A 98,802-nucleotide genomic window follows, 5' to 3' on the forward strand; every position below is an offset into this window, starting at 1 on the left:
CGGCTCGGCGGCGCCGGGGGCCGCATCGGCGTCGACATGGGGGACTCCCTCGGCACGCCCTCCACGATCACAGCCACCGCGACCACCGTCGGCGGCGCCGCGGCCCTCGGGCGGCGCGTCCGCCTCTGACGCGCCCGGCCGCCATCCGACCGGCGGTGCCTACCTGCCCGCCGCCGAGACCGCGACGAGCCCGATCAGCGGCACGATCAGGCAGACCAGGTGGGTGATCACCGAGCGGGTCATCCGGAACACGCCGAAGAGCAGCAGCCCCACCAGCAGCCAGCCGAAGAACACCTCCTGGGCGAGCCGGCTGGTGTCGTGCATTTGGGCCGTGTCGCCCGGGGTGGGCGCGCCGAAGGTGATCGACGACCCGAGGCACATCATGAACAGCATCCCGCCCAGCAACAGGTTGCCGACGCCGACCAGGGTCGCCACCACGAAGTCGCAGTCGCGGATCCGCTGGTACCACCCGACGCCGGCCGCGGCCGTGTTGATCTCGCTCATGACAGCCAGCGTGCCCGGTCGGTGGGGCGCCGGGCATGAGTACGGGTACTCAACCTGCGCAGGAAGTCGGCCGGTCCGACTTCCTGCGCAGTGGACCGCTTCGCTCGCCGCGCCCTACGCCGGCTTCGAGGCGCGGAGCGAGTACACCTTCGGGACGCCCCCGCCGTCGGGGAGCCGGAAGTGGGCGTGGTCGTGCTCGTGCAGGAACTCCAGGCGCAGGCCCGCCGCGACGAGCGCGCTGACCACGTCGCCCAGGCCGTGCCGCCACTCGACCGTCACCGTGGCCGTCGTGACCGCGTCCGGGTCGGCGTAGGTGCCGGGTTCGTCCCAGACGGTCGGCTCGCGCCGGAAATAGTCCTCCTCGATCGTGCGGCCGTCCTCGCCGAGGACGTCGGTGATCGGGTGGTACTCGGCCAGGTAGAGGAACCCGCCCGGGGCGACCAGGGCGGCGGCCGTCCGCGCCCAGCGGTCGATGTCCGGGAGCCAGCACAGGGCGCCGAAGCCGGTGTAGACGACGTCGAAGGTCCGCCCGCCGACGGCCTCGACGGCGTCGTACACGTCCGAGACGACGAACCGGGCGCCGTCGGCGCCGATCTTCGCGGCGAGGTCGCGGGCCGTCTCCACGGCGGGCTGGGAGAAGTCGAGGCCGGTGACGGCGGCCCCGCGCCGGGCCCAGGAGAGCGTGTCCAGCCCGATGTGGCACTGGAGGTGGAGCAGCGTCTTCCCGCCGACGTCGCCGACCTCGGCGAGTTCGAAGCCGCGGAGCGAGTCGTCGCCCGCGACGAAGCCGGGCACGTCGTAGAAGTCGCCGGCCACGTGGATCGGGACGCGCTCGTCCCAGTTCGCGCGGTTGGCCGCGCGCCAGTCGGCCGGGTCGGAAGTCGTCGCCATGCTCGGCAACCTAGCCAGCGAGCCCGGCACCGTCCACCGATTTGCGCCCCGCACCGGCAGCCACCCCGAGCAACGTACGCGCGACGTCTTCCAGTGATCCGAGCAGTGGGTTGGGGTCGCCGGCGCGCGTGACGAGCACGACCTCGCAGGGATCGGTGTCGACGAGGGGCACCAGGGCGATGTCCTCGCGCACAGCGGCGCGTCGATCGCTCGCAGGGAAGATCGCGACACAGTGGCCGGTGGCGACGAGTTCCAGCTTGTCCTCGAAGCCGTCGTCGATTCCGGGCGGGGGTGGCGCCGGGCGGTCGCCGACCGCCTTGGGCGTGCTCCAGACAACCGGAGTGCTGACGCAGGCCACCAGTTCCTCGTCCGACAGAGCTCGCAGGCTGACGGATTCCTCGTTCGCCAGACGATGCCTTGCCGACATGACGAGTACCCGTGACTCCTCATGGAGCCTGGTCACCCGGAAGCCGTCCGTGGGCAAGGGCAGGGGTCCGTATGCGACGAGGGCGTCGACGCGCCCCTCGGCGAGGGCGTGCCTGTCCCGCCAGTCGAGGCGCCGGGTTCGGACCTCGCCGTCGGGGTGCCGGCGGCGCAGTTCCTGCACGCAGGCGGTGATGACCAGTCCTTCGGCGTAGCCGACGGTGATGGTACGGGGCCGGACGGCGGCTCTGGCCGTGCGAGCGGCTTGCTCGGCCTCTTGGAGCAGCGTCCGGGCCCCGGGAAGGAAGGCCCGGCCGGCGTCGGTGAGGCTGCTGCCCTGCGGCGAGCGGTCGAAGAGCCGGACACCGAGCTGAGCTTCCAGACGCTGGATCTGGCGGCTCAGCGACGGCTGCGCCAGGTGCAGCCTGGCGGCGGCCCGGCCGAAGTTGCCGTACTCCGCCACGACCGTGAAATAGCGCACGAGCCGCAGATCGACGTCCATTCGCCCAGGGTACGTCGCGCGCCGTCATGCGCCCGGGACATGACGGCATACGGAACAGGTCTTGGACGGGGTGTGCGGGCGGACATTTGACTGGTGGTCATGACCACCTATGACGGCAAGAAGATCGTGATCACGGGCGGAAGCAGCGGTATCGGCCTGGCTGCGGCCCGGTTGTTCGCGGACCGTGGGGCGCACGTACTGATCACCGGCCGCACCGGACCCGCGCTGGACGCCGCGGTGGGGCAGTTGGGGAGGAGGGCGATCGCCGTCCGTAGCGACGCCGCGTCCCTGAAGGACATCGAGGCGCTGGCCGGCACGGTCCAGGAGCGGTTCGGAGAGGTGGACGCGCTGTTCGTCAACGCCGGCGTCACTGCATCCGCGCCGTTCGGCTCGACAACGGAGGAGATGTACGACGAGCTGTTCGGCATCAACGCCAAAGGCCCGTACTTCACCGTGCAGGCGCTGGCGCCGCTGCTGCGCGAGGGGAGCGGCGTGGTCCTCACCACGTCGGTGGTGAACGTCCTGGGCCTCGACGCGCTCAGTGTCTACTCGGCGAGCAAGGCAGCCCTGCGGTCGATGACGCGCACCCTGGCCCGTGAGCTGCTTCCTCGCAAGGTGCGGGTCAATGCCGTGAGCCCCGGCCCGATCGACTCGGGCGTCCTGGACCGCTCCTTGCTGCCCGCCGACGTCGTCGAGGCGACGAAGGACACCTACCGGAATGCCAACCCGATGCAGCGGCTCGGGAGGTCCGAGGAAGTGGCCGCCGCGGTGGCGTACTTGGCGTTCGATGCGACCTTCTCGACGGGAGCGGAGCTGCCTGTCGACGGAGGGGCTTCGCAGCTCTAGGTGCTCTGACCGCAGAGGTTCGCCGGGCCGGCGCTGGTGGCGCCCTCGGCCGGGGGCGACGGCAGAGCCGACCCGGCGAACCACATCGGTCGGAGCGCTTGCTAGATGCCGAAGGCCGTGGCCCAGCGGACCAGGCCGGAGGGGAGCGGGTGGCGGTCGTCCAGGGCGAGGGCCATCCAGGCCTCGTCGGGCTCGTCGATGCTCAGGCGGATGCCGTGGGCGGAGGCCCGGACGAAGCCGAACCGCGGATAGTACGTCGGGTGCCCGAGCAGGACGACGAACCGCTCGCCCATGCTCCGGGCGGCGTCGAGTCCGGCCCGCACGGCGGCGGATCCGGCGCCCGACAGCTGGTGGTCCGGGTGCACCGACACCGGTCCCATCGCCAGCGAGGGGACGTCCCCGATGAAGGCCCGCGTCAGGACGACGTGCCCGACGGGGGTGTCGGCGGGGTCAGCCGGGTCGGTGGCCACGACGGAGAGGCCGTCGATCCAGGCCTCGTCCCGGCGCAGGCCGTCGAGGAGGTCGGCTTCGTGGAGCCGCCCGAACGCCGCGAGCGTCAGCGCCCGGACGGTCGGAACGTCCGCGGCGGTCTCGGCGCGGGTGAGCCAGGAACGGGCGTGGGCGGAGGAAGTGGAACGCATGGTGAAACCCTTCGAGGAAGGGCCCCGGCGCACCGCGGGCACGACGAGCGCGCTGCGGGTGCGGAAAGGTCAGACCAGGGCCCGGGAACGGAGAACAGCCGTCCGGTCGCCGCGCGGCATCGCCGGCGCAGCGGATCTCACCGCGGCCACAATCTCACCTTCCCCGTCTCTCTCGGATTCCGGTCGTACAAGGGCGGCCCGACCGTAACACGGCCGCGGAGCCGGGCGCGCGAGGTTTTCCGGATCGGCGAAGCGGCCGGGCCGCCGGTGCTGCGCCGGGCGCCGTGGGCCGCGAGCCGGAGCATCAGCGGAACCGTTCGACGAACCGGCGCTGCCAGGGCGTCTCGACGGCGTGCGGGTGGTAGTGCTCCCGGACGTACGCCACCGCCTCGCCGGCCGGCACGCCGTCCAGAACGGCCAGGCAGGCGAGCGCCGTTCCGGTCCGGCCGCGGCCGCCGGCGCAGCCGACCTCCACCCGCTGACGCTCTGACCGCTCCCAGGCGTCGCGCAGGGACTCGGCGGCCTCGACCCGGTCGGCGGGCAGCCGGAAGTCCGGCCAGCGCAGCCAGCGGGTCTCCCACGGCGGGCTCGTGGGCCGGCGGCCCAACAGGTAGAGCCCGAAGTCGGGTTGCTGTTCCGCGGGGCCGGCAGGATCCGGCAGCAGCATCCGGCGTACGGCCCGCCCGCGTACCAGTCGGCCGGAGGGCAGCCGCATCACCCCGGGCGCTGCCGGCTCCCAGGTGGTGCCGGGGGCGCTCATGCGGTGGATTCGCCGTCGGCGGCGATGGCGACCGACGAGGCGAACCACTCCGCGCAGGCGGTCAGCCGCGCCGCCACCTCCGCGGAGTCGGCGCCGGTCACCACGACGTCCCCGGCGCGGTCGAAGGACTTCACGGCGGGCTTGGAGAGCTCGCCGGGGGCGAGCTTCACGGTGGCGTCGACGACGCCGGGCCGGGTGCGGAGCTCGTCCGGAGAAGGGACCGAGCGCACGAGCCCGGCCGGGGCGGTGAGGAAGGCCCAGCCGAACGACCCGCCGGTGGTCTCCGCCGTCCCGGGCGCCGGTGCGCCCAGCGTGGCGGCGGCCCAGTGCCGGTGCAGGTCGCCGCCGAACGCCCGGCGGGTGACCTCGTCGATCCGTCCGCCGCCGACCCGCCCGCCGCACTCGCCGAAGACCAGCGAACCGTCGGGCTGCTCGAACACCTCGATGTGGAAAACGCCGTCGGCATGGCCCAGGGCGGCGAGCACCCGCTCGACCAGGGCGTGTGCCCGCGCGTACAGCTCCGGCTGTTCCGCGGCGCCGACGGAGACCGAGCCCACCAGCGCCCCGCTGTGCACGTCGATCACGTTGCGGAGGTAGCGGGAGGCGCCCAGCAGGCGTATCCGCCCGTCGCGCACGACGCCGTCCAGGTGCAGTTCGGCTCCGGGGACGAACTCCTCGACCAGCCAAGGGCCGACGGCGGCGGAGGCGGCCCAGGCCCGGGCCGCCCCGGGCGAGGAGAGCCGGGCGGTGTTCCGCGCCCCGGCGCCGGCCAGCGGCTTGACCACGACGGGGAACCCGCCGACCTGCAAAGCCGCCTGCTCGACGCCGGCCGGGTCGTCGAAGGCCTCGCACCGGGCGGTGGCGACGCCGGCCGCGCGGACGCGCTCCTTCTGCACGAACTTGTCCCGGAGCGCGATCGCGACCTCGACCGGGAGGGCCCGCGCGCCACCGATCGCGCCGATGGCGGCGGCGGCCACGAGCGAGTACTCCTGGCCGCTGGTGACGAGGTCGAAGCCGTTCGGGGAGAGCCCGGCACGCCCCAGCGCGAAGAGCACCGACTCGACGTCACCGGCCTGGTCGGTCACCACGATGTCGGCGTCCGTGCCGCTGCGGGCCCGGTCCGCGTCGGTCGCGCTGACCGCGCAGGTGACCGAGCAGCCCTCCGCCCGGAGGGCTTCGATCGCCACCGGCTTCCATCCGACCAGGAGGGCGCGGGGCGGTGGTGTGGTGCTGGGCAACGGACTCTCCGGAACATCGGGATCGGTTTTCGAAGAGTCTGCACAACGGAGTTGGCAGCGGTCAACGGCGGAATCGACGGGAACCGCGCGGATCCGATGGAGCGTCAACTCCATTCCGAATTCAGTGAAATCGGCGGCCTTCCGCTCACTTGCCGCTCGGTGGACGGTCCACTAGGGTTGGCCGCGGTCACGGGGGTGTGCGGCGACGGGGGTTCGGGCCGGTGGGAATTGTCGCTCGTATCGCGGTGGAGGTCGTCCCCGCAAAGCGCGGAAGCCGCATGCTGGTTGCCGGGGCGCTGGTCGACTCGTTCGGCAACGGGCTTTTCCTGGGCGCCTCCACACTTTACTTCGTGGGCGTGCTGCGATTTCCCGCGGCCCAGGTGGCGACGACGCTTTCGGTCGCCGCGATTTTCGGTCTGCTCAGTCCGTTGCCCCTGGGGCACGTCGCCGACCGGTGGGGCGTCGTCCGCACCTACGTCGCACTGATGTGTCTGCGCGGAGCGGGATTCGCCGCCTACGCGCTGATCCACGGCTTCGCCGGGTACGCCGTTCTCACCTGTGCACTCCTCGCGGCCGAGCGTGCCTGTTCGCCCCTGCTCCAGGTGATCGTCTCCGGCGTGGCCGGGCAGGAGGAGCGGACCCGCACCCTGGCCTCGATCCGGGCGGTGCGCAACGCCGGCCTCACCGGCGGGCTGCTGGTGGCCGGGCTCGTGCTCGGCCTGCACGTGACGGCCGCGTTCCAGACCGTGTTCCTGGCGGACGCGGTGTCCTTCCTGGTGATCGCCTGGATGGTCCTGTGGGCGGTCCGGGCCTCGGACGGGATCCCGACGGCGCCCGCCGCGGACGTGCGCTCCGGCGCCGCGCCGTACCGCGACCTGCGGTTCATGGTGTTCACCGTCGCCAACGGCGTGCTCTCGCTCTTCGACTCGCTGATCGTCGTCCTGCTGCCGATCTGGGTGGTGCAGCGCACCGAACTGCCCCATGCCTGGCTCTCCGTCCTGCTCGCCGTCAACACCGTCCTCACGGTCCTGCTGCAGGCGTGGGTGCACCGCTTCGCGACCGGCGTCGACGGCTCCGTGCGGCTGCTGAGGGCCACGGCGCTGTCGCTGGTGATCGGCTGCGGGCTGTTCGCCGTCGCCGAGCGGGTGCCGGTCTGGGTCTGCCTGGTGTGCACGATCGGCGCGGTGGTGGCGGTCACGGTCGGCGAGAACCTGCAGTCGGTGGCGGGCTGGGAGCTCTCGTACGTGCTCTCCCCGGCCGCGGCCAGGGCGCGCTACCTCGCCACGTTCAGCATGGGGATGACGGCCCAGCGGATCGTCGGGCCGACCCTTCTGGTGTCGGCCCTGCTGCCGCTGGGGTTCTGGGCCTGGGTGGTCCTCGCGGTGCTGTTCGCGGCGGCGGCGGCCGGCGCGGTGTGGTCCGGGCGGCCGGTGGCCGGGCCGGGCGCGGAGGGGGCGCCCGCAGGCGGGCCGGCCGCCCAGGGGCCGGCCGCCGAGGCGGCACCTGCCGGCCGCCAGGCCGCCGACGCAGCGCCCGCCGACGGGGCGGCTCCGGCGGGCGGGGAACGGGCGGCGGCCGAGCAGGCCGCTTCGCACTCGAAGTAGTCCCGGAAGTGCCGCCCCGGCCCCTCGGAATTGGCTGTGACGCACTCCACAATTGACACCGATCGGGTCCGGCCGGTACGCGCCGGCCGCTGTCTGGCGGATCGTCAATTCGCGCTTGTGGAACCGTTGACACGCCAGTTCAGGGGCCGTTAGCGTGGCGCCGCGTTACCGAGTGCAGCCGGGGGGTTCGTGTGATGACGCTTGATGGGGTCGACGCCGAATCGGCGCCGCTTCTCGCGTGATTGAGGCCGGTGCCGAATCATCGGGCACCGGACCGGGTGGCGTCCCGTGGGGGCGGGCGACACCGCCAGTCTTTCTCTGTGTACTGCTTGCTGATTGTTCGTCAGAAGCCGGACTCCGGCGGCCGGGTGTGCATTCACGCGGTCCGGCCGCGCCCGGCCGCAAGTCCTTTCGCCGGTGCCCCGTCGTGGGTACTCCCGGCATCCTCCGCATGCCGGGGGAAAGCTAATTGACGCTTCGTCACACCGAGAGTGAATTGCCGGCATCATGGCCAAGATCACCTATGTTGAACCCGACGGATCCCGATCCGTGCTGGACGTGCCGGTCGGCGTGACCGTCATGGACGCCGCGGTCGAGGAGGGAATCGACGGCATCGTCGGCCAGTGCGGCGGACGCATGGTCTGCGCGACCTGCCACGTGTTCGTCGAGGAGGTCGAGGGGGAGTCGCCGCCCGAGCCCGACGACGACGAGGACGAGATGCTCGACTACACCGCCGTGGAGCGCCGCCCGGAGAGCCGTCTGAGCTGCCAGCTGACCGTCGGCGACGGGCTCGGCGCCCTGGTCGTCCGACTGCCGGAAAGCCAGACCTGAGGCAGCACGACAAGCGAGGAACCATGCCCACCACACCCATGACCACACCGGACTCGGCGGTCGCGCCCGACCTGCCGGCGGACGCCGGGAGGCCGGTACCCGCCGGGGCACCGGAGACCGCCCCGTTCACCCACTTCCCCTCCGACGTCCTGCGGGAAGCCCTCGACGGCGTTCCGCCGCAGGCCCTGGAGTCCTTCCTGGACTCCTGGAGCGACCTCCCGGCCGACGAGTACCTCGGGACCGAGCGGCCCTACCGCTTCCGCCGGTACGGCAGGTTCCGGCTGCTGGACGACGGCCTGGAGCCGCTGCCGCACGGCACGTTCCTCCAGGACCGGGCGGTGAACGGCTTCGTCGGCGGAGTGCCCCGGCTGTTCGCGCCGCTGCACGACGCCGTCGCCGCCGGCCCGGCGCTGCGCGCCGTCGTCCGGGCTTTCCGGGACCGCCTGCCCGGCCCCCGGCACACCGTCGACACCTGCGGCATCCACCAGATCCGGGTGGTCGCCCTGCCCGACGCCGAGGGCGACCCGGCGCCGGAGGGGATCCACCAGGACGGCCACAGCTACGTGGCCCAGGTGCTCATCCGCCGCGACGGGGTGGAGGGCGCGCAGTCGCGCCTGTACGACCTCGACCGGCGCGAGATCCACCGGGCGCTGCTCACCGACCCGCTGGAGTCGATCGTCCTCGACGACCGCCGGGTCCTGCACGACGTCTCGCCGATCACCTCCGCTCCCGGTGCCGCCATCGGCGTCCGGGACATGCTGCTCGTCGACTTCTTCGCCAGCTTCGACTCCACGAAAGAGGTAGCCCTGTGACCGACATCCTCGACAGCAAGGCGCTGGTCCGCCCGCGCATCGGGTTCTCCACCAACATCTGGGACAACCCCGCCGAGATCGTTGAGCACATGGAGTTCCTGGCCGGGCACTTCACCGACATCGAGTTCGAGATCGCCGAGGAGGCGCAGGAGGTCCTCTTCGGGGCGACCGCGCCCGAGTACGAGAAGATCGTCGACGGCATGCGCTCCGTCATCGCGACCCACGGCCTGGACGTGTCGGTGCACGCGGCCTGGTACGGGCCGCACACCGACCTGGTCTCGCCGGACGAGGACGAGCGCGCGGAGTCGGTCAACTACCTGCGCCGCGCCGTGCACTTCGCCGCCGATCTCGGCGTGGAGCGGGTCACCTACCACCCGGGCTACATGTCCCGCCGCAGCAACGACGTGCTGCTCGACGTGCTGCGCTCCTCGCTGGACAAGGTGCAGCCGCTGATCTCCAGCACCGGCATCCAGCTCTGCATCGAGAACATGGGCGCCAACCGCCCGCGCTACGTGGTCTTCACCCCCGAGGAGCACGTCGAGCTGTGCCGCAGCACCGGCACCTGGCTGACCCTGGACGTGCCGCACCTGGCCACCGTGCACCTGCCGCGCGGCGACTACGACGAGGCGCTGGCCACCGTCGCGCCGTACGTCCAGACGGCCCACATCGCCGACATCAAGGGCGCCGACCACACCCACATCCCGATCGGCGAGGGCGACTTCGACCTCTGGGGATCGCTGGAGAAGCTGGGCGAGTACGGCTTCGGCGGCGCCGCGATCGTCGAGGAGTTCGCCAAGGGCTACAAGCCGGAGGACTACCTGGAGAAGGCCCTGGAGTTCCGCAGCCGCTGGGACGCCGAGGGCGCCCGGCTGCGAGGCGAGGGATGACGGCCTCCCTGGCCGTCGCCGGACCGGCGCCCCACGCGCGCCGGTCCGGCGCCCCCGCCGCCCCGGCGGCCGGCCTGCTCGCCGCCGTACGCGCCGACGCCGACCGGATCTCCTCCACCGTCAACCTCGCCGCGTTCGAGAACGTGCTCTCCCGCACCGCCGAGCGGATGCTGCACAGCCCGCTGGCGAACCGCTACCTGATCGGCCACGAGCGGGAGCGCCGGGGCATGGACCCGCTGCTCCGCTCCGGCCTGCTGTCGGCCGCCTACCCCGGCGTCGACCGGCTGGAGCGGGCCGCCGCCGAGACGGCCCGGCGGCTGCTCGGCGCCGCCTGGGTGGACTTCCGGCCGCTGTCGGGGCTGCACGCCACGATGTCGGTGTTCGCGCTGCTCACCGAGCCGGGCGGGACGGTCTGGTCCATCGCCCCGGAGAACGGCGGCCACTTCGCGACCGGACCGCTGCTGGAGTCGATGGGCCGGCGCAGCGCCTGCCTCCCGTGGTCCCGCGAGAACGGCACGGTCGACCTCGCGGCCTTCGCGGCGCTGTGGCGGCGGAACCCGGGCGCCATGGTCTTCCTCGACCACGGCGTGCCGCTGGCGCCGCTGCCGCTGCGCGAACTGCGGGCGGTCGTCGGCCCCGGGGCCCTGCTGGTGTACGACGCCTCGCACACCCTGGGCCTGGTGGCGGGCGGCGAGTTCCAGGACCCGATCGGCGAGGGCTGCGACATCGTCCAGGGCAACACCCACAAGAGCTTCCCCGGCGCACACAAGGGCCTGGTCGCCTTCGCCGACGCAGCCGCCGGGCAGGACTTCTCCGACCGTCTCGGGATGTCCCTGATCTCCTCCCAGCAGACCGGGCCGACCCTCGCCAACTACGTGACCACGCTGGAGATGGGCGTGCACGCCGCCGGGTACGCGCGGGACATGCTGGCGAACCGGGCCGCGCTGGCCCACGCGCTGGGCGAATCGGGCTTCACCGTGTACCGCCCGCCGGGGCGGGAGCAGGAGAGCGCGAGCCACGTCCTCCTGGTCGAGGCGCCGGAGCGCCCGGGGCGGGCGGGCGGCTACGAGCTCGCCGGCGCGCTGATGCGGGCCGGGCTGATGCTCAACGCCCGGCCCGTGGAGGGGCGGGTCGTGCTGCGGCTCGGGGTCCAGGAAGTGACCCGCCGGGGCATGGGGCCCGCCGAGATGTGGCGACTGGCGGACCTCATGGCGCGCGCCTCGGCCGGGGGCGCGGCCCGCGAGACGGCCGACGAGGTGGCCGTCCTGGCCGGCTCGTTCGCCTCGGTGGCCTACGGATTCGACGACGCGGACGCGATGGAGGTCGCCCGATGACCGCACAGGGCCTGGTGCTCTTCCTCGGCAACGCCCGGTACGGCGAGTTCGAGCCGCTCCGGGACGCCGGCCACCGGGTCGGTCTGATCCGCGACGTGCGCTCGCACGGCTGGTGCGCCGACGACGAGGCCTTCGACGTCGTCGTCCCGTGGGATCCCGCCGAGGGCGTCGAGCCGCTCGCCGCCCGGCTCGGCGAGGAGCCGGGGGTCTGCGTGCTCAACCTGCGCGAGGCGTACGTCGAGCCCTACGCGCGGCTGCTGACGGCGCTCGGGCTGCCCGCGCTGCCGGAGGAGGAGGCCGCGGCCCTGCGCTCGAAGGAGCTGATGCGCCGGCTCTTCACCGAGGGGATCGGCGCGGACAGCACCGGCCGGTTCGGCCCGGCCGGCTCGGTGCAGGACGTCCTGGACTTCGGCGAGGCGCACGGGTGGCCGGTCGTGGTCAAGCCCGCGGCGCTCTACTCCAGCCTGTTCGTGCTCACCGTGCCTGGCCCGGAGGCCGCCGCCGAGACCTTCGAGCACGTCCGCAGGGGCGTGGCCGACCACGTCCGGGGCAAGGGGCTGCCCGAGCGCTTCACGGCGCTGCAGGTCGAGGAGTTCCTGGCCGGCAGCAACCACTCGGTCGACCTCGTGGTCGACCGCGAGGGCACGCCGTGGCCGAGCCCGGTCGTCGACGTCCTCACCGGGGCGGACCTCGGCGGCGACGACTTCCACCACTTCGCCCGCTTCGCCCCCAGCCTGGCGGCCGAGGAGCACCGGCGGACGATGGCCGACCTCGCGGTGGCCGCCGTGCGGGCCATGGGCCTGCGGCTGTGCGCCGCGCACGTCGAGTTCATCCTCACCGCGAAGGGGCCCCGGCTCCTGGAGGTCGGCGTCCGGCCCGGCGGCCACCGGGCCCGGGTGCTCCACCAGGCGCACGGGATCTCCTTCATGGCCGCCTACGCGGCGGTGCTGCGCGGTGAGCGGCCGGACCTGGAGGCCCGCTTCGACCGGCCGTTCGGCATCGTCACCCCGTTCCCGCGCGCCACCGGCGTCTTCACCGGGCTGAACGGGTTCGACCGGGTCACCGCCCTGCCGACGTACGCCCGGCACAGCCTCTACCACGCCCCCGGCGTGATCGCCGGAACGGCGGCGGAGGGCCACTGGCAGGTGCTCTCCGCCGAGCTGACCGCCGAGACGGCGGCCGCCGTCGCCGGCTCCGGCGAGCCGACCGCCGACGGCTCCGGGGCGGTGCAGCGGGACATCAGGTCGGTCTGGGAGATGGCCGACCTCGTCCTGACCCGCCCGCAGGGGGGAGCCGCCGAGCAGCGGCGCGACCGGCCGCACCTCCTGGTCGTCGGCGGCAAGGACTCCGGCTTCCGCTCGATGGCCGAGCTCGACGCGCGGATCACACTCCTCCAGCAGCGCGCCAACCTGAGCGACCTCCAACGGGAGCGTGCGGACGGGCTGTTCGTCCAGGAGGAGCTGGACGGCGCCTGGGCCCGCTCCCTGGCCGAGATCCTGCACGGGGCCGGCGCCCCCTTCGACGCCGTGGTCTCCTTCGCCGAGCCGCACCTGCTCACCGCCGCACTGATCGGGGAGAGCCTGGGCATCGCGCACAACCCGGTGCCGGCCGTCGAGCGCAGCCGGGACAAGACCCGGATGCGCGCGCTGCTCGCCGAGCACGGCCTGCCGTCCGTGCGCTACCGGGCCTGCGGCGCAGCCGAGGAGGCGGCCGCCTTCCAGCGGGAGCTCGACGCCCCCGTCATCGTCAAGCCCGCGGACGGCTCCGGCAGCCGCGGCGTGACGCTGGCCCACGGCCCCGAGGAGGCCGCCGAGGCGTGGCGGCGGGCCGCGGCGGGCGGCGGCACGGTGATCGCCGAGGAGTTCGCCACCGGACGGGAGCTGAGCGTCGAGACGCTCACCCTGGACGGCAAGCACGAGCTGGTGGCGGTCACCGAGAAGCTCACCTCGGGCGCGCCCTCCTTCGTCGAGACCGGCCACCAGCTCCCGGCCGCCCTCGACACCGGCGCGGCCCAGGCCGTCGAGGCGACGGTCGTCGCGCTGCTCGACGCGCTGGGCCACCGCTGGGGGCCCGCCCACACCGAGGTGATGGTGCGGGCGGACGGCTCGCCGGTCGTGATCGAGACCCAGACCCGCTTCGGCGGGGACCAGATCTGGGAGATGGTGGAGCTGGTCACCGGCGTGCCACTGGCCGCCGCCACGGCCGCCGGGCTGCTCGGTCTCGACGGCCACGCCCGCCGCACGCCGGTCGGGGGCGCCGCCGCCATCCGGTTCTTCGCCCACGAGAACGTCGAGGTCCTGGCCGTCGACGGGATCGACGCCGCCAGGGCGCTCCCGGGCGTCGTCACCGTGAAGGCCGCGGCGGAGCCGGGCCGCCGGCTCGGCCCGCTGACCGGATCCGGCAGCCGCCAGGGCTACGTCCTGGCGGTGGGCGCCGACCGCGAGGAAGCCGTCACCCGGGCGGAGACGGCCTGGCAGACCGTCGACTTCCGGCTCTCCCCGCCGACCGGAGGCTGAGACACGCCCGGTCGGGTCCGGCCCCGGAGACGCACCGGCGACTCGGACCCGCGGCCGGGCCGCGGGTCCTCCCCGGCCCGTGCGGGGCGATCCGCCGATCGCCCCGCACGGGCCGGGTGCGTGGGGGCCGCGGAACCCCGCGGTGCGGACCGGCGCCGGGCCCCTCGCGGGTGCGGGCCCGGTGCCGGAACGGCCTCGTGGACGCGCTGCTCACCGGTGGTGCGGCCGGGTCGCAGCGCGTCCTCGGACAGCTTCGCCGATGCCGGAACCGATCACCCGGGCCAATTGCGGCGGAATTGGCGTGGGATTCGAGGGCCCGGCGGAGTCGGACTTCTCCGGCGCGGCCAAGGACTCCAGCTGCGTCAGGACGCCGCGTGGAGGGTCGGCGAGGACGGCATGCCGGCGTGGTGGGCCAGGGCGGCCGCCTCGCCGCGTGAAGTGACCTCCAGCTTGGCCAGGATGTTGGCGACGTGGAACTTCACCGTGGACTCGCTGATGTGCAGCGCACCGGCGATCTCGCGGTTGCGGCGGCCCCGGGCGAGCTGGTCGAGGACCTCCAACTCCCGTGGCTGCAGGGCCGCGAGCGGGTCGACGGCGACGGGCGCGGTCGGCAGGTGCAGCGGCAGGTCGACGGTGACCGTGGTGCCCCAGCCGGGGACGGCGTCCACGGTCAGCCGGCCGGCCAGGGCGGCGACCCGGTCTGTGGTCCGGTGCACGGCGAGGGCGTCCGGGGCGAGCAGGCCCGGGCCGTCGTCGCGGACCACGGCGCGCACGGAGTCCGCGGTGCACTGCCAGCTCACGTGCAGACGGGTCAGGGCGTCCTGCTCCAGCATGACGAGCACCGCGGAGCGGACCGCCGCCCGGGCGGTGTGCGCGGTGTCGGCCGGCACGGAGCGCTCCCCGGCGGCCGGGGGCAGCAGATCGAGCCGGACGGCGCTGTGCCGCAGCAGCGGGCGCAGCTCGTCGGCGAGCCGGGCGAACGCGGTGGCGGCGGGCTGCTCGCTCAGCTCGCGGTCGAGCTCGGCGCCGGCGCGGAGGTCGAGCAGGGCGTCGACGGCGAGTTCGGTGGCGCTGCGGCGGGCGGTCGCGTCGTCCAGGGCGGCGGAGCGCAGTGGCGCGAGGATCGCGGTGAGGGCGGACGCGTGCGCGCCGCTGAGCTCGGCGATCGCACGGGCGCGGGCGCCGGCCGAGGCGCGCGAGGCGGCGGCGTGCACCGGGGCGGCGTCGGTCGCGCGGTGGTGCGAGTGGGTGGTGACCAGCTCCCAGAACTGCTGCAGCACAGCGAGCGTGCGGTCGGGGAGGGGCGCGGACACGGACACGGACACGGACGCGGGCAGCGGTGCGGGCCGGGCGTCCCGGCCCGGCCGGCGCCGGGGACCGGGCGCGGCACCCGGCGGCTCGGCGGCCTCCCGGACCAGGACCAGCAGCGCGCCGCTCGTGCCGGCCGGAGCCGCGGCGACCGCCACGGCGGGCCGGGGCCGCCCCGCCAGCACCGCCTCGCCCTGCCAGGGGCGGCCGGGCTCGACGCTCTCCGCCAGGTGGGCCAGCTCCAGCGCGGTGATCCGGCCGGCCAGGTCGGCAGGCCCGGAGGCGTTGGTGGGGGAGTGCGTGCAGACGCCGCTGAGCTGGGCGGCCGCGGTGTGCGGGACGAGGTCCGCGAGTACCTCGGACAGCCGGGGCAGCATGGCCGGCCGAGGCGTCCGCAGCACCTCCACGGCGCGCGCCAGGGCGCCCTCGGGCCGCTCCCAGGACGGCCGCTGTCGACCGGAGTCCGCCCTGTCCGTCGTGCCTGTGGTGCCCGCGCTGTCCGCGCTGCCCGTGCTGTCCGTGGTGCCCGCCATGGCGTCCAGCGTAGTGGTGTCGTCACCGCGCCGGCCCGGCCGTTCGGACAGGTGGAACCGGCCGAACGGCGGGCCGGTCCCCGTCCGCCGCCACCACAGGATGGATCCCGTCGCCACGGCGAACTCCCCGACACACGAAGGACGGTGGGATCCTCATGACCACGAACGCAAGCACCGCCGGCAGCACCGGCGCCGGCTCCGGCACCCGCACGACCAGGGCCATCGGCTTCTCCGAGTACGGCGGCGCCGAGGTGCTGCGCCCGATCGACGTCGAGCTGCCCGCCCCCGGCCCCGGCCAGGTCCGGATCGCCGTCCGCACCGCGGGCGTCAATCCGGTGGACCACAAGCTGCGCGCCGGTGCGATGACCGCACTGTTCCCGGTCACCTTCCCGGCCGTCACCGGCTACGAGGCGGCCGGTGTGGTGGAGGCGGTCGGCGAGGGCGTCACCGCCTGGCGGGTCGGTGACGAGGTGTTCGGCCTGACCTGGGGCGGCGCGCACGCGGAGCACGTACTGGCGGCGGCGGACAAGCTGGCCCGTAAGCCGGCCGGGCTGGGCTGGGCGGAGGCCGCGGCGATCCCGCTGGCGGCGGAGACGTCCTGGCGCGCGCTCGCGCTGCTCGGCGTCGAGAGCGGGCAGACGCTGCTGGTGCACGGCGCAGCGGGCGGGGTCGGCACGGTGCTGCTGCAGTTCGCCCGTTCGCGCGGGATCCGGGTGGTCGGCACCGCGAGCGAGGCCAACCACGAGCACCTGCGGGCGCTGGGCGCGGTCCCCGTCGCCTACGGCGAGGGTCTGGCCGAGCGGGTGCGGGCCGCCGCGCCGGAGGGGGTGGACCGGGTGCTGGACGGCGCCGGCCGGGGGGACGTCCTGCCCCTCTCGATCGAGCTGGCCGGCGGGGCGGAGAACGTGCTCACCATCGCCGACTTCGAGGGCGCGGCCCGGTACGGGGTGCGGTTCAGCGGGGGCACGGAACCCGAGGAGTACCACCGGGAAGCCCTGGCGGGCGCGCTCGCCCTGCACGAGGCGGGGGAGCTGCGGCTGCCGCTGCACCGGGTGTTCCCGCTGGCCGAGACGGCCGAGGCGCACCGGGTGAGCGAGCACGGGCACCTGCGGGGCAAGATCGTCCTCGCGGTCGGCTGAACGGGTCGCCGGCCGGCCGGATCGGCGCGGGTGCGTCAACTGTGACGCCTATGAGTCTTTCTGACGCCCGGTCGGTAGTGTCCGGTGCCATGACTGAGCTGAGCGGACTCTCGCAGGGCGGTGTGCCGGCCGCCGGACGGCTGGCCGGCAAGGTGTGCGTGGTGACGGGCGCGGCGAGCGGCATCGGGCGGGCGGTGGCCGAGCGCTTCGCCGCCGAGGGGGCGGCGGTGGTGGCGACCGACATCGACCGGGACGGCCTGGGGCGGCTGGCGGGCGCGCTGCCGCAGGCCGTCACCACGGTGGTCGGCGACGTCTCGCGGGACGACGACGCCCGCCGCATGATCGGGGCCGCCGTCGAGCGGCACGGCCGGCTCGACGTCCTGGTGGCGAACGCGGGCGTGATCCCGCTGATGGAGATCACCGAGGCGGGCGCCGAGGACTGGGACCGGGTGATGGCCGTGGACGGCCGCGGGATGTTCCTGACCTGCAAGTACGCCGTGGAGGCGATGGCAGGGGCGGACGGATCGGGGGCCGCCGGGCACGGGGGTGTCGGCGGCGCGATCGTCTGCGTCTCCTCGATCTCCGGTGAGGCGGGTCAGCGCGGCCAGGCGGTCTACGGACCGGCCAAGTTCGTGGCGTCGGGGCTGACCAAGCACCTCGCCGTGGAGTGGGCCTCCCGCGGCATCCGGGTCAACGCCGTGGCCCCCGGGACCATCACCACCGAGCGGGTCCGCCGGCTGCAGGACGAGCCGGGCGGCCCCGAGTACCTGGCGGCGATCGAGAAGCTGCACCCCATGGGGCGGTTGGGCGACCCCGCCGAGGTGGCCGCCGCAGTGCTCTTCCTGGCCTCCGACGACGCCTCGTTCATCACCGGCGCCGTCCTGCCGGTGGACGGCGGCTACCTGGCCCAGTAGCGGCGCCCCGGGCGCCCGGGGCCGTGCGCGCCCGCGGCCCCGGGCGCCCGGGGCCCCGGGCGGGCTCAACCAGGCCCCCGGCCGGTCGATCGCCGCCCGGTGGCCGGCGGCGTGCCCAGCTCGGCGGGCTCGCCGGAGAAGCCGACCTCACCGCGGTGGAGCACGTGGACGACGCCCGCTCCGGCCAGGCCGGGCGGCAGCGACTGCGTGGCGAGGACGACCGTCCGGCCCTCGGCCGAGGCCAGCGCGAGCAGGTGTGCATGCAGCCGCTCGGTGACGCCCGGGGCCAGCCCGCGGTCCGGTTCGTCGAGCAGCAGGAGCCGTGGGCCAGTACTCAACGCCCGTGCCACTGCGACGAGTTGCTGCTGCCCGCCGGAGAGCGTACCGGCCCGGCGGGGGAGCAGCGCGGTCAGCTCCGGAAAGAGCTCCAGCGCCTCGTCGGTGGCGGCGGGCGCAGGGGCCGGTCCGGTGCCGCTCCGGGCCAGGCCGAGGTGTTCGGCCACCGTGAGCGAGGCGAACACGGCCCGCTCCGCCGGCACCAGCGCCAGACCCAGCCGCACGCGCCGGTGGACGGAGAGCGTGGTGACGTCCCGTCCCCGCCACTCCACCCACCCGGCGGCCAGGCGCACCACCCCGGCCAGCGCGTGCAGCGCGCTGGTCCGGCCGGCGCCGTTGCGGCCGAGCAGGACCGTCACCGCGCCGGCGGGGAAGGCGAGGTCCACGCCGTGCAGCGCTTCGAGCGGGCCGTAGCGGACCCGGGCGGCGTGCAGGGCGGCTTCGACGGTCACGGGTGCGGGTCGCCTCCTCGCCGGTCCGGACCCTGCCGGTCCGGACCCTGCCGGTCCGGTCCGCGCCGGTCCGGCCCCCAGGCCCGGGCCACCCGGGCGTCGGCGAGCACGGCGCCGGCCGGGCCGTGGGCCACCACCCGGCCGTCGGCCATCGCGTAGACGGTGTCGGCGAGTTCGGCCACCAGGTCGGGATCGTGCTCGACCAGCAGCAGCGCCATGCCCCGGTCGGCCAGCCCGCGCAGGACGGCGACCAACCGGGCGGTCTGCGCCGTGTCCAGGCCGGCCGCGGGCTCGTCCAGCAGCAGGACGCGCGGGTCGCCGGCCAGGGCGCGGGCGAGCTCGACCAGGCGCAGCACCCCGGTCGGCTGCTCGCCGGCCGGCTGTGCGGCGAGCTCCTGGACGCCGACCAGGGCCAGCGCGCGTCCGGTCGCGGCGTCCACCGCGCGAGCGTCCCGCCGGGCGCCGGGCCGCTGTTCGGCGCCGACCCGGACGTTGTCCGCGACCGAGAGCGTCGGGAAGACGGCGATCTGCTGGAACGTCCGGGCCAGGCCGATCCGCACCCGGGCGTGGGCCGGCAGCCGGGTCACCTCCCGCCCGCCCAGCAGCACCCGGCCGGCGTCCGGGCGGACCGTTCCGGCCAGGCAGTCGAACAGGGTGCTCTTCCCGGCGCCGTTCGGCCCGATCAGGGCGGTGATCCGCCCCGGCGGCGCGGTCAGGTCGACGCCGGCCACGGCCTCGATCCCGCCGTAGCGGCGGACCAGTCCGCGTGCCGTCAGGCGGGCGGCGGCGCCGGGCCGGGAGCCGGTGGCCGGACGGGCGAGGCCCCGGCTCACGGGTCGGCCCCCGCCGCGGGGCCGTCCGCCCGCCGCGCCGCGATCAGCGCGCGGACCCGCCGCCCCGCCGGGGTGAGCCGCCCGGGCGCGAGCGAGGCCGCCGGCCCCGCCACGACGGCTGCCGCCCCGTCGGCCCCCGGCACCGCGGCGGCGCCCGCCCGGCGCTGCGGCCGGCGGGCCGCCAGCCGCTCCGCCAGGCCCGCGAGGCCGCCGGGAAGCCGGCCGATCGCCGCCGCGAGGAGCCCCACCGCGACCGCCGACACCCCGGCCGTCGTGCCCGCGTCCAGCCCGATCAGCAGCGCGGCGGCCAGCACCGCCCCGAGTGCGCTGTCCGCACCGGCCACCACCACCGCCGCGAACCAGAGCAGCCCGCGCACCGGGTCGAACGAGGCGGCGTCGAAGGCCCGCCCGGCCAGGCCCATCAGGCCGCCGCCGAGCGCCGCCAGCGCCGCCCCCGCCACGAAGGCGAACAGCTTGAGCCCGGGGACGTTCACCCCCGCCGCGACCGCGCCCGGCTCGTGGTCGCGCATCGCCGTCAGCGCCCGGCCCGGCCGCCCCCGGTGCAGCCCGTGCACCACCGCCAGGCCCAGCCCCAGCAGCAGCAGTTCGGCGAGGTAGAAGGCCCGGTCGCCGGCCAGGAAGCCGGGCCGGTCCAGGGTGAGCCCGGTGGTCGCGTACGGCTGCTGGAAGACGAACCGGCTCATCGCCGTCCCCACGGCGAAGGTGACCAGCGCCAGGGCGAGCCCCCGGCGCCGGATCGCCGGCCAGCCGGTCAGCAGCCCGAGCGGCGCCGTGGCCAGGACGGCGAACAGCAGCGCGGGCGCGGCCGGCAGTGGCGGCACGCCGGGGATCCGCCCCGACATCAGCAGGGCCGTCCCGAGCGAGCCCAGCCCCGCGTACCCGGCCTGGCCGAGCGAGATCTGCCCGCCGTAGCCGGTCACCACCACGACGGAGAGCAGGACGAGGGCCAGCGCCGGCACCAGCAGCGCGCTGCGCAGGTCGTTGCCGCGGAAGCCCAGCGGCAGCAGGAGCAGCACCAGGCAGACCGCCCCGGCCGCGCGCCCCCCGGCGGCCGCGCCGTCGCGCCCGGCGCGGCGGGCGGGCAGCGGGGCGCGGTCGCCGTACTCGCCCGCGATCCCGGGCCCGGCCAGCAGGGCGGTGGCCAGCAGCGCCACCACGAAGAGGTTGGCCTGCAGGGCCTGGACCAGCGGCAGCAGCTGCCCGGTCGGGCGCACCCTGGTCAGCTCGGCCTGCGCGATCCCGAGGGCGAGACCGGTGGCCACCGCGACCGGGATGCTGCGCAGCCGTGCCGCCACCGCGACGGCGATGGTCTCCATCACCAGCAGCGGCAGCCCGTACGGGTCGAGCAGCAGGTAGGGGGCGAGGGCGATGCCGACCAGTCCCGCCGTGAGCGAGCCGAACGCCCAGCCGGCCGCGGACACCCGGTCGGCGTCCACCCCGGCGAGTCCGGCCAGCCGGCGGTCGTCCACCACGGCGCGCAGCCAGAGGCCGAACCGGGTGAACCGGGTGATCGCGGCCACCGTGATCCAGAGGACGGCGATCGCGGCGAGCTGCGCCACGGTGTCCGGGCGCAGGCTGTGGCTGCCGGGGAGCGGGATCGGCGTGCCGCCGAAGGGCGAGGGCGCGCCGCCCAGCGGGGAACTGCCCCAGACCAGCACCACCAGGCCGATGAGCAGCACGAACACCCCGATCCCGGCCACCGTCGTCTCGGCCACCCCCGCCCCGCGCCGCTGCAGCGGACGGTAGACCAGGACGTCCAGCAGCACCCCGAGCGCGGGTGCGACCAGCAGCAGGCAGCACGCGACGGCCGGCCAGACCGGCCACTGCCGCACCACGACGAGGTCGCGCAGCAGGTAGGCGACGAGCATGGCCTGGGCGCCCTGGGCGATGTTGAGCACGCCGGTGGCGCGGTGGCAGACCACCAGGCCGATGCCGCTCAGCGCGGCCGCGCTGCCGACGGTGAGCCCGGCGAGGGCGAGGTCGACGGTGAGGCCGAGGGAGTCGAGGGCGGGGACGTCCGGCACGGGGACCGCCGCTTCAGCCGGCCGGCGGGGCGGACTCGCCCGGACGGGTGGGGCGGGGGTGCTCGGCGGGGTCCTGGGCGGGGTCGGGGCGCGGGCCGGGGGCGGCGGGCCCGTCCGGGCCGTGGGGGGCGACGGGGGCGACGGGGTCGCCGGGCTCGCAGATCCGGCAGGGCGTGAGCCGGCGCACCCGCACGGTGGCCGCGTCGACCGGTTCGGCCCGCGACTTGCCGGCCACCAGTGGGCAGTCCGGGCGGTGGTAGAGGGTTCCCTCGGGCACGGCCAGCAGGACGGCGCCGCCCGGTGCGGCAGCGCCGGCCGGACGCGGGGCCGCCGGGTCGGCCGCGGTCGGCCCGGCGGCCGTCCGGTCGGCGGGCTCGACCAGCAGGGCGTACAACTGTTCCACCCGCAGGTCGGTCAGGTCGGGGCGGCCGGTTCCCTGCCGTTCCGGCGGTTCCTGCGCGGGGCCGCCGGACGGGCGCAGGGCGAGCAGGACGGCGCCCGCCACGATCAGGGCGGCGCCCGGGATCGTCGACGACGCCAGGTAGGGGATCTGCTGCTCGGCGAAGCTCTCGCCCGACACCCCGTACCAGCCCAGGACGCAGAGCGCGGCACCGGCGGCCGCGACGATCCAGCCGAACCACTCGCGCGCGTCCCGGACCATCCGCCCCGCGCGCACGGCGGGTCGCCGCGGCCCGGTGCCGCGTCCGCCGGGCTCCCCCGGTGCGGCGCGGTGGGCGATTTCCCGCTCGGATTGCGATTCGTCCATGGATCCGCCTTGATGGTGTCACTTGCGACATTTCCAGCATCGACCTGGAACAGCATCCGGACATCGGCAGAGCGGGCCGCGCGGACTCCACCCGCCGCCGTCGAGAGGAACACCATGCACGTGAGGAAGAGCGACCCCCACGAGACTCACGACCCCCACGACACCCACGGCGCCCCGGTCCGGCACGGCGCCCCGGTCCGGCGCTGGGTGGGCGTCCTGCTGGCCCTGCTGCTGGTGGGCACGGTGGCCGCGTGCAGCAGCAGTGAGTCCAGCTCCTCGGCGTCCCCCTCGCCGACCCTCCCCACGGCCGCCACCGGCTCGCCGACCGCGGGCGGGACCGCCAGTCCGACCGCCGGGGCCACCGCGCCCGCCGACGTGGCGGCCGCCAAGAGCCAGGTCACCGCCAACTGGGAGAAGTTCTTCGACCCCAACACCTCGATCCCCGACAAGGCCGCACTGCTCCAGAACGGTGACCAGCTGCTGCCGGTCCTTGAGGGCTTCTCCCAGGACCCGCGGGTCGGCCAGGTGAAGGCCAGGGTCACGGACGTCTCGTTCAACTCGGCGACCGAGGCGACCGTCACCTACGAGCTCTCCCTCCAGGGCAACGTGGTCGAGCCCAGCGCCACCGGCCAGGCCGTGCTGGAGAACGGCACCTGGAAGGTGTCCCGCGCCAGCCTCTGCGGCCTGCTCACCCAGGCCGGCGGCGCGAGCGGCACCCCGATCCCCGGATGCAGCTGACGGCGGGCGCGTTCCCCCGGGCCGCCGACGTGTCCGGTCGTCGGCGGCCCGGTGCCGCGCGGTTCGGCGCCGGGCTGTTGGCGGCCGTCCTGCTGCTCGCGACCGGCTGCGGCACCCGGCTGCCGGACAGCGCGTTCACCTCCCGCCCCGCCTCCGGCCCCGGCACCTCCGCGGGCGGCAACCCGGCCTCCGACACCGGGGTCACCGCCTCCGAGATCCGGATCGGCATCGTCACCTCGCTGACCAGCCCGGTCGGCAGCGAGGTGTTCAGCGGCCCGCGCTACGGCGCGCTGGCCTTCGTCCAGGCCCTCAACGACCGCGGCGGCCTGCACGGGCGCACGGTCAAGGTGGTCACCTGCGACGACGGCGGCAGCGGCATCGGCAACCAGGACTGCGTCCACCGCCTGATCGACCAGTCGCACGTCTTCGCCTTCGTCTCCGGCAGCGTGCTCGACTACGCGGGCGCGCCGTACGTCAGCGAGAAGGGCGTGCCGGACGTCGGCGGCCAGCCGATCGGCACCGCGTACGACCGCTGGCCGCACCTCTACGAGATCTACGGCAACAGCGCGCCGCGGGACGGGAACGCCGTCGGCTGGAACGGCACGCTCTACCAGACCACCGAGGTGTACCGCTTCTTCAAGGAGCGGCTCGGCGCGCGCAGCGCCGCCGTGGTCGCCTACAACCAGGCCGACTCGGCCCGCTACGCCGCGCAGCTGCGGGACGGCCTGGAGGCGGAGGGCTACCGGGTGCTGACCCAGACGGTCGACTTCGCGCTGCCGAACTTCCAGGCGGTGGCCGCGGCCGTCCGCGCCGACGGCTCGCAGCTGCTCTTCGACGCGATGGACACCCGCGGCAACGCGGCGCTCTGCCGGGCGCTGGACGACGCGGGCGTGCGGGTCGAGGCGAAGGTGACCAACGTGCAGAACTGGTCCGAGACCGTCCGGCGGGACTACCAGGCCTCGCCCACCTGCCGGAACGTGCTCTGGGCCACCTCGTCCAGCCTCAACTACGAGGACGTCGACCACCCGCCGGTGGCGCAGTTCCGCGCCGCGATGGCCAAGTACTACCCCGACCGCGAGCCGCTGCTCTCGGCCTGGGAGCTGGAGGGCTGGGCGGGCGCGCAGTGGCTGACCGATGCGATGGACTCCTGCGGGGCGGACCTCACCCGGGCCTGCGTGGAGCGGTTCATGAACCGCCCGGAGCCCTACGACGCGCACGGGCTGATCCTGCCCGCCGACTTCGTCCCGCAGCCCCCGCCGAGCGGGCCGACCCGGGCCTGCCTGAACGCGGCCCGCTGGCAGGACTCCGCCCAGGGTGGCAAGGGCGGCTGGGTCACCCAGGTGGCGTCGATGACCTCCACCTGCTTCGAGGTGCCGCAGCTGCCGTACCGGCCGTGACGCGGGCAGAGCCCGGCCGGCCGTGGCCCCGGCCGGCCGGGAGGCCTCAGCCGCGGCGGGGGAGCCGCTCCACCATGACCATCGCCGCGTCGTCGTCCATCCGGCCGCCGACATGGGCCAGCAGGTCGCGGCGGAGGCGGTTCAGCAGGACCTCCGGGCGCTCGGAGCGCCAGGCGTCGACGCGCTCGGTCAGCGGGTAGAAGCGCCGCTCCGGGTCGCGGGCCTCGATCACACCGTCGGTGTAGATCAGCAGCCGGTCGCCGGGCAGGAACGGGAAGACCTCCACCTCGTACTTGGTGGGGGCGAGCTCGCCGAGCCCGAGCGGTGGCGCCGGGTGGCGTGCGTTCAGGACGGTGATGCCGTCGGCGTTCAGGAGCAGTGGGGGCGGGTGGCCGCAGTCGATGAGGCGGAGCACCGAGTCGTCGTCCGGGATGTCCAGGATGACGGCGGTGATGAAGGACTCGCCGCGGTCGTCCGCGGCCGCGCCGCCGCCGTCGCCGTCCGAGCCGGACCCGTCCCCCCGGCCGAGGCCTGCGGCGGTCTCCGCGCTGCGCTCCAGCCCCCGGCCCAGCTTCTCCAGGCTCAGGTCCAGCCCGCGGTCCAGGCTCCGCTGCAGCCCGTGCCCCCGCTCCCGGCCGTGGGCCGGTGCGCCGTCCCGTCCGGCGTCCGGGTAACGGTCCTGGTCGCCGAGCTGGGCGAGGTCCCAGCAGACGCTGCCGTCCAGGTAGCCGGCGAGCTCGGGGAGGTCGGCGTGGAGGTGGGCGGCGGCCCGGAAGGCGCCCAGCAGCAGGGCCGCGTCGCCCAGCGAGGAGAGGCCCTTGCCGCGGACGTCGCCGACCAGCAGCCGGGTGCCGCCGGCCGTGCGGGCCGCCGCGTAGAGGTCGCCGCCGACCTGCGCCTCGGCCTCGGCGGCCAGGTAGACGGAGGCGAGGTGGAGCGGCCCGATCCGCTCCGGCAGCGGGCGCAGCAGGACGCGCTGGGCCGCCTCGGAGACCGTCCGGACCTGGGCCAGCTCGCGTTCGTGCTGGTCGCGCAGCACGCGCAGGCCGACGATCAGCGCCGAGACGGCGATCAGGGCGCCCAGCTGGGTCTCGTGGTTGGCGGTGGTGATGCCGTCGCGCAGGAACCCTATGACGGTCAGCGCGGCCAGTGAGAGCAGGGCGACGACGGTGGTGGCGCGGGCGCCGGCGAAGGAGGCGGTGATGGCGGGGGCGACGATCAGCAGCGGGCCCAGGTGGATCTGCGAGGGCGCGAGGACGTCGACGATCGAGATCACCGCGATGAGCGCGAGCGGCAGCACCGTCAGCGCGCGGCGGCCGGGCCGCCACGACGGGCGGCGGTCGTGGGGACGCTGCCGAAGTGGCACCTCTCCTCTGTACACCGTCCGGGCGGTGGGGCGCACTTCGGCGGCCCCGGGCGGGTCCCGGCCGGCCCGGGGAGTCCGCCGGACGCCCCGGGGCGCGGCGGTGGTCAGCCCTCGGCGCCGTAGCGGGCGAGGTAGTCGGCGAACCGGGCCACGTCCTCGTCCGACCAGTCGGTGAAGCGGGCGGTGAAGGCCGCCCGGCGCTGCTCGTTGGCGTCGCGGAGCAGGGCGAGGCCCGCCTCGGTGGTGCCGAGGATCTGGCCGCGCTGGTCGTCCGGGTCGGTCTCGCGGCGCAGCAGGCCGAGCTTCTCCAGCGCGGTGACCTGGCGGCTCACGGTGGACTTGTCCAGCATGAAGTGGGAGGCCACGTCGGCGGCCCGGCAGCCGCCGCGCTCGTTGATCAGGTCGAGGATGCTGTAGGTGACCAGGGAGAGGTCCGGGTGCAGCTGGCTCGCCTTGTGGCGGGCCCGCCGGGCGAAGGCGGTCAGCTCGCGCTGGATGGTGTCGATCGACGTCTCGCGGCCGGGCACGGCTTCCTACCTCCTCGGAAATTTGTTGCACTATACAACGGATTTGCCGGGGTCGGCGGCCGGTCCGGGCGCCGACGCCTGCCAGGCGCGGGCGGCCGCTGTCCGGCGGGTCGCGCTCGGGTGAGTGGCGAACAGTAGCTCAAGCACCCGGGGCGGGTCGACGTCCGAGACGTTGGTCACTGCCAGTCTGCGCTGCATCGCGATGAACTGCTCCGCGTCCGAGGTGAGTTCGAGGGCGTGCCGGTCGGCCCGGACCTCGACCCGGCGGCTCACCGCGCACTGGACCGGGCCCGACAGTGCGCCCAGCAGGGCCGCGCAGGCGGCCAGCAGCGGCAGCGCGCGCGGATCGGCCGCGTCCGTCGCCCCGGCGGCCGAGAGCAGCGGCCCCCAGTCGGCCAGCAGCCCGAGCACGACCACCACGAAGGCCGCCCCCACCGCGCCGAGCACTGTGCCGGTCAGCACGTCCCGGTGCTTCACGTGCCCCAGCTCGTGAGCCACCACCAGCTCCACCTCGCGCGGCTCGGCGGTGGCCAGCAGCGTGTCGTACACGACGATGCGGCGGGTCGCGCCCAGGCCGGACACGTACGCGTTGAGCGCCGTCGTCCGCCGCGACGCGTCCGCCACCAGGACGTCCCGCACCCGGACGCCGTCCTGCTCGGCGAGCCCGAGCAGGGCGTCGCGCAGCGGGCCGGGCGGCATCGGGGTGAACCGGTTGAACACCGGCTCGACCAGCAGCGGGTAGAGGAAGGAGAGCACCGCGGTGAGCAGCGCCGCCGCGCCCGCGGCCGGGATCCACCAGTACCGGGGCGACCGGGCGGTCAGGGCGAACAGGCCGAGCGCCACCGGCAGAGCAAGGACGAGGCCGAGCGCCAGGCCGCGCAGCGCGTCCACGGCCCAGCCTCCCCAGCCCTGGGTCACCAGGCCGAACCGGGCCCGGACGGTGCGGACGCCGGCGCCGAACGGCAGCTGCACCGCCTGGCCGAGGACCACCAGTGCGGCCGCCCCGGCCAGCACCTCCGCGGTGCGGGAGCCGCCGAACCAGCCGCCGACCGTGGTCACCAGTGCGGCGCCGGCCGGGGTCAGCCCGAGCAGCAGGGCGAGCGCCAGCCCGGCCAGCCGCCCGCCCAGCGCCCAGGGCAGCTGGGCGCGGCGCAGCGCCCGGCCGCGGGCGCGCTCGGCGGGGGTGAAGTCGCCGGCGGCGGTCGCGGGGGTGGGAGGGGGAGCGGCGCCCGGAGCCGGGCCGGCCGAGTCTGTCATCTGCTGTCCGTCACCCGTCATCTGCTCGTTGTCGGTTGCCGGCGGGCCGGGGCCGGGGCCAGGGGCCGGGAGCCCGGCGGGGGCCGTTGCCGGTGGGCCGGTCGGTCGCGGCCGGTCGGTCCGGGACCAGCATGTCACTGCTCGGCCGGGCCGGGGAGGCGGTGCGTCCGCGCGGACGCACCGCCTCCCCGGCCCGGGCGGTCCCGGCCGGCGGTCGAACGCGGTGTGGACGCGGGGCGAAGGAGCCGCGGGGGAGTGACGTAGGCTGACCGCTCTTGGACCGACCTCGGGGGGATCACTCATGCGCCGTGCCGCGGCCGCCGTCGCACTGCTGCTCGGGCTGGTCCCGCTCGCCGCCTGCGGCCCCGACGACCCCGACCCGGCCCCCGCCAGGGCGGCCGACGCCGCCCCGCCCCCCACCGCCGCGGCCACCGGCGGCGCCGCCCCCACCGGAGCCGCCGCGCCGAGCGGCGCCGCGGCCGCGCCCCGGCCGGACGGCAGCATCACCGTGGCCTTCGCGGGCGACGTCCACTTCGAGGGCCGGACGGAGTCCCGGCTCGCCGTGAAGGCCCCCGAGCAGGCGCTCGGCCCGATCGCGCAGACGCTGGCCGACGCCGACCTCTCGGTCCTCAACCTGGAGACCGCGATCACCGACCGCGGCGCCCCGGAGCAGAAGACCTACACCTTCCGCACCTCCCCCAAGGCGCTCGGCGTCCTCAAGGACTCCGGCGTCGACGTCGTCTCGATGGCCAACAACCACGCGGTGGACTTCGGCGCCGACGGCCTCGCCGACACCCTCGCCGCCAAGGAGTCCTCGCCCATCCCGGTCGTCGGCTTCGGCCGCAACGCCAAGGAGGCGTACGCGCCGTACGTCAGCACGGTGCGCGGGGTGAAGGTCGCGGTGGTCGCGGCCAGCCAGGTCGAGGACCTCACCAACCAGAAGTGGCGCGCCGGCGCCAACAAGCCGGGCATCGCCTCGGCCCTGGACGTTCCTGCGCTGGTCAAGGCGGTGGAAGCGGCCAAGAAGCAGGCCCCCGTGGTGCTCGTCTACCTGCACTGGGGCGAGGAGGGAAAGGCCTGCCCGACCGGCGCCCAGACCGCGATCGCGAAGAAGCTCGCGGCGGCCGGCGCCACCGCCGTGGTCGGTACGCACGCGCACACCATGCTCGGCTCGGGCATGCTCGGGAACACCTACGTCGGCTACGGCTTCGGGAACTTCCTCTGGTACGGGACGTCCAACTACGCCTTCTCCAACGAGACCGGCGTCACCACGCTCACCGTCTCCAAGGAGGGGAAGGTCACCGGCGAGAGCTTCGCCCCGGCGACCGTCGACGACCGGGGCGTGCCCGTCCCGCAGAGCGGCGCCGCCGCCGAGGCCGCGCTCAAGCGCCGCGACGGCCTGCGCGGCTGTACCGGCCTGGCCCCGGCGCCCGCCGCGCACTGACCGGTGTCGTCGAGCGCCGATCCGGGGTCGGGCGCAGCTAAAGTGGCGTCATGCCGGGCAGCGCGGCCTCCGGGACGGCCCGGACGGGCCGGCGGGCAGGTCCCGGGAGCACCGCCGAGGAGGCCGTGAGGTGATCGAGGCCGAGCTGAAGGCCGTGGTGCGGGAGCCGCGCGCGGTGCTGCGCCGGTTGGAGGCGGCACACGGGCCGGGGCGCTCCGAGGTGTACCGGGACACCTACTACGACGCGCCGGACGGCGGACTGATGGGCGCCGACCATGAGTTGCGGATTCGGGTGGTGGAGGGTGCGGACGGCGGGAGTCGCGCGCTGCTCACGTACAAGGGCGCCCGGGTGGATGCCGCCTCCGGGTCCAAGCCGGAGCACGAGACCGAGGTGGCGGACGTCGAGGCCGCGCACGGGATCGTGCGCGGCCTCGGGTTCGTCCGGCGCCTCGCGTTCGAGAAGCGCTGTCGCAGCTACGCCTTCGGGTACGAGGGCCGGCCGATGCTGGCGACCCTCGTCCGGGTGGCGCGGTTGGACGGGGTCTTCCTGGAGGTGGAGACCGCCGTCGAGGCGGCGGAGGGGCTGCCGGCCGCGCTCGCCGACGTCCGCCGGGTGATGGCCGAACTCGGCCTGGGGGATGGGGACTTCACCACCGAGCTGTACACCGATGCGGTGGCCCGGCAGGAGGGCCGGCCGGACCGCTGAGGCGCGGGCCGCGGCGGCCCGTCCGCCGGAGGCCGGCCGGCCCGAACTCCCGCCTCAGCCCTTGTGGTCGGCCTCGCCGTGCTTCCAGTAGCCCTTCGCCTGCACGTGCTCGCGGGGGAGGGCCCAGTCGGTGAGGAGGTGGCGGCGGACGGCGGCGACGGCGCCCGCCTCGCCGGCCAGCCAGGCGTGGGTCCCGCCGGGGATGTCCACGGCGCGGACGGCGTCGGCGAGCAGCCCGCCCTTGGGGTGGGCGGTGCCCGCCCGGGGCAGCCAGGTGGTGGTGAGCTCGGCGGCGGTGTCGACGGGCAGGGTATCGGCCGGTTCGGCCACCTCGAAGTAGGCGGACACCCGGACGCCGGGCGGGAGTTGCTCCAGGATGGTGAAGGCGGCGGGCAGCGCGCTCTCGTCGGCGGCGAGGAGGATGTGCGTGGCGCCGTCGAAGGCGGGCCGCCGGCCGCGCGGTCCGGCCAGCCGGATCGGCTCGCCGGGACGGGCCCGCGCGGCCCAGCGGGCGGCGGGGCCGTTGCCGTGCAGGACGAAGTCGATGTCCACCTCGCCCTCGGCCGGCCGGTGCCGGCGGATGGTGTAGGCCCGGGACGCGCCGTCCGGGGTCGCCAACTTGACCCACTGGGTGGGGTGTTCGATCGCGAGGTCGGCCAGCTTGGGGCCGGCCAGGGTGAGCCGGAGGAGGGTGGAGGTCAGCGGGGAAACCGCGGTGACCTCGACGTCGAAGGTCGGACGGGGACGCTTGAACATGGTCGCTCCAGAGCCGGCCCGGGCGTGACACGGGCCGGAGGTGGGAGGGGAAGGGGTCAGCGCGCGGGCTGCCGGCCGAGCTGCTGGTCGAGCAGCGCGTCGACGAACGCGGCGTCGAGCGGGCGGCGCAGCACCAGGGCGCGGTGGTAGAGCGGGGCGAGGACGGCGTCGAGGACGGCGGCGGCCCGGTCGTCGTCGGCGAGGCCCAGGCAGGTGCGGACGTTTGCGACGTCCCGGGCGCGGAGCTCGTCGAGGAATCCGCTGTGCAGCAACTCTGCCGTGCGCGGGTCGAGTTGTGCGTGGCCGAGGAGGGCCTGGAGGACCCGGCCGGCCGGCTCCTCGCCGAGGAAGGCCGCGAAGCGGTGGACGTACGCGCGTACGTCGGCGGGGCCGGACGGGTGTTCGGGCCAGCCGAGGGCGCTTCCGCCGTCCAGGACGAGGTTGTCGAAGAGGATGTCGACCTTGGACTTCCACCAGCGGTAGATCGTCTGCTTGGCGACCCCGGCCGCGGCGGCGATGCCCTCGATGGTGAGGCCCTCGAAGCCGTACTCGACCAGGAGGTCGTCCGCGGCGTTCAGCACGGCCAGGCGCGCGGCCTCGCTCCGGCGGCTGCCGGCGCTGCGGCTGCCGGTGCCTCCGGTGGCGGCGCTGCCGGCGGTCCGGGCGTTCCCGGTGCTTCCGGTGGCGGGGCTGGGCTGGGCGGCGATGGTCCTGGCGTCCTTGTGGGCGAGCCGTGCGGGGCGTACGGGGTTCGCGCGGCGGTCGGGCGGGTCGGTCGGGGCCATCCTCTCACGCCCCACTCACGACGCCTCGGGGGCACCGGCCGCCGGCCGCACCCGGTTTCGGAGCAGGCCGGCCGCGACCACGAGGGCGAGCGCGGCGACCAGCGCGCTGAACGTGACACCGGCCGTGCGCAGGTCGGTGACCTGGATCAGGACGCCGACGCCGACCACCGGCACCGACAGCATCGTGTAGAGGACGGCGAAGAAGGTGGAGATCGCCTCGCCGCGCCGCTGCGGTGCGACGCCGTTGTTCACCGTGCCGAGCCCGGTGCCGACGGCGGTGCCGGTGGCGAGGCCGTTGACGCAGGCGCCGATCAGCAGTGGCGCGAGCGTCGAGGTGAGCAGCGCGGTGGCGATCAGTGCGGACGCCAGGACCAGTCCGGCGCAGGCCGTCGGCAGCGCGCGGGGCGCGGGCAGCACCCGGGCCAGCAGCTGGCCCACGGCGGTGCTGGCGAACGCCAGGCAGACGACCAGGCCGGTGAGCGCGGGGCTGTGCACGTCCAGGACGGTGGCCAGGAAGAGGCCGCTGACCGAGGTCAGCACGCCGAGCACGGCGAAGCCCGAACCGCCGGTCAGCGCGGCGCGCAGGAAGGCGGGCCGGACGTCGGCCGGGACGCGCAGCCGCTGGAAGCGCAGGCGGAAGCCCGCCGGGGAGCTCACGGTCTCGGGCACGGCCGGCAGCGCGATCAGGGCGACCGCGGTCAGGGCGAGCGTCACCGTCCACGGCAGCTGCAGCGGTGCGTCGGTGTCGACCCAGGTGGTCAGCAGGCCGGAGAGCAGGGTGCCGCCGGCGAGGCCGCCCATGTTGGCGGCGAGCGCCACGGTCTGGGCGCGCAGGCGGCGCTCGGGCGGGGCGAGGTCGAGCAGTGCGGCGGTCGCGGCGCCGGTGACCAGGGCGGCGGCGAGGCCGGAGAGGACGCGGGCGGCGAGCAGCCAGGGCAGCGAGTCGGCGGCCTCGAAGAGTCCGGCGGCGCCGGCGGCGAGCAGCAGGGCGCCGGCCAGGACGGGGCGGCGGCCGATCTCGTCGGAGAGCCGGCCGAGGGTGAGCAGTCCGGCGACGACGCCGAGGGCGTACACGGCGAAGATCACCGTGACGGTGAACGGCGAGAAGCCGAAGGCGTGTTGGTAGAGCGGGTAGAGCGGGGTCGGGACGGTGGTGCCGGCCATCGTCACCCAGAAGGCGAGGGCGATGGCGGCCCGGGCCAACGGGTCGGTGCGGGGCGAGAGGGCGGCCGGGGCGGGCGCGCCGGAGGGGGCCGGCGACTTGGCCGGCGTCGGCCCGGCGGCCTCGGGCGCCGGGCCGGTGCGGGGCGGTGGGGTGGTGGTCACGGGGCTCCTCGGGAGTGGGGCGGCGAAAGTGGACGCAACGTTGCGTCTACGTACCTCGATCGGGACGCTAGCACTGGACGCAACGTTGCGTCTACTTTCATGGGCGTCCATCGCGCCGGGCCGGGGTCGGCCCCGCTTTCGCCAGTTGACGACCCCGCAGGAACTGCACGACCTCTCGGCGCACCCGAACAACTGTGTTAGGTTAGGCTTGCCTAACGTTGCTGGTCGGAGGGGATTTCCTGTGCTGCAGTCGGAATTGGTCGGCACCACTGCCGTGGTGACGGGCGCCGGGCAGGGCATCGGTGCCGCCGTGGTGCGGGCGCTCTCCGTCGCGGGGGCCGCCGTCGCGGCGGTCGACCGAAACCCGGGCCCGCTCGCCGCGCTGGCGGAGGGGCTCGGCGGTTCCGTCCGCCGGTACGTGCTGGACGTCACCGACGCGGCGGCCGTCGAGTCCACCGTGGAGCTGATCGAACGCCAACTCGGGCCGGTCGGCGTCCTGGTGAACGTCGCCGGGATCCTGCGGACCTCGCCCGCCGTCGAACTCTCCGACCAGGACTGGGCGGACACCTTCGCCGTCAACAGCACCGGGGTGTTCCACACCTGCCGGGCGGTCGGCGGCCGGATGGCGGCGCGCGGCTCGGGGTCGATCGTCACCGTCGGGTCCAACGCCGCCGGGGTGCCGCGCGCCGGCATGGCCGCCTACGCGGCCTCCAAGGCGGCGGCCACCATGTTCACCCGCTGTCTGGGTCTGGAGCTGGCCCGCTCCGGCGTGCGCTGCAACATCGTCTCGCCCGGTTCCACCGACACCGAGATGCAGCGCGCGCTCTGGGGCGACGACGCCGAGGCGGCCGAACGGCGGGTCGTCGACGGCGATCCGGCCGGCTGGCGGGTGGGCATCCCGCTCGGCCGGATCGCCCAACCCGCCGACATCGCCGAGGCGGTGGCCTTCCTGGTCTCCGACCGGGCGCGGCACATCACCATGCACGACCTGTACGTGGACGGCGGTGCCACCCTGCGGGCCTGACCCGCACGGCCTTCGTGGAGCCGCCCCTCCGGAGGCCAGCCCGGCCGCTCGGTCCGGGCCCGCCCCGGGGCCGATCCCGCCCGGGCCCGCACCCCGGGTCCGGGCTCCGAGCCGGTCCCCCCCCACCACCCCACCACCCGCCGGCCGGCGCCACGCGCAGCGCCCGGCGACCACTCGCAGACTGGAGAATCCAGGTGACCACGGTGCACCACGCCCCCGCCGGGACGGATCCCACCGTCATCGGCGCGGCCAGCGGGCTGCTGGGCCAGTACCGGGCCGCGCCCGACGAGGCGTTCTTCGCCTCCCCGACCCGCACGCTGCTCACCGACGGCGTGCACGTCCGGGTGCCGCAGGACGGGCGCCCGCTGCCCGTCCGGGTCGCCGACACGCTCGCCCGCGCCCGCCGGGACGGCGTCGAACACCCGCTGGTGGTGGGCGCGGTGGCGTTCGACCACGACAGCCGCGCCGAACTGGCCGTGCCCGCCCGGGTCCGCCACTGCGGCGCGCTGCGCGACGATCCGCTGATCGCGCTGCCCGCCCCGGCCGCCGACCGGGTCGAGTGGAACGTCCGCCCCGTCCCCGCCCCGGAGGCCTACGGCGCCGGCGTCGCGGAGGCCGTCCGGCGCCTGCGGGCCGGTGAGCTGGACAAGGTGGTGCTCGCCCGCACGCTGGAACTGACCGCCGGCCGCCCGCTCGACCTGCCCGCGATCCTCCAGAGACTGGCCCGCCGCGACCCTGGCGGCTACAGCTTCGCCGTCCCGGCCGGCTCCGGCCGGACGCTGATCGGCGCCAGCCCCGAACTGCTGCTCTCCCGCCGCGGCACGGCCGTCCTGGCCAACCCGCTGGCCGGGTCGGTGCCGCGCAGCGCCGACCTCGGCGAGGACGTGCGCCGCGCCGCCGCGCTGCTGGAGTCGCCCAAGGACCTGCACGAGCACGCCGTCGTGGTCGACGCGATCCGTGCCGCGCTGGCCCCGTACTGCCGGACGCTGGACGTGCCGGAGCGGCCGACCCTGGTCCGCACCGCCGCCATGTGGCACCTCGCCACCACCATCACCGCCGAGCTGGCCGACCCGGCCGTCTCCGCGCTGGAGCTGGCCACCGCCCTGCACCCGACCCCGGCCGTCTGCGGCACGCCGACGCCGCTGGCGCGCCGCGCGATCGGCGAGATCGAGCCCTTCGACCGCGGCCTGTACGCCGGCATGGTCGGCTGGGGCGACGCGGACGGCGACGGCGAGTGGGTGGTCACCCTGCGCTGCGCCGAGGCGGACGAGCGGACCCTGCGGGTCTACGCGGGGGCGGGGGTCGTCGCCGAGTCCCGTCCCGAGGCCGAACTCGCCGAGACCAGCGCCAAGTTCCGGACCTTCCTGGACGCCGCGGGGGTGCCGCGATGAGCGCCGGGAGCAAGGACGTGACGGGCGCCGTGGCGTTCGAAGGTTGGTCCGGCGAGCTGTCCGGGGGCGCGTCCGCGGCGGCTGCCGACGGCGCCGCCGGGCCGGCCGCCGACCCGATGGCCGAGGTGCTGGCCGGCTTCACCCCCTACCCGGCGGAGTTCGCCGAGCGCTACCGGGCCGCCGGCCACTGGCGCGGCGAGACCTTCGGCCGGATGCTGCGCGAGCGCGCCGCCGCCCACGGCGAGCGCATCGCGATCACCGACCCCGTCGACCCCGCCGGGCCGGGCAGCCCCGACGGGGCCGGCGGTCCGCGCCACTGGAGCTACGCCGAACTCGACCGCCGCGCCGACCGGATGGCCGCCGGCCTGCTCGCCCGCGGCATCGGCCGCGGCGACCGGGTGGTGGTCCAGCTCCCCAATGTGGCCGAGTTCTTCGAGGTGGTCTTCGCGCTCTTCCGGATCGGCGCCCTGCCGGTCTTCGCGCTGCCCGCCCACCGCTACACCGAGATCTCCTACTTCTGCTCCTTCACCGGCGCGGCCGGCTACGTGGTCCCGGCCGTCGAGGGCGGCTTCGACTACCGCGAACTGGCCGGCCGGGTGAAGGCGGAGACGCCGTCCCTGCGGCTGGTGCTGGTGGCCGGCGAGGACGCGGGGGAGCACGTCCGGCTGGCCGACGTGCCGGTCGACGGCCCGGGCCCGGTCGTCGAACCGCAGCCGGAGGACGTCGCCTTCCTGCAGCTGTCCGGCGGCAGCACCGGCGTGCCCAAGCTGATCCCGCGCACCCACGACGACTACATCCACTCGCTGCGCGGCTCGGTGGAGATCTGTGGCCAGGACGAGCGGAGCGTCTACCTCTGCGCGCTGCCGGCCGCGCACAACTTCCCGCTCAGCTCGCCGGGTTCGCTCGGCACGCTGTACGCGGGCGGCCGGGTGGTGCTCTGCCCGCAGCCCGGCCCGGAGGCGGCGTTCCCGCTGATCGAGCGCGAGGGCGTGACCATCACGGGCCTCGTGCCGCCGCTGGCGCTGCTCTGGCTGGACGCCGCCGAGCGGCGGGCCGCGGCGGGGGAGCCGACCGGGCTGGCAAGCCTGGAGGTGCTGCTGGTCGGCGGCGCCAAGTTCAGCGAGGAGGCGGCCCGCCGGGTCCGCCCGGTGCTGGGCTGCACGCTCCAGCAGGTGTTCGGCATGGCCGAGGGGCTGGTCAACTACACCCGGCTGGACGACCCGGAGGAGGTGATCGTCACCACCCAGGGGCGGCCGATCTCCCCCGACGACGAGGTCCGGGTGGTCGACGACGAGGACCACGACCTGCCCGACGGCACCACCGGCCACCTGCTCACCCGCGGCCCGTACACCATCCGCGGCTACTGGAACGCGCCCGAGCACAACCGCAACTCCTTCACCGCGGACGGCTTCTACCGCACCGGCGACCTCGTCCGGCGCACCGCCACCGGACACCTGGTGGTCGAGGGGCGGGCGAAGGACCAGATCAACCGCGGCGGCGAGAAGGTCGCCGCGGAGGAGATCGAGAACCACCTGCTGGCCCACCCGGCCGTGCACGACGCGGCCGTGGTCTCGATGCCCGACCCCTACCTCGGCGAGCGCACCTGCGCGTACGTGGTGCTGCACGAGAGCGAACGCGAACGGCCGCCGAAGCCGGTCGAGTTGAAGCGGTTCGTGCGTTCGCGCGGACTCGCCGACTACAAGGTGCCGGACCGGGTGGAGTTCGTCGACGCGTTCCCCGCCACCGGGATCGGCAAGGTCAGCAAGAAGGACCTGCGGGCTGCCGTCGCGGCCGCCCTCACCACCCCCTGAGAGTCCCCACCCCCTGAGACCGAAGGAAGCACCGCCGTGGGCCTGCCCCGCATCCCCTCCTATCCCATGCCCGCCGCCGACGAGCTGCCCGCGAACCGGGTCGCCTGGACGGTCGAACCGTCGCGCGCCGTGCTGCTGGTGCACGACCTGCAGAACCACTTCCTGGACGCCTTCGACACCGGCGCGGCGCCGGTCACCGAGCTGTTCGCCAACGTCAACCGGCTGCGCAAGGAGGCCGAGCGCCTCGGTGTCCCGGTCGTCTACTCGGCGCAGCCCGGCGGCCAGAGCCCGGAACAGCGCGGCCTCCAGCAGGACTTCTGGGGCCCCGGCATCCCGGACGACCCGCGCGCGGCGGCCGTCGCCGACGCCGTCGCCCCGGGCGGGCGGGACATCCTGCTGACCAAGTGGAAGTACAGCGCCTTCGCCCGCACCGAGCTGGCCGAACTGCTGCGCGCCCAGGGCCGCGACCAGCTGGTGATCACCGGCGTCTACGCGCACATCGGGGTGCAGGCCACCGCCTGCGACGCCTGGATGCGCGACATCGAGGCCTTCGTGGTGGCCGACGCGGTCGCCGACTTCGGCGCGGACGAGCACCGCGCCGCGCTCGCCTGGGTGGCCGGCCGCTGCGGCGTGGTCACCACCGCGGACGCCGTCCTCGGCGCCGCCTGAACCGGCGACGACGCCGAACTCGACGCATTTCGAAGGGAAGTGGGGAAGTGACGGGCATGGCCTTCACCGTGGAGCGGATCCGGGCCGAGGTGGCCGAGCTGCTGGGCGAGGACCCGGCGGACATCCCGCTGGACGAGAACCTGGTCGACTGGGGCCTGGACTCGGTCCGGCTGATGGCCCTGGCCGAGCGGTGGCGGGCGGACGGCGCCGAGGTGTCGTTTCCGCAGCTGGCCGAGCGGCCGGCCGTGGAGGCCTGGGCCGAGCTGCTGGGCGCGTCCTGATGGACCGGGCCGACGTGCTGACGCCGGGCACCGCGCCGGTGAAGCGGCCGCCCACCACCGTGGTCGGCCCGGTCGAGGCGCAGGCCGCCCGGACGCCCGGAGCGCCCGCGCTGCTGTTCGCGGACGGCACGCAGGTGTCGTACGGCGAGCTGAACGCGGGCGCCAACCGGTTGGCGCGGCACCTGGCGGGCCTCGGCGCCCGCCCCGGCACGGTCGTCGGCCTGGCGCTCGCCCGCCCGGCCGACGTGCTGCCGGCGCTGCTGGCGATCGCCAAGTCCGGTGCGGCGTACCTGCCGTTGGACCCGGCTGACGCCCCCGGCCGGCTGGCCTGGCTGCGCTCCGACGCCGAGCCGGTCGCGGTCCTGGGGGAGGGTGTGCCGGGCGCGGTCCGGCCCGGACCGGCCGAGTTTGCGGCGGAGTTGGCCACCGACCCGCCGCGCGCGCTGACGCCGCAGCACCCGCTCTGCCTGGGCTACGGCCCCGGCGGGCGGCCGGCGGGCGTCGCGCTGACGCACGGCGAGGCGGACCGGCGGGTGCGCGAGCTGCAGGCCGCCTACCGGCTCGGGCCGGGTGACCGGGTGCTGCAACTTGGGCTGCCACTCTGGGAGTTCTTCTGGCCGTTGCGGACCGGTGCGGCGCTGGTGCTGGCCGGTCCGGAACGGCCCGCCGACGTGGGCGGGCTGGTCCGGGAGCTGGGCGTCACCGCGCTGCGGGCGGCCCCGGCCGTCCTCGGCGGCCTGCTCCCGGAGCCCGGCCCGGCGCCGGTGCACGTCCTGCTCGGACGCGACTGACCCGGCGCCGGTTGCCTGCCGCGTTCGGGGGAGAGCGGCCCGGCGCCGGGGCGGGTCGGTCAGCGGCCGGCCGCGCCCCCGTGCACGGCTGCGCCCGGGTGGCCGGCTGCGAAGTCGGCCGCCGTCCACGCCATCCCGATCGCGCCGTCCAGCACGGCGCGGTCGGCCTCGGGGGAGACGGCGGCCTCGGCGAAGGCCGGTTCGTGCGGGGCGCAGGCGCCGCCGGTGATGTCCAGCACCGGGTGGATCGCGGGGAGCAGGTGCGAGACGTTGCCCATGTCGGTGCAGGCGAACGGCCCGCTCTCGACCGGCTCCGGCCGGCCCAGCGCGCGGGCGTTGGCGCGCCAGAGCGCGAGCAGGCCGGCGTCGCTGCGGAAGTCCAGGTAGTCCGGCTCCGGCCGGGTCAGCTCGACCTCGCAGCCGGTGGCCAGGGCGCCGGCGCGGAAGCAGTCCTCCACCCGGGTGCGCAGCTCCGCCAGGTCCTCGGCGGCCGAGGCGCGGATCTCGTACTCGGCGGTGGCGGTGTCCGGGATCAGGTTGGGGGCCGTCCCGGCGGCGGTGGTGATGCCGTGCACCCGCCAGTGCGGCGGCAACTGCTGGCGCAGCAGGCCGAGCGCGACCTGGGCGACGGTGAGGGCGTCGGCGGCGTTGCGGCCCTCGTGCGGGTTGAGGCTGGGGTGGGCCGCCCGTCCGGTGTAGCGGACGGCGAGGGTGCCGAGCGCGAAGGAGCGGAAGTCGGCGACCTCGACCGGGCAGGGGTGGACCATCATCGCGGCGTCCACGCCGGCGAAGGCCCCGGCGTCCAGCAGCAGCGCCTTCCCGGCGCCGCGCTCCTCGGCCGGGGCGCCGATCACCCGGACGGTCAGCCCGAGCCGGTCCGCGTGCGGTGCGAGGCCGAGGGCGGCGCCCAGGCCGGCGGCGGCGATCAGGTTGTGGCCGCAGGCGTGGCCGAGCCCGGGCAGCGCGTCGTACTCGCAGACCAGGGCGACGGTGACCGGGCCGGAGCCGATCGTGGCGGTGAACGCGGTCGGCAGACCGTGCGCGGGGGCGGTGACCGCGTAGCCGTGGTCGCGCAGCAGCCCGGCGCACCAGGCGGCGGCGCGGTGCTCCTCGAACGCGGTCTCGGGGTGGGCGTGGAGGCGGCGGCTGAGTGCGAGCAGTTCGTCGCGGTGCGCGTGGACGCGCTCGCGCACGGCGGCCTTGAGGCCGGCCCGTTCGAGCGCGGCCACGCCCGCAGGGGCCGCACCCGATGCGGCCACGCCCGCAGCGGCTGCACCTGCTGGGCCTCCTGGGCCGGCCGTACCGCCCCGGCGCCCGCCCGCGGCCGTGTCCCCGCGCGCCTCCGCGGCGGTCTCGGGCGCGGTCCCGGGGCCGGGCGGGTTCGCGTTCAGGGGGGACATCGGCGCCTCCGGAGGCGTCAGGGCCCGTGCCATGACGGGCGGTTGACCAGACAATATGAAGATAGCTTAGGCTAACCTAAGTAGGCGTTCCGTTCGCCGGACCCGAGGAGCTCTCAGAACCATGCGTCCCCACCAGGCCGCGTCCGACCCCGTCGCCGATCCCGCCGACGTACCGCTGCTCGCCACCCAGGCGGCGATCTGGTACGCCCAGGCGCTCGACCCCGGCAGCCCGGTCTACAACACCGGCGACGCCGTCGAGATCGCCGGCCCGCTCGACGCCGACCTCTTCGAGGGTGCCCTGCGGCAGGCCGTCGGCGAGGCGGACGCGCTCGGCGCGGTGGTCGTCGCCGCCGAGGACGGCGCCCCGCGCCAGCGGCTGCGGCCCGGCCGCCCCTGGCCGCTGCACCGGCTCGACCTGCGCGCCGCCGTCGACCCGGACGCCGAGGCCGAGGCCTGGATGCGGGCCGACCTGGCCGGGCCCGCCGACCTCGCCGAGGGCCCGCTCTTCACCCAGGCCCTGATCCGGCTCGGCGAGGACCGCCACTGGTGGTACCGGCGCGTCCACCACCTCGCCGTGGACGCCTATGCGCTCACCCTGATCGGCGACCGGGTCGCCGAGGTGTACACCGCGTACGTCGCGGGGGAGCAGCCCGGCGCGCGCACGTTCGCCACCCCGGCCGAGGCCGCCGCCGAGGAGGCCGCCTACCGCGACAGCGCCGACTACGCCGCGGACCAGGCGTTCTGGCGCGACCGGCTGGCCGGCGCCGGGGGCCCGGCCACGCTCCCCGCGATGCCCGCCGCGATGCCCACCGCCGCGGCCGGTGCCCCGGCCGCCGAGGCCTCCGCCGCGGAGGCCCCCGCCGCCGGCCGACTCCCGCGCCTGGCCGCCGAGTTGCCCGCCGGCACGCTCGCCCGTCTGGAACGCGCCGCCGGCGCCGTCCGCGCCACCTGGGCCGAGCTGGTCATCGCCGCCACCGCCGGCTACCTGCACCGCCTGGCCGGCACCGAGGACGTCGTGCTCGGCCTGCCGCTGGCCAACCGCCGAGGCCCGGCCGCCCTGCGCACCCCGATCGCCACCGCCAACGTGCTGCCGCTGCGCCTCGCCGTGCACCCCGGGGACGCCGCCGCCGACCTGCTGCGCCGCGTCGTCCTGGAGCTCCGCGCCGTCCGCCGCCACCAGCGCTACCCGCTGGAGGACCTGCGCCGCGACCTCGCCCTCACCGGCGAGCGGCGCGCCCTGTTCGGCCCGATGGTCAACATCAAGGCGTTCGAGCGCGACCTCGACCTGGCCGGCCTGCCCGGCACCGTCCGCAACCTCGCCGCCGGCCCGGTCGACGACCTGGCCCTCGCGGTCTCGCCCGGGCCCGACGGCGCCCTGCGCCTCCTCCTGGAGGCCGACCCGGCGCGCTACGCCGCCGACGCGCTCGCCGCCCACCGGGACGGCCTGCTCCGCTACCTCGACGGGCTCGCGGAGCTGCTGCTGACCGACCCGCAGACGCCGATCGCCCGCATCGACCTGCTGGACGCCGAGGCGCTGCGCCGTGCCACGGCCGGCCGTGCCGAGCCCGCCGTCACCCGGACCGTGCCGGTGCTCTTCGCCGAGCAGGCCGCCCGCACCCCCGACGCCGTCGCCCTGCGGAGCGGTGAATCCGTGCTCACCTTCGCCGAGTTGGACGCCGCCGCCGACCGCCTCGCCCACCGCCTGGCCGCCCTCGGGGTGCGCGCCGGGAGGCCCGTCGCGCTCGCCCTGCCGCGCAGCGCCGACACCCTCGTCGCCATGCTCGCGGTGCTCAAGGCCGGCGGCGCCTGCCTCTCGCTCGACCTCGCCCACCCGCGCCGGCGGATCGCGGACATCCTGGCCGACGCCCGCCCGGTCTGCGCCGTCGGCGCCGCCGCCGCCCTCGCGGCGCTCCCGGGCGGCGCGGACGGCCCCGACGGCCCGGGCAGGCCCGCCGTCGTCCTCGACGACCCGGCCGTCCGGACCGCACTCGGGCTGCTGCCCGGCGCGTCGCTGCCCGCCTCCTCGCCGGCCACCGCGCAGCCGCTCCCCGGGCCGGCCCTCGAACAGACCGCCTACCTGCTGCACACCTCCGGCTCCACCGGCCGCCCCAAGGGCGTCGTGGTCACCCACGCCTCGCTCGCCAACCTGCACGCCGCTCACGGCGAGGACCACATCGCCCCCGCCCTCGCCCGCACCGGCCGCACCCGGCTGCGCGTCGCCCACAGCGCCTCGTTCGCCTTCGACGCCTCCTGGGACCCGGTGCTGTGGATGGTCCACGGCCACGAACTGCACCTGCTGGACGACGACACCTACCGCGACCCGGCCGCCCTGGCCCGCTACGTCGACCGGGAGCGGATCGACTACCTCGACGTCACCCCCTCCTACCTCGAAGTCCTCCTCGCCGAAGGCCTGCTGGACGAGGGGCGGCACCGCCCGGCGGTGCTGGTGGTCGGCGGCGAGGCCACCCCCGACGCCCTCTGGCGGCGGCTGACCGCCGTCGACGGCCTCGCCCCGCTCAACCTCTACGGGCCCACCGAGACCACCGTCGACGCCTACTCCTGGACCCCCGGCCCGGACGGCACCCCCGTCGGCCGGGTGGTCCGCGGCTCCCGCGCCTACGTCCTCGACGCCTCGCTGCGCCCCGCCCCCGACGGCGTCCCCGGCGAGCTCTACGTGGCCGGCGCCTGCCTGGCCCGCGGCTACCTCGGCCGCCCCGACCTCACCGCCGAGCGATTCTCCGCCGACCCGTTCGGCCCGCCCGGCAGCCGGATGTACCGCACCGGCGACCTCGCCCGCCGCCGCGCCGACGGCACCCTGGAGTTCCTCGGCCGCGCCGACGACCAGGTGAAGATCCGCGGCTTCCGGATCGAGCCCGGCGAGATCGCCGCCGTCCTCGGCGGGCTCCCGGACGTGGCGCAGGCCGTGGTGATCGCCCGGCCCGGCCCGCAGGGCAAGCGGCTGCTCGGCTACGCCGTCCCCGCGCCCGGTACCGCGCCCGACCCGGACGCGCTGCGCGCCGCCCTCGCCGAACGGCTGCCCGAGCACATGGTGCCCGCCGCCGTGCTCGTCCTGGACGCGCTGCCGCGCACCGGCAACGACAAGCTCGACCAGCGCGCCCTGCCCGAGCCGCCCGCCGACGCGCCGGCGGGCGGCGACGCGCCGGCCACTCCGCAGGAGGAGGTGGTCTGCGGCCTGTTCGCCGCCGTCCTCGGCCTGCCCGAGGCCCCCGGCCGGTCCGCCTCCTTCTTCGAGCTCGGCGGCCACTCGCTGCTGGCCGGCCGGCTGGCCGCCCGGCTGCGCGAGACCCTCGGCGCGGCCGTCGGCTTCGCCGACGTCTTCCGCCACCCCACCCCGGCCGCCCTCGCCGCCCTGCTGCGCGAGCGGTCGGCACCCGAACCGCGCCCGGCGCTGGTGCCGGCGCCGCGCGCCGAGCGGCTCCCGCTCTCGCCGGCCCAGCGCGGCCTCTGGTTCCTGCACCGGCTCGAAGGCCCCAGCCCCACCTACAACATCCCGCTGGTCCTCACCCTGACCGGCCCGCTCGACCGCGCCGCCCTGGCCCGCGCCGTCACCGACCTCGCGGCCCGGCACGAGACCCTGCGCACCGTCTGCGTCGAGCCCGCCGACGGCGAGCCGTACCAGCGCGTCCTGCCGGCCGCCGACGTCCCGCTGCACGACGGCGGCTCGCTCGCCGAGGCCGTCCGGTACGCCTTCGACCTCGCCGCCGAACGGCCGCTGCGGGCTACCCTGTTCGCCGAACCGGACGGCCGCCACACCCTGCTCCTGCTGCTCCACCACATCGCCGGCGACGGCGCCTCCACCACCCCGCTGGCCCGCGACCTGGCCGCCGCCTACGCCGCCCGGAGCGCCGGTCGTGAGCCAGAACTGCCGGAGCTCACCGTGCAGTTCGCCGACCACGTGGCCTGGCAGCGGCAGCTGCTCGGCACCGCCGAAGCGCCCAGCCCGCTCGCCGTCCGCCGGCTCGACCACTGGCGCAAGGCCCTCGCCGGCCTGCCCGACCAGCTCGACCTGCCCACCGACCGGCCGCGCCCGGCGGTCGCCGGACACCACGGCGCCACCGTGCCGTTCACCCTGGAGCCGGCCGCCCACGCGGCCCTGGCGGCGCTCGCCCGCACCACCGGCACCACCGTCTTCATGGCCGTCCAGGCCGGTCTCGCCGCGCTGCTCACCCGGCACGGCTGCGGTACCGACATCCCGGTCGGCACGCCCGTCGCCGGCCGTGACGGCGACGAGGCCGCCGCCCTGGTGGGCTACTTCGTCAACTCCGTGGTGCTGCGCACCGACACCTCGGGCGACCCGACCTTCCGCGCGCTGCTGGACCGGGTCCGGTCCACCGTACTGGCCGCCCACGACCACGCCGACCTGCCGTTCGACCGGCTGGTCGAGGAGCTCAACCCGCCCCGCTCACTCGCCCGGCACCCGCTGTTCCAGGTCATGCTGGCCTGGCAGAGCGTCCCCGACGCGGGGTTCGCGATGGGCGGCGGGCTCACCGCCCAGATCGCCGCCGTGCCCTCCGGCACCGCCAAGTTCGACCTCACCCTCAACGCGGGCGAGCGGCCCGGCGGCGGCATCGCCGGCTTCCTGGAGTACCGCACCGACCTGTTCGACCGGGCCACCGCACAGGCGCTCGCCGACCGGCTCGCCCGGCTGCTGACCGCCGCCGCCACCGCGCCCGACACCGCGATCGGCCTGCTCCCGCTGATCAGTGCGGAGGAGCGGCACCGGGCCCTGGTCGAGTGGAACGGCACCCCGGTCGCCACCGCCCCCGGCGCCACCCTGCCCGAACTGTTCGAGGCCGCCGCCCGCGCCAACCCGGCCGCGACCGCCGTCAGCCACCGGGGCGACAGCCTCGACTACGCCGAACTCTCCGCCCGCGCCGACCGGTTGGCCCGCCTGCTGGCCGCCCGCGGCATCGGCCCCGGCACCATCGTCGCGCTCGCCCTGCCGCGCTCGCTCGAACTCGTCACCGCCCTGCTCGCGGTGGCCAAGTCCGGCGCGGCCTACCTGCCGCTCGACCCGGACTACCCGGCCGACCGGCTCGCCTACATGCTGGCCGACGCCGCGCCCGCCGCGCTGCTCACCGACTCCGCCACCGCCGACCGCCTCCCCGCCCACCGGGTGCCGCAGATCCTGGTCGACGGCGGCGAGCCGGACGCCCACCCGGCCACCCCGCTGGCCCAGCACGAGCGCACCCGGCCGCTCACCGCGGACGACGTCGCCTACGTCATCTACACCTCGGGCTCCACCGGCCGGCCCAAGGGCGTCCCGGTCACCCACCACAACGTGGTCCGGCTGTTCACGGCCACCGACCACTGGTTCGGCTTCGGCGCCGAGGACGTCTGGACGCTCTTCCACTCCTACGCCTTCGACTTCTCGGTCTGGGAGCTCTGGGGCGCCCTGCTGCACGGCGGCCGTCTGGTCGTCGTCCCGCACCTGGTCAGCCGGGACCCGGCGGCCTTCCTCGACCTGCTCGCCCGCGAACGGGTCACCGTGCTCAACCAGACCCCGTCCGCCTTCTACCAGCTCAGCGCCGCCGACCGGGAACAGCCCGGCCGCCGACTCGCCCTGCGCTACGTGGTGTTCGGCGGCGAGGCGCTCGAACTCGGCCGCCTGGACGACTGGTACGAGCGGCACGCCGACGACGCGCCCGTGCTGGTCAACATGTACGGCATCACCGAGACCACCGTGCACGTCTCCCACATCGCCCTCGACCGGGCGAGCGCCGCCGCCGGCACCAGCAGCACCATCGGCGTCAACATCCCCGACCTGCGCGTCTACGTGCTCGACCCGCACCTGCAGCCCGTCCCGCCCGGCGTCACCGGCGAGATGTACGTGGCCGGCGCCGGCCTGGCCCGCGGCTACCTCGGCCGCCCGGCACTCAGCGCCGAACGCTTCGTCGCCGACCCGCACGCCGGGCTGTTCGGCGAACGCGGCACCCGGATGTACCGCTCCGGCGACCTCGCCCGCCGCCGCGCCGACGGCGTCCTGGAGTACTTCGGCCGCGCCGACCAGCAGGTCAAGATCCGCGGCTTCCGGATCGAACTCGGCGAGATCGAGGCCGTGCTGGCGGCCCACCCGGGCGTCGCCGACGCCGCCGTGATCGTCCGCGAGGACGTGCCCGGCGACAAGCGCCTGGTGGGCTACGCCGTACCGGCGCCGGCCGCCGGCGGCGCGCAGCCCACCGCCGACGAGCTGCGCGCCCACACCGCCGCCGACCTGCCGGTCCACATGGTCCCCTCCGCGGTCGTGCTGCTGGAGCAGCTGCCGCTGACCGCCAACGGCAAGCTCGACCGCCGGGCCCTGCCCGCCCCCGAGGCCCCCGCGGGCGGCGGCGGCCGGCCCCCGCGCAACCCGCGCGAACAGCAGCTCTGCGAGCTCTTCGCCGAGGTGCTGGGCCGGCCGGCGGTCGGCCCCGAGGACGACTTCTTCGCCCTCGGCGGCCACTCCCTGCTGGTCGTCCGCCTGGCCGGCCGGATCCGCGCCGTCCTCGGCCTGGAGGTCGGCATCGGCACCCTCTTCCAGGCCCCGACGCCGGCCGCCCTCGACACCGCCCTCGCCGCGGACGTGCGCGGCGCCGACGCCCTGGACGTCCTGCTCCCGCTGCGGCCCGCCGCCCCCGGCAGGCAGGCCCCGCTGTTCGCCGTCCACCCGGCCGGCGGCCTCAGCTGGTGCTACACCGGCCTGATCCGCCACCTGCCCGCCGACGTGCCGATCTACGGCCTCCAGGCCCAGGGCGTCGGCGCCGCCACCGCCGGCCGGCCGCTGCCGCGCACCCTGGAGGAGCTGGCCGCCCACTACGTCGACCGGCTCCGCGAGGTCCGGCCCGACGGCCCCTACCGGCTGCTCGGCTGGTCCACCGGCGGCATCATCGCCCACGCCATGGCCGTCCGGCTGCAGGAACTCGGCTGCACCGTCGAGCTGCTGGCCGTCCTCGACGCCTACCCGGCCGAGGGCTTCCGGGAGCTGCCGGTGCCCGACCAGGCCGAAGCCCTGGAGGCGCTGCTCACCATGGGCGGCTACGGCCCCGCGGACCTCGACGGCCGCCCGCTCGAACTCGCCCACGTCACCGAGCTGCTGCGCCGCGAGGGCAGCCCGCTGGCCGGCCTGGACGACGCCACGGTCGAGGCGCTCAACCGGATCTACCTCAACACCAACCACCTGGTCCGCGGCTACGACCACCGCCGCTTCGAGGGCGACGTGCTGTTCTTCCGCGCCACCGTCGACACCATCGACGAGACCCTGGTGCCCGAACTCTGGGCCCCCTACACGGCCGGCCGGATCCACAACACCGACGTCGCCTGCTCGCACAAGGACATGACGCTGCCCGAGCCGATCGCGCACATCGCGCGCGTGGTCGCCGAACACCTCGCAACCCTGGAGAACGCCACCCATGAGTGACGCCCCCGCCAACCCCTTCGACGGCGACGGCGACTTTCTCGCCCTCGTGAACGACCAGGGCCAGCACTCGCTCTGGCCGGCCTTCGCCGCCGTCCCGGCCGGCTGGACCGCCGCCCACGGGCCCTGCCCGCGCGCCGAGGCGCTGGACTGGATCACCACCCACTGGACCGACCTGTGCCCGGTACGGTGACCGGCGCCGCAGCCCCGGCCCCCGCGGCGCGCCCCCGGTTCGCCGGGCGCGTCGCGGTGGTCGTCGTCTACACGGCCGCGATGTGCATGAACGGCCTGGACTCGACGATCGTCAACCCCGCGCTGTTCACCATCGCCGAGGACTTCGGCCGACCGGTCTCCGCCGCCAACGCGGTGGAGACCGCCTTCCTGGTCGGCCTCGCCCTCGGCCTGCCGGTGGCCGGCTGGCTCGGCGACCGGTACGGCGTCAAGCGGGTCTTCCTCACCGCGCTGGCCGGCTTCACGCTCGCCTCCGCGCTCTGCGCCGCCGCGTCCGGCCTCGGTACGCTCTCCGCCGCCCGGGCCGTCCAGGGCGTCGCCGGCGGGCTGCTCACCCCGGTCGGGATGACGCTGCTCTTCCGCGCCTTCGCACCGCACGAGCGCGCCGGGCTGGGCAAGGTGCTGATCGTGCCGACCGCGCTGATGCCCGCCCTCGGCCCGCCGCTCGGCGGCTTCCTCACCGAACACCTCTCCTGGCACTGGCTCTTCCTGGTGAACGTGCCGATCGGCGCGGCCGCCGTCCTCACCGGTCTGCTCGGCCTGCCCGCGGGTGAGGAGGAGCGGGCCGGCCGCTTCGACACCGCCGGCTTCCTGCTCGCCACCCCGGGCCTCGCCCTGCTCACCTACGCGCTCGGCTTCGGCCCGGCGCACGGCTGGTCCTCCCCGGGCGTCGCGACCGCCGGGGTGCTCGGCCTCCTGCTGCTCTGCGCCGCCGTCCGGCACCAGCTGCGCACCGACGACCCGCTGGTGGACCTCAGACTGCTCGCCGACCGGGTCTTCGGCGCGGCCACCTGGCTGGCCCTGCTGACCTCCGCCGCACTGATGGGCGCGCTGTTCGTCTTCCCGCTGCTCCACCAGGCGGCCCTCGGCGGCTCCGCCCTGGACGCCGGGCTGAGCGTCTTCCCGGAGGCGATCGGCCTGATGGCCGCCTCGCAGGTGGTGGACCGCCTGCTGCCCCGGATCGGCCCGCGCCGGCTCGCGGTGCCGGCGCTGCTCCTCGCCGCCCTCGTGCTGGCCGCGCTCGCCGCCCCCGGCGTCGGCGGGAACGCCTGGGCGGTCCGGGCGCTGATGTTCGGCATCGGGCTGATCCTCGGCACCGCGGTGCTCACCCTGCAGATCGCCGGCTTCGCCGACGTGCCGCCGCCCGCGATGGGACGGGCGATGGGCCTCTTCACCATCGTCCGCACCCTGGGCGGGGCCCTCGGCATCGCCGCCACGGCCGCCCTGGTCGGCGTTCTCGCCGAGGACGGCACCCACGCGGCCGAGCCCGGCCCCTACCGGGCGGCGCTGCTCCTGACGGCGGTGCTGGTCGCCGCCGGCACGCTGGTCGCGGCCCGCCTCCCCCGCGAGGCCCCGGGGCCGCCGCCGGATTAGCACGGCAGGACCCGCGCGAGCCCGCCCCCGGCCTTTCGGGGGCGGGCTCGCCGCGGTTTCGCCCGGCGGTTCCCGGGGTCGGCCGTATTTCCGGGTGCCCTCCGCGGGTGCTTTCGGGTGCCGTCGGGCGTTTCCGGGCCCTCGGGGCGCCGAGCGGAAAGGAATAATCCGCGTCCGTGGATAAATTCCTTAATAGAACAGAGATGCGGCAGATGATATTACGTTCGCCAATTCTGGAGGATTCCCGGTGTCCGGGCAGGTGAACGCCGAGAGGCGGAATCCCGCCCTCCGCCGGGCGTGCGCCGGAGCCCGCCACGGGGGCGCCGGTCCGGCCGCCGCCGCCCGGGCTGGGGCGGAGCAACGGCATCGTCGCAGGTGAGGTGGGTGGCTCCCGGCCGGTCGGCCGCGCCGGGGTGATCGCCCCGGGCGGCGCGCACGCACTGTCCCGGCCTGTCCGCGCCATGCGGTGGCGCACCGTCCCGCGCCCGGCTCGCAGGCCGGATCGGGGCGCGATCCGGTGCGCAGAATCGTTCCGTCGTATGGAAAGTGCGCCGTTGCAGATGGATCCTCTGTGGCTCCACTATTCTGATGGTCGCATCGCCATACGGCACTTCCACACCGTGGCTTCCGGCCGGCACTTCCGCGACGCCGGGCGCGACAGACACCGGCTCTCCACCATCACCAGCATTCTCCGTCGTCCCGCCTGCGCAGATCCCTGCACCGAGGAGGGTTCCGTTGGACAACCGGTACGAGGCCTACGCCTACGCCGACCCGCTCTTCTACGACTCGCCCCGGCGCTGGGGAGCGCACGAGGAGTTCGCCGCCGTCACCCGGCCGTTGCCCGAGGGCTGGGAGCGCAGCGAGCTGGAGATGTGGTCCGTCGTGCGTCCCACCGGCGTCCGGATCCCCGACCAGGGCTGGAAGATCCACGTCTCCTCGTGCACCGAGACCGCGGAGGAGGTTCTGGAGACCGTTCACTCCTACTGCCTGAGCGAGCGCATCACCTTCAAGTTCCTGCGCGGGCTGCCGATCCTCCAGGTGCAGAACTCCAAGTACGCGCCACGCGGCTCCAGCGGGAAGTTCTGCACGCTGTACCCGGTGGACGACGCGGAGCTGGAGCGATGTCTCCACGGGCTCGGCCGGCTGCTGGCCGGCCGCAAGGGCCCCTACATCCTCAGCGACCTGCGCTGGGCCGACGGGCCGCTCTACCTCCGGTACGGCGGCTTCGCCGAGCGCTACTGCCGCAACGAGCAGGGGGAGCGGGTGCTCGCCCTCACCGGGCCGGACGGACGGCTCGTCCCGGACGTCCGGGGTGCCGGCTTCGCCGTCCCGCCCTGGGCGCCCGTCCCGGACTGCATCGCCGCGGCCGTGGCCGAGCGCGCGGCCCAGCAGGACACCGGGCTGCCGTACACGGTGGAGCGCGTCCTGCACTTCTCCAACGCCGGCGGCGTCTACCTGGCCCGCGGCGGCGCGGACCGGCCGCCGGTGGTGCTGAAGGAGGCCCGTCCGTTCGCCGGCCTGGACCAGCGCGGCGTCGACGCGGTGACCCGGCTCCGCAACGAGCACGGCATCCTCGCCCGCCTCGCCGGCGCACCCGGCGTGCCCGCCGAACACGGACTGCTGACCGCCTGGGAGCACGAGTTCCTGGTCCAGGAGTACGTCGAGGGGCAGTCCCTCAGCGAGTGGCTGACGGCCCGCTACCCGTTGATCCACCCCGGCACCGACGAGGAGGCCGTCGCCGAGTACACCCGCGACGCCCTCGCGATCGTCGAGCAGGTGGAGCGGGCCCTGGCGGGGATCCACGCCCGTGGCGTGGTCTTCGGCGACCTCCACCCGCGCAACCTGATCATCAGACCGGACGGCGAGCTCAGCTTCATCGACTTCGAACTCGCCAGCACCCTCGACGACTTCCTCCGGCCCGCGCTGGGAGCCGCGGGATTCACCGCACCGCTCGGCTACACCGGGGCGGACATCGACCGGTACGGGCTGGCGGCGCTCCGCCTCTGGCTCTTCTTCCCGCTGGTCCAGCTCACCGCCCTCGACCCGGGCAAGGCCGGGCAGCTGGCGGACGCCGTCGAACGCCGCTTCCCGGTGCCGGCCGGCTACACCGACGACATCCGCCGCTACCTCGGCTCCGCCCCCGCCGACGGCCGGACGCCCCGCCCCGAACTCGACCTCGGCCGCGCCGAGACCAGGGCGCTGCTGGAGGCGCCGGTCGCCGACTGGCCGGCGATCCGGGACTCGCTCGCCGCCGGCATCGCCGCGGCGGCCACCCCCGACCGCGCCGACCGGCTCTTCCCGGGCGACGTCGCCCAGTTCACCCAGGGCGGGCTCGGCCTGGCCCACGGCGCGGCCGGCGTGCTCTACGCCCTGCACGCCACCGGTGTCGCCGTCGACCCCGGCCACGTCCGCTGGCTGGCCGCCGCCGCCCGCGGCCGCACCCTCCCGGCCGGCCTCTACCAGGGCGGCCACGGCGTGGCCTACGTCCTGGACCTGCTGGGCGAGCACGAGCAGGCGGTGGAGCTCCTGCACCGGCTCACCGAGGCCGCGGCCGCAGGGGCCGAACCGGGATCGGGCCTGGCCGCCGGCGGCCCCGGCATCGCCCTCACACTGCTCCACTTCGCCCTCGCCACCCGCGACGACCGGCTGCTGGAGGAGGCGCTCACCCAGGCCAGGTCCGCCGCCGGGGCGTGGGAGAAGGCGGGGAACAGCGACCCCCGGCGCCGCGCCGGACTGCTGGCCGGTGCCTCGGGTGCCGCGCTCGCCCTGGTCCGGCTGCACGAGCACACCGGCGACCACGCCCTGCTCGACCAGGCCGAGACCCTGCTGGAGCTGGACCTCGAACGGTGCGTCAGGGTCGGCGACGGGACGCTCCAGGTGGTCGACGGCCGCCGGGTCCTGCCCTACATCGAGACCGGCAGTGCGGGCATCGGGCTGGCGCTGGACGCGCTGCTCGCCCACCGGCCGGACTCCGCCCTGGCGGACCGGGAGGCGCCGATCCGGCGCGCCGGCGAGCCCGAGTTCGTCATCCAGCCCGGTCTGTTCAACGGGCGGGCCGGACTGCTCGGCTACCTCGCGCTCACCCAGAGGCGCGCCGCGGGCGTCGCCCCGCCCGGCACCGTCGGTCCGGTCGAGGGCCCCGGCGTGGGGGAGGCGGGCGGTGCGACGCTGCTGGACCGGCAGCGCGCCCTGCTGGCCCTGCACCAGATCCCCTACCGGGGGTGGCTCGCCTTCCCCGGCGACCAGCTGCTCCGGCTCTCGACCGACCTCGCCACCGGCTCCGCCGGAGTGCTGCTGGCGCTGGGCACGGCCCTCGCCGGCACCCCCTTCCTCCCGTTCACCGGGGCGCCCGGCACCGCACCGCCGCGCTCGCGCCCCACCCCCCGCTGACGGGCCGCCCGGCCCGTCCGCCCCGGGCGCGACTGCCGCGCCCCCAAGGCTCCCGGCCGCCCGGCCGGGTGATTCACCGCACAGTGAAGGAGAACGTCATGGCGATCCTCGACCTCCAGACCATGGAGCTGCCCGAGACCGAGGCGGCCCCGATCGACGACACCCTCGCGAGCACCAGCTCGCTGAGCGTGCTCAACTGCGGCACCAGCACGGTCAGCACGCTCCTCTGCCTCTGAGCCGTACCCCCGCCCGTAGGGCGGGGTAGTACGGCGAGGCCGGCCCGGTGATCTCCGGGCACCTGGCCGGTCACCGGGCCGCAGCGGTCTCCGCTGCGGCCCGGTCCAATGGTCGGCCCGGTAAGTGGTCGGCGGGGTTCCGGGGCGGGCCCGTCGGGGGTCCCGCGAGTCCTCCGCCGCGCCGCCGGTCCGTGCCCGCCCGTCCGTGTCCGCCCGTGTCCGCCCGTCCTCGCCGGTCCGTCTGCCCCGATCGGCCGCCCGCGCGGCCCGGCCGGCCGCGGCGGCACACCGGCCCCAGCAGAGAGGCAACCCGTGGCCGACCAGCCCCCCAACGCCGAGACCCCCGTGCCGTCGCCGGTCCGGCTGCGCCGTGAACTCGCCGCCCAGCCCGTCCGGCTCGTCGTGGCCCTGCTGCTCGCCGTGGCCGCCACCGCCGCCGCGCTCGCGCTCCCGCTGCTGGTGCAGAAGATCGTCGGCGACTTCTCCGCCCACCGCTCGCTCGCCCCCGGCCTGCTGATGATGGCCGGTGCCGCCGTCGGCGGGGCACTGGCCCAGGCCCTCTCGGGCTTCCAACTCGCCCGGATCGGCGAGCGGATGACCTACCGCCTGCGGGTCGGCATCATGGCGCACGCGCTGCGGCTGCCGCTGCCCGTGGTGCGCGCCCGCGGCACCGGCGACCTCGCCGCCCGGGTCACCTCCGACGCGCAGCTGCTGCGCCAGGTGGTCGAGGTGGCGACCCAGCTGCCGCTCGCCGCGCTCAGCGTCCTCGCGACCCTCGGCGTGATGCTGTGGATCGACTGGGTGCTCACCGCCGTCACCGTGGCCGCGCTCGCCGTGCTGACCGTCCTGGTGCTGCTGATCATGCGCCGGATGAGGTCCAACGTGAGCGGACAGCAGGACGCGGTCGGGCGGATCGCCCAGCGCTTCACGGCCAACCTCGAAGCGCTCACCACGATCAAGGCGTACCGGGCCGAACCGGTGGCCGACCGGGCCCTGGCCGAGGACGCCGAGGAGCTGCGGGCGGTCTCCCTGACCGGGGCCCGCCTCGGCGCGCTGGTGCCCGCGGTACTGACGCTCGGCAACCAGTTCGCGATGATCGCGGTGATCCTCACCGGCGGGGCCCGGATGGCGGCCGGCGACCTGGAGGTGGCGGCCTTCGCCGCGTTCCTGCTCTACCTGCTCCAGACCGTCCCGTCCGTGAACACCCTGGCCACCGGCTTCGGACGGCTCCAGGCGGGGCTGGCGGCCCGGGACCGCTGCAACGACCTGCTCGCCCTGCCGCTGGAGGCCGACCCGGACGACGCCGACCGGACCGCCCCGGCACCGGCACCGGACGCCCCGGCCGTGGTCTTCCGCTCCGTCACCTACACCCACGGCGGGTCGGAGGACGCCGCCCTGCGCGCCGTCTCCTTCAGCGTGCCGCGCACCGGACTGACGGCGGTGGTCGGGCCGTCCGGCGCCGGGAAGACCACCGCGCTCTCGCTCATCGGCCGGTTCGTCCGGCCCTCCGCCGGGGCGATCAGCGTCCTCGGCCACGACACCGGGAGCTGGCCGCTGGGCGCGCTGCGCGCCCGGATGGCCTACGTGGACCAGGCGTTCACCCTGCTGGAAGCCACCGCCCGGGAGAATCTGCAGCTCGGCCGGGCCGGCGCGGCCGCCGACGGCGAGCTGGCCGAGGCGCTGGCCGCCGTCGGCCTGACCGAGGACGTCGCCCGCCTCCCGCGGGGCCTGGACACCGTCCTGGGCCGCGAGTCGGACCTCTCCGGTGGCCAGCGGCAGCGGATGGCGCTGGCCCGGGCGCTGCTCGCCGACGCCGACATCGTCCTGCTGGACGAGCCCACCAGCCAGCTGGACGGCCTCAACGAACTGCGGTTCCGCGAGATCGTGGAGCGCCTGGCCCGCCACCGGGCCGTGGTCGTGGTCGCCCACCGGCTCTCCACGGTCCAGCGGGCCGACCACGTGATCATGATGAACCGCGGCACCGTCGTCGACGCCGCCGACCACCCGACCCTGCTGACCCGCTGCCTCCCGTACCGGGAACTGGTGGCCAGCCAGGCCGGGCCGTCACTGCTCGGCGGTCGGTAGCGCGGGCGGTCGGTGGCGCGGGTGGCCGGTGCCGGTGCCGGGGAGGGGTCAGAGCTGCTTCACCAGCCGGTGGTGTCCCGGCCCCCAGCGGTACCCGAGGGCCGAATTGACCGCGACCATCGGCGCGTTGCCGGCCTCGACCTCGGTGCGGGCGGTCCGCACGCCGTGGCCGGCGAGGCGTCGGGCCGCGTGCAGCTTGAGGCTCCGGGCGAGGCCGCGCCCCCGCCAGGGGCGCAGCACGCCGGTGTAGTCGATGTGGCAGGTGCGCGGGTCGCCGGTGGCGCGGGCGGCGGTGACGCCGACGATCCGGCCCGCGCACTCCGCGGTGAACATCCAGTCCGGGCGGCACCCTTCGCCGGCCACCGCCTCCGCGTACCAGTGGTCGAAGTCGGGCAGCGCGTCGACGAAGCCGGGGTTGTCGCGCAGGGTCTCGCGGTAGAGCCGGTAGAGCTGGAGGGCCGGCTGCGGGGCGGAGGTGGTCGCGAGGGTGCTCAGGCGGATGCCGGGCGGGGGCACGGCCGGCGGGAGGGTGTCCAGCCGGGCCGTGGCCGTTCGGATGTGTGCGTCGATCCGGTGGCCACGCTGGATCGCGAGGCGGAGCAGTTCCGGGTGGCCCTGGGCCAGTTCGCCGAGGATCCGCCGGGCGCCCGCGCCGCGGGCCCAGCGTTCCAGGGCGTCCATCAGGGGGAGCAGGCGCTCGGGTGCCAGGCCCCTCGTGCCGACGACGAGCGAGGCGATGTCGCCGGGCGGCGTCCACGGCGCCCGCCAGGCGGTGGCGAAGGCGGCGAGCTCGCCGTCCGGGCCGGGCTCCACGAGGCGGATCCGTCCGAAACCGGTGAGCATTCCGTCCGGTCCGGCGAAGAGGCTTCCGGTGGGCGGCAGTTGGGCGTCCTGGGCGCGCAGCTCCGCCGGCGTGACGGGCCTCGGCCCGGCGGCGGAGAGCAGCCTGGCCAGCGGCGGGTAGTCGACGGAGGGCTGGAACGGACGAGGAGTCACAATGTGACATTGTATAGAATCCGGTTCGTGGCCCGCACGGGAACGGCCCCTCCGGCCGCCCCGGAGGCCCGGCCCTCTCCAGGATCTGCGGACCCGGACGGTTCGACCGGGTCCGCAGACCCCGGGGGTGCTGCGCCGGGTGCGGCTACGGCACGGAGATCTGCTGGGACCGGTACGCCCCGATCACCTCGATCCCCCTGATCCCGAGGATGCCGTCCAGCGGCAGGGACACGGTGTACGGGGCGGTCGCGGGGAGTCCGATGCCGGGCAGCGTGCCGACGACCTCGATGCCCCAGTACTCCGGCCGCTCGATGTAGACCCGCGGCGACAGGCGGACCGTCATGTTCTGGTAGGGCATGACCCCGCTGACGACGAGGATGAACGTGCCCGGCACGATCCCCGGGACGGCCTGCGCCTCGTCGAAGTCGATGACGCGCACGGACTCCGGCGCCGGCAGATCCGTGTAGTTCTCGACCATGATCAGCCCTTTCGTCGATGTGACGTCACCTGTCACCTTGTCGACGCACACTAGTTGACGATCGCCTACGAACCATGGGTCAACACGCCCGCGCGGCGGGTACCGGCCCGCCGGCGCGCGGCGTCCGGACCCGCCGTCGTCGCGGCAGACCTCAGCCCTTGCGTGCGGGCGAGCCCAGCAGGTGGACCAGGCCGTCGGCCAGGCCGCCGCGCCAACAGGCGTAGTCGTGGCCGCCGTTGAACTCGCGATACGCGACGTCGTAGCCGCGGGCCACCAGGACGTCCCGCAGGTGGCGGTTCTGCGTCAGCAGCATCCACTCCTGCAGGCCGACCTCGACCCAGAACCGCGCCTCCCGGCGCTGCTCCGCCGCGAACTGCCTGGTCAGCCACTCGCTGCCGGCGTCGAAATCCGTCCCGTCCGGCCACCAGAACGAGCCGGACTGGCAGAGCGCGTTGCCGAACCGGTCAGGCCTGCGGAAGGCGGCGAACGCGGCGGTCAGGCCGCCCGCGCTCTGGCCGGCGATCACCGTGCGGTCCGGCGCGAGCGCCGTGCCGTGCTCGGCGGCGGCCCACGGCAGCAGCCGGTCGGCCAGGAGGTCGACGAAGCCGGGGTTGCAGCTCAGGTCCTCGGGGCGGCCCGGGCCCATGGTGTGGACGAGCAGGGCGGCGGTCGGCGGGATCACGCCGTCGGCGGCGAGGTTGTCGAGGGTGTCGCCGACGGCCAGCACCTCGCCCCACATCTCGCCGTCCAGCAGCACCAGGACCGGCAGCGGCCCGCCGTCGGCCCCGGCCGCGGCGCCGGCTCCGGCGGGGAGGCGGACGTCCACCCGGCGCCCCGCCACCTCGGCGGCCACCGTCCGCCCGCGCGGCACGTCCGCGCGCCGCTGCGCGTACGGCTGGGCGGGGGCGTCCGGCAGGCTGAGCACCGAGGACGGCCGGCGGCCGTCGCGCGCGGGCAGCTGCGGGCCGGGGGCGAGCGGGTCGGGGCGGGCGCCGTCCAGGACGCGGAGCCAGTCGGCGCGCGCCGTGCCCGGCACGGCACCCCGCACCGGGTACAGCTGGTACGAGGCCCGGTGGTCGGCGCGCAGCCGGTAGGTGTGGGACCAGCCGCCCGGCCGGCGCCGCATCAGGTGCGGGGCGAGGTCGCCGGCGTGCCGGTCCTTGTCGGTGACGGTGTGGACGAGGGCGAGCACGGCGTCGGCGGGATCGTCGGCCGGCTCGTCGCGGTGGACGAAGGTGACCAGCCGGTAGGCCGGGTCGTCCGGGTCCGGGTCCACCAGCGGTGCGCCCTCGGCGGCGACGCGGGCCCAGAACTCCTCGTCGGAGGGCGGGAAGTGGCTCTGCACGGTGGTGACTCCTCGGGGATCAGGCGGGGTTGCTCTTGCGGCCGAGCAACACCCAGAGCAGGAAGGGGCCGCCGAGCACGGTGGTGACGATGCCGACCGGGATCTCGACACCGCCGATCAGCACCCGGCCGAGGGTGTCGGCGAGCACGATCAGCACCGCGCCGACCAGCGCGGAGCCCAGCACCGGGACGCGGGCGGGCCCGGCGAGCCGCCCGGCGATCACCGGGGCGGCCAGCGCGACGAAGCCGACCGGGCCGCAGACGCCGACGGCGAGGCCGGCCAGGGCGACGGCCAGCAGCATGCAGGCGAGCCGCACCCGGCTCGGGTCGACGCCGAGCGAGGACGCCACGTTGTCGTCGAAGCGCAGCACCGCCAGGCGGCGGGCGGCGACCAGCGCGAGCGGGACGAGGACGGCCAGCCCGACCAGGACCGGCGTGGCCACCTCGTAGTCGCGGCCGTTGAGGCTGCCGGAGGTCCAGACGTACAGCGAACCGGCCGAGTTGAGCGAGCGGCGGGCCATCGCCACCTGGATGACGGCCGAGGCGAGGGCCGACATCGCGAGGCCGACGACCAGCACCCGGTAGCCGCGCGCGCCCAGCCCGCCGGAGACCGCGGTGACCACGGCGACGGCGGCGAGCGCACCGAGCGGTCCGGCCCACCAGGCGCCGAACGCGCCCGAAGCGGTGACCGAGATCAGCACGGCGGCCGTCGCGCCGTCGTTGACGCCGAGCAGTTCGGGGGTGGCGAGCCGGTTGCGGGCGAGCGTCTGGGTGAGGCACCCGGCCAGGCCGAGCGCGGCGCCGGCGGCGATGCCCGCGACGATCCGGCCGAGCCGGAACTTCTGCACCAGCAGGACGTCGAGGCGGTCGCCGTGGCCGAAGACCGCCCGGAAGGTGCGGCCGAGGTCGAGATCGCTCTGGCCGGCGTGCGCGGAGACCACCACGGCGACGAGCAGCGCGCCCGCCAGGCCGAGCGCGGCCAGCGCGGAGCGGGGGGGGAGCAGGACGGAGAGTGCGCCGCGCCGCAGCACCACGTCCGGCCGGGGCGGCCGGGCGGCCTCCTCCGGCCGTCCGGGGGCGGACCCGGCCGGCGCGGTGTCGGTCATCCCGAGCGCGGCCATCCGCCGGGAGCGGACGATGGCGATCAGGGTGGGCGCGCCGATCAGTGCGACGATCACGGAGACCGGTGCCTCGAACGGGCGGGCCACCACCCGGGCCAGCACGTCGGCCCCGGTCAGCACGGAGGCGCCGACCAGGCCGGCGAGCAGGGTGAGCCGCCCGACCCGCGGTCCGGCGGCGGCGCGGGCGAGGAAGCCGGCCAGCAGGCCAAGGAAGGAGATCGGGCCGGCCAGGGCGACCGCCGACGCGGTGAGCAGGGTGACGGCGGTGGCGACCGCCGCCCGGGTGGCGCCGGGCCGGTGGCCCAGGCCGCGGGCGAGGTCGTCGCCGAGGGCGAGTGCGGCGAGCGGCCGGGTGGTCGCCGCGGCCACCAGGAAGCCGGCGCCGAGCACCGGGGCGAGCTGGCGCAGTGTCGTCCAGCCCTCCACACCGGCCAGCGAGCCGAGTACCCAGACCCGGTACCGGTCGTACGCCTCGGGGGAGTTGACGATCAGAACGCCGGTCAGGCCGCCGAAGGTCGCGCCGACGGCGGAGCCGCCGAGCACCAGGCGCATCGGCGAGCCGCCGCCCCGGCCGCCGGCGAAGGCCAGCACGATCCCGCTGGCGAGCACGGCCCCGCCGAAGGCGAAGGCGAGGTAGCCGTAGCTGCTCTGCACGCCGAGGACGGCGATGCCGAGGACGACGCCGAGCGAGGCGCCCGCGTTGACGCCGAGCAGTCCGGTCTCGGCGAGCGGATTGCGGGTGACGGACTGGAGTTGGGCGCCGGCCACCCCGAGCGCACCGCCGACCAGCAGGGCGGTGAGGGTGCGCGGCAGTCGCAGGTCGCCCACGACCAGGGCGAGCCGGCTGTCGGCGCGGGCGCCGCCGCGGTCGAGCAGGTAGTCGAGCACGCGGGCGGGGCCGATTTCGCCGGCGCCCACGCAGAGCGAGAGCGCGGTCAGCGCGAGCAGGGCGGCGAGGATGCCGCCGACGGTGAGCCAGGCGGTGCGGGGGCCGGTCCGTGGCGCGTCCGGCGGCGCTTCGAGCTGTGCGGACGGCGGAACGGACGGGCCGGTGTCCGGGGCGGACGGGCCGGTGCTCGGCGATTCGGGTGGGGAACTCGGTGTTCCGGGGGCGGCGTTCCGGGCGTCGGAGTTCCTGGCGTCGGAGGCGGGGCCGGGGACGGCGTCCGGGCCGGTTCGGGGCGGTTCGGCGGCACCCACTTGCGACAATGTCATAAGGTAAGGCTAACCTAATGGTCATCGCGTTCCGATGGTCGCCCGGCCCTGCACCGAATGTGCCGCGGCCCGGCCCGACTCCCCTGCAACACCCTTGCCCGGAGGCACTCATGTCGACCGCCCAGAGCCCGCTCCACCTCGTCCGCCGCCGGGCGGTCCAGGCGCTGGCCGCCACCGGGGCGGCCGCGCTCCTGCTCACCGGCTGCGGCTCGTCCGGCTCCTCCGACAAGGGCTCCGCCGAGGCGGCGTCCTCCGGCAAGGCCGCCGCGTCCGGCAGCCCGGCCGCGGACGCCGGCGGCAGGCGGACCGTCAAGGACGCCACCGGCAAGGCCGTCGAGATCCCCGCCGAGCCCAAGCGCATCGTCACCCTCACCCAGGAGGACCTGGACGCGGTGCTCGCCCTCGGGCTCAAGCCGGTCGGCATCACCAACGGCCAGGGCCTGGCTGAGCCGCCCGCCTACCTGAAGGACAAGGTGCAGGGCGTCCCGGTGGTCGGCAACCTGCTGCAGCCCGTGATGGACAAGGTGATCGCCGCCAAGCCGGACCTCATCCTGGCCGGCGACATGCAGGACGAGCAGGTGCTCAAGCAGCTGCGCGAGATCACCCCGGCCACGCTGGTCACGATGGCGCCGACCGACGACTGGAAGCTCTCCTTCCGTGGCATCGGAAACGCCGTCAACAAGCTGGACCAGGCGAACAAGGTCATCGCCGACTACGACGCCAAGGCGGCCAAGGCCGGCGGCGAGCTCGGCGCCAACAAGGGCGCCGCGGTCTCCATCGTCCGCTGGAACCCGACCGGGCCGAGCTGGATGGAGAAGAAGCAGTTCGCCAGTGGCGTCGCCCTGGACATGGGCCTGACCCGTCCGAAGGCGCAGGACAAGGACGGCAACGCGCACACCCCGGCGCTCAGCCTGGAGAAGATCAACGAGATCGACGGCGACTGGCTGTTCCTCTCCACCCTCACCGACGACGGCAAGGCCGCGCTGAAGGACGTCCAGTCCAAGCCCGCCTACCAGGAGCTGGGCGCGGTGAAGAACAACCGCACCGTCACCGTGGACGGCTCGGTCTGGTCCACCCGCGGCGGCCCGCTCGCCGCGGACGTGGTCATCGGCGACATCGGCAAGGCGCTCGGCGCCAAGTCCTGACCCGCGGCCGCCCGGCATCCGCTCCAACCGAAGGAGGACGCCATGGAGTTGACGGTCGAAGGGCTCACGGCGGGCTACGGTCCGGGACGCCCGGTGCTGAACGGGATCGACCTCGTCCTGCCCGCCGGGCGGGTGGTGGCGATCGTCGGCCCGAACGGCTGCGGCAAGTCCACCCTGCTGCGCTCGATCGCCCGGCTCCACCGGCCCGACGCCGGGCGGGTGCTGGTCGGCGGCGAGGACATCTGGCGGCTGCGTCCGCGCCGGGCCGCGCACCGGGTCGCCCTGCTCCCGCAGAGCCCGCAGGCGCCCGAGGCGGTCACCGTGGCCGGGCTGGTCCGCTACGGCCGCCACCCGCACCAGGGCCTCTTCCGCCAGTGGTCGGCGGAGGACGAGCGGCTCACCGCCGGGGCGCTGCGCGCCACCGGTGTCGACGCCTTCGCCGACCGCCGCCTGGACCGGCTCTCGGGCGGCCAGCGGCAGCGCTGCTGGCTGGCCATGGTGCTGGCGCAGGACGCGCCGGTGGTCCTGCTCGACGAGCCCACCAGTGCTCTCGACCTCGGCCACGCGGTCGAGGTGCTGGAGCTGGTGCGCGAGGTCGCGGCGGGCGGGCGCACCGTCGTCATGGTGCTGCACGACCTCGCGGCGGCCGCCCGGTACGCGGACCTGGTGGTGGCGATGCGGGGCGGCGAGGTCGTCGCGTGCGGCGGGCCGCGCGAGGTGGTGGACGCGCCGCTGGTCCGGGCCCTCTACGACATCGACAGCGACGTGCTGGCGGCCCCCGGCGACGGCGCGCCGGTGATCGTGCCGCGGGCGGGCACCCGGGTGGCCGCGGGCTGAGGGCGCCCGGAGGGGCGGCGGCCGAGATCGTCCGGCCGGCCCTGCGCGGGCACCCGGCGGCGGGTTGCCCGCCCGGTGGCGGGCGGATGTGGTGTCCTGGGTGGCGCCGCATCCGAACCCGCCCCGCTCCGGGAGGCCCACCGGTGCTCCGCCGAACCGCCGTCGTGCTGCTCGCCCTCCTGCTCGGGCCGGTCGCGGCCGCGGGCTGCTCCTCCGCCGCACCCTCGCCCGGTACGACCTCGCCCCCGGCCTCCGCCCCCGCTCCCGCCTCGCCCGCCTCGCCCGCCGCGACGCCGTCGGTGGCGGTCCAGGGCACCGTCACCGACGGCCTCCGGTCCCCCTGGGGCCTGGCGGTGCTGCCCGGTGGGGACCTGCTGGTCTCCGAGCGGGACGACGGGCGGATCCTCCGGGTCGCGGCCGAGGGCGGCGCCAAGACCGAGGTCGGCACCGTCCCCGGCGTGCTCTCCGGCGGTGAGGGCGGGCTGCTGGGCCTGGCGCTGTCACCCGGCTACGCGACCGACCACCTGGTCTACGCCTACTTCAGCACCGCGAACGACAACCGCATCGTCCGCTTCCCCTACGACCCGTCGCGGCCGGCCGGGCAGCAACTCGGCGAACCCACCACCGTGCTGACGGGCATTCCGCACGGTCCCCGGCACAACGGCGGCCGGATCGCCTTCGGTCCGGACGGCATGCTCTACGCGAGCACCGGCGACAGCAGCAACCGCGCCCTCGCGCAGGACCTGAACTCGCTCGGCGGCAAGATCCTCCGGGTCACCCCCGACGGTGCCCCCGCCCCCGGCAACCCGTTCCCGGGATCGCCCGTCTTCTCCTATGGCCACCGCAACGTCCAGGGGATCGCCTTCGACCCCCAAGGCAGGCTCTGGGCCTCGGAGTTCGGCGAGGACAACTGGGACGAGCTGAACCTCGTCCGGGCCGGCGGCAACTACGGCTGGCCGGAGGTGGAGGGGATCGGGGACCGCCCCGGGTTCATCGACCCGGTGGTGCGGTGGCGCACCTCCGAGGCGTCCCCGAGCGGCATCGCGTACGCCGACGGCGCCGTCTGGGTCGCCGCGCTGCGCGGTACCAGCCTGTGGCGCGTGCCGATCGACGGCGACCGACTCGCCGCCGCACCGCAAGAGTTCTTCGACGGCGCCTACGGCCGCCTGCGCACCGTCGCCGCAGCCCCGGAGGGCACGCTGCTGCTGATGACGAACAACACCGACGGCCGCGGCGACCCGCGCCCCGGCGACGACCGCATCCTCCGCCTGACGGTCGGGTAGCGCCGGCCGCTCGCCGGCCGGCCGCCTGCCGCTCCCTGGTGATCGTTCACCCGTTCGATTGGTTTGATTTCCGCCGCCCAGCAGGGGCGAGCCCCGGCGTCCGCGTTGTCAGTGTGTCCCGTTACGTTCCTCCCATCGCAGACCAGCTGGGAGGAGAGCGGCCGTGGCGTGGGTGGAAGCGGGAACGGGCGGCTATCAAGTCGCGCTCGACGAGGAGGGCAGGGTGGTGTGCCGCAACGCGGCGGGCCGCCCGTTGAAGTCGCTCCCGTCGAAGCTGAACGACGATCCGGTGGTCACCGGTCTCAAGCAGCTCACCGAGTGGCTGGCCGCGCACCGGCGGCGCTGCCTGGAGGACGTCGAGCGGTGGATGGTCCGCTCGTTGCCGGTCCCGGCCGCCGTGATCACCGCCGTCTGGGCCGACGAGGCCTGGCAGGAGGTCCTGCGCGACCTCGTGGTCACCGGAGCCGACGGCTCGGTCACCGGGTTCCTGCGCGGCGCCGACGCCGAGCGCGGGCTCGGCCTGGTCGACCTCGACGGGGACACCGTCCGCCTCACCGACGGCGAGATCCGGATACCCCACCCCGTCCTCCTGGGCGACCTCGACGAACTGCGCGAGTTCGCCGTCGAGCTGGGCGTCACCCAGCAGGTCCAGCAGCTGTACCGGGAGGTCTGGCACCGCCCGGACGGCGCCGACGCACCGACCGGCACCCAGGTCACCACCTACGCCGGCGGCCGCTACAACGCGCTGCGCGACCTGCTCGGCCGGTGCGCCCGGCTCGGCTACCGGGTACGCGGCGGCCACGCCGTCCTGCCGGTCGTCGAGGGCGGCGTCCCGCTGGAGGCCCGGGTCTGGGTCGGCGACTACTACGAGTACGACGAGTGCGAGACCGGGGCACTCAGCTGGACCGGCCCGGACGGGAAGGTCCTGCCGCCGGCCCAGGTCGGGCCGGTCGCCTGGTCCGAGGGGATGCGGATGGCCGCCGCGCTGTACGCCGGCCGCACCGTCGAAGGGGAGGAAGCCGCATGAGCACCACCGAACTGAGGGAGCCGCAGGCCGGGCGCCCGGCCGCCGGGCCGACGGCCGAGCGGGCGCAGCGCGCGCACGAGCGCCTGCTGGACGCCGGAGCGGTGCTCCCGGCCGGCACCCTGCCGGGCGCAGGGAAGCCCGACAGCCCGGCCGACGTGCTCACCGCCCGGACGTACGCCCACCCGGTGCTCGGCGAGCGCCGCGTGGTGCGGCTGGTGCCCGGTGCGCTCGGCCCCGCCGAGGACCTCGCCGTCGACTTCCTCGGCCTGAAGCCCGCCGAGGAGCCGGCCGAGGTCGGCCAGGTGCGGCAGGAGGCGCTCGGCTTCCCCGCCTGGGCGCTGGTCCACGACCCGGCCAACGGGCACCACGCGCTCGCCCTTGTCAAGGAGATGGAGCGGCTCGCCCGACAGGCGAAGTCCAAGCCCGGGCACGCCAAGGACGGCTTCGAGGCGCTCGCCGTGCGCCTGGGCCGCGCCGTGCCGCACTTCCTGCCCACCTTCTGCGAGGAGGTCGGCCGGATCTTCCTCGAACAGGGCAACCAGACCTACGCCGGGACGTTCTTCGGCAAGGCCCGCGAGGCCGAGCGCGCCCACGGCCTCACCGTGGACGAGGAGCGGCTGCGCGCCGTCTTCCTGGAGTTCGCGCTGGCCGGCGCCCTCACCGTGAAGGCCCTGCGCCAGTACGTCAAGGAGCTGGGCGGCCGGCTCGACCCGCTGACGGCCTGGCAGCGGTTCCGCCAGCTCTGCACCGAGCGCTCGGCGGCCGGCATGGCCCCGTACGCCGGGGTCGCCGAGGACGCGCGCGCCCTGATCAGGGCGGCCGGGCTGGACCGCACGGAGCACGAGCGGGCGCTGCTCGCCGAACTGCTCGCCTCACCCGCCGTGGACCGGGCGCCCGGTGCGTTCTGGAAGTCCTGGCACGGCGCCGTCGTCGAGCTGGGCCGCAGCGACGAGGCGGTCCGCGTCCGGCTGCTGGAGATCATGCCCGACCCGGCCGGAGCCACCGACCGGACGGCCCAGGACGCCTCCTGGCTGGCCGTCCTCGCCGAGTCCGGCGCCGAGCAGCTGCTCACCGGCCCGTCGGCCGTCGGCACCGCGGCCGCCGACGCCCCGGGCGTTGACGCCTCGACCCCCGACGCCCCGGCCGCCGGCACCGCGGGCGGCACGGCGCCGGCGGTCTGGCTGCAGCGCTGGACGGCCCACATCGGCCGCGGCTGGCGCACCAGCGGCTTCAGCGGCGAGACCGTCGCCCTCGCCGGCCGGATGACCGCGCGACTGCGGTCCGACGGCGTCCCGGTCGACCTCTTCCAGGGCCGCCGGGCCGGCACCACCCGGATCGAGCTGCTCGACCTGCTGCTCGCCGAGGGCGTCCCGGTCGCCGACCCGGGCACCGACCTCTCGCTCGACCTGCGCGACTGGGTCGGCGAGGCGCGGCCCGACGGCCGCACCCTGGCCGCGATCGCCGCCGACCCCCGGTTCCGCCCCGCGCTGCGCGCCGCCGTCCCGGGCGTCTGGGATGCCGCCGTGCAGAAGGGGCTGCCCGCCCTGCCGGTGCTGCGCGAGCTGTTCGTCGAGTGGTCCGACGCCCGCGCCGACGAACTGGTCGCCGCCCGCGGCCTGACGAGCGCCGCCGACCTGCTCCGCGAACTGCGGCTGAGCCGTGTCGCCATCTGCGCCGAGAACCCGGCCGCCGCCGAGCGGATCGCCGGCATCGACGTGGCCGGGCTGCTCGCCCGCACCCTGAACGCCGGCATCTTCGACGAACTCGGCTGGCCCGCCCTGGAGGAGGCGCTCGACCGGTTCGGCGCCGAGCCCAAGAACGCCCCCGGCCGCCCGGCCGGCAACACCCTCCCCGAGGACGTCCTCCTCGAAGAGGCGTGGCCGTACCTGATCGTGGCCCGCAAGGGCCAGGTGCTCGTGGTCGGCCCGGAGGGCATCGTGCTGGAGCACACCCTGCGCATCCCCGACAAGCTGGAGCGCTGGCAGCGGCCGCGGATCCGCTACGTGGACGGCGAACTGCTGGTCGCCTGGTACCTGGAGGGCAAGCAGCGCGCCTACTGGTCCGGCCGCCCGGCCGAGGTCTTCGACCTCGGCGGCGAGACCATCGTCAGCTACTACGGCGGCCGTGACGAGCCCGGCGCCACGTCCCTCGCGCTGCCCGGCGGCGGTCGCTCCACCGGTGAGCGCCCGCTGCACGCCGGCGACACCCGGGCGCCCGCCGAGCACCCGGTGATCGGCGACGGCACCGGCCACTGGACGGTCCGGTACGACCGCAACGGCGGTCACCTCGTCGAGCTGGACCCGGCCACCGGCAGCGTCGGTCGCGCGTCCGAGCCGCCCCGGATCGCGGCCGGCGCCGCCGCCGGCCGGCTCGACCTGGACCGCACCCGGCTGTTCCCGATGCAGCCCGGCCTGGAGGCCACCCCGCTCGGCACCGACGGCACCGTCCTCGGCAGCTGGGCCCGGGTCGACGGCGCCCGGGTCACCACCGGGACCGCCGACGGGACCACGCTCGTCCTGGCGGGCACCGGCACGCACGCCCAGCGCTACCCGGTCGGCCGGCTCGGGCTGCCCGGCGGCGCCCACCCGCTGGTCGTCGAGCAGGGCAGCGGCCTCGCCCTCGTCCTGACCCCCGACGCCGCGGCCAGCGGGGCCGTGCCCGCCGGGGCCGGGCCCGCCGACACCATCGGCGACCTGCGCGCCTGCCGCCCCGGCGGGCCCGGCGCGGCCGGCACCGCGCTCGTCCCGCCGCTGACCCACTGGCACGCCCTGCGGCCGCGCGACGAGGAGGGCTCGCACGCCCTGCGCGCCGTCACCGCCGAACAGGCCGCCCGCCTGATCGACGCCGCCTGGCCCGTCGACACCGAGCCCGTGCCCGCGGACGAGCAGCGCTGGCTCACCGTCCAGGGCGTTCGCCGCCTGCTCGCCAACGGCAAGAAGAGCCGCGCGAAGCTGCCCGTCGAGGCCGTCGGCGCGTTGCTCCCCGCCGTCGGGCACCCGCTGCTGCGCGCCGGCGTGGCCGGCTTCGCCCGGGCCGCCGCCGACCTGCTGGACCGGGTCGCCCGGTTCGCCCCGCAACCCGAGGCCGAGCGCCGTGCCAAGCGGGGCACCGCCGGCACGGCCGAGTACCGGCCCGAGCACGGCCGCGACCAGGAGCTGCGCGAGGCCGTCGCGATCCTGCTGCCCGGCCTCGGCGGCTTCGGCCGCTCCTGGGGCAACCACGCCCCGTGGCAGGTCGTCAACAACCTGCGCACCGTGACCGCCGTCCTCGCCGAGCCCCCCGCCGTGCCCGGGGGCACCGACGGCTGGGCCGTGCCGCTCCGGCTCGACCTCCAGGGCGACGAGGACCACCACGGCTGGCTCCACCTGCTCGGCCGGCTCGGCACCGTGGCCTACGCGGCCGCCGCCCCGCTCACCGACAGCGCCCGGCGGGCCTCCCTCGCCCTGCTGCTCGACGAGCTGACCACGGGGGTGCTCGCCGACCGCGGTGCCACCCTGCGCGAGCTCAGCCTCGCCGAACCGCTCGCCGGCTCGACCGGCTACCACCAGCACGAGAAGCGGGCCGGCCAGGTGTTCCGCCTCGGGGACCGCACCGTCGTGATCCTCGGCTGCCGCCACCACCAGGACGACCAGGTGCACTGGCTCGCCGTCGACCACGACCCGAGCGGCGTGTTCGGCCCGGTCGCGCACTTCACCACCACCGCGGAGCGCACCACCGAGGAGCAGATCGACGCCGCGTGGGTGGCCGGGTTCCGGGAGGCCCTCGCCCTGCACGGCGCCACCACCCGGGACGCGGCGCACGCCGCCGACTTCGCCGGGCGCACCGGCATCGGCACCGCCCGCGCCGGTCTGCTGATCAGCCCGCCCGGCACCCTCTTCGACTGGTACGGCAGCGTGCTCCCCGCCGACCGGCTCAAGGAGTACGGCCTCAAGGCCGGCGAGGCCAAGGCCGCCCGCGACTGGCTGCGCGACCGGGACCGGGACGGCGGCCTCGCCGGCGTCTGGACGGCCCTGCTGCCCGCCGACCCGAAGGCCCTGTGGACCGACGGCCCCGACACCGCCGCCGGCGCCGCCTGGTGGACGGAGCGGTTCGGGCGGCTCGTCACCCTGCCCGAGGAGTCCCAGGCCGCCGTCAGCGGCGCCGACATCGGCCACATCGAGGCCGTGCTCAACCCCGCCCGGGACACCTGGCTCACCCGCACCACCGGCTACCGGCTGCGCGCCGGCGAGGACGGCGGCGAGGCCAGCCTGGTCGCCGACGACCCGGCCGCCCTTCCCGGCAACAACACGCTGCGCGGCTCGGTCGACGCCCTCCGCTGGCTCGCCTACCACCTGCCCGCCGACAGCCCGCTGCGCCCGGTGCTGCCGCAGACCGCCGCCGCGCTGCGCGCCCGCCTCGCCGACCCCGGTCTGCTGCTGGACTACGGCCTCTACAGCACCGTCAAGGACGGGAAGCTGGCGCCCGTGCTGCGCAGCCACTTCGGGCAGCCGGAGGAGGGCGGCGCCGACGCCGACGGCCTGGTCCGCTGCGGCGAGGCACTGGTCCTCGCCCCCGGCCACGGCGGCACCGAGCACGCCTGGCTGCGCCCGGCCGGGCTCACCGGCGGCGACGACCCGCTGCTGGAGCTGCTCGGCGGACTCGCCCAGAGCTACTGGTTCGACAGCCAGCTCCCCGCCCTGCGGGCCGTCCTCGACGGCGAGCCGGAGCGCCTGGTCGCCCTGCCGGCCGTGCCGCCCGCGGCGGGATCGCCGGAGACCGCCGGCGAGGCCGCCACGCCGGGCAGCTGGCTGCAGAACCCGCTGCTCAGCGTCCCCGGCCTGGTCGCCGAAGTGGCCAGGACACACGCCCTCGGCGAGGACGCGGCCGTGCTCTACCTCCAGCTGCTCGCGCTGCCCGACCCGACCGACCGCAACGTCGCCCGCTGGACGGGCTGGAAGCCCGCCCGGCTGAAGAAGGCCCGGGCCGAACTCGCCGCCGCCGAGGGCCTGGTGCTGGAGGCCAAGCGGGCCCGGGCCGGCCGCAGCCTCTTCCTGCCCGGCGGCTGGCAGGAGGCCAAGGCCCCCGGCCTGCCCGCCGAGACCTGGAAGGCCGGGCTGTACGACCTGCCCACCCACCGCGTCGCCCTGCCGCACCTGCCGGTCCCCGAGCTGTTCACGCGGGCCTGGCAGCGGATCGGCGACGGCGACACTCCCGGATACGAAGAGCTCCAGACCAGCAAGCGCAGGAAGGCCCGCCGATGAGCACCACCACCGAGACCGCGGCCGCGTCCGCCGGCACCGCGTCCGCCGCCACAGCGGCCGGCACCCCGGCCGGGGCGGCGACCCGTCAGATCGTCCCGCCGGAGGAGAAGTACGCCGCCGAGCTGGAGTTCCTCGCCGCGCACGACTCCGGCCCCCGCCCGCCGGGCTGGCGGCTCACCCCGCGCGCCGTGGTCACCTTCGTCATGGGCAGCGGCGGCGAGAAGCTCAAGGCGGGGCGGAAGAGCCTGGTAGTGGAGCAGAAGTTCGTCGGCGAGCGGGCGCTGGTGGAGCGCTGTGTCGTCACCCTCGCCGGTGAGCGCGGACTGCTGCTCGTCGGCGAGCCCGGCACCGCCAAGTCGATGCTCTCCGAACTGCTCGCCGCCGCGGTCTGCGGCACCAGCGCACTCACCGTCCAGGGCACCGCCGGGACCACCGAGGACCAGCTGAAGTACGGGTGGAACTACGCCCTGCTGCTGGCCAAGGGCCCGAGCCGGGAGGCCCTGGTGCCCTCCCCGGTGCTCACCGCGATGACCACCGGGGCGGTCGCCCGGGTCGAGGAGGTCACCCGCTGCCTGCCCGAGGTGCAGGACGCCCTGGTCTCACTGCTCTCCGAACGGCGCATCGCCGTCCCGGAGCTGGCCGGCACCCCGGACGGCCAGCTGCACGCCGCGGCCGGCTTCACCCTGATCGCCACGGCCAACCTGCGGGACAAGGGCGTCAGCGAGATGTCCGCCGCGCTCAAGCGCCGGTTCAACTTCGAGACGGTCGGCCCGATCGGCAGCCTCGCGGCCGAGGTCGAGCTGGTCCGCCGCCAGTCCACCGCGGCCGTCGCCCGGGCCGGGGCCCCGTTCGCGGTGGACGACGCCGTGCTGGAGGCCCTGGTCACGGCGTTCCGGGACTTGCGCACCGGCCGTTCCACCGAGGGCTGGGACGTCGAGCGTCCGTCCACCGTGATGAGCACCGCCGAGGCGGTCTCGGTGGCCACCGCGCTCGGTGTCTCCGCCGCCTACCTGCCCGACGGCGGCGACGTGCTCGGCCGGCTGCCCGGTCAGCTGATCGGCGTCGTCCGCAAGGACGACCCGGCGGACGCCGCCCGCCTGCTGGGCTACTGGGACGGCCCGGTCCGCCGCCGCGCCGAGCAGGGCGCCGCCACCTGGCGCACCCTGTGGGACCTCCGCTCGGCCCTGGAGGCGTGACGCGATGACGACGACGAGCAGCGCGGCACCCCCCGGCCGCGAAGCGGCTCCCGGAGGGCCCGGTGGGACCGGCCGGCCCGGTCGGTCCGGCCGAGCCGCAGGCACCGGCGACCCGCGGGCGGCGGTGGAGGCCGAGACGGCGCGCCTGGCCGCCTCGGGCGACGACGGCGCGCCCGGGCCGTACCTGATCGGGGTCCGGCACCACGCGCCGTCGCTCAGCGCAGTCGTGCCCGCGCTGCTCGACGCCGTCCGGCCCGAGGTGGTGCTGGTGGAGCTGCCCGCCGAGTTCCAGCCGTGGCTCGGCTGGCTGGCGGACGACTCCACCCAGGCGCCCGTCGCCCTCGCCGCCGCCCCCGGCGGGTCCGAGGACGGCGGCCCCGGGGGCGGCACGGGGGCGTCCGGGCTCGCCTTCTACCCGTTCGCCGACTTCTCCCCGGAGCTGGCGGCCCTGCGGTGGGCCCGGCGCAACGGCGTGGAGGCGGTGGCCTGCGACCTCCCGCTCGCCCACCGCGCCGCCGCCGGACGCGGGGACACCGACCGCGCCGACACCGACCGTGCCGACAGCGACCGGGCGGACGGTGCTCCCGCCGCCGGCCGCGGCCCGGGCGTCGCCGACGCGCTGCGGCGCCGGCTCACCGGGCGCGACGGCGACGAGGACCTCTGGGACCGGCTGGTCGAGACCGCCGCGCCCGGCTCGACCCCGGAGGCGGTCCGCCGCGCCGCACTGCTGGTCGGCTGGGCCATGCGCCGTGACGCAGAGGACGGCCGCGGCGTCGACCCGTACGACCTGCGGCGCGAGGCCTGGATGCGGGCGCGGATCGCGGCCGCCGCTTCCGGCGGCCGGCGCGTAGCCGCCGTCGTCGGGGCGTTCCACGCACCCGCGCTGCTCGACGGCGCCGAGTGGCCGGACGGGCCACCGCCGTCGGAGCCGGCCGCTGCCGCCGCTGCCGCCAGTGCCGGCGAGGCCTCGGCGGTCGCGGCGGCCCTGGACGGGCCGGCCGGCTCCCCGGCGGGCGAGCCGCCGGCCGGCGGCCACGTCGTCTCCCTCATTCCGTACACCTACCCGCTGTTGGACGCCCGCTCCGGCTACCCGGCCGGCATCCGGGACCCGGAATGGCAGCACACCGTCCTTGAGGCCGGCGGGGACCGGGAGCGGCTCGCCGAGGCGCTCGTCCGCACTGCGGTGCGGATCTGCGAGGCCCTGCGCACCCAGGACCACCCCGCCGGCCCGGCCGACGCCCGGGAGATCGTCCGCCTCGCCGGCGACCTCGCCCGGCTGCGCGGACTCGCCGCCCCCGGCCGGGGCGAGCTCGTCGAGGCCGTGCAGACCGTGCTGGCCCAGGGCGAGCCACTGGGCCGGGGCCGGGCGGTCGCCCGCGCCCTCGAACGCGTCCTGGTCGGCACCCGCACCGGCCGGGCCGCCCCTGCGGCCCCCCGCAGCGGTCTGGCCCCCGCCGTCGAGGCCCTGCTCGCCGAGCTCGGCCTCCCCGGCCCCGCCGAGCCCGCCCCGCGCGACCTCCGGCTCGATCCGTTGCGCTCACCCCTCGACCGCCGCCGCGAGCTGCTCCTCCACCGCCTCACCGCCTGCGGCGTCCCCTACGGCGAACCGGTCGCCGGCACCGGTGCGGGCGGCATCGAGACCATCGGCACCCGCTGGCAGCTGCAGTGGGCGCCGGCCACCGCGGCCATGCTGACGGTCGCGGGCACCCGCGGTGTCACCCCCGCCCAGGCGGCCGAGGGCGCCCTGCGCGAACGGCTGCGCCGCGAGCAGCAGGCCGACGGCCCGACCGGGCGCGACGTGCTGCAGGGCCTCGCGGACGCCGCGGCCTGCGGCCTGCCCGCCCTCGCCGACGCCCGCCTCACCCAGCTCACCGCCGTCCTCCCCGAGAGCGGCACGCTGCCCGAACTCCTCGACGGCCTCGCCCTCCTGGACCGCCTCACCGCCGGCCACGTCCCCGGTCTGCCGGTGGCTGACGGCCTCCCGCCGGCCGATCGGCCGGTCCCCGACGAGGACCGGGCTGCGCCCACGGCCCCCGCCCCCGCCGGGACGGAGGCCACCGGACGCGCGGCAGTGCTGGCGGCGGCCACCGAACTGCTGACCGTCGCCGCGGTGCGGCAGCTGGAGGGGATGGGCGGTTCTGACGATCCCGCCGACGCGCGGGCCCTGCTGGAGCTGGCCCGGCGCGCCGACCGCTCGGGCGGGCTGCGACTCGGCCACGTGCTCGCCGAACTCGCGAACGGCGGAAGCCCGTTGGTGCGGGGCGCGGCCGGCTCGGTGCGGGTGCTGCTCGGGCACGACAGCGCCCCGGCGCTCGGCTGCCGCGCCGCCTCCTGGGTCGACGGGGCCACCGACCCCGCGGCCCGGCACGCCCTCGCACGCTTGCTGGTCGGGATGCTCACCGCGGCCGAAGGGCTGTTCGCCACGGCACCCGAGGTCCTGGAACCGGTCCTGGAACGGGTGACGGCACTCTCCGACACGGCCTTCCTCGACCGGCTGCCCGCGCTGCGCGGCGGCTTCGACACCCTCAGCCCGGCCGCCCGGGACCGGCTGCTGACGCTGGTGGAGGAGCGCCTCGGCACCCGGGTGCAGGCCCTGCCGGACACCGTCGCACCGGCGCTGTTCGCCCGTTGGGCCCGTGCCGATCTCGCCGCCCGTACCGCACTGGGCCGTCGCGGTCTGCTCCCGGCGGAGACCGCCGGGCCGCAGGCCGGCCGGCCCGCGCCGACGGCGGCACCCGGCGGCACGGTCACGCCCCCGGACATCGCCGGGGCCGCGACCGAGTCCCCCGCTGCGGCCGTCGCGGCACACGCCCTCACCCCCGCCGAGCGGTGGCGCCTGCTGCTCGGCCGGCCGGGCAGCGGCGGCCTCGGCGGCCGGTCGGCCCGACTGGCCACCGCACTCGACGAGCTCTACGGGACCGGCCACGGCGAGGGCTCGGGCCCCGGCCTGGACGGGCGCGGCGGCGCCGGCGGCCACCGGGGCGGGCGCGAGGCCCCGTACCCGGGGGTGCGCGAATGGTCGGAGGAGCTGGTCGCGCTGTTCGGCCCCGGCATCCGAGAGGAGGTGCTGGCCGCCGCAGTGGCGCACGGCCGCACCGACGCGCTGGACGCCGTCGACCCGGACGCCGTCCGGCCGTCCGTCGACCTGCTGCGGACGGTGCTGGAGCACGCCGGCGGCCTGCCCGAGGCGCGGATCGCCGCGCTGCGCCCGCTGGTGCGGCGCCTGGTGGACGAGCTGACCCGGGAGCTGGCGACCAGGCTGCGCCCGGCCCTCACCGGCATCAGCGTGCCGCGCCCGAGCCGCCGGCCCGGCGGCGGGCTGGACCTCGACCGGACGATCCGGGCCAACCTCGCCACCGCCCGCCCGGCCCCGCCGGGGCCCGCGGGGGAGCGCGGCACGCTGATCGTCCCCGAGCGGCCGGTGTTCCGGACCAGGGCCCGCAAGGCCGCGGACTGGCGGCTGGTCCTGGTCGTGGACGTCTCGGGGTCGATGGAGGCGTCCACGGTCTGGGCGGCGCTGACCGCCTCGATCCTGGCCGGGGTGCCGTCGCTGAGCACGCACTTCGTGGCCTTCTCGACCGAGGTCGTCGATCTGACCGACCGGGTGCGGGATCCGCTGAGCCTGCTCCTGGAGGTGCAGATCGGCGGCGGCACCAGCATCGCGACCGGTCTGAAGTACGCACGGGAGCTGGTGACGGTGCCATCCCGGACGCTGGTCGCGGTGATCAGCGACTTCGAGGAGGGCGGCCCGGTGGGCGGGCTGCTCGCGCAGACCAGGGCGCTGGTCGACTCCGGGTGCCACGTCCTCGGCTGCGCCGCACTGGACGACACCGGGAAGGCGCGCTACTCCAAGGCGGTCGCGAGCCAACTGGTCGCGGCCGGAATGCCCGTGGCGGCACTCAGCCCGCTCGAACTGGCCCGCTGGGTGGGGGAGAAGATCCGATGACGGCATCGACGACGGAGTGGCCGGCGGTTCGGCCGGAGGTGGTCGCCGAGGTAGTGGCCGGGCTGTCGGCCCGGCTGCAGAAGCGGCTGGACGGCGCGGCGGCCAAGCTGGCCGGCCGCCCGGTCGAGCGCACCGGCGACGACTGGCGGATCGCGGTGGACGAGGAGACCGAGCTCGTCCTGCACGCGCCCGGCGGGGTGATCGGCGATCAGGCCGGCGTCCGCTGCGGCTGCCTGCTGGCACCGGCCTGCGTCCACCGGGCGGCAGCGGTCACGGTCTGCCGCCTCGCCGACGCGGACACCGACGAGGCGGCCGACGCGAACGCCGACGCGAACGCCGACGCGGACGCGGACACCGACGGGGCGGCGGACGACGCCGCCACCGCGGAGGGCGCTGCGGCCGGCGACCCCGGCTCCGCGCCCGTGCGCGCCTCGCGGCGGGCCGCCCCGTCGGCCGCCGAGCCCGCCGACTCGCCGACGCCCGCCGAGCGGGCCGCCGTCCACCACCTGCACCACGCCGCCGCGGCAGTGCTGGCGGCGGGCGTCGGCGGCACGGGCGCCGTCCTCCAGGCCGAGCTGCTTCGGGCGGCCCACCGTGCACGGCTGACCGGGCTCCACCGACCGGCCGCCGCAGCGGTGGCGGTGGTGACCAGGGTCCGCGCCGCCCGCTCGGGCGAGCCGGACCACCGGCTGGCAGACCTGGCCGCCGGTCTGCGCGAGCTGCTCGATCTGACGACCGCTCTGACCGCGGCCCTGGCGACGGCACCGGCCACCCCGCCCGCGCTCCCGCCCGGCCGCCTCGCCGAGCTGCGCGGTTCGGCCCGGCAGTCCTACCACGAGGCGGGCGGGCTGCGGCTCTACGGGCTCTTCACCGAGCCGGTGCTGACGGCCACCCACGCGGGTGTGCTCACCTGGGCGGTGGACGCCGGCGGGCGGTTGAGCACGGTCGCGGAGGTCATGCCGCATGCCGATGCGACGGCTGCGGCCCCGCAGGCCGTCGGCGCCGCGAACCGGGCCGTCCGGCTCGGCGACGCCGTGCTCGGCCACGGCGAGTTCGGCCGGGCCGGGCTCGCCGTCCAGGGGGCGACCAGGTCCGCCAACGGGCGGCTCGGCGCGGGTGCCTCGGTGCGGGCGGTCCGGGCCTCGGGTGCGGCGTGGACGGCCGAGCCGCTCGCGGCGCTCTGGGCCGAGCCGCCGGCCGCCCAGGTGGAGCGTGCGCTGTCGGCGGCGGCGGTCCCGTACGAGAGCAGGCCGGCCGGGAGCGACCTGCTCTTCCTGGACGTCACACTGCTCGGTGCCGCACCGTACGGGCCGGCCGGCGTGCCGCAGCTGCTCGCCGACTGCGGCGGCGGCCTGGTCGTCGCCCTGCGGGCGGCACACGACCACCCCGGGCTCGCGTTCCGGGGCAACCTCGCACTGCTCGCCACTGCGCCCGGGCTGCGGCTGCGGGTGATCGGCCGGTTGGAGCGCGCAGCCCGGCCGGAGCTGCGCCTGCTCGCCGCCGGGACGCTCTCGGCCGCCCCGGCACCGGGCGAACCGGTACCGGGCGAACCGGCGCTGGCCCTGACCGCCGCACGGTCGGGCCGGGTCAACCTGGGCCTGGAACGCCTGCAGACCGCCGACCTCGTCCTGCCCGCCCCGGGCACGGACGCCGTCCCGCCTGCCACTGTGCCCGACCTGACCGCTACGCCCGAGGCCCCGGTGCACCTGCTCACCCGCCGGGTGGAGCAGGCGGTGACGGGCGGACGGCAGGCCCTCGCACTCGGTGCCGGGGCGCCGGCCGGCGACGCGACCCGGCTGAGGTCGGCGGGCCTGGCCACCGGGGCGACGCTGCTGGACGCCCTGCGTGCCTCGGCGGCGGACCAGCCGCGCGATGTGTTCGGCCGGGTCGTCGCGGACGACCACGAGGCGTTCACCGCCGCGTGGCTGGCGGCGGCCTGCTACGGCGAGGAGTTGGCCACGGCACTCTGCGCGGCCGCCTGGTCCGCGGGAGAGGAGACCTGATCCCGGGCCGGGGACCAGGCCGACGCCCGGCCCGGTCCCCACCGGAAAGTACTTGCACAAACAGGTAAAACGCGCTGAATGGCATACTGGGCGGACGGGAGACGTTCGACCGGTCGTAACACCGCTGACCTGGGCCGGACACCCTGTCGGCGCCGGACACCGGCCGGCGGGGGTGGGCGGCGGTCCGGCGACCGGTCCGACGGCGGTCCGAACGGGACCGGGGAAGAAGAGGGGCGAGCCATGGGGATCCACGACGATGCCGCCGAGATCCGCGCGAGCGGCTGGCGCACGCTCGCCGCGCTGCACGGTCTCATCGACACGGCACTGGAGCGGGCACTGCAGGCCGAGCACCAGCTGTCGGTGGTCGAGTACACGGTGCTGGACGCGCTCTCCCGGCAGGACGGCTGGCACATGCGGATGCAGCAGCTGGCCCGCGCGGCTGCTCTGAGCAGCAGCGCGACCACCCGACTGGTGACCCGCCTGGAGGACCGGGGCCTGCTCAGCCGCTACCTCTGCGCGGACGACCGGCGCGGCATCTACACCGAGCTGACCCCGCGGGGCCGCGAACTGTTGCAGGCCGCCCGCCCGGTGCACGACGCCACGCTGGAGGCGACGCTGGCCAAGGCCACCGAGACCCCTGAGCTGGCCCCGCTGGTGCACGCCCTGGAGGAGCTGGAACTCACCCCGGCCGCCTCCACCACCACCTGACCGCCCCCGGAACGGCCGGCCCGGAACGACCGCCCCTGGAACGGCCGGCCCGGAACGACCGCCCCCGGAACGGCCGGCCCGGAACGACCGCCCCCGGAGCGACCGCCCGAAGCGGCAGCCTCGGAGCGACCGCTCCGGGGCAGCCGCAGCGCCTTGGCCCCGCAGCGGCCTAGGACCGGACAGGACCTAGCCGCGCGCGGCGAGCGCGTCGCGGTGGACGCGGTCCAGCAGCGCGAGCAGCAGTTCCTTGCTGGAGGCGCGCTCCCGGACGTCGCAGAGCACGACCGGGACGCCCGGGTCCAGGTCGAGGGCGCGGCGGACGTCGTCGGGGGTGCAGTCGCGGCGGCCGTAGAAGCAGTTGACGCCGATCGCGAAGGGGATGCCGCGCTGCTCGAAGAAGTCGACGGCGGCGAAGCTGGACTCCAGCCGCCTGGTGTCGGCCAGCACGATCGCCCCGAGTGCGCCGAGCGCCAGGTCGTCCCACATGAACCAGAACCGGAACTGGCCCGGCGTGCCGAACAGGTAGAGCACCAGCTCGTCCTGGATGGTGATCCGTCCGAAGTCCATGGCGACGGTGGTGGTGGACTTCTCCTGGACGCCCTCAAGGCTGTCGACCCCGATGCTGGCGCGGGTCATCCGCTCCTCGGTCTGCAGGGGTTCGATCTCGCTGACCGAGCCGACCATGGTGGTCTTGCCGACGCCGAAACCGCCGGCGACGAGGATCTTGACCGCGCCCGGCACCAGACTCTGGGTCGTCAATTCGGGTCTCCTGTAGGGGAACTGGAGGTGGCGGTGCGAGCCGCGGCCGGCGATCAGAGTCGGCGGACGCCCTCGATCACGGCCTGGATCAGCGAGATGTCCGGCGCCTCGGCGAGCTGGACGGGAGCCCGGGTGAGGATCAGCCGGGCCTCGGCCAGGTCGTCCAGCAGGACCTTCACGACGCTCACCGGCAGGTCGAGGCCGGCCGCGATCTCGGCCACGGCGAGCGGGCGTTCGCGGCACAGGTCGATGATGGCGGCCGGTTCGGGCGACATCATCGACGTGTCCGTGCGCGGGTCGGCGGTGACCACCAGGGTGATCAGCGTGAAGCCGTCACGGACCGGACCGGTCCGCCCGTTGGTGATGGCGTAGGGGCGGACCAGGTGGCCGGCGTCCTTGTCGAAGAACCAGGCCTCCTCGGCGTCGGCGGTCACGCACCGCCACCCACGCCGACCTGGCCGGCGTCGCTGCGCGGCGCCGCGGTGAGGTACTGGCCGACCTGCTTGACCAGCATGTTGATCTCGTAGGCCATCAGGCCGGCGTCGACGAGCTCGGTGGTCAGCACGGCCAGCCGGGCGCCCTGGCCGGCGGTGGTGACGAAGAGGAACAGCTGGTCCATCTCGATCACCGTCTGCCGGACCCGGCCGCCGTTGAAGCGGTGGCCGGCGCCGCGGGCGAGGCTCTGCAGGCCGGAGGCGACGGCGGACAGGTGCTCGGCGTCGGCGCGGTCCAGGCCCTGGGAGAGTCCGACCAGCAGGCCGTCCTCGGAGAGGACGATGGCGTGCCGGGTCTCCGGGACCCGCGCCACCAGCTGGTCGAGCAGCCAGTTGAGGTCGCGCTGGGTGTCGGTGTGCTGCGTCATCACTGCTGTTCCTTAGCTGCGGAAGGTGCGGCCGGTGCAGGGGGAGCGGCCGGTGCGTCCGAGTCGGGGTCCGCCGCACGGGCGGTACGGGTGCCGCGCTGGATGGCGGCCATGGTGGCGCGGGAGCGCTGCGGCGAGGGGTCGTCGATGGGGCCGGGGCCGGCGGTGCCGGGGACGGGGGCGCGGGCCGCGCCGCCGACGGCGGCCCCGCTCATCGCCCCGCCGTCGAACGCGCTGCCGCCGAAGGCGCTGCCACCGAACGAACCGCCGCCGAACGCACCGCCGCCGAAGGTGCCGCTGCCGAAGGTGTTGCCGCCCGCGCCGCCGAGCGTGGCGTCGGCCGGTGCGCCGGGGAAGCCGGCCGGCGGCGGAAGCATTCCCCCGGGCGCGTTGGCCTCGCGCAGCTGCTCGGCGAGGCTGGCGTTCCGTACCCGCTGCGGCAGGACGCGCGGGGTGCGCAGCTCGCCGTCCGGGCCGTGCTCCAAGGGGGCCTCCGGGGCACGCTCGTGGGTGGGCGCGGCGGCCTCGCCCGGGGTCCGGCCGTCTGCCGGACTGCCCGCCGGACTGCCGGCCGGACTGCCCGCCGTCGAGGTTCCGCCCGCCGCGGCGTCGGCCGCCGGAGCCTCGCCCACCTGCATCTCGTACGGCCGCGGCATGGTCGGCCGGGGCACGACCACCGCGCCGGGCAGACCGGGGATCGACGCGCCAACCGGCAGGCCGCCGTTGGTGAGGCGGCCCTCCTCACGCGCGCCGGCGCCGCCGTACTGGGCGTACTGGGCGAGCAGTTCGCTGATGGTGAGGCCGCCGTCCTGCTGCTCACCGGAACCGGCACCGCCACTAGCACTGACACCAGCACTGACACCGCCACCGACACCGCCACCGGCCGCCGGGCCCGCTCCGCCCGCGTCGCCGGCCGTCGGCCCCTCGCCCGCCGACGGTCCGCCGCCCGGCAGGCCGCCGAGCACCCCGGCCGGCGCGCCCGACAGCTCGCCGCCGGCCGGCCGCCCGCCGTCCGCGGCCGGCCCGGCCTCCGGCACCGGCGTCCGGGTGACCCGGGCACCGGCCGGCAGACCGGGCACCGAAGCGGCCGGCTGCGCCTGCTCCAGCAGCACCGACGGCACCAGCACCACGGCCCGGGTCCCGCCGTAGGGCGAGGGCCGCAGCGTGACCTGGATGTCGTGCCGGGCGGCGAGCCGGGCCACCACGAAGAGTCCGAGCCGCAGGTCGTCGCCGAGTGCGGAGACGTCCAGCTCGGGCGGGTTGGCGAGGTAGTCGTTGAGGCGTTCGTAGTCCTCCTCGCCCATGCCGAGGCCGCGGTCCTCGACCTCGACGGCCAGGCCCTTGGGGACCTCCTGGGCGGAGACCTGTACCTGGGTGTAGGGCGGCGAGAAGGTGGTGCCGTTCTCGATCAGCTCGGCGATCAGGTGGATCACGTCGGCGACGGCCTGCCCGCTGAGCGAGGTGCGCGGGACGCCCTGGACGACCACCCGGGAGTAGTTCTCGGTCTCGGAGACGGCGCTGCGCAGCACGTTGACCATGGGCACGGCGTTGCGCCAGCGGCGGGCGGGCAGCGCGCCGCCGAGGATGACCAGGTTCTCGGCGTTGCGCCGCATCCGGGTGGCCAGGTGGTCGACGGCGAACAGCTCGCGCAGCAGGTCGGGTTCCTCGTGCTCGCGCTCCAGCGCGTCCAGCATGCTGATCTGGCGGTGGATCAGGATCTGGGTGCGGCGGGCGATGTTGAGGAAGACCTTCTTCGTCCCCTCGCGCCCCTGGGCCTGGTGGACGATGGCGGCGAGGGCGGCCTGCCGGACGGCGGCGAGGCCGTCGGCGGTCTGCTGGACCTCGTCGCCGGTCCGCCGGGCGGGGGCCCAGGCGGGCGGTGCGGGGACGGGCTCGCCGGCCCGGAGCCGGCCGACGACGTCGGGGATCTCGTGCTGGGCGAGGGTGAGGGTGTCGGCGCGCAGGCCCGCGAGCCGGGCGGAGACGGTCCGGGCCAGTCCGATGCCGCGGATCAGGCTCCAGAGCAGGACCACTGCGACGAACGCGCTGACGGCCAGCAGGGCGGTGCGGTGTCCGGCGTCGCGCAACAGGTAGGCGGCGTAGCCCCAGGCGGCGGCGAGACCCAGGCAGGGGACCAGCACGAGGCCGAGGAGTGAGCTGCGGAGGGAGCCGGACCGGCCGGCGCGGTGGCCCGTCCGGGGGGCCGATATGCCTGGCATCTGATTCCTTGTTGCTGGGCCGAACGACGGGTCCCCCGTGTGCGGTCCGGTGCGCTCCCCGGCCGGGGCGCCGGGACGCCTGCGGCCGGCGATGTCCGGAGCGAACGCCGGATGAGGTGACGCAGCGTCACCGTCCGGGCGGTGCACACGGCCGCCGACTGCAGGCACGCTACCAGCCCGAGGTGGACTCACCGCAACATCAACTGACGATCTGTGAACGGGTGATGACACGCCGTCCGCTCCCCGTTCCGCCCTTCGCAGGGGAATCGTCGCTGGTCGGATGGCATGCCATGGACGCGGCGACGGCTTTCCGGGGTCGCTGGGCGACCCTCGGAAAGCCGTCAGGAACAGGTCAAAACTTGTCGGCCGCGAGGTCGCCCGATGAACGGTCCGCAGGCCGGACGGTAACTCCCGCCCGTGTCCGGTGAATCGAACTGATCATCGGTCATTCCTGTGAAGGGAATGCTCGGTTCATGATCGAACCGACCGGAGCTCCGCGGGCGGCCGGTCCGACTGCCGCTCGCCGGGGCGGCGTGCCGGGCCGGCCGGTCAGCCCGCCAGCGGCATGTGCAGGAGCGACGCGCCTCCGGTCTGGACGGCCACGGCCTCCGCCTCCGCGGCGGCCTCGCGCTCGGCGAGCTCGGTCCAGGCCCAGCTGGCCAGGTCGGAGAGCTCCGCCGACCACTCCTTGCCGTAGGTGCCGGCCGCGAACTGGCCCAGCCGCAGCCGCTGGACGTCCGAGGTGCCGGCCGGCGGGTAGATGTGGGTGGCGTCCCGCAGGTAGCGCTCGATCCGGAACTCGCTCTGCAGGCCCCGGGCGGCGTGGATCTCCATCGCGTTGCGGGCGGAGTCCAGCGCGTACTCGGTGTTGATGAGCTTGGCGTTCATCAGCTCGGCGTCGCAGGCCTTGCCGTGGTCGAGCAGGTGCGAGGCGTGGTAGGCGGCGAGCTTGGCGGTCATCAGCCGGGACTGCATCTCGCCCAGCTTGAGCGCGATGTTGGGCAGCTGGGAGAGCGGCTTGCCGTACAGCATCCGCTCCTCGGCGAAGCGCACGGTGTCCTCGACGATCGCCACGTGGATGCCGAGTGCGACGGCGGCCAGGTTCAGCCGGCCGTACAGCGTGGACGAGGAGTAGGCGACGTCCAGGCCCTGGCTCTCCCGGCCGAGCCGGTTGGTGACCGGGATCCGGCAGTCCTCGAAGACGATCTCGCCGAAGCTGAAGCCGTGCAGACCGCTCTGGGTGCCGAGCTCGCCGGTGCGGAAGCCGGGCCGGCCGCTCTCGACCAGGAACGCGGACAGGCCCTTGCTGCCCGTGCCGGTGCGCAGCACCACGCCGTGCACGTCCGCGATGTGCGAGTTGCCCACGAACCACTTGCGGCCGTTGAGCACGTACTCGTCGCCCTCGCGGTGCGCGGTGCCGGTCATGCCGAGCACGTGGCCGCCGGACTCGGGCTCGGTCACGGCGATGGTCGGCAGCGACTCCCCGGAGGCGAACCGGGGCAGCCACTTGCGGCGCTGGGCGTCCGAACCGAAGTGGATGACCTTGGCGACGCCCAGCTGCGAGGCCTGCGCCATGGCCCCCATCGCGCCGCTGACCCGGGACAGCTCCTCGACGACGACCGTCTTGGCAAGGTGGCCGAGACCCATGCCCCCGAACTTGCGCGGGATGGTGGCACCGATCCAGCCGCGGCGGGCGATCTCGCGGGAGAGCTCGAACTCGACCTCGCGAGTGGCTTCCATTCTGGCCACCTGCGGACGTACCTCCTTCTCGGCGAACTCACGCACCTCCGCTCGGAGGCTCTCGTGTCGCTCGTCGGTGAAGTAGTCCATCGCCATGCTGGGTCCTCTCGGGTCCGTCGGTTTGTCGTGCCTCCATCCGTGCCGCCGATCCGCGCCGGCCGCCCGAGGGTGGGGAGTTGAGGTGGCGGCCGGTTGCCCAGGGTGCAGCCGGTGCGTGCGGAGTGCCGGGCCGAGTTCTTGGGGGGAACCGCCCGCATTTTCGGCAGGGCCATTGTTGTCCGGCAAACAGGGCGTCTCCAGTGTGGATCTTGGATTGGCCGGATCCGGATAGGTCGGCAACCGAAGTGGATTGAACGACCGTCAGGAGGGGAAATGATCTTCCCTCGCTTTGCCGTCCCGTCCGGCCTCGTTCACGTGCCGCTTTGGCTGAGCATCAGCAAGCTGCCCGCGGAGGGCCGGGAGCGCGGCGGCCGCCTGATGTCTGATTACATGTGCGACATGACTGATGTGATGAGCACTCAAGGCCAGTTCCCGGGTGCCGGCGGCGAGTCCGAGCGGACCCGCAGGCTGCGCAGCCTCGGTCTCAACGAGCCGACCGCGGACGAGGCCTTCGACCGCTTCGCTCACCTCGCCGCCAGCATCACCCGCGCCCCCATCGCGATGGTCAACTTCATCAACGACGAGCGGCAGATGTTCCGGGGGCTCTACATTCCGCCAACCTCCGCCGAGACCACGGCCGAAATCGGTGCCTCCTGGGCCGACCGCGGCATCGCGTTCGACCTCCCGACCCGGGAGATGCCGCTGAGCCACGGCTTCTGCCCGCACGTCGTCGCGCAGCGCTCGCCGCTCGCCCTCGACGACATCCTGGCCTACCCGCGGTTCGCGGGGAACCCGGTCGTCGACGAGCTGGGCGTGCGCGCCTACCTCGGCGCCCCGCTGGTCGACGACACCAGCACCGTCATCGGCACCGTCTGCGTCCTCGACCGCGAGCCCCGCCAGTGGGGGCGCGAGCGGCTGCGCGACATCCAGCACCTCGCCGAGGCCCTGCTCTCCGAGATCCGGCTGCGCGACAACCTGCTCGCCCAGCAGCAGGAGATGTTCGCGGCCTTCGACGGCTCGCCCTTCCCGATCATGCTCACCGACGGGCCCGGCCAGGAGATCCGCTACGCCAACGCCCAGCACGCCGACACCTTCGGCGCCCCGACGGCGTACGGATCGGTCGGCATGGCCTACCCGCAGCTCGGCGCGGCCGGGCTGGACCGGGCGGTCGCGGAGGCCTACCACACCGGGCGGGCCACCGTCCTCAACGACGTCCGTATTCAGTCGGTCCGGCCGGACGCCCAGCGGATCCAGCAGATCTTCAGTTTCACCTGCACCCCGCTCCGGAGCGCCCGCACCGGGCAGGTCAACGGCGTTGTCACCGTCGGCATGGACGTCACCGCGCAGTCCCGCACCGAGGAGGAGCTGGGCACGCTCGCCGCCCTGCTGGTCGACCGGCTGCAGCAGAGCGGGGCGGGCCGTCCGGGCCTCGGCGGCGGGGAGACCGGGCCGCTTCTGCCGGGCTGAGCCCTGAGCTGGTCGACCATCCCACCGTCCGCCGCACCTCCGACCGCACCCGACCGTCGCACCACGCGTCACACCGCACGTAGCACCGCACGTCGCACCGTCATCGTGGCGGGGCGCCTCTCACCCCCGAGGAGAGGCTCCCCGCCACGATGCTCTCCGGTGACGGTGCCGCCCGGGTGAACGGCCACCGCCGCGCAGCCCGCCCGGCCGCCCGGCCGCCCCGCCGGTGGTAGGCATGGGCCGCATGGACTGGTTCGCGGCCCCCGAGTACTGGCTCGGCCGACTGCTCGTGCAACGGCTGCTCGCCGGCCTCTACCTCACCGGCTTCCTCGCCGCCGCCGCCCAGTTCCGGGCCCTGATCGGCGCCTCGGGGATGCTCCCGGTGCCCCGCTTCACCGCCCGGGTGCCGTTCCGCAGCGCACCCGGCCTCTTCCACCTCCACTACAGCGACCGCTTCTTCGCCGCCGTCGCCCTGACCGGCGCAGCGCTCTCCGCCGCGCTGGTCGGCGGGCTCGGCGACGCCGTGCCGCTCTGGGCGGCCATGCTCCTGTGGACGGTGCTCTGGGCCCTCTACCTCTCGATCGTCAACGTCGGGCAGACCTGGTACTCCTTCGGCTGGGAATCCCTGCTGCTGGAGGCCGGCTTCCTCGCCGTCTTCCTCGGCAACGAGGACGTCGCCCCGCCCGTCCTGGTGCTCTGGCTGATGCGCTGGCTGGTCTTCCGGGTCGAGTTCGGCGCCGGACTGATCAAGCTGCGCGGCGACAGCTGCTGGCGCGACCTGACCTGCCTGCGCTACCACCACGAGACCCAGCCCATGCCCGGCCCGCTCAGCTGGTTCTTCCACCACCTGCCCGCCCCGCTGCACCGGATCGAGGCCGCCGCCAACCACGTCACCCAACTCGTCGTCCCGGTCGCCCTCCTCCTCCCGCAGCCGGTCGCCACGTACGCGGCCTGCGTGATCGTGGTGACCCAGCTCTGGCTGGTCGCCTCCGGGAACTTCGCCTGGCTCAACTGGCTCACCATCACGCTCGCCCTCGCCGCCGTCGACCCCGCCCGGCTCGGCCTGCCGGTCCACCCCCGCTCCTACGCCGGCACGCCGGTCTGGTTCGAGGTCCTGGTGATCGCGCTGACCGCCGGCGTCGCCGTGCTCAGCTACTGGCCGGTGCGGAACATGCTCTCCCGCGGTCAGGTCATGAACCGCTCCTTCAACCGCCTCCACCTGGTCAACACCTACGGGGCCTTCGGCAGCATCAACCGGATCCGCCAGGAGGTCGTGGTGGAGGGGACCGACGAGCCCACCGTCACCCGGCACACCGTCTGGCGCGAGTACGGCTTCAAGGGCAAGCCCGGCGACGTGCGCCGGCTCCCGCGCCAGTACGCCCCCTACCACCTGCGGCTGGACTGGCTGATGTGGTTCGCCGGGATCTCGCCCGCGTACGCCCGGCCCTGGTTCGTGCCGTTCGTCGCCCGGCTGCTCGTCAACGACCCGGACACCTTGCGGCTGCTGCGGAGCAACCCCTTCCCGGACGCCCCGCCCACGCACGTCCGGGCGACCCTCTACCTGTACCGGTTCACCGGTTGGCGCGAACTGCGGGAGACCGGCGCGTGGTGGCACCGGACCGAGCTGCACGAGTACCTCGGCCCCGTCAGCCTTGACGCCCTCACCCGATCCGGCTACCGGCCGCCACTCGGCCGGCGCACCCGGACGGTGCCGGTGGACGGGGTCCGGGGCGGTGGTGGCCGCCGGTCCGGGCAGGGTCCGCACCCCCCGTCCGGCCCCGCGCACCACCGCCCGTCCGGCCCCGGACCGCATCACCCGTCCGGTCCTCCCGAGTAGCGCCCAGGTGAGCGGTGTGGCACGCCACATCGGTCCGTCGGGCGGTGGGTGCGTGCAAGGCTCGAACGGGCACCCGTATTCTGGGCCTCCACAACCGGCAGGCCGATCGCGCGCCCCCCGGCCCCCTCCCGCCGGGGCCCCGCGCACCCGGTCGGCCGTCCCCCCGCCGCCCAGCCCCCGCCGCAGTCGCCCAGAACCGGACCTCACATGACAGTGCTTCACTCGCGCAACGCCGATGCGTCCGACGCCGCCGATGCCAAGGCCGCCGACGCCGAGACCGCCACGGACGCCGCCGACACCACGGACGCCACCGACCTGGAGCAGACCACGGCCCGGCCGGCTGCGACGGACACCGACCTCCGGGACGAGCTCGGCCGCTACGCCGAGCTCGGTGCCTTCACCCTCACCGCGGAGAGCCACGCCTGGTACGCGGCCGTCGACACGGTCGCCACCCCCGAGGACGCCCGCGCCGCCTCCACCGTCCTCGCCGAGCTGCGCGGCCGCGACCTCCAGCAGACCTGGGACGCCGTCACCGGCCTCGCCGCCGACGCGAAGCTGGACGAACCGGACACCGTCGCCAAGGCGGCGCTGCTGGTCGAGCTCCTCCAGCGCGTCCACAAGACCTCCGCGACGCTGATCGGCGCCGCCTACGACGCAGACCTCGACGCCCTCATCGCCGCCACCGCCGACCGGGCCTGGCGGCGCGAGCGCGGCGTCAAGCTGTCGTTCCTGAAGGTCCGCGGGCTGCGCAAGCAGGCCGCGGCGTTCGCCCGCGACGGCCGCAAGGTCCGCCCCGAGGAGCTGCACGAGGCGTTCAGCTCCGCCGAGATCGAGCGCCGGGCCTGGGCCGTCCTCGCCCCGGCCGGCACCCTGCCGAACCCGCCCGCCGACGGCGCGCTGGTCGAGAGCACCGCCACCGCCTTCGAGGCGATCGGCACCGGCCTGCGCGAACTGGCCCGCCTGCTGCCCGAGCACGACCTGGACGGGCTGCCGTTCGGCGAGCTGATCGACCTGGTCGAGCGGCTCGCGGCGGACGAGGGCACCCTCTACCGCCTCCCCACCATCCGCTCGCTGCGCGCCACGCTGGAGGAGGCCGGCCTCGCCGACCTGCTCGCCGAACTCACCGAGGCCCGCGCCGACCGCCGCGCCGCCGAGGCCGCCTTCACCGCCCGCCAGGCCCTGGCCGGCGGCCAGCGGGACGGCCTGGCGGGTAGCCGGGACGAGGTTGAGCCGGAGGTGGAGGCCGAGGCCGAGGCCGAGGCCGCCGGGGCGGAGCCGGAGACCGAGACCGAGCCGGACACCGCGGAGCTCGTGGAGGCGGCGGTTGCCGTCGAGCCGGAGCCGGAGCCGGAGGCTGTGGCGGAGGCCGAGCCCGAGGTTGCGGGCGAGGTCGAGCCCGAGGCTGCGACCGAGCCGGACACCGCGGACGCCGAGCCGGTGCCGGCGGCCGACGAGCTCATCGTCGAGGAGCTCCTGGAGGTTCAGCCCCTCGTCGTGACGCTCCCGGCGCCGTCCCCCGCGGCGGACGACCTGGTCGACGTCACCCCGATCCTCCCGGCGAAGCCCGAGGCCGTGGTCGAGGTCGAGGTCCAGCCCGAGGCCCGGGTCGAGGCTCCTGTGGTCGAGGTTGCCGAGGAGGTGACCGAGGTCGCCCCGGCCGTGGACGTCGAGGCCGGCGCGGTCGAGGTCGACGAGTCGGTTGTCGAGGAGGCCGCGGACGAGGTCGCCTCGATCGAAGAGGTTGTCGAGCCCGAGCCCGAGCCCGAGGCCGAGCCCGAGCCCGTCGCAGCAGTGGAGGTCGAGGAGACCCAGGCCGAGACTCAGGCCGAGGCCGAGGCCGTGGTCAACGTCGCCGAGACCGAGACCGAGACCGAGACCGAGGCTGAGGTGGCGGCCGTCGAGCCGGTCGCCGAGGAAGCCGCCGCGGAGGTCGTGGCCGAGCCCGAGGCCGAGCCGGTGGTGGAGGTCGAGCAGGCCGAGCCCGAGGCGGCTGACGCCGAGGCCGAGGTCACCGAGACCGCCGCCGTGGAGACCGCCGTCGAGCCCGAGGCCGAGGCCGAGCCGGTCGCCGAGGAGACCGTCGAGGAGACGGCCGAGGCCGTCGCCCTGCCGGTGGAGTCCGAGGAGTCCGAGGCCTCCAAGCCCGAGGCCGAGGCTGCCGAGGTCGAGCCCGAGGTGGCGGCTGTTGAGCCGGTCGCCGAGGAAACCGCCCCCGATGCCGAGGTCGCCCCCGATGCCGAGGTCGCTCCTGAGCCCGAGCCGGCAGCCGTCGTCGAGCCCGAGGCCGCGGCCCAGCCCGAGCCCGCCGTCGAGCCGGAGCCCACTGTCAAGGCCGCGCCCGCCGGTCGGCCGGAGAAGCCCGACTTCACCCCGGGCCGCCCGGTGACCGCCTACTCCGCGGACGAACTGCTCGCCGTCGTCCGGTGGGTGGACGGTGACGGCGTGAAGCGCAGCGACGAGGAGCTGCTCCGCGCCGCGATGAAGGAGCTGGGCTTCGCCCGCCTGGGCCCGCGCATCAAGGAGGCGCTGGGCGCCGCCGTCACCGCCGCGCGCGGCTGACCCGAAGGACGAGCTACACGGGCGAGGGCCCGGTGGGATGCGGATCGCCGCTCCCACCGGGCCCTCGCCCGTTCTGCCGGTCAGCCCGCCTTGTTCCAGGGCGCGCTGGACATCAGCGCCTTGACGTTGGCGACATAGCCGGGGTTGGGGATGACCAGGCTGCCGGTGGTCGCGCCGGTGGCCGGGTCGGTGACCGTGTTGTAGTGCACGTTGCCCGCCCCCGCGTTGTACGCGGCGATGACCAGGTCGAGCAGCGGCGTCTTGCCGGTGGCCGGGTCGGGGGAGAGGTCGTACTTGCCGCCGAAGGAGGAGTCGCCGTAGTAGGCGACCAGCCAGTCCAGCAGCTGGGTGCCGAGCTGGACGTTCCCGTTGAGCGTCTTCGGGTCGGAGGTCGTCCCGAACTTGCTGTTCATCCAGCTCACGGTGGCGGGCATGATCTGCATCGTCCCGATGCCGCCGTCGCACGCGAGGATGCCGGACTGCCAGCCGCTCTCCTGCCAGGCGATCGCCTTGACCAGGCTGACCGGCAGCGGCGGGAGCTTGTCGGTGCCGCCGTTGCTGAGGTTCAGCGTGCGGGGCTGGCCGGCGGCCGCGGTGAGGGCGGCGCCGACCGCCTCCTTCGGCTCGTCGGGCTGGGGCTTGGTGGGGGTGCAGCCGCTCTGCAGCGGCGGGACGTGTGGCGTCGGCGGAGCCGGCGGCGGGGTGGGCGCGACCGGACCGGGCTTGGGCGTCGGTGCGGGCGCCGGCACCACCGCGGCCGGGCCGGGCGGGGGTGCGGGCGCGGCCTTGGGGGCCGGGTCGGCGGGCTTGGTGCCGGTGCTCGGCTTGGCGCTGCTCGGCGTCGCGGTCGGGCTGGGCTTGCCCGACTTGCCCGCCGTCGCGCTCGGTGAGGCGCTCCGGCCGGCGGTGGGGCTCGTGGTCGCGCTCGCGCTCGGCGAGGCGTCGGCGGAGGGCGTCGCGGACGGCGACGGCGTGGCCTCCGCGCCGGTGGTGGTCGCCACCGGGGCGGGCGCGCCCGTGCTCCCGGCGGTGTCGTCGGCCTTCTTGGTGCCACAACCGGTCAGCAGGGCCGTGGACACGGCGGCCGCCGAGACCAGGACCAGTGCCCGTCGTACGCCGGTCCGGCCCCGGCCGTGCTCCGGTTCCCGCCCGTGGTTCGTCCCCCGCAGGTGGCCCTGCTCTTGCTCCGGCGTGCGCGCGTGCCCTGGCATGGAATCCCGCCCCCTGATGCCTCGCCGGACGGCCCGGCGAGAAGGCGACATCCTACGATGATCGGACTCTGACGTCGGCCGCCGGGGTCGGGCCGATCGCGGCCCGGATTCGGCGCGGATTCGGGCGCGGCGTCGGCTGTGAAGCTCAGGCCTGCGGGGCGGCGTCCGCGCGCAGCTGGGCGGCCAGCACGGCCGGGGCCTCCGCCAGCGACGGCCCGTACCAGGTCAGGTGCCGGCCGCTGACCAGCGCGGTCGGGATGCCGGGGAACGCTTCCGGGCCGTCCTCCGCCGTGAACCGGTAGGGCTCGTCCGGAAGGACGACCAAGTCGGGATCGCACGCGAGGAGTTCCGGCAGGGGGACGGCCGGGTAGCGGTCGGGGTGGTCGGCGTGGAGGAGATCGACGCCGAGGCGGCGGAGCACGTCCCCGGCGAACGTGTCGCGGCCCAGCACCATCCACGGGCGGCGCCAGATCGGCACGACGGCGCTCCGGCGCGGTCGCAGCGCGAGCGCTCCCGTCTCGGCCCAGGCGGCCTCGGCGGCGTCCAGCCAGGCGGGGCGGGGCAGGCCGCAGCCGACGGTGAGCAGGCGGTGCAGCGAGGTGAAGGCCTGGTCCAGCGTGCGGATGTCGGTGACCCAGACCGCCGGCCCGGCGGCCCGCAGCGCGTCGAGGTCCGGGCGGCGGTTCTCCTCGTCGTTGGCGAGGACCAGGTCCGGGGCGAGTGCGGTGATCCGCCGGACGTCGGGGTTCTTGGTGCCGCCGATCCGGGTGGCCGTCAGGCCGGCGGGGTGGGTGCACCAGTCGGTGGCGCCCACCAGCAGGTGGGGTGCCGTGGCGGCGACGGCCTCGGTCAGCGAGGGGACCAGCGACACCACCCGCCGCACCGGCCCGCCGCCGAGCGGCACCGCCGAGCCCAGGTCGTCCACCGGGCGGACGTCGGCCCGCCCGCCCGCGGCCACCCGCGCGTCCCCGCCCACCGGCACTCCCTCGCCCGCCTGCTGCTCCATCAGCACACCCTAGGGCCCTGGCCGGCCGATCTTGCCGGGCGCACGACGCCGGGCATCCCTCCTCCGGCCTCCGGCCGGGAGGTGCCCCCGGGGCGTACGCCCGAATCGCCCAAGTACGTCCAGTGCGAGGGCGATCCGGTCGCGCGCCCGGCCGGGCGCGTAATGCCGGTCGCGTCCGGCCGCCCCCGGTGACGGCCGACCGGGGCGATCCGCCGGAAATAGCCGCGCCCGGGCGGGGGTTGGAGCCAGTTGCGGCACCCCGTCACGGCAGGACCGAAAGGACTTCCCAGTATGAAGATCGGCATCATCGGCGCGGGACAGATCGGCGGCAACCTCACCCGGCGGCTCACCGCACTCGGGCACGAGGTGTCCGTGGCCAACTCGCGGGGCCCGCACACCCTGACCGAGCTGGCCGAGGAGACCGGCGCGACCCCGGTCGCCGTCGCCGAGGCGGCCCGGGGAGCGCAGGTCGTGGTCGTCACGGTGCCGCTGAAGGCCGTGCCGGACCTCCCCTCCGGCCTGTTCGACGGGGCTGCGGAGGGAGTGGCCGTGATCGACACCGGCAACTACTACCCGAAGCCGCGGGACGGCCGGATCGACGCGATCGAGGACGAGGGCCTGACCGAGAGCCGGTGGACGGAGCGCCAGATCGGCCACCCGGTGGTCAAGGCGTTCAACGGCACCTACGCCCGGGACCTCCTGGAGCGCCCCCGCCCGGCGGGCGACCCGGAGCGGATGGCGCTGCCGGTCGCCGGTGACGACGAGGCGGCCAAGCGGACCGTCCGCGCGCTGATCGACGAGCTGGGCTTCGACACGGTGGACGCGGGTGGCATCGACGACTCCTGGCGCCAGCAGCCCGACACCCCGGTCTACGGGCTGCGCGGCGGCGTCGCCGAGGTGACCACGGCCCTGGCCGAGGCCTCGCCGGAGCGACCGGAGTCGTTCCGGGCGTGACCTGAGCCCCGCCCGGTGGGGGCCGCCGGCCGCCGGTGGCGGCGGTGCCGATGCACCCGCCGCCACCGGCGCGCGTCCGGCCTCCCGTCAGCAGGCCGCAGCGAGCCGGACGGCCGGCCCGCGCGGCGCGGAGCCGGCGCCCTCGGCGGCCCGGAGCCGCGCTATCAGCTCCTCACGGGCCCGGGCGACCCGGGAGCGGACGGTGCCGACCGGGCAGCCGGCCACCTCGGCGGCCTCCGCGTAGCTCAGCCCGACCACCTGGGTGAGCACGAAGGCCTCGCGGCGCTGTGCGGGCACCCGGTCGAGCAGGTCGCCGAGGGCGATGCCGTCCTCGAACCCCGAGGCCGGCAGCGGGCCCTGCCGCTCGGCGGCCTCCTGCCAGTCCGGCAGGGCGGCGCAGCGCGGGCGGGCGGCGGCGGTGCGGTAGCGGTCGATGACGGTCCGCCGGGCGATCGACAGCAGCCACGTCCGGGCGGACGAGCGTCCGGCGAACCCGGGCAGGCTGCGCAGGGCGCGCAGGAAGGTCTCCTGGGCGAGGTCGTCGGCGGACTGCACGTCGGTGAGGTGGGCGACGAACCGCCACACGTCCCGCTGGGTGGCCCGGACGAAGGCCTCGACGTCCGCCGACCGGCCCGCGCGGGCGGCGAGGGCCAGGGCGGTCAGCTGCTCGTCATCCACGGCGGCCTCCCGTCCCGCGACCGCGGCGGTCCCCGGTCCCGGGACCGCGGTGGTCGCCCACCCGGTCCGTCGGGGGCGCGGAGTCGTGCGGGACGATGGGCATATGAGATGCGCCCACTTCCGCACCGCCCTCTCCGCCCGCCTCGACGGCGAGCCGACCGGCGTGCCGGACCGGCGGCTGGACAAGCACGTGGCCCGGTGCGCGGCCTGCCGGGAGTGGCTGGAGCGGGCGGAGCAGCTGCGCGGCGTGGTGTCGGCGGCCGGGGCCGACGGGCCGTCGGCGGACTGGTCGGCAGCCCTCTTCACCCGCCTGGGCGAGGCCGGCGGTCTGCCGGGCAGCGGTGCCGCCGAGGACGGAGCCGCCGTGGACGGTGCTGCCGAGGACGGAGCCGGCGGGGCGGGTCGTCCCGGGTCGGGGGACGGCCGGCAGGGCGGGTAGGACGGTGGCGCCGGTCGGTGCCGGTGCGTCGTCGTAGTCAGGCATGGAAGGTCCTGAGGGGGAAGGCGAGGGAGCGGTGCCGCTGCGGGCGGCACGCGCTCGGCGTCGGTGGGCGCCCGGGCGCCGCGGCACCCCGGCGGGGTGGCGGCGGGCACGGACGCGGGCCCCGGCGGCGCGGCCGATCGGCGGCGCCACGGCACGGGGCGACCTGCCCACCGCGCGGGGGACGCCGGAGCGATGTCGGGCGTCGGACGGAGGGCGCGTCAGCAGGCGGGGGCGAGGACCGGCGGGCCGCGCCGGACCAGAGCGTGCGTCAGCAGCACCAACCGGGGCGGGCGCACCCGGTGGGCGGCGGAGCGGGGCGCGGCCGGCGGCCGGAACCCGAGCGGGCGGGCGAACAGCGCGAGCAGCGGGGCCAGCAGCGCACCCGCCAACACCCCGCCCAGCACGCCGAGCAGGTCGAACAGCCGGGCCACGGCCGCCTCGCCGCGCCAGAGCAGCAACGCGCAGGCCAGCGCGGCCACCAGGTGGGCCGCGACCATCCCCAAGGACATGCCGTGGGCCGCCATGGCGTGGCCGGCCGCACCGTGGCCGGGCACGTCACCCATGCCGGCCATGCCACTCATGTCACCCATGCCGGTTGCCGTGCCACCCGCGTCGCCCGTGCCGGCCGTTCCCGCGGCTCCTGCCGCGGAGCCGCCGTGCGAGCCCAAGTGATGTGCACCGGCGGCGAGGGCCCGGAGCCCCGGAGCCGGCGGGACGTCCGGATCGATCCCGGCCATCCGGGCCAGGTCGACGGGTGAGAGCCCGGCGGGCGCCCGATCCGGATTGCAGAGCAGCAGACTCGCCCAGTCCGTCGTGCCGAGCCCGGCCGGCCGGCCGGCGGCGAGCGCCCCGGCCTGTTCGAACGCCAGGTGCAGCGCGGTCTGCGCGCCCACCATCCAGGCGCTGACCAGTCCGAGCCCGCGCCGCTTGCCGGCCAGCAGCCAGGTCAGCGCGAGGGTGGCCGTGAACGCTCCGGCCAGGACGGGCGCGGAGACCCTGGTGCCGGCCATCGCGACGTGCGCCGTGGCGGCCAGCGCCACGCAGAGCGCGGCGAAGACCACGGCGCGCAGCGAGCGGATCCGGTCGGTCATCACGATGCCACTCATCGTCGCATCCGGCCCCGCCGGTCCGTACCGCCCCCTCCGGTATTGGCCGGTTCCGCCCCGTGAGAGCATGCCCGGCCGCCCGGCCCGCCGCGTCCACCCACCTACGGGGCCGCCGGGCCTGTGACGCCGCCTCAAAGTCCGATCGTCGTACGGTCGGTGCGGTTTGACAACGGTCACCGATCGGTCACTTAATGTGCACACCCAGGCACCATGAGAGAGCAACGACCGGACCGGAGGCGCGACATGGGGACAGTGACCGACCCGGCGGGCGTCGGCGTCCCCGCGGACCTCGCCGACCCCGCCTTCTGGCGGCTGCCCGCCGCCGACCGCGCCGCCGCCTTCGCCGCGCTGCGCCGCCTCCCCGGCCCGCTCTTCTTCGGCGAGGGGCCGGCCGGCGGCCGGGCCGGGAAGGGCCCGCGCAAGGGCTTCCACGCCCTGGTCCGCCACGCCGACGTGGTCGAGGCCGGCCGGACGCCCGCCGTCTTCCTCAGCGGCCCCGGGGTCACCACCCCCGAACCCGCCCGCTGGGTCCGGCTGCTGTTCGGCGACTCGATGGTCAACCTGGACGACCCCCGCCACGCCCAGCTGCGCCGGATCGTCTCCCGGGCGTTCACCCCGCGCCTGCTCGCCCGGGCCGAGGAGGACATCCGCCGGGTGGCGGCGGAGCTGGTCGACCGGGTGGAGCGGGAGCGGCCGGAGGACTTCGTCACCGCGGTCGCCGCCGAGCTCCCCTTCCAGGTGATCTGCAACATGATGGGCATCCCCGAGGAGCCCCGCCGCGCCATCCTCGACGAGGTCAACCACGCCTCCGAGCACACCGGCGTCGCCCGTCCGCTGCGCAGCCGGATCCGGGTGCCCGGGCGCGGCCTGCGGGCGCTCGCCCGGATGCAGGGCATGGTGGCCGACCTCGGCCGCGAGCGCCGCCGCCGGCCCGCCGACGACCTGATCTCCGCCCTGGTCACCGCCGACGTCGAGGGCCGCCGGCTGACCGGGCGGGAGCTCGGCGCCTTCTTCTCCCTGCTGCTGGTCGCCGGGGTCGAGACCACCCGCAACGCCCTCGCCCACGGTCTGCACCTGCTCACCACCCACCCCGAGCAGCGGGAGCTGCTGCTCGCCGCCCCCGAGCGCCACCTCGCCGGTGCGGTGGACGAGATCGTCCGCCACGCCACGCCGATCATCCAGTTCCGCCGCACCCTGGCCGTCGACCACCGCCTCGGCGGTCCGGACGGGACGCTGCTGCCGGCGGGGGAGAAGGCGGTGCTCTTCTTCGCCTCCGCCAACCGTGACGAGGCCGTCTTCACCGATCCGGACGCCTTCGACATCACCCGCAGCCCCAACCCCCACCTCGGGTTCGGCGGGGGCGGCCCGCACTACTGCCTCGGTGCCCACCTCGCCCGGCAGGAGATGAAGGTGCTGTTCCGCGAGCTGTTCACCCGGCTGCCGGCGGCCCGGTCGGTCGGCGAGCCGGAGCTGGTCCCGTCCAACTTCGACAACCGGGTGCGCGCCCTGCGGTTCACCTTCTGACCGGGGCCGGAGCGGGGCCGGTCGGGCCGGAGCGGGGCCGGTCGGGCCGGAGCGGGGCCGGTCGGGCCGGCCCGGGGCCCGGCAGGTGTCCGGAGCGGGGCCGGATCAGCGCAGGTCGGCCGGCTCCCAGACCGCGTTGTCGTGCGCGAACATGACCCGGCGCGGTCCGAACCCGCAGATCCGGTCCAGCCAGGCCCGGGCGCCGGGGAGCGGCGGCTCGACCCCCTCGCCGGCCGCACGCCGGGCCAGCACCGCCCCGCCGAACTCGTACGCGAAGTCGTACGCCTGACCGGCCAGCACCACCGTGCCGCCGTCCGGCTGCTCCACGACGAGTGACTGGTGGCCGTCCGTGTGCCCGGGCGTGGGCACCACCCTCACCCCGGGCCAGACCTCCGTCTCGCCGGTCAGCTCCCGGTGGACCGCACCCGGGAAGTCCACCAGAGCGTCGACGGTGTAGCCGCCGGCCCGGGCCGTGGCCAGCTCCCCGGCCTGCACCAGCACCGGCGTGCCGGCCAGCAGCGGGTTGCCGCCGCAGTGGTCGAAGTGCAGGTGGCAGTTGACCACGAGGTCGATGTCGGCGAGCGCCACGCCCACGGCGGCCAGCGCCTCCGGGAGCGGCCGCCGGACCGGGCGGTAGTGCGCCTCCGTCTCCGGGTCGGCCGCGCCGATCCCGGTGTCGAACAGCAGCAGGCCCTCCGGACGCCGCACCAGGTACGCCAGCACCGGTTCGACGCGCGGCTCCGGCCCGCCCGCCTCCGACGCGGGCCGGACGAGGTAGCCGAGGTCGAGACGGTGGATCGCGGACATGCAGGCCCCCTGGTCGGTTCGGACGGGTGGCCCGGGTCCGCCCCCGCTCCCCGGCGGGAGCCGGGCGTGCCGGCCCCGGCCCCGGTTCGTACCCTACGCGTCGGCCGGGAGCTGCGGTCCTCGTTCGGCGGGTTCGCCCGTCGGCCCGTGCGACGGGTGCCCGTGGCGGGGGTCACGGCGAGCGCCGGGAAACCCGCGCAGAATGCGGTCATGACAGAGCGTCCGATCATCCCCGCCGGCGATCCCGCCCCGGCAGCCCCCACGTCGGCCGACCCCAGGCCGGTCGACCCCGCCACCGCGCACGCCTGGGGTGCCCTGGGCGGGCCCGCCGTGCTGCTGGAGCGGGTCTCCTTCCACGGCCCCGACGCCGTCCTGCCCGCCCGGCTCCCCGTCCGGCAGCTGGCCCGGGCCACCGTCGCGGCCTGCTCGCTGGCGGCCGCCGAGCTGTCCGCACTGCGCAACGGCGGCGAGGTGCCCGCCGTCCGGATCGACCAGGGCGCCGTCGCCACCGCCTTCGTGAGCGAGCGGCACCTGCAGATCGACGGCCGCACACCCGTCAGCTTCGCACCGCTCTCCGGCTTCTGGCAGACCGCCGACGGCTGGGTCCGCACCCACGCCAACTACCCGCACCACCGCGCCCGGCTGCTCGACGCGCTCGGACTGCCCGCCGGCACCGAGCCCGACCGGCTCGCCCGGACGTTGCGCGAGCACCCCGCCGAGTGGATCCAGGAACGCGCCTACGCAGCAGGGGCGCTCGCCGTCGCCGTCGCGCCGCCGCGTCCCACCGCACTCCCCCTGGTCGAGACACGGACGGTCGGCGAGGCCGCCGTCCGTCCGCTCGCCGGAGCCCCGCTGCCCGCCGCCGGCCTGCGCATCCTCGACCTCACCCGGGTGATCGCCGGCCCGGTGGCGACCCGCACCCTCGCCCTGCTCGGCGCCGACGTGCTGCGGGTCGACTCGCCCCGCCTGCCCGAGGCCGAGGACGCCCACGCCGACACCGGCTTCGGCAAGCGGTCCACCCGGCTCGACCTCGCCGAGGCGGCCGACCGCGCGGTCTTCGAGGAGCTGCTGGCCGGCGCCGACGCCGTCGTCACCGGCTACCGCCCCGGCGCCCTGGACGCCTACGGCCTGGCCGCCGACGCGCTGCTGGAGCGCCGTCCCGGCCTGGTCGTCGCCCAGCTCGACGCCTGGGGCCGGACCGGTCCCTGGGCCGGGCGCCGCGGCTTCGACAGCCTCGTCCAGGCCGGCGTCGGCATCGCCGTCACCGAGGCCGGCGCCGACGGCCGGCCGGGCGCCCTGCCGGCCCAGGCCCTCGACCACGGCACCGGCTACCTGATCGCCGCCGGCGTGCTGCGCGCGCTCACCGACCAGCGCACCGGCCGCCCCGGCGGCCGCCACCTGAGCTACTCCCTGGCCGGCACCGCCTCCTGGCTGCAGTACGGCATCGAGCCGATCCCGCCGCTCGACGACCAGCCCTACGACCCGGCGTCCTGGATCGTCGAGACGGACTCCCCGTACGGCCGGCTGCGCCACGCCCTCCCGCCGGTCGGCTACCAGGGCGGTCCCGCCGACTGGACCCGCCCGCCGGGCCGCTGGGGGACGGACGCACCGGTCTGGCACTGACCGCGGACGCCGGCCCGCCCCGCCGGCCCGCCGTCAGGCCGGCGGGCCGGCTGTCCGACCGCTCTGAGAGCATGGCGGAATGGCCGCACATGCAACCGACTTCACCTGGTTCGGCGAGCGCTACGCCGACCTCGCCGAGGCGTACTGCCTGACCCTCGTCCAGGGGCTCTCCGAGGAGGAGCTGCTGGACCGGTTCGCCGCCCTCCCCGGCCGGCGGGTCACCGGTCTGCGGGCGGTGGTGGAGGCCTGGGACGCGTTCGAGGACGGCGAGGACGAGACGCTCGGCGACGACGAGCAGGACCGCATGCTCATCGCCGTCACCCGGCTCGACGGCTGGGCGCTGGCGGTCGAGGTGAACGGCTACCTCGGCACGACCTGGACGCTCCTCCCGGGCCTTGCCGAGGGCACCCGGCTGGTCTCGCACTTCCGCAACGTCAACGCCGTCGACCACTTCCACTGGTGGGAGGACGGCCGGACCAGGCTGCACTTCGAACCGCTCTTCCCGGGGCAGCGGGACGGCTCGGACGCCGATGCGCCGGGCATCCCCGAGCTGCTGACGCACTGCGGCTTCCTGCCGGCCGACGAGGACCGGGAGCGCCGCCCGGTCGGCGGTCTGCACACCCGGGCGGCCTTCGCCCTCGCCGAGCGGCTGACGGACGTCCGCCTCACCGCCGAGGCCCTGGAGTCGGCGGGGTACGTCCTCGGCTACGCACCCGAGCCCTAGTAGTGCTTTGTTAGGTGGTGTCGTAGGTCTGCCATGGGGCGGGTTGTCGGCAGGTGGGGCAGGTGCCGGTCCAGGTGGCGATGAGGTGTT

74 protein-coding genes and 1 pseudogene (1 of these 75 running past the window's edge) are annotated in these 98,802 nt (G+C 75.9%); 43 read left to right on the top strand and 32 right to left on the bottom strand.

All coding sequences use genetic code 11. The annotated features are described in order from the left end of the window. Positions 1–129: the 3' portion of a PhzF family phenazine biosynthesis protein gene (locus tag ACIPSC_RS28390; protein WP_400829193.1), read on the top strand. Its footprint begins 789 nt before the window's first position; 129 of the gene's 918 nt are visible here — the last part of the coding sequence; its start codon lies beyond the left edge, outside the window; the stop codon is at positions 127–129. Between the two features lie 30 nt (positions 130–159). On the opposite strand, the gene ACIPSC_RS28395 is transcribed toward ACIPSC_RS28390, so the two are convergent. The 3 genes from ACIPSC_RS28395 to ACIPSC_RS28405 form a co-directional block, all read right to left on the bottom strand. After that, complete coding sequence (locus ACIPSC_RS28395; protein WP_400829195.1) at positions 160–504, bottom strand: hypothetical protein; 345 nt, start codon at positions 502–504, stop codon at positions 160–162. A 114-nt stretch (positions 505–618) separates the two neighbouring features. Then, positions 619–1,395 carry a class I SAM-dependent methyltransferase gene (locus ACIPSC_RS28400; protein ID WP_400829197.1) on the bottom strand — a complete coding sequence of 259 codons (777 nt, stop codon included), beginning with the start codon at positions 1,393–1,395 and terminating at the stop codon, positions 619–621. Positions 1,396–1,405: 10 nt separating this feature from the next. Beyond that, positions 1,406–2,320, bottom strand: a complete 915-nt coding sequence (locus tag ACIPSC_RS28405) for a LysR family transcriptional regulator (RefSeq protein WP_400829199.1) — start codon at positions 2,318–2,320, stop codon at positions 1,406–1,408. 99 nt (positions 2,321–2,419) lie between these two features. Here ACIPSC_RS28405 and ACIPSC_RS28410 point away from each other — a divergent pair, with 99 nt between their 5' ends. Then, on the top strand, positions 2,420–3,166 hold the full coding sequence (locus ACIPSC_RS28410) for an SDR family oxidoreductase (RefSeq protein WP_400829201.1): 747 nt from the start codon (positions 2,420–2,422) through the stop codon (positions 3,164–3,166). Between the two features lie 101 nt (positions 3,167–3,267). Here the strand turns inward: ACIPSC_RS28410 and ACIPSC_RS28415 are convergent, their stop codons facing one another. The 3 genes from ACIPSC_RS28415 to ACIPSC_RS28425 all read right to left on the bottom strand — a co-directional run bounded on the left by ACIPSC_RS28415 (position 3,268) and on the right by ACIPSC_RS28425 (position 5,754). After that, on the bottom strand, positions 3,268–3,807 hold the full coding sequence (locus tag ACIPSC_RS28415; RefSeq protein WP_400829203.1) for a GNAT family N-acetyltransferase: 540 nt from the start codon (positions 3,805–3,807) through the stop codon (positions 3,268–3,270). A 304-nt stretch (positions 3,808–4,111) separates the two neighbouring features. Next, positions 4,112–4,567 carry a protein-tyrosine phosphatase family protein gene (locus tag ACIPSC_RS28420; protein ID WP_400829205.1) on the bottom strand — a complete coding sequence of 152 codons (456 nt, stop codon included), beginning with the start codon at positions 4,565–4,567 and terminating at the stop codon, positions 4,112–4,114. After that, positions 4,564–5,754, bottom strand: coding sequence for an ATP-grasp domain-containing protein (locus tag ACIPSC_RS28425; RefSeq protein WP_400829207.1), 1,191 nt, complete (start codon positions 5,752–5,754; stop codon positions 4,564–4,566). The genes ACIPSC_RS28420 and ACIPSC_RS28425 overlap by 4 nt, the downstream gene beginning before the upstream one ends. Positions 5,755–6,083: 329 nt before the next feature. Here ACIPSC_RS28425 and ACIPSC_RS28430 point away from each other — a divergent pair, with 329 nt between their 5' ends. From ACIPSC_RS28430 to ACIPSC_RS28455, 6 genes are all read left to right on the top strand, one after another. Next, a complete protein-coding gene (locus ACIPSC_RS28430; protein ID WP_400829209.1) occupies positions 6,084–7,409 on the top strand; it encodes an MFS transporter in 1,326 nt (441 codons plus the stop codon). Between the two features lie 507 nt (positions 7,410–7,916). Then, entirely contained in the window at positions 7,917–8,240 is a 324-nt protein-coding gene (locus ACIPSC_RS28435; protein WP_255752295.1) for a 2Fe-2S iron-sulfur cluster-binding protein, read from the top strand. A gap of 23 nt (positions 8,241–8,263) precedes the next feature. Then, the gene (locus ACIPSC_RS28440) at positions 8,264–9,052 is read left to right on the top strand and encodes a 2OG-Fe dioxygenase family protein (protein WP_400829212.1); all 789 of its coding nucleotides are present in this window, start codon (positions 8,264–8,266) and stop codon (positions 9,050–9,052) included. Next, positions 9,049–9,939 (top strand): sugar phosphate isomerase/epimerase family protein, encoded by an 891-nt coding sequence (locus ACIPSC_RS28445; RefSeq protein ID WP_400829214.1) that lies wholly within the window; start codon positions 9,049–9,051, stop codon positions 9,937–9,939. Before ACIPSC_RS28440 ends, ACIPSC_RS28445 begins: the two co-directional genes overlap by 4 nt. Then, positions 9,936–11,273: a hypothetical protein gene (locus tag ACIPSC_RS28450; protein WP_400829216.1), complete on the top strand. Its 1,338-nt coding sequence runs from the start codon at positions 9,936–9,938 to the stop codon at positions 11,271–11,273. The genes ACIPSC_RS28445 and ACIPSC_RS28450 overlap by 4 nt, the downstream gene beginning before the upstream one ends. After that, positions 11,270–13,789, top strand: coding sequence for an ATP-grasp domain-containing protein (locus ACIPSC_RS28455; protein WP_400829218.1), 2,520 nt, complete (start codon positions 11,270–11,272; stop codon positions 13,787–13,789). The genes ACIPSC_RS28450 and ACIPSC_RS28455 overlap by 4 nt, the downstream gene beginning before the upstream one ends. A 362-nt stretch (positions 13,790–14,151) precedes the next feature. On the opposite strand, the gene ACIPSC_RS28460 is transcribed toward ACIPSC_RS28455, so the two are convergent. Continuing rightward, complete coding sequence (locus ACIPSC_RS28460; protein ID WP_400829220.1) at positions 14,152–15,747, bottom strand: LuxR C-terminal-related transcriptional regulator; 1,596 nt, start codon at positions 15,745–15,747, stop codon at positions 14,152–14,154. A gap of 38 nt (positions 15,748–15,785) precedes the next feature. On the opposite strand from ACIPSC_RS28460, the gene ACIPSC_RS28465 reads away from it, so the two are divergent. Then, positions 15,786–16,769 carry an NADP-dependent oxidoreductase gene (locus ACIPSC_RS28465; protein ID WP_400829222.1) on the top strand — a complete coding sequence of 328 codons (984 nt, stop codon included), beginning with the start codon at positions 15,786–15,788 and terminating at the stop codon, positions 16,767–16,769. Between the two features lie 89 nt (positions 16,770–16,858). Then, on the top strand, positions 16,859–17,683 hold the full coding sequence (locus ACIPSC_RS28470; protein ID WP_400829223.1) for an SDR family NAD(P)-dependent oxidoreductase: 825 nt from the start codon (positions 16,859–16,861) through the stop codon (positions 17,681–17,683). A 65-nt stretch (positions 17,684–17,748) separates the two neighbouring features. On the opposite strand, the gene ACIPSC_RS28475 is transcribed toward ACIPSC_RS28470, so the two are convergent. The 4 genes and pseudogenes from ACIPSC_RS28475 to ACIPSC_RS28490 form a co-directional block, all read right to left on the bottom strand. Then, on the bottom strand, positions 17,749–18,471 hold the full coding sequence (locus ACIPSC_RS28475) for an ATP-binding cassette domain-containing protein (RefSeq protein ID WP_400829225.1): 723 nt from the start codon (positions 18,469–18,471) through the stop codon (positions 17,749–17,751). After that, positions 18,468–19,304 carry an ABC transporter ATP-binding protein gene (locus ACIPSC_RS28480; RefSeq protein ID WP_400829227.1) on the bottom strand — a complete coding sequence of 279 codons (837 nt, stop codon included), beginning with the start codon at positions 19,302–19,304 and terminating at the stop codon, positions 18,468–18,470. Before ACIPSC_RS28480 ends, ACIPSC_RS28475 begins: the two co-directional genes overlap by 4 nt. Then, positions 19,301–21,349, bottom strand: coding sequence for an ABC transporter permease (locus ACIPSC_RS28485; RefSeq protein ID WP_400829229.1), 2,049 nt, complete (start codon positions 21,347–21,349; stop codon positions 19,301–19,303). The genes ACIPSC_RS28480 and ACIPSC_RS28485 overlap by 4 nt, the downstream gene beginning before the upstream one ends. Positions 21,350–21,494: 145 nt before the next feature. After that, a pseudogene (locus tag ACIPSC_RS28490) lies at positions 21,495–22,010 on the bottom strand (hypothetical protein); the annotation flags it as partial. A 219-nt stretch (positions 22,011–22,229) separates the two neighbouring features. On the opposite strand from ACIPSC_RS28490, the gene ACIPSC_RS28495 reads away from it, so the two are divergent. Together ACIPSC_RS28495 and ACIPSC_RS28500 are read left to right on the top strand one after the other, a co-directional pair. Further along, complete coding sequence (locus tag ACIPSC_RS28495) at positions 22,230–22,853, top strand: hypothetical protein (RefSeq protein ID WP_400829231.1); 624 nt, start codon at positions 22,230–22,232, stop codon at positions 22,851–22,853. Then, on the top strand, positions 22,844–24,250 hold the full coding sequence (locus ACIPSC_RS28500; RefSeq protein WP_400829233.1) for an ABC transporter substrate-binding protein: 1,407 nt from the start codon (positions 22,844–22,846) through the stop codon (positions 24,248–24,250). The genes ACIPSC_RS28495 and ACIPSC_RS28500 overlap by 10 nt, the downstream gene beginning before the upstream one ends. Positions 24,251–24,296: 46 nt before the next feature. Here ACIPSC_RS28500 and ACIPSC_RS28505 read toward each other — a convergent pair whose 3' ends face one another. The 3 genes from ACIPSC_RS28505 to ACIPSC_RS28515 all read right to left on the bottom strand — a co-directional run bounded on the left by ACIPSC_RS28505 (position 24,297) and on the right by ACIPSC_RS28515 (position 27,400). Then, positions 24,297–25,616, bottom strand: a complete 1,320-nt coding sequence (locus tag ACIPSC_RS28505; RefSeq protein WP_400829235.1) for a PP2C family protein-serine/threonine phosphatase — start codon at positions 25,614–25,616, stop codon at positions 24,297–24,299. A 104-nt stretch (positions 25,617–25,720) separates the two neighbouring features. Further along, complete coding sequence (locus ACIPSC_RS28510) at positions 25,721–26,143, bottom strand: MarR family transcriptional regulator (protein WP_238862314.1); 423 nt, start codon at positions 26,141–26,143, stop codon at positions 25,721–25,723. 30 nt (positions 26,144–26,173) lie between these two features. Beyond that, a complete protein-coding gene (locus tag ACIPSC_RS28515; RefSeq protein WP_400829237.1) occupies positions 26,174–27,400 on the bottom strand; it encodes a M48 family metalloprotease in 1,227 nt (408 codons plus the stop codon). Positions 27,401–27,701: 301 nt separating this feature from the next. Here ACIPSC_RS28515 and ACIPSC_RS28520 point away from each other — a divergent pair, with 301 nt between their 5' ends. Together ACIPSC_RS28520 and cyaB are read left to right on the top strand one after the other, a co-directional pair. After that, the gene (locus tag ACIPSC_RS28520) at positions 27,702–28,844 is read left to right on the top strand and encodes a CapA family protein (protein WP_400829239.1); all 1,143 of its coding nucleotides are present in this window, start codon (positions 27,702–27,704) and stop codon (positions 28,842–28,844) included. Positions 28,845–28,974: 130 nt separating this feature from the next. After that, the gene (gene cyaB / locus ACIPSC_RS28525) at positions 28,975–29,550 is read left to right on the top strand and encodes a class IV adenylate cyclase (RefSeq protein ID WP_400829241.1); all 576 of its coding nucleotides are present in this window, start codon (positions 28,975–28,977) and stop codon (positions 29,548–29,550) included. A 54-nt stretch (positions 29,551–29,604) separates the two neighbouring features. On the opposite strand, the gene ACIPSC_RS28530 is transcribed toward cyaB, so the two are convergent. From ACIPSC_RS28530 to ACIPSC_RS28540, 3 genes are read right to left on the bottom strand one after another with little or no spacing between them, the layout of a single operon-like run. Continuing rightward, on the bottom strand, positions 29,605–30,306 hold the full coding sequence (locus ACIPSC_RS28530) for a siderophore-interacting protein (RefSeq protein ID WP_400829243.1): 702 nt from the start codon (positions 30,304–30,306) through the stop codon (positions 29,605–29,607). 56 nt (positions 30,307–30,362) lie between these two features. Then, a complete protein-coding gene (locus tag ACIPSC_RS28535) occupies positions 30,363–31,091 on the bottom strand; it encodes a TetR/AcrR family transcriptional regulator (protein WP_400829245.1) in 729 nt (242 codons plus the stop codon). 15 nt (positions 31,092–31,106) lie between these two features. Further along, the gene (locus ACIPSC_RS28540; protein ID WP_400829247.1) at positions 31,107–32,417 is read right to left on the bottom strand and encodes an MFS transporter; all 1,311 of its coding nucleotides are present in this window, start codon (positions 32,415–32,417) and stop codon (positions 31,107–31,109) included. Positions 32,418–32,625: 208 nt separating this feature from the next. Here ACIPSC_RS28540 and ACIPSC_RS28545 point away from each other — a divergent pair, with 208 nt between their 5' ends. From ACIPSC_RS28545 to ACIPSC_RS28570, 6 genes are all read left to right on the top strand, one after another. Further along, positions 32,626–33,441: a 2,3-dihydro-2,3-dihydroxybenzoate dehydrogenase gene (locus ACIPSC_RS28545; RefSeq protein ID WP_400829249.1), complete on the top strand. Its 816-nt coding sequence runs from the start codon at positions 32,626–32,628 to the stop codon at positions 33,439–33,441. A 188-nt stretch (positions 33,442–33,629) separates the two neighbouring features. Then, positions 33,630–34,832 (top strand): isochorismate synthase DhbC, encoded by a 1,203-nt coding sequence (gene dhbC / locus ACIPSC_RS28550; RefSeq protein ID WP_400829334.1) that lies wholly within the window; start codon positions 33,630–33,632, stop codon positions 34,830–34,832. A 116-nt stretch (positions 34,833–34,948) separates the two neighbouring features. Continuing rightward, positions 34,949–36,643, top strand: a complete 1,695-nt coding sequence (locus ACIPSC_RS28555; RefSeq protein ID WP_400829336.1) for a (2,3-dihydroxybenzoyl)adenylate synthase — start codon at positions 34,949–34,951, stop codon at positions 36,641–36,643. Positions 36,644–36,679: 36 nt separating this feature from the next. Beyond that, complete coding sequence (locus ACIPSC_RS28560; RefSeq protein WP_400829251.1) at positions 36,680–37,312, top strand: isochorismatase family protein; 633 nt, start codon at positions 36,680–36,682, stop codon at positions 37,310–37,312. Between the two features lie 56 nt (positions 37,313–37,368). Continuing rightward, complete coding sequence (locus ACIPSC_RS28565; RefSeq protein ID WP_400829253.1) at positions 37,369–37,593, top strand: phosphopantetheine-binding protein; 225 nt, start codon at positions 37,369–37,371, stop codon at positions 37,591–37,593. Further along, complete coding sequence (locus tag ACIPSC_RS28570; RefSeq protein WP_400829255.1) at positions 37,593–38,384, top strand: AMP-binding protein; 792 nt, start codon at positions 37,593–37,595, stop codon at positions 38,382–38,384. The genes ACIPSC_RS28565 and ACIPSC_RS28570 overlap by 1 nt, the downstream gene beginning before the upstream one ends. Before the next feature lie 59 nt (positions 38,385–38,443). On the opposite strand, the gene ACIPSC_RS28575 is transcribed toward ACIPSC_RS28570, so the two are convergent. After that, the gene (locus tag ACIPSC_RS28575; RefSeq protein WP_400829257.1) at positions 38,444–39,643 is read right to left on the bottom strand and encodes a M20 family metallopeptidase; all 1,200 of its coding nucleotides are present in this window, start codon (positions 39,641–39,643) and stop codon (positions 38,444–38,446) included. Between the two features lie 262 nt (positions 39,644–39,905). Here ACIPSC_RS28575 and ACIPSC_RS28580 point away from each other — a divergent pair, with 262 nt between their 5' ends. The 6 genes from ACIPSC_RS28580 (at position 39,906) to ACIPSC_RS28605 (ending at position 54,514) form a co-directional block, all read left to right on the top strand. Continuing rightward, positions 39,906–47,201: an amino acid adenylation domain-containing protein gene (locus ACIPSC_RS28580; RefSeq protein ID WP_400829259.1), complete on the top strand. Its 7,296-nt coding sequence runs from the start codon at positions 39,906–39,908 to the stop codon at positions 47,199–47,201. Beyond that, complete coding sequence (locus ACIPSC_RS28585) at positions 47,194–47,391, top strand: MbtH family protein (RefSeq protein WP_400829261.1); 198 nt, start codon at positions 47,194–47,196, stop codon at positions 47,389–47,391. Before ACIPSC_RS28580 ends, ACIPSC_RS28585 begins: the two co-directional genes overlap by 8 nt. Further along, positions 47,388–48,803, top strand: coding sequence for a DHA2 family efflux MFS transporter permease subunit (locus ACIPSC_RS28590; protein ID WP_400829263.1), 1,416 nt, complete (start codon positions 47,388–47,390; stop codon positions 48,801–48,803). The genes ACIPSC_RS28585 and ACIPSC_RS28590 overlap by 4 nt, the downstream gene beginning before the upstream one ends. Positions 48,804–49,538: 735 nt before the next feature. Continuing rightward, on the top strand, positions 49,539–52,193 hold the full coding sequence (gene lanKC / locus ACIPSC_RS28595; protein ID WP_400829265.1) for a class III lanthionine synthetase LanKC: 2,655 nt from the start codon (positions 49,539–49,541) through the stop codon (positions 52,191–52,193). Between the two features lie 98 nt (positions 52,194–52,291). Beyond that, a complete protein-coding gene (locus ACIPSC_RS28600) occupies positions 52,292–52,429 on the top strand; it encodes a SapB/AmfS family lanthipeptide (RefSeq protein WP_176189324.1) in 138 nt (45 codons plus the stop codon). Between the two features lie 312 nt (positions 52,430–52,741). Next, a complete protein-coding gene (locus tag ACIPSC_RS28605) occupies positions 52,742–54,514 on the top strand; it encodes an ABC transporter ATP-binding protein (RefSeq protein ID WP_400829268.1) in 1,773 nt (590 codons plus the stop codon). Positions 54,515–54,562: 48 nt separating this feature from the next. Here ACIPSC_RS28605 and ACIPSC_RS28610 read toward each other — a convergent pair whose 3' ends face one another. The 4 genes from ACIPSC_RS28610 to fhuB form a co-directional block, all read right to left on the bottom strand. Further along, positions 54,563–55,510 (bottom strand): GNAT family N-acetyltransferase, encoded by a 948-nt coding sequence (locus ACIPSC_RS28610; protein WP_400829270.1) that lies wholly within the window; start codon positions 55,508–55,510, stop codon positions 54,563–54,565. Between the two features lie 145 nt (positions 55,511–55,655). Further along, on the bottom strand, positions 55,656–55,988 hold the full coding sequence (locus ACIPSC_RS28615; protein WP_400829272.1) for a hypothetical protein: 333 nt from the start codon (positions 55,986–55,988) through the stop codon (positions 55,656–55,658). Positions 55,989–56,139: 151 nt separating this feature from the next. Continuing rightward, the gene (gene fes, locus ACIPSC_RS28620) at positions 56,140–57,333 is read right to left on the bottom strand and encodes an enterochelin esterase (protein ID WP_400829274.1); all 1,194 of its coding nucleotides are present in this window, start codon (positions 57,331–57,333) and stop codon (positions 56,140–56,142) included. A 19-nt stretch (positions 57,334–57,352) separates the two neighbouring features. After that, complete coding sequence (fhuB, locus tag ACIPSC_RS28625) at positions 57,353–59,668, bottom strand: Fe(3+)-hydroxamate ABC transporter permease FhuB (RefSeq protein WP_400829276.1); 2,316 nt, start codon at positions 59,666–59,668, stop codon at positions 57,353–57,355. 110 nt (positions 59,669–59,778) lie between these two features. On the opposite strand from fhuB, the gene ACIPSC_RS28630 reads away from it, so the two are divergent. From ACIPSC_RS28630 to ACIPSC_RS28670, 9 genes are all read left to right on the top strand, one after another. Further along, positions 59,779–60,813 carry an ABC transporter substrate-binding protein gene (locus ACIPSC_RS28630; protein ID WP_400829278.1) on the top strand — a complete coding sequence of 345 codons (1,035 nt, stop codon included), beginning with the start codon at positions 59,779–59,781 and terminating at the stop codon, positions 60,811–60,813. A 42-nt stretch (positions 60,814–60,855) separates the two neighbouring features. Further along, on the top strand, positions 60,856–61,650 hold the full coding sequence (locus ACIPSC_RS28635; RefSeq protein WP_400829280.1) for an ABC transporter ATP-binding protein: 795 nt from the start codon (positions 60,856–60,858) through the stop codon (positions 61,648–61,650). An 86-nt stretch (positions 61,651–61,736) separates the two neighbouring features. Then, entirely contained in the window at positions 61,737–62,933 is a 1,197-nt protein-coding gene (locus ACIPSC_RS28640; protein ID WP_400829282.1) for a PQQ-dependent sugar dehydrogenase, read from the top strand. Positions 62,934–63,096: 163 nt separating this feature from the next. Beyond that, positions 63,097–63,960, top strand: coding sequence for a DUF4132 domain-containing protein (locus ACIPSC_RS28645; RefSeq protein WP_400829284.1), 864 nt, complete (start codon positions 63,097–63,099; stop codon positions 63,958–63,960). Next, the gene (locus ACIPSC_RS28650; RefSeq protein WP_400829286.1) at positions 63,957–69,200 is read left to right on the top strand and encodes a hypothetical protein; all 5,244 of its coding nucleotides are present in this window, start codon (positions 63,957–63,959) and stop codon (positions 69,198–69,200) included. The genes ACIPSC_RS28645 and ACIPSC_RS28650 overlap by 4 nt, the downstream gene beginning before the upstream one ends. Then, on the top strand, positions 69,197–70,396 hold the full coding sequence (locus tag ACIPSC_RS28655) for an AAA family ATPase (RefSeq protein ID WP_400829288.1): 1,200 nt from the start codon (positions 69,197–69,199) through the stop codon (positions 70,394–70,396). The genes ACIPSC_RS28650 and ACIPSC_RS28655 overlap by 4 nt, the downstream gene beginning before the upstream one ends. 4 nt (positions 70,397–70,400) lie before the next feature. After that, positions 70,401–74,342: a DUF5682 family protein gene (locus tag ACIPSC_RS28660; RefSeq protein WP_400829290.1), complete on the top strand. Its 3,942-nt coding sequence runs from the start codon at positions 70,401–70,403 to the stop codon at positions 74,340–74,342. Beyond that, entirely contained in the window at positions 74,339–76,345 is a 2,007-nt protein-coding gene (locus ACIPSC_RS28665) for a hypothetical protein (protein WP_400829292.1), read from the top strand. The genes ACIPSC_RS28660 and ACIPSC_RS28665 overlap by 4 nt, the downstream gene beginning before the upstream one ends. A 240-nt stretch (positions 76,346–76,585) precedes the next feature. Beyond that, positions 76,586–77,053, top strand: a complete 468-nt coding sequence (locus tag ACIPSC_RS28670; protein WP_400829294.1) for a MarR family winged helix-turn-helix transcriptional regulator — start codon at positions 76,586–76,588, stop codon at positions 77,051–77,053. Between the two features lie 186 nt (positions 77,054–77,239). Here the strand turns inward: ACIPSC_RS28670 and ACIPSC_RS28675 are convergent, their stop codons facing one another. From ACIPSC_RS28675 to ACIPSC_RS28695, 5 genes are all read right to left on the bottom strand, one after another. Next, positions 77,240–77,812 carry a GTP-binding protein gene (locus ACIPSC_RS28675; protein ID WP_400829296.1) on the bottom strand — a complete coding sequence of 191 codons (573 nt, stop codon included), beginning with the start codon at positions 77,810–77,812 and terminating at the stop codon, positions 77,240–77,242. Positions 77,813–77,865: 53 nt separating this feature from the next. Continuing rightward, positions 77,866–78,246: a DUF742 domain-containing protein gene (locus ACIPSC_RS28680; protein ID WP_400829298.1), complete on the bottom strand. Its 381-nt coding sequence runs from the start codon at positions 78,244–78,246 to the stop codon at positions 77,866–77,868. Further along, positions 78,243–78,674: a roadblock/LC7 domain-containing protein gene (locus ACIPSC_RS28685; protein WP_400829300.1), complete on the bottom strand. Its 432-nt coding sequence runs from the start codon at positions 78,672–78,674 to the stop codon at positions 78,243–78,245. Before ACIPSC_RS28685 ends, ACIPSC_RS28680 begins: the two co-directional genes overlap by 4 nt. Continuing rightward, positions 78,674–80,893, bottom strand: a complete 2,220-nt coding sequence (locus tag ACIPSC_RS28690; protein WP_400829302.1) for a sensor histidine kinase — start codon at positions 80,891–80,893, stop codon at positions 78,674–78,676. The genes ACIPSC_RS28685 and ACIPSC_RS28690 overlap by 1 nt, the downstream gene beginning before the upstream one ends. A 549-nt stretch (positions 80,894–81,442) precedes the next feature. Beyond that, positions 81,443–82,723 carry an acyl-CoA dehydrogenase family protein gene (locus ACIPSC_RS28695; RefSeq protein ID WP_400829338.1) on the bottom strand — a complete coding sequence of 427 codons (1,281 nt, stop codon included), beginning with the start codon at positions 82,721–82,723 and terminating at the stop codon, positions 81,443–81,445. A 420-nt stretch (positions 82,724–83,143) separates the two neighbouring features. Between ACIPSC_RS28695 and ACIPSC_RS28700 the strand changes: the two genes are divergently transcribed. The 3 genes from ACIPSC_RS28700 to ACIPSC_RS28710 all read left to right on the top strand — a co-directional run bounded on the left by ACIPSC_RS28700 (position 83,144) and on the right by ACIPSC_RS28710 (position 88,595). Next, positions 83,144–84,199 carry a GAF domain-containing protein gene (locus ACIPSC_RS28700; RefSeq protein ID WP_400829304.1) on the top strand — a complete coding sequence of 352 codons (1,056 nt, stop codon included), beginning with the start codon at positions 83,144–83,146 and terminating at the stop codon, positions 84,197–84,199. Between the two features lie 244 nt (positions 84,200–84,443). Next, on the top strand, positions 84,444–86,036 hold the full coding sequence (locus ACIPSC_RS28705; RefSeq protein ID WP_400829306.1) for a lipase maturation factor family protein: 1,593 nt from the start codon (positions 84,444–84,446) through the stop codon (positions 86,034–86,036). 207 nt (positions 86,037–86,243) lie between these two features. Next, positions 86,244–88,595, top strand: coding sequence for a hypothetical protein (locus ACIPSC_RS28710; RefSeq protein ID WP_400829308.1), 2,352 nt, complete (start codon positions 86,244–86,246; stop codon positions 88,593–88,595). A gap of 80 nt (positions 88,596–88,675) precedes the next feature. On the opposite strand, the gene ACIPSC_RS28715 is transcribed toward ACIPSC_RS28710, so the two are convergent. Both ACIPSC_RS28715 and ACIPSC_RS28720 read right to left on the bottom strand, forming a co-directional pair. Further along, positions 88,676–89,806: a lytic transglycosylase domain-containing protein gene (locus ACIPSC_RS28715; RefSeq protein ID WP_400829310.1), complete on the bottom strand. Its 1,131-nt coding sequence runs from the start codon at positions 89,804–89,806 to the stop codon at positions 88,676–88,678. A 145-nt stretch (positions 89,807–89,951) separates the two neighbouring features. Beyond that, a complete protein-coding gene (locus ACIPSC_RS28720; protein WP_400829312.1) occupies positions 89,952–90,812 on the bottom strand; it encodes a helical backbone metal receptor in 861 nt (286 codons plus the stop codon). Between the two features lie 249 nt (positions 90,813–91,061). Between ACIPSC_RS28720 and ACIPSC_RS28725 the strand changes: the two genes are divergently transcribed. Further along, the gene (locus ACIPSC_RS28725; RefSeq protein WP_400829314.1) at positions 91,062–91,766 is read left to right on the top strand and encodes an NADPH-dependent F420 reductase; all 705 of its coding nucleotides are present in this window, start codon (positions 91,062–91,064) and stop codon (positions 91,764–91,766) included. Between the two features lie 87 nt (positions 91,767–91,853). Here ACIPSC_RS28725 and ACIPSC_RS28730 read toward each other — a convergent pair whose 3' ends face one another. Further along, the gene (locus tag ACIPSC_RS28730) at positions 91,854–92,444 is read right to left on the bottom strand and encodes a sigma-70 family RNA polymerase sigma factor (RefSeq protein WP_400829316.1); all 591 of its coding nucleotides are present in this window, start codon (positions 92,442–92,444) and stop codon (positions 91,854–91,856) included. Between the two features lie 103 nt (positions 92,445–92,547). Between ACIPSC_RS28730 and ACIPSC_RS28735 the strand changes: the two genes are divergently transcribed. Then, on the top strand, positions 92,548–92,883 hold the full coding sequence (locus tag ACIPSC_RS28735; RefSeq protein WP_400829318.1) for a zf-HC2 domain-containing protein: 336 nt from the start codon (positions 92,548–92,550) through the stop codon (positions 92,881–92,883). A 263-nt stretch (positions 92,884–93,146) separates the two neighbouring features. Here the strand turns inward: ACIPSC_RS28735 and ACIPSC_RS28740 are convergent, their stop codons facing one another. After that, positions 93,147–94,034, bottom strand: coding sequence for a hypothetical protein (locus ACIPSC_RS28740; RefSeq protein WP_400829320.1), 888 nt, complete (start codon positions 94,032–94,034; stop codon positions 93,147–93,149). 243 nt (positions 94,035–94,277) lie between these two features. Here ACIPSC_RS28740 and ACIPSC_RS28745 point away from each other — a divergent pair, with 243 nt between their 5' ends. Beyond that, positions 94,278–95,558 carry a cytochrome P450 gene (locus ACIPSC_RS28745; protein ID WP_400829322.1) on the top strand — a complete coding sequence of 427 codons (1,281 nt, stop codon included), beginning with the start codon at positions 94,278–94,280 and terminating at the stop codon, positions 95,556–95,558. A 105-nt stretch (positions 95,559–95,663) separates the two neighbouring features. On the opposite strand, the gene ACIPSC_RS28750 is transcribed toward ACIPSC_RS28745, so the two are convergent. After that, entirely contained in the window at positions 95,664–96,365 is a 702-nt protein-coding gene (locus ACIPSC_RS28750) for an MBL fold metallo-hydrolase (RefSeq protein WP_400829324.1), read from the bottom strand. 210 nt (positions 96,366–96,575) lie between these two features. Between ACIPSC_RS28750 and ACIPSC_RS28755 the strand changes: the two genes are divergently transcribed. Together ACIPSC_RS28755 and ACIPSC_RS28760 are read left to right on the top strand one after the other, a co-directional pair. Continuing rightward, the gene (locus ACIPSC_RS28755) at positions 96,576–97,988 is read left to right on the top strand and encodes a CoA transferase (RefSeq protein ID WP_400829326.1); all 1,413 of its coding nucleotides are present in this window, start codon (positions 96,576–96,578) and stop codon (positions 97,986–97,988) included. A 79-nt stretch (positions 97,989–98,067) separates the two neighbouring features. After that, positions 98,068–98,712, top strand: coding sequence for a DUF6461 domain-containing protein (locus ACIPSC_RS28760; protein ID WP_400829329.1), 645 nt, complete (start codon positions 98,068–98,070; stop codon positions 98,710–98,712). Positions 98,713–98,802: the final 90 nt, after the last annotated feature.

Origin of the sequence: Kitasatospora sp. NPDC090091 (assembly GCF_044747365.1) — a bacterium.
GTDB lineage: Bacteria > Actinomycetota > Actinomycetes > Streptomycetales > Streptomycetaceae > Kitasatospora.

Excerpts from the sequence above, each read along its gene's own strand:
- ACIPSC_RS28395 (WP_400829195.1), bottom strand. The coding sequence starts at position 504 with ATGAGCGAGATCAACACGGCCGCGGCCGGCGTCGGGTGGTACCAGCGG.
- ACIPSC_RS28400 (WP_400829197.1), bottom strand. The coding sequence starts at position 1,395 with ATGGCGACGACTTCCGACCCGGCCGACTGGCGCGCGGCCAACCGCGCG.
- ACIPSC_RS28405 (WP_400829199.1), bottom strand. The coding sequence starts at position 2,320 with ATGGACGTCGATCTGCGGCTCGTGCGCTATTTCACGGTCGTGGCGGAG.
- ACIPSC_RS28410 (WP_400829201.1), top strand. The coding sequence starts at position 2,420 with ATGACCACCTATGACGGCAAGAAGATCGTGATCACGGGCGGAAGCAGC.
- ACIPSC_RS28415 (WP_400829203.1), bottom strand. The coding sequence starts at position 3,807 with ATGCGTTCCACTTCCTCCGCCCACGCCCGTTCCTGGCTCACCCGCGCC.
- ACIPSC_RS28420 (WP_400829205.1), bottom strand. The coding sequence starts at position 4,567 with ATGAGCGCCCCCGGCACCACCTGGGAGCCGGCAGCGCCCGGGGTGATG.
- ACIPSC_RS28430 (WP_400829209.1), top strand. The coding sequence starts at position 6,084 with ATGCTGGTTGCCGGGGCGCTGGTCGACTCGTTCGGCAACGGGCTTTTC.
- ACIPSC_RS28435 (WP_255752295.1), top strand. The coding sequence starts at position 7,917 with ATGGCCAAGATCACCTATGTTGAACCCGACGGATCCCGATCCGTGCTG.
- ACIPSC_RS28440 (WP_400829212.1), top strand. The coding sequence starts at position 8,264 with ATGCCCACCACACCCATGACCACACCGGACTCGGCGGTCGCGCCCGAC.
- ACIPSC_RS28450 (WP_400829216.1), top strand. The coding sequence starts at position 9,936 with ATGACGGCCTCCCTGGCCGTCGCCGGACCGGCGCCCCACGCGCGCCGG.
- ACIPSC_RS28455 (WP_400829218.1), top strand. The coding sequence starts at position 11,270 with ATGACCGCACAGGGCCTGGTGCTCTTCCTCGGCAACGCCCGGTACGGC.
- ACIPSC_RS28465 (WP_400829222.1), top strand. The coding sequence starts at position 15,786 with ATGACCACGAACGCAAGCACCGCCGGCAGCACCGGCGCCGGCTCCGGC.
- ACIPSC_RS28470 (WP_400829223.1), top strand. The coding sequence starts at position 16,859 with ATGACTGAGCTGAGCGGACTCTCGCAGGGCGGTGTGCCGGCCGCCGGA.
- ACIPSC_RS28495 (WP_400829231.1), top strand. The coding sequence starts at position 22,230 with ATGCACGTGAGGAAGAGCGACCCCCACGAGACTCACGACCCCCACGAC.
- ACIPSC_RS28500 (WP_400829233.1), top strand. The coding sequence starts at position 22,844 with ATGCAGCTGACGGCGGGCGCGTTCCCCCGGGCCGCCGACGTGTCCGGT.
- ACIPSC_RS28515 (WP_400829237.1), bottom strand. The coding sequence starts at position 27,400 with ATGACAGACTCGGCCGGCCCGGCTCCGGGCGCCGCTCCCCCTCCCACC.
- ACIPSC_RS28520 (WP_400829239.1), top strand. The coding sequence starts at position 27,702 with ATGCGCCGTGCCGCGGCCGCCGTCGCACTGCTGCTCGGGCTGGTCCCG.
- ACIPSC_RS28530 (WP_400829243.1), bottom strand. The coding sequence starts at position 30,306 with ATGTTCAAGCGTCCCCGTCCGACCTTCGACGTCGAGGTCACCGCGGTT.
- ACIPSC_RS28535 (WP_400829245.1), bottom strand. The coding sequence starts at position 31,091 with ATGGCCCCGACCGACCCGCCCGACCGCCGCGCGAACCCCGTACGCCCC.
- ACIPSC_RS28555 (WP_400829336.1), top strand. The coding sequence starts at position 34,949 with ATGGCCGAGGTGCTGGCCGGCTTCACCCCCTACCCGGCGGAGTTCGCC.
- ACIPSC_RS28565 (WP_400829253.1), top strand. The coding sequence starts at position 37,369 with ATGGCCTTCACCGTGGAGCGGATCCGGGCCGAGGTGGCCGAGCTGCTG.
- ACIPSC_RS28570 (WP_400829255.1), top strand. The coding sequence starts at position 37,593 with ATGGACCGGGCCGACGTGCTGACGCCGGGCACCGCGCCGGTGAAGCGG.
- ACIPSC_RS28580 (WP_400829259.1), top strand. The coding sequence starts at position 39,906 with ATGCGTCCCCACCAGGCCGCGTCCGACCCCGTCGCCGATCCCGCCGAC.
- ACIPSC_RS28585 (WP_400829261.1), top strand. The coding sequence starts at position 47,194 with ATGAGTGACGCCCCCGCCAACCCCTTCGACGGCGACGGCGACTTTCTC.
- ACIPSC_RS28600 (WP_176189324.1), top strand. The coding sequence starts at position 52,292 with ATGGCGATCCTCGACCTCCAGACCATGGAGCTGCCCGAGACCGAGGCG.
- ACIPSC_RS28615 (WP_400829272.1), bottom strand. The coding sequence starts at position 55,988 with ATGGTCGAGAACTACACGGATCTGCCGGCGCCGGAGTCCGTGCGCGTC.
- fhuB (WP_400829276.1), bottom strand. The coding sequence starts at position 59,668 with ATGACATTGTCGCAAGTGGGTGCCGCCGAACCGCCCCGAACCGGCCCG.
- ACIPSC_RS28630 (WP_400829278.1), top strand. The coding sequence starts at position 59,779 with ATGTCGACCGCCCAGAGCCCGCTCCACCTCGTCCGCCGCCGGGCGGTC.
- ACIPSC_RS28635 (WP_400829280.1), top strand. The coding sequence starts at position 60,856 with ATGGAGTTGACGGTCGAAGGGCTCACGGCGGGCTACGGTCCGGGACGC.
- ACIPSC_RS28640 (WP_400829282.1), top strand. The coding sequence starts at position 61,737 with ATGTGGTGTCCTGGGTGGCGCCGCATCCGAACCCGCCCCGCTCCGGGA.
- ACIPSC_RS28650 (WP_400829286.1), top strand. The coding sequence starts at position 63,957 with ATGAGCACCACCGAACTGAGGGAGCCGCAGGCCGGGCGCCCGGCCGCC.
- ACIPSC_RS28655 (WP_400829288.1), top strand. The coding sequence starts at position 69,197 with ATGAGCACCACCACCGAGACCGCGGCCGCGTCCGCCGGCACCGCGTCC.
- ACIPSC_RS28660 (WP_400829290.1), top strand. The coding sequence starts at position 70,401 with ATGACGACGACGAGCAGCGCGGCACCCCCCGGCCGCGAAGCGGCTCCC.
- ACIPSC_RS28665 (WP_400829292.1), top strand. The coding sequence starts at position 74,339 with ATGACGGCATCGACGACGGAGTGGCCGGCGGTTCGGCCGGAGGTGGTC.
- ACIPSC_RS28670 (WP_400829294.1), top strand. The coding sequence starts at position 76,586 with ATGGGGATCCACGACGATGCCGCCGAGATCCGCGCGAGCGGCTGGCGC.
- ACIPSC_RS28685 (WP_400829300.1), bottom strand. The coding sequence starts at position 78,674 with ATGACGCAGCACACCGACACCCAGCGCGACCTCAACTGGCTGCTCGAC.
- ACIPSC_RS28690 (WP_400829302.1), bottom strand. The coding sequence starts at position 80,893 with ATGCCAGGCATATCGGCCCCCCGGACGGGCCACCGCGCCGGCCGGTCC.
- ACIPSC_RS28695 (WP_400829338.1), bottom strand. The coding sequence starts at position 82,723 with ATGGACTACTTCACCGACGAGCGACACGAGAGCCTCCGAGCGGAGGTG.
- ACIPSC_RS28700 (WP_400829304.1), top strand. The coding sequence starts at position 83,144 with ATGAGCACTCAAGGCCAGTTCCCGGGTGCCGGCGGCGAGTCCGAGCGG.
- ACIPSC_RS28705 (WP_400829306.1), top strand. The coding sequence starts at position 84,444 with ATGGACTGGTTCGCGGCCCCCGAGTACTGGCTCGGCCGACTGCTCGTG.
- ACIPSC_RS28710 (WP_400829308.1), top strand. The coding sequence starts at position 86,244 with ATGACAGTGCTTCACTCGCGCAACGCCGATGCGTCCGACGCCGCCGAT.
- ACIPSC_RS28715 (WP_400829310.1), bottom strand. The coding sequence starts at position 89,806 with ATGCCAGGGCACGCGCGCACGCCGGAGCAAGAGCAGGGCCACCTGCGG.
- ACIPSC_RS28720 (WP_400829312.1), bottom strand. The coding sequence starts at position 90,812 with ATGGAGCAGCAGGCGGGCGAGGGAGTGCCGGTGGGCGGGGACGCGCGG.
- ACIPSC_RS28735 (WP_400829318.1), top strand. The coding sequence starts at position 92,548 with ATGAGATGCGCCCACTTCCGCACCGCCCTCTCCGCCCGCCTCGACGGC.
- ACIPSC_RS28740 (WP_400829320.1), bottom strand. The coding sequence starts at position 94,034 with ATGAGTGGCATCGTGATGACCGACCGGATCCGCTCGCTGCGCGCCGTG.
- ACIPSC_RS28745 (WP_400829322.1), top strand. The coding sequence starts at position 94,278 with ATGGGGACAGTGACCGACCCGGCGGGCGTCGGCGTCCCCGCGGACCTC.
- ACIPSC_RS28750 (WP_400829324.1), bottom strand. The coding sequence starts at position 96,365 with ATGTCCGCGATCCACCGTCTCGACCTCGGCTACCTCGTCCGGCCCGCG.
- ACIPSC_RS28755 (WP_400829326.1), top strand. The coding sequence starts at position 96,576 with ATGACAGAGCGTCCGATCATCCCCGCCGGCGATCCCGCCCCGGCAGCC.
- ACIPSC_RS28760 (WP_400829329.1), top strand. The coding sequence starts at position 98,068 with ATGGCCGCACATGCAACCGACTTCACCTGGTTCGGCGAGCGCTACGCC.